We start from the raw sequence: 115,343 nt of genomic DNA, 5'->3' as shown, positions 1-115,343 counted from the left end.
TCATGAAAGTAAAGCTAAATTCATTATGGGAATCAACCCAATTACGTCATCAGTTTTAAAAACACCATTTGAGTGTGGCGCAGATATTGCTACTGGTGAAGGTCAGCCTTTAGGACTTGCTATGAACTTTGGTGGCCCTTACTTAGGCTTTATGGCTACAACTGAAAAAATGACACGTAAATTACCTGGACGTATTGCAGGTCAAACAGTTGATAAAGACGGAGAACGTGCCTTTGTATTAACACTTCAAGCACGTGAGCAACATATTAGACGTGAAAAATCATCTTCTAATATTTGTTCGAATCAAGCACATTGTGCCTTAACTGCTAGTGTTTATTTATCAGCAATGGGACCTAATGGCTTAAAAAATGTGGCTGAACAATGTTACAGTAAAGCTCATTATTTACAAAAAGAATTAAGTAAAATTGATGGATTCGGATTAGTTCATTCAAGTGAATTTTTCCATGAATTCTTAACACATTCACCAATTAATCCTACAGAAGTTAATAAAGCCTTACAAGAAAAAGGTATCTTAGGCGGATTACCAGTAGGGGATAATATTTTATGGTGTGTCACAGAACTTGCAACTAAAGAAGAGATGGACTATCTTGTTTCAACATTAAAGGAGGTTACTAAAGGATGAAATTAGTATTTGAAAGAAGTGTATCAGGCCGCAGTAATGATTTTATTCCTGCTTTAGATGTTGAAAAAGTTGAGCTGCCAGAGAGTTTTTCTCGTAAACAAGATTTACGTTTACCTGAAATTTCTCAAGTAGATATGAGTCGTCATTATACAGAACTTGCTGATAATAGTTTTGGTGTCAATAATGGTTTCTATCCATTAGGCTCATGTACAATGAAATATAATCCAAAAATTAATGACGAGATGGCTAATTTACCAAACTTTGGTCAGATTCATCCGTTGCAACCTATTGATACTGTGCAAGGGTCTTTAGAAGTTCTTCATACAGCTGAAACTCTCTTAGGCGAAATTACAGGAATGGATGCTATGACTTTCCAACCAGCAGCTGGAGCTCAAGGCGAGTTGACAGGAATTATGTTGATTAAAGCTTACCATGAAGATCGTGGTGACTTTAAACGTAATAAAATTATTGTGCCAGACTCAGCTCATGGAACGAATCCAGCTACGGCGTCTATGGTAGATTATGAAACTATTAATATTCCATCTAAGGACAATGGTCGTGTTGATTTAGAAAAATTAAAAGAAGTTGTTGGAGATGATACAGCTGGTTTAATGCTAACTAATCCAAGTACAGTTGGTTTATTTGAACATGACATCATTGAAATTACAGAAATTATCCATAATGCTGGAGGACTTTGTTATTATGACGGCGCTAACCTAAATGCCATTATGGGAACTGTTCGTCCTGGAGATATGGGCTTTGATGTGGTTCACTTAAATATTCATAAAACATTTTCAACTCCACATGGTGGCGGTGGACCAGGATCTGGGCCAATTGGCTGTAAAGAAATTTTAATGCCTTACTTACCTAATAATCATGTCATTAAAGTTGGCGATAGGTTTGAATTTGAAACTGCTGAAAAAACAATTGGAAGTGTGAAAACATTTTACGGTCATTTTGCAGTTGTTGTTAGAGCGTTAACTTATATTCTATTCTTAGGTAAAGAGGGAATTCCCCAAGCTTCAAGAACAGCTGTATTAAATGCTAACTATATGAGACATGAGCTAAAAGATTACTATGATATGGCTTATGAAGGTCCATGTATGCATGAGTTTGTTATGACTTTAGATAAGCTTAAAAAAGAAACAGGTATAACAGCTTTAGATGTTTCAAAAGCACTGCTTGATAATGGTATGCATCCACCTACCATGTACTTCCCTGATGTGGTGAAAGAAGCGTTAATGCTTGAGCCAACAGAAACGGAAAGCAAAGAAACAATGGATAAAGTGATTAAAGTTTTCAAAGAAATTTATGAGACCGCACATGAAAATCCACAAGCTATTAAGGATGCGCCAGTTAATACAATTATTAAACGTGTTGACGAAACTCAAGCAGCAAGAAATCCAATTTTAACTTATCAGTTTTAATGATTAAGAACTTCCATTTATTTGGGAGTTCTTTTTTTGTCTTATATTATGTTAAAATTAATTAAGCCATTAAGAAAGAAGTGGGAAATATGAATCAATATGTAGAAGATTTACAAAATTCTATATTGGGAAACTTAAATAAGGCAGTTGATAACCGAAATTTATATTATAATAATTTGACCAAAACTATTGTGGTACTTATCTTTTTTGTTCTTTTATTTATGTTATGTAAAAAAGGACTAAATCGAATGAATTTAGATCCAAATAAGCAAAGAAGGATTCATAGAAGAATTAAAAATACTCTATTAACTCTTTGTTTGATTTTAATTTCAATTATTTGGATAAATGCTCTAAACTCATTAGTTATTATTTTAATTTTATTAGCTTTATTTGCTACAGTTTTAATTAGAAGTACATTAGATAATATTATTGGTTGGTATTTCATTAGAAAACGACATTATTTTAAATTAAACCAACGTATTGAGATTGGTGACAAGATTGGTAAAGTGGTTGGCGTAAATTTTTTCTATTTTGAGATAGCTGAAATCAAAAATTGGTTAACATCAGAAAGCTTCACAGGACGTATTATTAAAATTCCTAATAAAGAAATATTAGATAATGAGGTTTTCAACTATAATTACTTAAATCAAATGGTTAGACAAGAAATTAGTTTTATTATTCGACATGATAGTAATTATCATGATGCAAAAGAAATTGTAGAAGAGACATTACATACATACTATGAAAATGAAATCTATTCTATGAATGATGGAGAATTGTATGAAAAGTTGAATATTCCGAGTGAACCGTCTTTTCACTTAGATATTGCAGAGTCAGGCCTAGTTCTTTCTTGTCAATTTTTAGTTGATTTTCATAAAGTATCAGCAGTGAAAACAAAGTTAAATGAGACGATATTAGAAGCATTTAATACTCATCCTGAAATAGAATTTGCAGTTCTTGAAATTAAACAAGTTAATTAAAACGAATCTTAAAAAGGTTCGTTTTTTATATTTTTAATGTAAGCACTAAGAGAAAAGGGCTTTCTTTTTTTGAAAATCCTTTAAAGTATAGTAAAATAAAAAAGTTATTATTTTTACTAATAGATAAAGGGAGAGAAAAACATATGGAGTGGATTAAACTTATCGGTATCGTTATTATCGTATTAGGATTTATCTTTAAATTTGATACGATTGCAGTTGTAGTAGTAGCCGGACTTGCTACAGCACTTGTTTCTGGTATTACACCAGTTGAATTTTTAGAAGAATTAGGAAAGGCATTTGTAGATCAAAGAATTGTAACAATTTTCTTTATCACATTACCTTTAATTGGACTTGCAGAGTCCCATGGCTTAAAAGAGCAGGCTGTTAACCTTATAAAAGGGGTTAAAGGGCTAACAACAGGTTGGTTCTTAAGTATTTATTTAATTATTAGAGAGATTGCTGGGGCATTTTCAATTCGTTTAGGTGGTCACCCACAATTTGTTAGACCTTTAGTTCAACCAATGGCAGAAGCGTCAGCGGAAGCTAAATATGGTGAATTAAAAGATGAAGACAAAGAATTAATTAAAGCTAAATCAGCTGCTATGGATAACTATGGTAACTTCTTTGGCCAAAATACTTTCTTAGGAGCAGGTGGTGTCCTATTGATTGTTGGTACCTTAGATTCAATGGGCTATAAAGTTTCAGGATTAGATATTGCGAAAGCTTCTATACCAATCGCTTTAATTATGGTAGCTGTCGGAGTGATATCAAATATGTTATTTGATAAAAAACTTAGTAAAAAATATAAAAATGAAGGAGAGAATAAATAATGGAAACTTTTTTTAATAATTTATTAGAATTCTTCTTTATTTTAATTGGTTTACAACTAATCTATACAGCATATAAAGTATTTACGAATAAATCAAATTCAAAAAGAATAGGAACATCTCTTTTTTGGTTAGATTTAGGTCTTTTATTTATGTTAGGTAAATTTTTACCAAATATTGCCAGTGGTCTTTTAGTTGTTTTATTAGGTGTTATTTCACTATTTAGACAATTTGAAGTTAGTAAATTTGCAGCATTTGATCAAGAAAAACTAGAAAAAGAAGCTAAGAAATATGGAAACAAAATTTTTATTCCTGTTTTATCTTTAGCAGTTGTTTCTGTTGTTCTTGCTTTCTTTATTCCATTATCAAGTAAATCAGCTATTGGTGTAGCGGCAATTGTTGGTATTATTTTAGCTATGCTTATTTTTGGTTCAAAACCTAAGCATGTCATTGAAGAGAGCGACCGTATGGTTCAAACTATGGGAACTTCAGGTATTTTACCTCAGTTATTAGCAGCACTTGGAGCTATTTTTACAATTGCCGGTGTTGGAGATGTTATCTCACAAATGATTGGTGGCTTCGTTCCTGAAGGAAACCGACTAGCCGGTGTTACTGCCTATGTATTAGGAATGGTAGTTTTTACCATTATTATGGGAAATGGTTTTGCAGCCTTTACAGTTATTACTGCTGGTGTTGGTTTACCATTTGTTATTGCACAAGGTGCAGATCCTGCAATCGCTGGAGCATTAGCCTTAACAGCAGGTTATTGTGGTACTTTATTGACACCAATGGCAGCTAACTTTAACGTGTTACCAGCTTCATTACTTGAAATGGAAAACCCTTACGGTGTGATTAAAGAACAAGTACCTGTTGCTGTGATTATGATTATTGTTCATATTGCCTTAATGTATTTCTGGGCATTTTAATTAAAGAGAGGAAGATTTAAATGAAAATTTTAGTAACTGGTTTTGATCCATTCGGACAAGATACAATGAACCCTGCTATTGAAGCAGTTAAAAGATTACCTGATACTATTTCTGGAGCAGAAATTATCAAATTAGAGATTCCAACAGTATTTAACAAGAGTGCTGAAGTGACTCGTGAAGCAATGGCAAAACACGATGTTGACTATGTATTAAATATTGGTCAAGCAGGAGGTCGTTTTGATTTAACACCTGAGCGTGTGGCGATTAACTTGGACGATGCGCGTATTCCAGATAACGAAGGTAATCAACCAATTGATGTTGAAATTAAAGCTGATGGAGAATCTGCTTACTTTTCTCAACATCCAGTTAAAGCAATGGTGACAGCTATTAAAAATGCTGGTTTACCTGCTTCTGTTTCAAATACAGCTGGAACTTTTGTATGTAACCATATTATGTACCAAAGTTTGTATTTAACTCACAAAGAATTCCCTAAAGCTAAAGCTGGCTTTATGCATGTACCGTTCTTACCAGAACAAGTTTTAGAGCGCCCAGGGATGCCTGCTATGAGTTTAGAAGATATTACTCGTGGGATTGTGGCAGCTATTGAAACAATTGTTGAATTTGATGGTAAAGAAGACTTAAAAGCAATCGGTGGGCAAACTCACTAGAAAAAAGAAGCTAATCGTAATTGATTGGCTTCTTTTTCAGTTTTGAAATAAGTTCATTTTTAATTGACTGACTATTAGGTGTTTTACTTGAATAAAGATAAAAATCTCTTGGTTCAAAGGAAATATTTTCTATTTGAACTTCTTTTAGTTTTTCGGAAAAGATTAAATATTTAACAGCAGTATAAGAAGTTAAGTAAATACCTTGTTTTAACTGGCTAGCAATTAAGGCATTCGATTGACCTGTTACTTCTACAGAAAAGATAGGTGAGAGATCTTTATTCTGTTCTAAAGTAGTTTGTAAGAAACTACCTGTTTCACGTTTTATAAATTGATAATTAGCTATTTCTTTTTTACTTAGTTTATCTGGACAATAATCAGGATGAGCAACAAAAATAAGATAATCTGTAAATAAATAATCTCGTTTAAATTTTAGGGAATTGGATATCTCTGGCAAAATAGCGAAATCAATTAGATTTTTTTCTAATTTTTCAAATAAAGTTTGAGTATTTTCAATCATAAAACTTAAATTAATAGTTGTTTTTTCAGACTCTAAAAGGAGAGATTTCATTAAGTATTCACTGTTTAATTGAGTTGTTCCAATAGTTAAATAAGTATTTTTTTGTTTAGTTAATAGAGATTCAATTTGTTTTTCCTGTGAAAAAAGAATAGCTGCTTCATCAAAAAGTTGTTTACCTAAATCAGTTAATTCAATTTGGCGACCACTTTTTTTGACTAAAGTGACATGAAATTCTTTCTCTAAATTCTTTATATGTTTAGTTAAAGCTGGTTGACTGATATGTAGATGTTTACTGGCTTCAGTTAAGGAATTGTACTGGAATGCTTCATAAAAAAATCGTAATGAGTGTAAATTCATTTTATCCTCCTATAACTTTTTATTATGAATTAGTGTCATATTGGTATTATAAATCATTTCTTTTTTAATTTACAATAAATGAGTGTAAGGATAAGAAATGGGGAAACAAAAATGAAAACGACAATTTATTTTATTAGACATGGACAAACGCAGTGGAACAAAGAGCAACGTATGCAAGGGTGGCAAAATTCAAATTTGACTGATTTAGGAAAAGAACAGGCTGATTTATTAGGGAAAAAATTTAAAAAAGAAAATTTACAATTAGATCTGTTTTATTCAAGTCCAAGCCCTAGAGCCTTAGAAACCGTAAATATCATTAATCAATCTTTAGGTGTTGAAACTCTTGAAGAATTTGGTTTTCAGGAAATTAATATGGGAATTTGGGAAGGTAAAACATATCCAGAAATTATAGAAAAAAATCCGGAAGAATGGCATAATTTTTGGGAGAAACAAGAAGATTTTAAGGCTGACAATAAAGGAGAAACTTTTGAAGAGTTATCTTGTAGAAGCTTTAGTAGTTTAAAAAAAGCTATTAAAGACAATGAAGGAAAGCAAATTGGAATAGTCTCACATAGAATAACGATTAAAAGTATGATTGCAGATTTACTTGGAATTTCTAAAAGTGAACTTGAGGATGTTGAACCAAATAGTGTGACTAAGGTAAGTATTCTTGATGGTGTTACTACCTTAGAAGTTTATAGTGACATATCTCATTATGAAAAATAAAGAAAGAACAAATCAGAATTAACTGGTTTGTTCTTTTTCTACACACTTCTGTTCCAGCCGATTTTCTTTAAATATATCTTCAATACATGTGCCGCTAACTTTTTCAGGGAATTTTTTTAAATTTAAAATTTTAGCAAAAGTTGGAGCTTCATCTACAAGCAATGCTTTTTCTATTTTGTAATTTTCTTTAATATTTGGTCCATAAAAAATGACTGTTGTATCATAATCAGGTTTACTTGGATGTGATCCGTGAATACCGAGATAACGATTGAGTTTTCGAATATCAGCTGGTGTTACTTTTTCAAAAATATCTCCTTGTGCTTCATCGTTGAAATAAAAACCATTAGCTGCTTCAACCATAAAAGTAGCATCCGGATCAGCCCCCATCTCAGCACTTTCTTCAGAAGTATAAATTATCTCAATCCCATTCAACTCGTTAATTGCTTGATAAATTTCTGTAGGATCAACTTGGCTTGTTTTTTTACAGTAAACATATGTAGAACCATCACAACTTTTAGCATATACTTGCCAATTATTTTTTATAGCACCGTTAGGTTTCATTTCAGCCCAACCTTTTCTGACAAATAAAGCATTTAATTTAATCATTGTATCTACATCTAACTGATAGTGATCTCCAAGGACAACAAAGTGTGTGTCATCGAAAGTTCCGTTATCTTTAGTTGCTTGAATGATTTCAGCTACTCGTTTATCTTGACGGATAAGAGCCTCAACTGCTTCACTAGATTGAACCCCGTGAGCATGTCTCATACTGTCCATATCAACAAGATGAACTAAAGTTAAATCAGGTTGTTTATTTTTAATCGTATCGACTGCACAAGCTGTTATAAAATCATCTAAATAAGGTTGTAAAATACCTCTTCTTAAATGCCCATATTTTTGATTCATCAGGAGTAAAAATAATGGCGAACTTGCTTTTAAGGAAATCATAACTTGGTTAGTCCAAATTCGATTTGGAAAAATTTCTGCAATATTATAATCAATGCTACTACTAGCAGTTACTGGCCAAAGAAAGGCTGCAGTTGTTAGTCCTTCTTGTTTGGCAACGTCATAAATAGTGGGTACTTTTATTTCTTTGTCATACCAGTACCAATCAGGTGATAGTCTTGTTGACTGAATTTTAGTATTATTAACAACACCGTGTTCTTTAGGGTACATTCCAGTCATAAGTGTTACATGGGAAGGGTAGGTAAGTGTTGGGTAGATGCCAGTCACTTTTTCTACGTGTGTTCCACGGTTTATAAGTTTAGACAAAGTGGGTAGTTTGTCTTTGTGTAATGTGATGTCTAGTGCACCTAAGGCATCAATTGAGATAATAATTAACTTCTCTTTCAAAATAACCCCTCCTTAGAAATAATTATAACAATAAAAAAATTTTTTGAAAAATAAATTGACAAGTATTTTTTTTATGGGTATACTGTGTTCAATTATTAAATAAAACACGTTGGAGTGAAGGACATGAACAAAACAATTACTCGTCAAACCTCACAACTAAATAACTTTTACTTTAGCTATTATAGAGCATGTTTGTAACCATTCAATTCGTGGGTACAAACAAAACGTTTGTATCTATGAGGGCTAGAGAACTTTAACTTGACTTTAAAGGCCGCATAGATGATGAAAAATCTATTGTGGCTTTTCTTTTTGATATTGAATACGTGATGTATTTGAAAAAGACGGTAACTTTAGATTTGATGTATCAATCTATGTAAAGTTATCGTCTTTTATTTTTATAATTAGGGAGGAGAACCAATGAAAGAATCAATTTCAGGATACACACAATTAGCAGGAGTTATCGCCGATCCAATTAAACATAGTTTGTCACCAATGATTCATAATAAAGCTTATGAACTTGAAGGTGTGGATGCTGTTTATCTTGCTTTTGAAGTGACAAAGGAAAATTTTAATCAAGCTATTGAATCCATCAAAACGTTTAATATGTTAGGTGTTAATATCTCAATGCCATATAAAAAATTAGCTTTAGAAGCTTGTGATGAGTTATCAAAAGAAGCACAGCTGATTGGCGTTGTTAATACTATTATTTTAAGGGATGGACAATTAGTTGGCTATAACACTGACGGCATTGGTTTTATTCATAGCCTCAAAAGTCAACAAGTAGAAGTCAAAAATAAATCGATTACTGTTTTAGGAGCAGGTGGTGCAGGTAAAGCTGTTATTTGTCAGTCTGCTCTTGAGGGAGTAAAGGAAATAAATGTTTTTAAGAGAAAAAATAAAACGTATTACCATGCCAAAGAAGAACTAGAAGTTATTTCTCAGCAAACAGGAACATTGATAAGACTATTTGATTATGAAGATAGTCAAAAAATGGAAGAGATAATCGCTAGTAGTCAAATAATCGTTAATAGTACGCAACTTGGTATGGGAGAAGATAATTCACTACCTACACCAAGTATGGAGTCTATAACAAGCCAACATGTATTAGTTGATTTAATTTATCATCCACTAGAAACTGAGTGGCTAAAACAAGGAAAAGAAAAAGAAGCAAAAGTAATTAACGGCCTAGGAATGCTAGTTCATCAAGCATCATATGCCTTTAACTTAATGACAAAAAAGAAAATGCCAGTTGAAAAAATTGAAGAGTTTTTAAAAGAAACATGGCAACAATAGGAGAGAAAAATAAAATGATTATTATTATGAAACAAGATGCAACTAAAGAGCAAGTAGAAGCAGTTATTAGACGAGTAAAAGAAGCTGGATTAGAAGTTCACTTAAGTGAAGGCAAAGATAAAACAGTTATTGGATTAGTCGGAGACACAGAAAAAATGATTGACGTTCCTTTTAGAGGCTTTGATGGTGTTTCAGATACAGTTAGAGTGACAAGTACATACAAACTAACGAGTCGTGAGTTTCATCCAACAGACACAATTGTTGATGTTGATGGCTTAAAAATTGGTGGCGATGAAGATTTCGTAACAATGGCAGGCCCTTGTTCGATTGAAGGTTTAGATCAAATTACGGAATGTGCAAGAATTGCTAAAGCTGGTGGAGCAACAGTTCTTCGCGGAGGAGCCTTTAAACCAAGAACTTCGCCATACGCTTTCCAAGGATTAGAAGAAGAAGGATTAAAATACATTCGTGAAGCTGCTGACAAGTTTGACATGAAAGTTATTACTGAAGTAATGGATGAAGCTAACTTAGAATTAGTTGCTAAATACACTGATATTTTGCAAATTGGTGCACGTAATATGCAAAACTTTAAGTTACTTCAAGTAGTTGGAAAGACAGGGTTACCAGTTGCCTTAAAACGTGGTATCTCTGGAACTATTGATGAGTGGTTAAATGCTGCTGAGTACATTGCAGCTGCTGGGAATCAAAAAGTGATTTTTGTAGAACGTGGGATTAGAACATACGAAACAGCTACAAGAAACACATTAGATTTAAGTGCTGTTCCTGTTATTCAAAAGTTAAGTCACTTCCCAATTATTGTAGACCCGAGTCACGGTGTTGGTGTTTGGGATTACGTTACACCAATGGCTGTTGCAGGAGTCGCTAGTGGTGCTTCAGGAATGATTGTTGAAATTCATCCAGAACCAAATAAAGCTTGGTCAGATGGTCAACAAAGTTTAAATGAAAAACGTTACATGAATATGATGGAGCAAGTAGATGTTATGGCAGAAGCGATGAAAAAAGTAAAAGAAATTAGAGAAAAAATTTAAGGGAGTTTTTCTAAAATGAAGTTAAGTGTGAATTTACCAGATAAAGCCTATGATTTGTTAATCGAAAAAGGGAAACTTGAGACAGTGGGAAATTGGGTTTCAAGTTTATGGGAAAAGCAAAAAATTGTTATTATTACTGATGATACAGTTAATGAACTTTATGGAAAAAAAGTAGAAGAATCAATTAAAAATGAAGGTTTTGAGGTATTTACATTTTCTATAAAACCAGGAGAAAAAAGTAAGAGTCTTGAATCAGCTGAGAAAATTTATCATTTCTTAGCTGAGGTAGGGATGACTAGAAAAGACGGTATTATTATTCTTGGTGGTGGTGTTGTTGGTGATTTAGGAGGTTTTGTGGCTTCTACTTATATGAGAGGTTTACACTTTCTTCAAATACCAACAACCTTACTTGCTCAAGTAGATAGCAGTATTGGTGGAAAAACGGCAGTTAATACAAAAATTGCTAAAAATCTTGTTGGAACTTTTGCTCAACCAGATGGCGTTTTAATTGATCCTAATACTCTTTTGACTTTAGAAAATAGACGCATTAAGGAAGGTCTAGCAGAAGTGGTTAAATCAGCAGCTATTGCAGATTTGAAGCTGTGGGAATTACTAGAGACGATTCCAAATGAACATGAAGCTTTAAATTTTAGTGAGGAAATAATCTATGCTTGCTGTAATGTAAAAAGAAGAGTTGTAGAAGAAGATGAAAAAGATGTCGGTATCAGATTGATTTTAAACTTTGGTCACACGATTGGTCACGCAGTAGAACAGACAAAAGGATACGGTGTCGTGACTCACGGTGAAGCTGTTTCAATTGGAATGTGTCAAATAACCAAGCAAGCAGAAAAATTAGGAACTATGCCAAATGGAATTTTAGAAAAACTAACTCAAATGTTAGAAAAATTCCATTTACCAACTAGTTTAGAAAGTTGGGATGAGGCAAGTCTATATGAAGCCTTAACTCATGATAAAAAAACAAGAGGAAATAAAATCCGAATTATATTACTAGAAACAATTGGTCAAGCCAAAATAGAAACCATTGACCTTGAAAAAATGAAGGATTATTTGAAACAATAGAAAGGGAGTAAAAAAATGAGATATTTTACAGCAGGAGAGTCCCATGGACCAGAATTAACAGCTATCATAGATGGATTACCAGCAGGAATTCCAATTTCAGTAGAAGTAATTAATCATGATTTAAAAAGGCGTCAAGGAGGATATGGCCGCGGTGGACGTATGCTGATTGAAACAGATACTGTTGAAATCACATCAGGAGTTAGACATGGAAAAACATTAGGTTCTCCGATTACCTTAGTTGTTAAAAATGATGATTTTAAAAACTGGGAAACGGTTATGGGGATAGATCCTGTTGATGATAGAGCAAAAAAAATGCGTCGTTTATCCAAACCAAGACCAGGTCATGCTGATTTAGTTGGTGGAATTAAATTTGAACATGATGACTTACGTAATGTGTTAGAACGTTCATCAGCTCGTGAGACAACAATGAGAGTTGCAATTGCAGCAATTTGTAAACAAATGCTTAGAGAATTAGATGTAGAAGTAGCTAGTCATGTTCTTGAAATTGGTGGAGTGAGAGGTCAAGTGCCAGAAAGAATGACTGTTGTTGAAATTCAGGAAAAGGCAGAAAATTCAGTTGTTAGATGTGTCGATCCAGAAATTGAAGAAGCGATGAAAGAAAAAATTGACCAAACGAAAAAAGATAAAAATACGATTGGTGGTGTTGTTGAAGTTGTTATTGGCGGTGTGCCAATTGGTTTAGGTAGCCACACTCAATGGGATACAAAACTTGATGGTAAAATTGCTCAAGCAGTTGTTTCGATTAATGCTTTTAAAGGAGTCGAATTTGGTGTTGGTTTTGAAGCTGCGAGACTTTACGGTAGTGAGGTTATGGATGAAATTATTTGGAGTAAAGAGGATGGCTACACACGAACTAGTAATAATCTAGGTGGTTTTGAAGGTGGAATGACAAATGGCATGCCAATTGTAGTTCGTGGCGTGATGAAACCAATCCCAACTTTATATAAACCATTACAATCTGTTGACATTGATACAAAAGAAGTTTACAAAGCAAGTGTTGAAAGATCAGATAGTTCAGCAGTTCCGGCTGCTAGTGTCGTGGCTGAAGCTATGGTCACAATCGAAGTGGCGAAAGCTATGTTAGATAAATTTGAAAGTGATTCATTTAACCGAATGAAAGATGAAGTCAAACGTTATCGCGAGTACACTCTTAATTTCTAAATTTAACTAAGAGAGGACTTGTACAACATGACAAACAAACAAGTATTAATGATTGGAACAGGGTTAATTGGTTCTTCCCTTGCTCTTTGTATCAAAGAAGTTCATCCTGAAATAAAAATTTTAGGCTTTAGTAACAAGGAATCAGAACTAGTTGGGGCAAAAAGTCATCATATTATTGATGATTTTAGCCTTAATTTAGAAGAAGTAGTAGCAAAAGCAGATGTAATTTTCTTTTGTACCCCTGTGTCAGTTACTTTAAACTTAATGGAAAAAATAAGTCGATTTTCTTTGAAAAAAGATGTGTTACTTACAGATGTGGGAAGTACAAAGAAAGAGATATTAAAAAAATCAGAAGTTTTTACCAAAAAGGGATACACTTTTATCGGTGGTCATCCAATGGCGGGTTCTCATAAATCAGGTTTTTTAGCAGCAGACAAAGATTTATTTGAAAATGCTTTTTATATTTTAGTTAATGAAGATAAACAACAAACTAAACAAATAGCAGAGTTAAAGGAACTACTTAAGGGAACGCGAGCTAAATTCACAGAATTATCTGCTAATGAACACGACCAAATTACTGGTGTATTAAGTCACATGCCTCATATTATAGCTTCACAGTTAGTAGAACAGGCTGAGGAGTTAATTCAAAAAATACCAGCATCTAAAAAGCTAGCGGCTGGTGGTTTTAGAGACATTACACGTATAGCTTCCTCAGACCCTAAAATGTGGACCGATATTTCTATGAGTAATGCCGAAGTTTTGATAACTGAAGTAGATAAGTGGCTAGCTAATTTAGGAAATTTCAAAGATAAATTAATAAGTAAAAATAGTAGCGAGATTTTCACTTTTTTTGAAGAAGCAAAAAAGGTACGTGATGATATTCCTGTTCATCAAGAAGGAACAATTCCTTCATTTCATGATTTGTATGTTAATGTACCTGACTATCCAGGTGCTATTGCAGAAGTCACAACTATTCTTGCTAATGAAAGAATCAGTTTAATTAATATCAAAATCATGGAAACAAGAGATGATATTTTTGGGATTCTTTGTATTTCATTTAAAAGTGAAAAAGAATTAATGAAAGCAAAACACGCAGTGACTAGTCAAACGAATTATCAAGTAGTAGAGGAGTAGAAGGCAAGTATGAAATTAAAAACAAATATTAAATCATTAAAGGGAAGTTTATCAGTACCAGGAGATAAATCGATTTCTCATCGTAGTATTATGTTTGGTTCCTTAGCGCAAGGAACAACACGTATTTCTCATTTTTTAAGAGCAGATGATTGTCTTGATACATTGAAGATTTTTCGGGAAATGGGCATTAAAATTGAAGATGATGGTCAAGTTATCACAGTACATGGAAATGGGATGAAAGGACTTAAAAATCCTGAAAAAGTGTTAGACGTAGGAAATTCTGGTACAACGATCCGTTTATTAATGGGAATTTTAGCAGGTCAAGATTTTGATGTCACCATAACTGGCGATTCATCTATTCAAAAAAGACCAATGAACCGCGTTATGCTTCCTTTAAGAGAAATGGGTGTCTCTATAGAAGGAAATCAAGACACAGAGTTTCCACCGATTTCGATTAAAGGTGGAGCTAGTATTTCTCCAATTCAATATCAACTACCAGTAGCTAGTGCTCAGGTAAAATCAGCTCTTTTATTTGCTTCTTTATTTGCTGATGGTGAAACGACTTTAATCGAAAAAGAAAATACACGTAATCACACAGAAGTGATGATTAAACAATTTGGTGGCGAGATTGAAGTAAATGGAAAAGAAATCAAAATCAAAGGTAATCAAACATTTACTGGTCAAGATATTGTTGTGCCAGGGGATATTTCATCAGCTGCCTTTTTCCTTGTCGCAGGATTAATTGTTCCTAATAGTCGTATTGTGTTAAAAAATGTTGGTTTAAGTCAGACTAGAACTGGCATTATTGATGTGATAAAAAATATGGGTGGTAACATTGAAGTAACTGATGTTGATAAAATCAATGAATCAGGAACTATTACTGTTTCAAGCAGTGAACTAGTTGGGACTGAAATCAGTGGCGATATTATTCCGAGATTGATTGATGAAATTCCAATTATTGCTCTACTAGCAACTCAAGCAACTGGTCAAACAGTAATAAAGGATGCTGAGGAGTTACGTGTAAAAGAAACTGACCGTATTAAAGCAGTGGCTGATGAGTTGAATAAACTTGGAGCGACTATCACACCAACTGAGGATGGCTTAATTATCGAAGGTAATGCGACACTTAAAGGAAATACAGTTACAAGTTACGGTGATCACCGTATTGGGATGATGTTACAAATCGCAGCTCTTTTAGTAGAAGATGGGGATGTGATTCTAGAAAAAAGTGAGGCTGTCTCAGTTTCATATCCTAACTTTTTTGATGATTTAGATGTATTAGTGAGTGATAAAAAATGAAAAATATCATTTTAATTGGTTTTATGGGGTCTGGAAAATCAACTGTTGCTAAAAGATTAGCTGAGGAGTTCTCCTTGCCTTTAGTTGAAATGGACTTAAGAATTGAAGAAAAAGCTGAAATGAGTATCCCGGATATTTTTTCAAAGTTCGGAGAAGAAAAGTTTAGAGAATTAGAATCACTAGTTTTGCTCGAATCACTTGAAAATCGTGGTGTGATTGCAACTGGTGGTGGTGTTCTTACAAAAAAAGAGAATCAAGAGATGTTAAGTAATGAATCTTATGTTTTTTATTTAAAAGGAACACTTGAAACTTTACTTAGAAATATTAAAAATGATCCCATCAATATTAGACCTTTAGCAAACAAAAAAGATGAGACGGATTTAGAATCTTTGTTGAAAAGTCGTTTAGAAGCCTATGAAGATGTGGCTGATGTAATAATTAGTATTGATAATTATAGTGTAGAAGAAATTGTTAGTTTTATTAAAGCTGAAATCAAGGAGATGAACTAAATGAAAGTAGGTTATCTAGGTCCAAAGGGCTCATTTACACATGCAGCGACACTTAGTTTTTTTAAAAAGAACAATCTAATAGCTCTACCAACTATTATTTCAGCTCTGAAAAAAATTGAAACTAAAAGTGTGGACTATGTCGTTGTTCCTATTGAAAACTCCATTGAAGGAACAGTTAATCAAACGCTTGATTTTGTCTACCACCATTCTAAGGCAAAAGTTCAAGGGGAAATCATTTTACCGATTAATCAAAACTTAATGGTTCATCCAAACTCGTCTGCACATTTAGAAAAAATAAAAGCGATTAAATCCCATCCTCAAGCTTTAGCTCAGACTCAACAATTTTTAGATGAAAGATTTAATTTGGCGACTCAAGAAGTAACAGCTTCAACAACAGAAGCTGCTAAATGGCTTCACGATCATCCTAATGAGTTAGTTGCAGCTGTGGCTTCACTTGAAGCTGCTAAGATGTATGGATTAGACATTATTTATCCTAATATTCAAGATGTAGAAAACAACCAAACAAGGTTTTGGATTATTGGCCATGAAAATATCACCAAAAAAGAAACATCTATTTTTAATAAACGTCGTTCAATAGGTGTTAGTTTTACAGAAAATAAACCAGGTAATTTGCATAAAGTGCTATCTGTTTTTAGTTGGCGAGAAATTGATTTAACGAAAATTGAGTCAAGACCTCTTAGAACTCAATTAGGAGAGTATTTTTTCTTAATTGATATTCAAAATGAGTCACCAAGTTTAGTAGAAATGGCGATTTTAGAATTAGAGCAACTTGGTGGCGTGATTAAAGAATTAGGAACATATCCTGTTTATTTAGAAAAAGCGTTTTAACCTAAAAATATCTTAATAATTTATCAACTTAGTATCATTCTATTAAAAAATAGACTATGCTAAGTAGATAATAAATTAATAGAGGTGCTTAATATGCCAAAAATGACACGTATGGATCGCCATCGTCAGGCTGAAAAAGAAAAACAGAATAAAAAAAATCAAAAACATCAATCAACTGTCGAAAAACATCAACCGATAAATAATCAAGAAACTCCCCCGGGAAAACCACCTAAACAAAAAAGACCTAAAAAGAAAAGAAAAAAATTAAGAATCTTCTTTTTAGTATTATTGGTTCTTTTAATCCTAGGTATTGCTGGTTATTTTAAAGGTTATATGGCAACTAAAATGGATAAGAAAAATTTACAACCTGATGTAGGTAATTTTTTAGGAGAAAAAAGTGTAGATGGTTCAACTAACATTTTGCTTCTAGGAAGTGATTCAAGAGGAGAGGATCAGGGACGTTCTGATACGATTATGATTGCTCATTATGATAAACGCACAAAACAACCCAAAATTGTTTCTATTATGAGAGATACATTTGTTGCTATACCGACTCAAGATGGAGTTGAATATAATAAAATCAATGCTGCGTATGCATATGGGGGACCAGAGATGGTTAGAAAAACAATTAAAGAAACTTTTGGTATTCCAATTCAATATTATGCCATTGTAAACTTTGAATCTTTCCCTAAAATTGTTGATACTTTAGCTCCTTCAGGTTTAAAAATTGATGCTGAGAAGGAGTTAGAAGTAGAAGGAACAGTTATTAAAAAAGGGCCACAAAAAATGAGTGGTGAAGAAGCTTTACAATATGCAAGATTTAGAAAAGATGAAGAAGGGGATTTTGGACGAGTGAGACGTCAGCAACAAGTTATGACTGCTTTACTAAGTAATAGTTTAAATCCACTTAATAGTTGGAGAATACCAGAAGCTTTAGGAAATGTTCGTGGCTATACGCAAACTGATATTCCATTTAGTTTTTATCCCTCAGCTGGAATGAGTTATCTATTTAGTAAACACAAACCATTAGAAATATTAACAGTACCTGTTGAAGGAACTTGGAGTGATGGGTATTATGACTATGCTGGAAGTGTTTTAGAAATAGATGAAGCGGCTAATACAGCAGCCATTAATAATTTCTTTAATAAGTAAGAAATATCCGGCTTTGTCTTTACAATAGATAAAGAGAACTCTATAATGTAGTTTAGGCATTATGAGCCCTAAAGAGAAAAGAATTGAGGAAATCGGATGAAAATTGCAGTCGTCACGGATAGCACCGCTTTTATAAAAGAAGACTATCGAAATCGTGAAGATTTATTTATAGTCCCTGTCCCATTAATAATGGATGACGAAGTATACTTAGAGGGCGTTGACATTCATTTAGATGGATTTTATGACAAATTAAATCAAGCAAAGACTTTTCCAAAAACATCACAACCAGCTCTTGGTGAGTTGTTTGAACTTTATGATAAAATTGGATCCCTTGGCTATGATGCAGTTGTAAGTATCCACATGTCTTCAGGAATTTCTGGCTTATTTCAATCTTTAACAAGTATTGCAAAAGAAGTTGAGTCAGTTTCAGTTTATCCATTTGATTCTCTACTTACTAGTGGACCAATGGGAAAAATGGTGGAAATTGCTCTAGATATGGCAAAAGAAGGATCAGCTAGTCCAGAAGCTATTATAAGTAAATTAGAAGATGTAAGAGAGCATGTACAAGGGTTAATCGTCGTTGATGATTTAAATCATTTAGTACGTGGTGGCCGTTTGAAAAACGGAGCAGCAATTATTGGTACTTTATTAAAAATTAAACCTATCCTTATGTTTAAAGAGGGAGATATCGTTTTAAGTGAAAAAATACGTTCTCAAAAGAAAGCTTTAAAACGAGTTGAAGATATTGCGTTAAATGAAATTTCAAGTAAACCTATGGATAGTACTTTCTATGTCATTCATTGCAATAATATGGAGACAGCAGAGCAAGTAAAAGCAGATTTATTAAAAGTAAATGCTGCACTTGAAGTTATTATATGTGATTTTGGTCCAGTTATTGGAACTCACTTAGGTGAAAAATCAGTTGCAATTGGTGTTGCACCGAAAAAATAGGGAAAAGACTTAGCAAGAAGTTGTTAAGTCTTTTTTTTATTTAATTTTTTTGGTAGTATAATATGTTAAGAAGTAAATAGGAAGAAGGCATAAAAATGATTCCAAGTAATTATCGAGGTAGCCGAATTATTGTTAATTTGGAGGCTATTACGACTAATATAAAGACAGAAATTAATAGATTAGACGAGACTCAAGAATTATTTGCTGTTGTTAAGGCAAATGGTTATGGTCATGGAGCAGTAGAAGTTGCGAAAGCTGCTATTTTAGCAGGAGCAAAAGGCCTTTGTGTGTCAAATTTAGATGAAGCTTTAGAGCTTAGAGAAGCAGGAATTACAGAACCGATTATTGTTTTAAGCTTTGTATCTCTAGATTACATTAAAGAAATTGTTGAACACAATATTACAGTGACAGCACCAAGTTTGGAGTGGTTAACTGAGTTAAGTCAAATTGCTGAAAATTCAGTTAAAGTTCATTTGAAAATAGATACAGGTATGGGACGAATTGGACTGTATGGAAAAGAAGAAATGATACAAGCCAAAGAATTAATTGATAGTAATGATAATATTATGATTGAAGGGATTTTTACTCATTTCTCAACAGCTGATACAAAAGATACAACTCATTTTGAACGTCAACAGGAACGTTTTGTTGAGGCTTTAACTATTTTAGGTGAAAATGTTAAATACATCCATACATCAAATTCAGCAACTGCTTTATGGCATGGCGCTTGGAAAAGTAACTTAATCCGTTATGGAAATGCTATGTACGGTATGAATCCTTCAGGTCATGAACTAGAAACACCTTTCCATTTGAAGCAAGCATTGACTCTTGAGAGTGAAATTATTCGAGTGAAAAAAATGAAAAGTCATGAAAAAATCGGTTATGGTGCTACTTATGAGACTAAAGAAGAAGAGTGGATTGGTACGTTACCAATTGGTTATGCAGATGGTTTAATTAGAAAATTTCAAGGTTATGAATGTTTAGTAAATGGCCAAAAAGCTGAAATTGTGGGGCGTGTTTGTATGGATCAATGTATGATTAGATTACCAGAGAAAGTTGAAGTCGGCACAAAAGTAACAATTTTTGGATTAAATAATGGAGTCTTTAATTCTGTTCAATCAGGTGCAGAACATGTAGGAACAATTAATTATGAAATTACATGTGGTTTAACTGACCGTTTACCAAGATTTTATACAGGTGGTAACTAAATGATAGCAGCTTACTTAAATATACTAGTTGTGTTTGCTATTATTTTACTTAGTTATATTTTGACTTGGAAAAGATGGTTTAATAGCGATATTGCTGATGTTTTTTCAAAATTAGTTTTAAATATCACTCTGCCACTGAATATGTTTTTAAACATGACTCAAAAATTTACAAGAGAAGAGTTTTTAGAATTATTTAAAGGTGTTGCCTTACCTTTTGTATCTATTCTAATCACTTTTGGAATTAGTTTTTTATACGCAAAACTAACAAAAGTTCCTATTACAAGACAAGGTTCTTTTATGACAATGTTTACAGCAGCTAACACGATTTTTATGGGTTTACCTGTAAATATGGCAGTCTTTGGTGAAAAAGCAATCCCTTATGCGCTCCTTTATTATATCTGTAATACCACATTCTTTTTCACAATTGGAATTATGTTAATAGCTAAAGATAACCCTGAAATCAATGTTAAAACAGCAAAATTTAATTGGAAAAAATTATTGAAACAGTTAATGTCACCTGCTTTAATGGGGTTTGTCGTAGGGATATTGTGGTTGCTAACTGGAAAAGCAGTGCCAAAACCATTATTTGATTTTTCAACTTATGTTGGTGGAATGACAACAGCACTTTCTCTTTTTGTTATTGGAATTATTATTTATCAAACTGGAATTACTAATTTGAAGATGAATAAAGATGTAGCAGGAGTTTTATTAGGTCGCTATTTAATTTCACCTTTAGTTGTTTATCTTGTATCATTCATTATTCCAGTACCAACCCTAATGTTACAAGTGTTTATCTTGCAATCAGCTATGCCAGTTCAAAATGCTATGCCAATACTTTCGAGAAGTTACGGAGCAGATGAAGAGTTTGCAACAAGTAGTCTAACTTATTCGATTTTAAGTTATTTTGTGTTTATTTTAGTGATTTTAAAATTGTTCATGTAAAATGTGTTATAATGCCAAGGGACAAAAAAGAAGAGAGAAGGTGAGAGAATGAATACATTCAATCAATTTAACCTAAAAGAGTATATTACAAATGCTTTAGAAGAAAAAGGATTCAAAGAACCAACAGAAGTACAGAAAAAACTAATACCTGTTATTATGCAAGGTAAAAACGTAGTGGGTCAATCTCAAACAGGTTCAGGGAAGACACATACATTTTTATTACCAATGATGGAAACTATTAATCCTGAGAAAAATGAAGTTCAAGGGATTATTACAACACCAAGTCGTGAGTTAGCAGAACAAATTTATCAAGCGGCAATTCAAATTGCAAAACATTCTCCAGAAGAAATTAGAGTGGCACAATATGTAGGTGGAACTGATAAACAACGTCAAATGGACAAATTAAAATCAAACCAACCTCATTTAGTCATTGGAACACCAGGACGTATTTTAGATTTAATTAATAGTAACTCACTTAAGTCTTATACAGCTAATTATTTTGTTGTGGATGAGGCTGATATGACCCTTGATATGGGATTCTTAGAAGATGTAGACCAAATTGCGGCGACATTACCTAAAGACTTACAAATGCTAGTCTTTTCAGCAACAATTCCTGTTAAACTACAACCATTCTTGAAAAAGTATATGGAAAATCCAGTAGTAGAGCATATTAAACCAAGTTCAATTATCTCAGATACAATCGATAACTGGGTAATTTCTACTAAAGGAAAAGATGTTAACAATATCATCTATCAATTACTGACAATTGGTCATCCTTACTTAGTAATGGTATTTGCTAATACGAAACAACGTGTTGATGAAATTGCAACTTACTTAAAAGAGCAAGGCTTGAAAGTAGCGACTATTCATGGAGATATTCCACCACGTGAGAGAAAACGTGTGATGAAAAATATCCAAAATTTAGATTATCAATTTGTTGTTGCAACTGATTTAGCAGCTCGTGGAATTGATATTGAAGGTGTTTCTCATGTAATTAATGCTGAGATTCCAACCGATTTAGACTTCTTCATTCACCGAGTTGGTCGTACTGGACGTAACGGTTTAGAAGGAACTGCGATTACGTTATACGCGCCATCAGATGAAAACCAATTAGCTGAATTAGAAAAATTAGGGATTGAGTTCCATCCAAAAGCAATCCACGCTGGAGAAATTAAAGACTCTTACCATCGTGATCGTCGTCAAAAACGTGAGAAATCTCAACGTCAATTAGACACAACAATGATTGGTATGGTTCAAAAGAAAAAGAAAAAAGTTAAACCAGGCTACAAGAAAAAAATAAATCAAGCTATTAGCCACAATGAGAAGAAAAAACGTCAACTAGAAAGACGTCAAACTAACCGTGCTAATCGTAAAGCAAGAAAAGAAGATTTTTAAAAATAAAGAGCCATTAAAAACAATTTCGTTTTTAATGGCTCTTTTTATTTGGTCATATTAAAAGTAATATCAGCTAAAGTAACTTTTTTTAGTGAATCCATCATTTCAGATTGGATTTTTTGATAAGTCGTTTCTAACACATCTTGAATTTGACTACCAACCACACAATTTATTTCTGTATTTTGATGAATACCAAATGGTAGCTCATCTTCGTGAACAGCTAAGTAGACATCTAAAAGAGTTATTTCAGAAGGAAGCTTAGATAACTTATTGGATTTTTTTCCTACATAACTTTCTATTAGATTAGCCTTTTTTAGTTGTCCCATAATTCTTCTAATAACAACAGGGTTTGTATTCACACTTCCTGCTATTTGAGTTGATGTTAAGTGATTATCTGCTTCAATATCTAATAAACTTAAAATATGAACAGCGACGCTTAGTTTAGTAGACAAGTAATCACCTCCTTGATTTAGTAACGAACACTGATTCTTACTTGATTATCTGTGTTTGTTTCAATTTGGTCAAGAAAAGCAGCTGCATAATCAAGATAACTGATAACACTTTCTCCTTTTTCATTAGTTGTAAACTCTTCGCCAACTAAAACGTAGTGATTTTCTTTAGTTCCCTCAGCATTAAAGAATGCAGCTGGACTGATATAAAGCCAGTTAAAACTAGTTTCTTTTTTTAAATTATCAAGAGCCTCACTCATAGCTATTGCTGTAGGTTTATAAGCATCTGGAAAATCTGAACCATCTTTTAATTGTTCTGTATGTTCTTTGTTAGTGTATAAACTTCCGGCACCACCAACCATAACTAAGCGAGTAGTTGTGGTTTTTAAAATAGCAGCTAAATGCTTAACACTTGTCACATGTAATTCAGGTTTGTCATTAGGGGCATTAAATGCATTTACTATCACATCAAAAGTATTTAAATCATCTGCTGTTAAGTCAAATAAATCTTTTTCAAGAACGTTAACATCTTTATTGGCTAGTTTTGATTTATTTCTAACAATTGCTGTTACATCATGGTGACGATTAATTGCCTCTTCAGTTATTAATGAACCTGCTTTTCCTGTTGCTCCGATAATACCAATTTTCATAAAAAATTCCTCCTAAATTTAATTGTAACTATTTTTGTTACATTTAGAATAAAATAAAAAAATAAATTTGTCAAAAATAAAGCACAAAAAAACTGTCAGATAAAAATACCAGACAGTTTCGACTTAATCTATTTTTTTTTCTAATTTCACACAAATAATGCCATCTTCAATAAATTCATCTGAAACAACTTCATAACCAAGTTTTTTATAGAAGGGAATAGCTTGTTTTTCACCATGGATTCTTGAGAGAGAGCAGTTATTTTGACGACCGAGTTGCTCGATTTCCAATATAACTCGTCTACCAATCCCTTTTTTACGCCATTCACGGCGAACACAAACTCTATCAGGACGAACAGTTTCTAAATCATCTTGTTGATAACGACCAGTAGCAATTGGTGTCTGACCATAAAAAATAACTAAGTAGTTTGTTTGATCTGAGTCATACATATCAAATTCTGCTTTTGGTGAAATATTTTGTTCTTGGACAAATACTAAGGTTCTTAAGAAAAATGAGGCTGCTTTTACCCATTGATGATTGCTAAAGACAACAGAAATCATATCAATAAACTCCTTCTTTATATTTTTTATTTTCTACTATTATGATACCATTAAACAAAGGAGACGTTTTATGAAAAAGAAAATTTTTATTATTTTTTGTGTATTTTTAGTTTTAATCACTATTGGATTAGGATTTGCAGTTAATTATTTGTTCAATTATGCTGTTGTAGTTAGCGAAAAAGACTTTATTAAAAGTGAAAATAAAGCGAAATTTGAAGAGAAGTGGGTATTTGCTAAAGGTAACCAAACAGAGTTAACCTTAAAAAATGATGGATTAAAGTTAAAAGCAAGATATGTCATACAACCTAAACAAACTAGTAAAACAGTTATTATCGCTCATGGCTATATGAGTGAGGGGGACTTAATGGGGGAATTTGCTGACTATTTCTATTCATTAGGATATGATGTTTTAGTTCCAGATAATAGAGGTCACGGAAAAAGTGAAGGTGACTATATTGGTTTTGGTTGGCTAGACCGTCTAGATTATGTTAAATGGATTGATCAAATTATTGAGAAAAAAGGCCAAAATGAGGAAATCTTATTATTTGGTGTCATTATGGGAGCTTCGACAGTTATGATGACTAGTGGTGAAAAGCTGCCACCTCAAGTTAAAGGAATTATTGCAGATTGTGGTTACGACACTGTAGAGCATGAGTTAGAGTTTCAAATCAAAGAGATGTTTAATTTACCAAGTTTCCCACTAGTACCATTAACTTCTCTGTATACAAAAATGAAAGTTGGTTATTCATTTAAAGAAGCTAGTGCTGTGGATCAATTAAAGAAAAACGGATTGCCATTATTGCTAATTCATGGTGATAAAGATGATTTCGTTCCTACTGATTTTGTCTATCCGTTATATGAAGCAACTCAAGGGCCAAAAGAATTAGTTTTATTTGAGGGAGCAGGACATGCTATGAGCTATTCTACAGATAAAGAAAAATACGAATCAACTATTGAAAATTTCTTACAAAAAAACAACTTATAATCAGCGACTCTATTTGACATCACAGCAGATATTCATTATAATTTGTATGCTAGTAAAGGTTAGGTTTTTTTAACAGATTAGAGAGCTTTCTGGTTGGTGAAAAGAAAGAGTGTCAAAAAGAACAAAGTTGATCTTTACATTATTTGATAGGAAACTATCACGACTTACTTTGCGTTAAAAAGTACTAAAGAGGTAATGAATGTTAAAGCATCGTTGCAATCAAGGTGGTACCGCGGGTAAACGTCCTTGTATGCAAGGTGCTTTTTTATATTTTTTAGGAGGAAATCAAATGAAACAATTGACAAGTGTTGAAGTAAGACAAATGTACTTAGACTTTTTTAAATCAAAAGGACACCAAGTAGAGCCAAGCGCTTCTCTTGTACCTATTGATGATCCAAGTCTTTTATGGATCAACTCAGGAGTAGCTACATTAAAAAAATATTTTGACGGAACAGTTATTCCAGAAAATCCAAGAATTACAAACTCACAAAAAAGTATTCGTACTAACGATATTGAAAATGTAGGTAAAACAGCTCGTCACCATACAATGTTTGAAATGTTAGGTAACTTTTCTATAGGTGACTACTTTAAAAAAGAAGCGATTCACTGGGCATGGGAACTTTTAACAAGTGAAGAGTGGTTTGCTTTAGATAAATCTAAACTTTATGTAACAGTTTATCCAGAAGATAAAGAAGCTCGTCGTATTTGGCATGAAGAAATTGGCTTACCCAATGAATCGATTATTGATATTGAAGATAACTTTTGGGATATCGGTGCTGGACCTTGTGGACCGGACTCAGAGATTTTCTATGACCGTGGCCAAGAATTTAATGATGTAGCTGAAGATGATCCGGAAAATTACCCAGGTGGAGAGAACGAACGTTACTTAGAAATTTGGAACTTAGTATTCTCAGAATTTAACCATACTGAAAATCATGAATATATTCCATTACCACAAAAAAATATTGATACAGGTATGGGATTAGAGCGTATGGTATCTATTTTCCAAAATGCACCGACTAACTTTGAAACAGATCTGTTCTTGCCGATTATTCATGCAACTGAAGAGATGTCTAAAATTAAAAAATACGATGATGACTTAGCAACTAAAACAAGCTTTAAAGTAATCGCTGATCATGTTCGTGCCGTATCTTTCGCTATTGGAGACGGAGCTTTACCATCTAATGAAGGGCGTGGTTATGTTTTACGTCGTTTATTACGTCGTGCTGTTATGCATGGTAAAAAGTTAGGAATTGATGAAGCTTTCCTATACAAATTAGTGCCAGTTGTTGGTGACATTATGGGCAGTTACTATCCAGAAATCAATGAAAAACAAGATTTTATTCAAAAAATTATCAAAACAGAAGAAGAAAGATTCCACGAAACAATTAATGACGGACTTCAAATTATTACTGATTTGATCGCTTCATTAAAAGCAGAAGGTAAAGACACGCTTCTTGGAAAAGATATCTTCAAATTATATGATACTTATGGTTTCCCTGTTGAATTAACAGAAGAAATGGCTGAAGAAGAAGGATTAAAAGTCGATCATGACGGATTTGAAGTAGAAATGACAGCTCAAAGAGAACGTGCAAGAGCAGCTCGTTCAACAGAAAATTCTATGAATGTTCAATCAGCTGTTTTATCAGAATTGAAAATGGCTAGTGAATTTATTGGCTACGATAAAACTGTAGCTAGTTGCACTCTTTTAGCTATTGTCCAAAATGACAATGAAGTAACATCTACTTCTACAGGTGAGGCACAATTAATCTTTAATTCAACTCCTTTCTACGCTGAAATGGGTGGACAAGTAGCTGATACTGGTGTTATTAAAAACGAAGCTGGTGACATTGTAGCTAAAGTTGTTAGTGTGAAAAAAGCACCAAATGGTCAACCCTTACACATGGTTGAAGTGATTGGTGAGCTAAGTAAAGATGCAACTTATCAATTAGTAGTTGATGAAATATTAAGAAATAAAATTATTAAAAATCATACAGCAACACATCTTTTACACCGCGCTCTTAAAGAGGTTTTAGGTGAGCATGCTAATCAAGCTGGTTCATTAGTTGCACCAAATCATTTACGCTTTGACTTTACTCATTTTGAAGCTGTTACAGCAGAAGAATTAAATGAAATGGAAAGAAAAGTAAATGAAAAAATTTGGGCAAGTATCCCAGTAGAAACAATTGAAACAGATGTTGCGACTGCTAAAGAAATGGGTGCTATGGCTTTATTCGGTGAAAAATATGGTAAAGTGGTACGTGTCGTTAGCGTTTCTGATTACTCTGTTGAACTTTGTGGTGGAGTGCATGTCACAAATACTTCTGATATTGGTATCTTTAAAATCACTTCTGAATCAGGAATCGGTGCAGGAGTTAGACGTATTGAAGCTGTGACAAGTAAAGAAGCTTTTGAAGTATTACATACAGAAGAAATGGCTCTTAAAGAAGTAGCTCATTTAGTAAAAGCACCACAATTAAAAGATACAGTTTCTAAAGTTGAAAACTTACAAGAACAATTAAAAGAGTTACAAAAAGAAAATGAAGCACTAGCTTCAAAATTAGCTAATGCCCAAGGGGATCAAATCTTCCAAGACATTCAAACGGTAGGAGACGTTAAAGTAATTGCTGCTGAAGTGAATGTTAAAGATATGAATCAATTACGTCAATTAGCTGACCAATGGAAACAAAATAATTATTCTGATGTGTTAGTTTTAGGAACTTCTCAAGAAGGAAAAGTTAATTTATTAGCTGCTATGACGAAAGAGATGAATGAAAAAGGCTTAAAAGCTGGAGATTTAATTAAAGAAATCGCTCCTCATGTTGGTGGTGGCGGTGGTGGCCGTCCTGATATGGCTCAAGCTGGCGGTAAAAATCCAGCAGGTATGAAGGATGCTTTAGCTGCAGTTACAGAATGGGTAGCATCTAAATAAAAAATATAAGTAGAATTTGAGGTAGTCTCAGATTCTACTTTTTTTATAATGGTTTACTATAATTATATTATTGTGAACATGACACCCTTGTAAGATTACTGTCATTTTAATCAATACTAATAAAAAAATTATTTAGTACACTAAAGATAATAAAAGAAGGGAGGAACTTATCATGTCAATTATCACACTAGATAAAGTTTCCAAAATATATCAAGGTGTTGTGCCTTATGAGGCTTTAAAGAAGATTGATTTAGCAGTGGAAGAAGGAGAGTTCTTAAGTATTATGGGACCTTCAGGAAGTGGTAAAACAACTCTTTTAAATATTATCGCAACCTTAGATAAGCCAACAAATGGTCAAATTGAAATTAATAAAAAAGATGTGTCAAATCTATCAAAAGATGAGCTTAGCTTATTTAGATTAAAAAAAATTGGTTTTGTTTTTCAAGACTTTAATTTACTACCACCACTAACAGTTGAAGAAAATATTATGCTACCTCTAACACTAGATAATAAATCAACAACAGTGATGAAAATTAAAGCACAAAAATTAATGGAAGATTTAGGAATTTCACATTTAGCCAAAAATAGAATCCATGAAGCTTCAGGTGGTGAAAAACAACGAATAGCCATTGCCAGAGCCTTAATTAATGATCCAGACATAATTTTAGCTGATGAGCCGACTGGTAACTTAGATTCAAAAGCAGCAGGAGATGTGATGTCAATTCTTTCTGAGATAAATCTAGAAAGAAAGGTGACAAGCATTATGGTAACGCATGATCCAATCTCTGCAAGCTACTCTAATCGAGTCGTTTTTATCAAAGATGGGCAATTTTATAACGATATTTATTGCGGGGAGCATAGAGAACTCTTTTATCAAAATATCTTAGATGTCTTGTCGTACTTAGGAGGGACGAATCATGAATTTCAATCAACTTGTCTTTCGTAATGTTATTAGAAATGGCCGAGAATATTTAACTTATTTTTTCAGTAGTTTATTTTCTGTCATGGTCTTTTTTATCTTTTCGTTATTATATTTTCATCCCCAACTAGGTGACCAGTTAAGAGGTAGTAGTGACGGAATGTCTGAGATGGCGAATTTTGGTATTACTGTAGCAGAAGTTGTCATAGCAATCATGTCATTTGTTTTTCTGTGGTACGCCTTTAATACCTTTTTAAAGGGGAGAAAAAAACAGTTATCTGTCTATCTAACGATTGGCATGTCACAGAAAAAACTGAAAAAAATGATTTTATATGAAAATCTATTACTTGGGTTTAGCTCAATCGTTTTAGGAACTTTAGCAAGTTTGATTTTTTCAAAGTTTATTTTACTAGTGTCACAAAATATTTTAGTACTGGATGAGGGACTACCTTTTTACTTTCCTTATCAAGCAATTGGTTTAACTAGTTTGGTGTACGGTGTTATATTCATCTTAATTTCGATTTTCACTATTTTTGATTTAAGAAAATTAGATTTTAATCAAATGAAATTTAGTAATGATGATATTGTGGCAGAACCACGAACAAGTACTTTATTAACTACTCTAGGTGTGGTTTTCATCCTAGTAGGTTATAGTTTAGCCTTTCTTTTTTCTTTATCAGTATCGGGTTATCTACCAGTTGGTGCTAATCTTCTTGTGTTATTAGCCTGTGTTTTAATTACAATATTAGGGACATTTTTATTCTTTAAATATGCTAGTGTAAAAGTATTTCGCTCATTAAAAAATAAAAAGATTTTCTTTAAAGATGGAAATATGCTGACTATTAGTAACTTAATGCAGCGTATGAAGGCTAATGCTATGATGTACTTTCTAATTTCAATAGTTGGAGCTATTGCTTTTGTTGGAATAGGTGTTTCAAAAGCTATTGCTGGTCGTGAATTTGGTAGTACGCAAGGAGATTCTTTTGCAATTGTATATCAACAAAATTATGGAGAGCAGACAAAAGAAAACCAAAAGCTCCACAAAGAGCGTGTTAACGCTATTGAAGAAATGGTTAAAGAAAAAGGGCATAAATATTTGTCTACAGAAATCAATCCGACAGAAGTTTGGTTAGAGCCAGAAGAGGGTGAACCAAATGTTAATTACTTAAATGTTATTAGTGAAACAAAAGCTAATGAATTACTGTCTTTTATGGGTAAAGAGACTGTTCATTTAGATGATGATGACACCTTGCTAAGATTAGCTAGTACAAACGGTGATGTTAATGGCATTAAAGCTAAAAAATTGGATCAGCAAATTTTTGATCAAAATATGATTTATTATCTGGATGAGAGAGAAGAAATCCTACCTATAAAAATTACTTATTCAACAACTCAATTATCTCTTGAATCACGTCGAAACTTAACTGTAGCGACTGACAAAAAATATCAAGAGTTACTTGAGAAAAATGAATATCAATATAATGATCTTCAAATAATTCATTTTAATGATTGGCAAGAAGATAAAGAATTAAACAAAGAAGTAGTTAACTACTTGCAACAAATAAATGATGATAGTTCAAAAAAGTTTGATGACTATTTCAGTAGTATTAATAAAATGCCTTCCGATGATTTAACAGACGAAGAAATAGAAGGTATGCTTAAGATTGAGAATGGAAGTGTTTATTATTCAACAATGTATCAGACTTGGACTAATACAAAACAAAAAAACGGAACAATATTATTAATTAGTGTCTTGCTTGGTTCTGTATTTTTCACTTTTTCATGTAGTATTATTTATTTCAAATTATTTGGGGAACTTGAAAAGGATGGGAAATATCATCGCTCACTTCACATATTAGGAGTACCTGAGAAGAAACGTAAAAAAATGGTAACAACAGAGATGTTAATTATGTTTTTCATTCCTTTTGTTATTTCAGCTCTACACTTCATTGCAGCGATGAGTGCACTAAGAATTATGATTGAACTGCCAGTTTATATGTATGTGCTACAAATATTAAGTATATATATTTTCTTCCAACTTATCTTTTTCTTTATTTGCCGTAGACAATATTTAAATACATTAAATAAATATGCTGAAAATATTAAAAGATAACAAGAAAGATTCTCTTAGAATAAGTCTAAGGGAATCTTTTGTTTTAAAAAAATAGAATATATGTTATACTAATTGTTGTTAAAAAATAAGGGGGCGTTATGGATTCGACAGGCATAATTGAGCTTGAATTGCGCTTCGTAGGTTACGTCTACGTAAAAACGTTACAGTTAAATATAACTGCTAAAAACGAAAACAATACTTTCGCTTTAGCTGCCTAAAAACAGCAAGTGAAGATCCTCTCGGCATCGCCCATGTGCTCGAGTAAGGGTCCTAAATGAAGTGGGATACATTAAACTTTTCCGTCTGTAAAGTTTAAAAGAGATTATCAGACTAGCGACATCCAAGGCCTGTTGTGCGGCATAGGGTGAAGCGAAATTTAAGTAGTACAACTATAAGCGTAGAGGTTTAAGTGGCAATGTGTTTGGACGCGGGTTCAAATCCCGCCGCTTCCATTATTTAAGAGTTGAAAACAGTCTATAGATACTGACCATACAGTATTTATAGACTGTTTTTGTATAGTTATATTTGTATTACATGACTTGGAATAATAATAAAAAAAGAGCGCTACTTGTAGTAGGCTCTAAGAATTAGATTTTTTGTATACCTTTTGTTTATACTACAACAGGTATAACCTGTGCGCTCTTTTTAGTTATTTGCTTGTTGTTTCGCCCATGATGAAACTCAAGCTATAGTCTAATTTTAAAAATGAAATTAGTGTAGATAAAGTTGTTCTTTTCTTTTCCATAAGACTGGTACCTCCCTAAATAAAAATACATCTTATTTTCGAGAGTTTAAAATTTTCTAAACTACTTGTTGTAAATAAGACTGACAATTATTTATTCTAGTGGTCGAGTCGAAATTAGTCAACAAATTTACAAAATAAGTGGTAGTTTATTCTTTGAATGTGATAAAAAGGTTCTATGTTTTGAGTAGATAATAGAAAGAACCAATCGTACGAACTTTATGATGAAAAAAATCAATTATAAATATATTATCCCATCCGACTTTTTATATCTATAACTGCTGAGCTTGGTTTTGGTTGTTTTTCTTGGAAAGCTTTGTAAAACTGGGATAAGGCTTCTTTAATAGCTATTTGTTGATCGTGTATGGAAATAAAGGTAGTGTTTAATCCGTTTTTTACTAAGTAAGATGTGTCTTTTTTTATAAAAATGTGAGCAAAAAGGTCAATTTCTTTTTTTGATAATGTTTTACTAGCTCTTTTTAGAGCAGAGATTAATATGCGACCATCGTCTAATAATTGTACTAAGAATTTTTGTTTATTATTGGTCCAAATAAGTTTACAGTAGTTTTCTGTCACTGAAAGTATGGTGACATCTGTTCTTAAGAAAATCAAAAAAAGCTTATTCATTTTACCACCTCGAATCTATTTGTCTATATTATAAGAATGTGTGTTCGGTTTTGTCAATAGTTTATTAGTCGGAATTGGATAAAAGTGATAAACTTACGATGAGTATGAATGTCAAATAGAGAAAGAGGGACATAAATGATAAAAAATACAGACAAAATCACTGAAAAAGAGTTAGGTAGAATTATTGATATTTGGTTAGCTTCAAACATTGAGGCTCATCCTTTCGTAGATCAAGCCTATTGGAAAAGTCATCAAGAGGAAGTTAGAGAAGCTTTACCCCATTCTGATTTAAGTTATTATGAAATAGATGGTGAAATTGTTGGATTTATAGGGATTGTGGATGGTTATATTGCGGGTATTTTTGTAGATAGTCAGTACCGCGGAAAAAGAATTGGTAAGCAACTTTTAGACGATGCAAAAGCTAAAAATAAACATCTTGAATTATCAGTCTACAAAGAAAATAAAGCAGCGATTCACTTTTATTTAAGAGAGGAATTTAAAATAATTAAAGAAGAATTTGATGAAGAAACAAATCAATGGGATTGTTTAATGGAATGGGAGAAATAAAGCAAAAAAATAGAGCCTGGCAATTAAATTGTCAAGCTCTATTTTTCAATAGGAAATAAATGTCTTTATGAATCTCCATTGCATCAATAAATTGAAGCATACCCTTACTAAATTCAAAGATTCCCTATTGTTAAGAACGTCCTTATAATTCAATAATAGTACGTTTAAAATGTATAATCAAATGATATGCATTGATTTTACGCAAAAAAGTTTAATCTATTGATTATTTTTGATTTTTTGTTAAATAGTAAAAATTCTGAAAGCAAGAAAACACCAATAAAAGTAACAGCAATAATTAAAATATTTAATGCTATTTCATATGTATCTAGAGCTTCTGCTGGGAAAAAAGTTATGACAATAGTCGGAGTAGATACCACAATCATAATATAAAGAATCATACAAATTTGAAATATTCGACTGATTTGAGGTACTAAAATGACATCGCCAGAGTGTTCTAAAGAAATACGATTAAATAAATATTTACCTAAAAAGTAAGCAAAAATTCCAGCTAATATAAGAAATACCAAAGGAACTATATTTAGTTTTAAGGTTGATGTCTGATTAAGAGGCATCACCTGATTTAAAGCTGTTTCAGAAACCGTGTAAGGTAGTTTTGATTCATCTACAAAAAGTGTCGTATAAACTAAATCGATATTGCTTAAAAAACTTGAGAAAGTAAAAAATAAAACAATAATGGTGCCAATGCCGAATAACCAATCGCCAAATAAAATACCTATTAAACTACTCAATAGAAAAATTGAGACTAAAGTTGCCCAACCAGATAATGTTGAGAGTAAATGTTGCTTGATAGATATATTGAAAAAGTGGTTGGGTATAAGTAAGTGATAGCAAATAAAAGAAAAAATCTTACCAACAAATAAAGAACCAGCTAGAACACCTCCGACAAGTAAAATTTTTTGTCGGTAAATATCAGAACGTTTAAACTTACTTGAAAAAAGAGCAGAAGTAAAATTGCTTTTTAGGTCATATAAAAATAAGAGAACACCACTTGTTACAAATATAATTAAGAAAATTAAAAAGTGTTCATTATAATAAGCATATGAATTATAAGCTTGTTGATTAGCATCTGATTTTGAATTAAAAACAGTTAAAGAATAATCCTTGTACTTATTAAAATCTGAAGTGTAAATTGCTTGTTCTTTTTTCAAATTATAGTAAAGAAAAATTTGACCACCATTAGCATCATCAAATTCATAGGACTCTTCAATTTGTTTTTCAAAATCTTTTATAGCATCATTTGATTGAAAGTATTGATAATTATTTTTCCAAGCAGTAATACCATTAACTGTTTGAAAGCAATAAATACCTAAAACTAAAATGCTCAAAAAAATCAACAGAGGTTTGTATCTCAAAAACAGTAACTTTTTTAATGAGGGATTCACGTGAACAGTCCTTTCATTGGAATAATTGGTAATCTGATTCATTTGTAAAATGTGATGAGAAGATATCCTCAAGTGTCAGAGGGACTTCTTCAAATAAAACAGGTTCAAGAGCTAATATGTCTTCGTATAAGTCATCAGTCATTTTTTCAAAGACACCCACTAATACACGACCTTGAACTTGAATGATATGGCAGTTTTTTTTGATGTTTCCAGGGATTTCTTTCTTTTGAAAGACCATCTGGAATTTTTTAGTTACATTTTTAATATTAACCAAATCGAAGTCTTTGTAAATAATCCCTTCATGAAGAATAATCGCGTGATCAATTAAGCTCTCTAGTTCTTGTAAGTTATGAGAAGAGATAACAATGCCGCACTGATTAAAGCTAACTTCATGTAGTAATAAACTAATCACTTTTTTCTTAACAATCACATCCAAACCGTCAAAAGGTTCGTCAAATAAATAGAAACGGCAACGACATGAAAAGGCTAAAATCATTTTAAATAAAGCTTGATTACCTTTAGAGTGTTGGTTAAGTTTCATACTAGCATCTAAATTATATTTAGCTAATAAACTATTAAATTTTTCAAAATCAAAATTAGAGTAAAAATGCTGATAATATAAAGAAATTTTTTTCAACGTTTGGTTAGATAAAAAATTATATCTTTCATCTAAATAAAAAATATGTTCTCTTAAGTTCGGATTTTCGTCAATAGACTGTTGATTAATAAAAATTTCGCCCGTATCTTTTTGATAGATATTGTTAATCGTTCTAAACAAAGTTGTTTTTCCGGAACCATTTCTTCCAATGAGTCCAGTGATTTCCCCAACATGTAGTTCAAAGCAAATATCAGATAGGATTGGCTTTTTATTGATTTCTTTAGCTAATTGAACAACTCTCATGTTATTTTCCTATCCTTTCGAAAAAATCTTTATACCAAGTATCAATTGTATCTTGAGAGATATTATGATAGTGCATTTCTAAAAGCGTTAATTCTAATTGTTGCTGTAATTCCTTTTCTTTCATCATAGTTGGAAAAGCGTCAGTTACATTTTTGATAAAAATTCCTTTTCCAGGTAAAAGAATAATATAGCCATCTTTTTCAAGTTGTTTATAGGCTCTTGTAACAGTATTTGGATTGATTTTTAAAGTAGTTGCTAATTCTCGAACAGATAGAACTCTGTCACCAGGTTTTAACACACCTTTAGCAATTTGTTTTTTTATATCTAATTCAATTTGTTCGTGTATTGGGGAATTACTGAGATTATTAATGTGCATTAATCTTCCTCCCTTTTCTGTCTATAATACAATTCTAAATAAGATAGATTATTTGTCAATAACAATAGGTTTTTAATTTATTTTTTCAGAAAATCATTGCTATATTTCTAAATCATCGTTATAATCTAATTTGTAAAACACGAACATATTTTTAATAATAAGGGAGAATTATAAAGAAATGGAAAAGTTTTTTAAACTAAAAGAAAATGGAACAACGGTATCAACAGAAATTATTGCAGGATTAACAACATTCTTTGCTATGAGTTACATATTATTCGTTAATCCGTCTATTTTATCTTTATCAGGAATGCCGTTTCAGGCTGTTTTCTTAGCAACAATCCTAAGTTCTGCTATCGGGACATTAGTGATGGGCTTATTTGCGAACGTTCCTTATGCACAAGCACCAGGTATGGGATTAAATGCCTTCTTTACTTTTACAGTTGTATTTGGATTAGGTTATTCTTGGGAACAAGCTTTAGCTATGGTATTTTTATGTGGAATTATTAATATTATTATTACTGTTACAAAACTTAGAAAGCTAATTATTAAATCTATTCCTGAAAGTTTACAACACGCTATTGGTGGTGGGATTGGTATTTTTGTGGCTTATGTAGGAATTAAAAATGCAGGCTTTTTACAATTTACATCAGATGCTAACTCAATTGTTTCTTCAACAGTCGAAGATGGAGTAGCAACCAATGTTGTTACTAATGGTGGGATTGTTCCTGCTTTAGCTAACTTTAACAACCCGGCTATTTTATTAGGTGTCATTGGGTTAGTCATTACAAGTATTTTAGTGATTAGAAATGTTAGAGGAGCTATCTTGATCGGTATCGTTATAACATCAATCTTAGCTATTCCAATGGGCGTTGTTGATTTATCAGCTGTTAATTTTTCTGAGAATTCTTTAGGCAACTCATTTAAAGAATTAGGTACCACATTTGGTGCAGCTTTTGGACCGAATGGGATGCCGTCATTATTCTCAGATGTTTCTAAATTACCTCAAGTTTTATTAACTGTTTTAGCATTCAGTTTATCTGATATTTTTGATACAATTGGAACCTTTATCGGAACAGGTCGTCGTACTGGAATTTTTTCTAAAGAAGATGAGGAAGCTGTTGAAAATAGTAAAGGAATTAATTCTAAAATGGATAAAGCTCTATTTTCAGACGCGATTGCAACAAGTGCCGGCGCTATTTTAGGAACAAGTAATGTAACAACTTATGTAGAGAGTGCTGCTGGTATTGGAGCAGGTGGACGTACTGGTTTAACCTCAGTTGTAGTTGCTATTTTATTTTTACTAAGCAGTTTCTTATCTCCAATTGTCGGAATTGTGCCAGCTCAAGCAACAGCTCCAGCCTTAATTTTAGTTGGTATCATGATGATGGCTTCGTTTAAAGAGATTAACTGGTTAGATTTAGAAGATGCCATTCCAGCTTTCTTCACCTCTGTATTCATGGGATTATGTTATAGTATCTCATACGGAATTGCTGCTGGATTTATCTTCTATGTGATTATTAAAGTTGTTAAAGGTAAAACAAAAGAAGTATCACCTGTTTTATGGATTGTTACAGGACTATTTTTAATCAATTTTATCGTATTAGCTATTTTATAAGAATAAAACAAACGAGTTTGAGAAAGCTTGTTTGTTTTTTTGTGCTTTTTTCCTAGAAATGAGATACTTAATAGAGTAGAATTAGTATTAATTATCTATGGGGAGTGATTTGGTGAGGGAAGAAAAAGGAACTGCCTCAAAAGAAGAGTTGTTAGGAGATATTAGTCATTTATCTAAAAGATTACGTGATTATGATTGGGAATACCGACTAACTCGCTTTGAAGAAAAAGTTAGTCAGGAAAAAGAGATGGTTGTAAACATCTTAGAGGAAATAGAATTATCAGATAATAACAAATTATCTGATAAATAAAATGAAAGGGATGACGTAATTTTAGATGGAAATTGACTGGAAAAAGAACTTATACATCGCGTGGGTTGGATGTTTCTTTACGGGAGCCAGTTTTAGCTTGGTAATGCCTTTTATACCTCTTTACATAGAGCAACTAGGCGCTCCAACAAACAAAATAGAATTTTATTCAGGATTATCAATTAGTGTGACTGCTTTTTCAGCAGCAATTGTTTCACCAATATGGGGGAGTTTAGCAGATAGAAGAGGTAGAAAACTAATGATGATTCGTGCAGCAGCAGGAATGACATTGACTATGGGATCTTTAGCTTTTGTCCCAAATGTGTTTTGGTTATTAGTAATGAGATTTTTTAATGGTGTATTAGCAGGATATATTCCTAATGCAACAGCTATGATTGCTTCTCAAGCGCCAAGAGAGAAGAATGGTTGGGCCTTAGGGACTTTAGCGACAGGAGCAGTTGCCGGGAATTTAATCGGGCCTTCATTAGGAGGCTTTTTAGCTCAAACAGTTGGGATTCAAAATGTTTTTATTGTCACAGGTGCCATTCTTTTAATAAATACAGTACTAACTATTGTGTTTGTTAAAGAAGATTTTAAACCTGTTCCAAAGAAAAATATGATGTCAACGAAAGAAGTCTTTGAATCTGTTGAAAATAAATCAATATTGATTGGACTTTTTATTACAACTTTAATTTTACAAGTAGGAATTACAAGTATTAGTCCTATTTTAACTCTTTACATCAGACAATTAGGTGGTCAAATGGATAACATTCTTTTTGTGAGTGGTTTGATTGTTTCAATTGCTGGTGTCTCAACTTTTATTTCTTCTCCAATACTAGGGAAACTGGGAGACAAGATAGGCAATCAACGTGTGCTATTTAGTGGACTTATTTTTTCTTTTATTTGTATCTTACCAATGGCTTTTGTACAAACACCATTTCAATTAGGAGTCTTTAGATTTTTAATGGGCTTCTCAACAGGAGCTTTGATGCCATCTATCAATACTTTAATTAGTAAATTATCTCCAACAGAAGGCGTAAGCCGAATTTTTAGCTTTAATACAATGTTTACAAATTTTGGACAAGTAGCAGGGCCTTTAGTTGGTTCAACTGTGGCTAACGGATTTGGTTATTCCGCTGTCTTTGTAGCTACAAGTATGCTGATACTTGCTAATATTGTATTAACTTTCTTCAATTTTAGAGGACAACTCTCTTTTAAAAATCCGTTTAAATAAAAAATAAGCAGAGCTTTTAAAAGCTCTGCTTATTTTATTTTTGATCGGCTTTAGTTTTTTTAGGTAAGGCCACTTCTCCAATAACTATTACAAAAACTGCAACAATAACAGAAACAAGTAAAACTTGTACAAAGTCGTAAGTTCCATTAGTCAAGGCAAGACCAATATAGCCAACAACTTGTCCTAAAATAAGCGTCCATAAAAGAACAATTAGTTTACTCATAATAAAGGCACCTCTTTTCACTCAATAGTTTACCAAGCTTAAATAAAAATGTAAAGTTAAGATGGGTTATTTATAAGATAAAGATTAAAATTTTTATGTTATAATATTATAGAAAGAAACAGGGCATGGAGGGATGAGATGAATTTAGGTCAATTACAAGTGCTGACTTCCTATTCTTTACTACAAAGTACAAATGAAATTCCTAATTTGGTCTCAAAGAGCAAACAATTAGGTTATAAGTCACTTGCTATTACAGATGTAAATACGATGCATGGTGTTATTGAATTTTATAACACTTGTAAAAAAGAAGGTATCAAACCGATTATCGGAATGACCTTAACTTATCAAAGCAAAAGTCAACTTAACGAAACTTTTGAACTTATATTATTAGCTAAAGATCTAGTTGGTTATCGTAACTTAATTAAAATATCAACACTGAAAATGGAGAGAGAAACATCTGATTCTTTTTATTTAGATGAAATCAGTCAACTAACTGACCATTTAATCGGTATTCTCCCTTGGAGTATAGAGACTAATGAGTTAAAACATATTTTAAATAAAGATAGAGAATCTTTTGATGAAACATTTGATTTTTTTACTTCTTTATTTAGTCACAATGATTTTTACCAAGGGGTTACTCTTCATAATGAAACCTTTGAAACGATTGAAAACTATTTGTCTGTTTGCAAAGAGAAACATCTTCAAACAGTGTCTTTAGGGGATGTCCGTTATATTAATCCAAGTGATCATTTTTCAGTTAGTGTTTTAAAACATATTGATGCTGGCGAAAAGATACAAGTAGATTTTGACCGAATTACAGGACTATTTTATTTACCTGAAATAGAGAAGTTTAAAGAAAAATTCTTAGAAATGAGTTTGCAAGAAGCGCTTATAAATAATGAAAAAATCACTAAAGAATGTCTTGTTGATATACCTTTAAATCAAAAATTGTTACCAAAATACCCACTGGATGAAACAGTATCAGCTAAAGAAGCCCTCAAATCTCTTTGTATGAGAGGCTTGAAAGAACGTGGTTTAGATAATAATCAAGTCTATTTAAATCGAATCGAAATGGAATTATCTGTTATTCATGAAATGGGATTTGATGATTATTTCTTAATTGTTTGGGATGTTATGAAATATGCTAAAGATCACGAAATTGTTACAGCTTGTCGTGGTTCAGCAGCAGGTTCTTTAGTTTCGTATTCCTTATATATCACAAATGTGGATCCTATTGAATACGGGTTACTTTTTGAGCGCTTCTTAAATAAAGAACGCTACACTATGCCAGATATTGATATGGATATTCCGGATAATAAAAGGGAAGAGCTTTTACAATATGTTAATCAAAAATACGGTTATCACCGAGTAGCTCAAATCGCAACTTTTGGAACACTAGCTGCGAAAATGGCGTTGAGAGATGTGAGTCGAGTTTTTGGCTTAAGTCAAAACGAAGCAAGTAAGTGGGCTAACACAATACCAAATGTCTTAAAAATTACATTAGATGAATCGTACAAGCAATCTGGGAAATTACGAGAACTAGTTGCTTTATCAGAAAAAAATAAACTGTTGTTTGAAACAGCTAAAAAAATTGAAGGACTACCACGACACGTATCAACTCATGCAGCAGGTGTTGTGATTAGTGACCAAGAGTTAACTGATTATGTCCCCCTTCAAACAGGTTCAAACGGCATTCCTTTAACTCAGCTAGCTATGGGGGAAGTCGAAGAAATAGGGCTTTTAAAAATGGATTTTTTAGGTTTAAGAAATTTATCTATTATTGGTAATACCTTAGACTCTATTAAGTATCTACATAAAAAAGCAATTAATTTAGAAGAAATTCCTTTAGATGACGAAAAAACATTAGAGATGTTTAGAAAAGGTGCTACAGTAGGTATCTTTCAGTTTGAGTCAGAAGGAATTAAAAAGGTTTTAAAAAAATTAGGACCAACTTCTATTGAAGATATCGCATCTGTGAATGCTTTATATCGTCCAGGTCCTATGGAAAACATTGATTTATTTGTGGCAAGAAAAAAAGGAAAAGAAGCTATTTCTTACCCACATGATTCTTTAAAAGAGATTTTAGGATATACTTACGGCGTTATTGTGTATCAAGAGCAAATTATGCAAATTGCTTCTTTAATGGCTGGCTTTTCTTTAGGAGAAGCAGATATTCTAAGAAGAGCTATTAGTAAAAAGAAAAAAGACGTCCTTGATACAGAAAGACGTCACTTTGTTAAAGGCTCTTTAGAACAAGGATATACTCAAGAAGTTGCTGAGGAAGTTTATCAATACATTGAAAAATTCGCTAACTACGGATTCAATAGATCTCATGCAGTGGTTTATGCTGTTCTTGCCTATCAAATGGCATATTTAAAAGTTCATTACCCAGAGTGCTTTTTTTCTTCTTTATTGCATTCTGTTAGAAACACACCTGGTAAAGTTAAAGAGTACATGGTAGAAGCTAAAAATTATGATGTGTCAGTTTTGCCACCGGATATCAATAAAAGTGAAAATAGCTTTAGATTTTATAAAGGAAAAATTTTATTTGGTTTTTCTAGCTTGAAAGGTGTTCGTAAGGATTTTATCCAACATATTATTACTGTTAGAAAAGAAACTGGTGATTTTACTTCTCTAGAAAACTTTTTAATTCGAATTAATGGCAAATGGCTCAAAGAAGCTAATATTTTACCTTTAATTTATTCAGGTGCTTTTGATTCCCTACATCAAAATAGAAAACAATTAACTGTTGATCTTGATAGTATCATTAGAAATATTGATTACAGTGGTGGTAGTATGGATTTATTAGATGTTTTGAGTTTAAAGAAAGAAGAAGTGGTAGATTTTACATTAGCTGAGAAGCTAAATCAAGAAGTAGAATACCTTGGAAGTTATGTTTCTGGCCATCCTGTTGATTCTTATCAAGAAATTAAGAGAGGTCGTTCAATTGTCAGTTTAGCCGATGTGGAAGTTAATGAAACTAGTCAGTTTTTAGTTTATGTCACTCAAGTCAAAAAAATTAGAACTAAAAAAGGTGAATCAATGGCCTTTTTAAATGTTAACGACGGTACTAGTGAAATGGAAGTGACAGTCTTTCCTAAATTATTTAGACAATTAAATCTAGAAATAGCAGAAAGTGAAGTTTATCTGATTTCAGGAAAAGTAACTAAAAGTCAGTACAGTCAAAATAATCAAATTTTAGCAGATAAAATTGAATTAGTTAAAACTGTGCCAATGTTTAGTGAAATAAAGAAATGTTACATAAAAATATCAGAACAGAATAATCAGAATCCTATTTTAAATGAAATTAAACACTCATTATTAAAATTTAAAGGAGATATTCCTGTGATATTAGTTTTTGATTCAAAAAGGTTGTTACTAGAAGAAACATTTTGGGTGTCAGAGAAATCAGAGTTAACTGAAACTATTTTCAAAATTCTTGGAAATAATACAATTGTTTTTCAGTAATTTTTTTCGTCAAATCGCTCAAAATAAAGGTTATTTTTATGTCAAAGTGAATAAAAGATATATTTTCATGTTTTTTTCAATGATTTTTATGGATTATGAAAGACTTTTGAATAAAAGAATGGTAAAATGATTTTTGGATTTAAGTATTTTATACATAATCAATAATAGTCATATCAAATTAGTTGAAGTGAGGGAATACGCTTATGAAACGTATAGCTGTTTTAACAAGTGGTGGAGATGCTCCAGGAATGAACGCTGCAGTTCGTGCAGTAACAAGAAGAGCAATCTACGAAGGAATGGAAGTTTATGGAATTAACTATGGTTACGCAGGTTTAGTAGCCGGAGATATTCGTAAATTGGATGTGCCAGATGTAGGAGATATTATTCAACGAGGTGGTACTTGTCTTTATTCTGCTCGTTACCCAGAGTTTGCAACTGAAGAAGGTCAATTAAAAGGAATTGAGCAATTAAAGAAATTTGGAATTGAAGGCTTAGTTGTTATTGGTGGAGACGGTTCTTATCACGGAGCTTTAGCCTTAACAAAACGTGGCTTCCCAGCTGTTGGGATTCCAGGAACAATTGATAATGATATTCCAGGAACTGATTACACTATTGGGTTTGATACAGCAATTAACACTGTATTAGATGCTATTGATAGAATTAGAGATACAGCAACATCACACGTTAGAACTTTCATTATTGAAGTTATGGGTCGTGACGCTGGAGATATCGCTTTATGGGCAGGGGTTGCTGGTGGAGCAGATGATATCATTATTCCAGAACATGATTTTGACATGGAACAAGTTGCTAAAAGAATTCGCGCAGGTCGTGACCGTGGTAAAAAACATTGTTTAATTATTTTAGCTGAGGGTGTAATGCCTGGTAGCGAATTTGCTAAACAATTAGAAGTATACGGAGACTTCCATGCACGTGTATCTGTTTTAGGGCATATTGTTCGTGGTGGTTCACCAACTGCAAGAGATAGAGTTCTAGCAAGTAAGTTTGGTTCTTACGCTGTAGATCTTTTAAAAGAAGGTAAAGGTGGATTATGTATTGGTAGCTTAAACAATCAGTTAGTAGCTGCAGATATCGTTGAGACTTTAGAAACGAAAAAACACCAACCAGATTTAAGTTTATATGATTTAAACCACCAAATTTCATTTTAATTGGTGGAGCTAAAAATAATATTATAAATAATTAATAGGGAGCGTTTTTGATGAAAAAAACAAAAATTGTTTGTACAATCGGTCCAGCTAGTGAAACAGTTGAGACATTAGTAGAGTTAATGAATGCTGGAATGAACGTTGCACGTTTAAACTTCTCACATGGGGATTTTGAAGAGCACGGAGCAAGAATTAGAAATATTCGTGAAGCAGCTGAAATCACAGGCAAAACGATTGCGCTTTTACTTGATACAAAAGGTCCTGAAATCAGAACAAACAATATGAAAGACGGAATTGTTGAATTATCAACAGGAGATGTAGTTCGTATTGCAATGGAAGAAGTAGAAGGAACAAAAGAAAAATTCTCAATTACTTATCCTGAATTAATCAATGATGTTGTTGTTGGAAATCATATTTTATTAGATGATGGTTTAGTTGATTTAGAAGTTATCGAATTAGATAAAGCTAACAACGAAATCGTTACAAAAGTATTAAATGATGGAGCTTTAAAAAATAAAAAAGGTGTTAACGTTCCTAACGTAAGCATTAACTTACCTGGTATCACAGAAAAAGACGCAGCTGATATTCGTTTTGGTATTGAAAACGATGTTGACTTTATCGCAGCAAGTTTCGTACGTCGTCCAAGTGATGTTTTAGAAATTACAAAAATTTTAGAAGAAGAAAATGCTACACACATTCAAATCGTTTCTAAAATTGAAAACCAAGAAGGTATTGATAACTTAGATGATATCTTAAAAGTTTCTGATGGATTAATGGTTGCTCGTGGGGACTTAGGAGTTGAAATCCCAACTGAAGATGTACCTGTGGTTCAAAAAGAAATGATCAAAAAATGTAACGCTTTAGGTAAACCAGTTATTACTGCAACACAAATGTTAGACTCAATGCAACATAACCCTCGTCCAACACGTGCTGAAGCAAGTGACGTGGCTAACGCTATCTATGACGGAACAGATGCTATCATGTTATCTGGTGAAACTGCTGCTGGTGATTACCCAGTTGAAGCTGTTCAAACTATGCATAACATTGCTGTTCGTACAGAAGGTGTATTAGTGGATAGAGATGCTTACGCTCTTAAATTATACAAAAAAGCTGATATGACAGAATCAATTGGACAAGCTGTAGGACATACTGCTAAAAACTTAGGAATTCAAACAATTGTTGCAGCAACTGACTCAGGTCACACTGCGCGTATGATTTCTAAATACCGTCCAAAATCACATATTGTAGCCGTGACATTTTCAGATCGCGCTGCTAGAAGCCTTGCATTAAACTGGGGTGTATTCCCACAGGTTGCAGAAAAACCTGCTTCTACAGATGAAATGTTTGTTTTAGCAACAGAAGTAGCTAAAGAAACTGGATTTGCAAAAGATGGCGATTTAATATTAATTACTGCAGGAGCTCCAATTGGACAAAAAGGAACAACTAACTTAATGAAAATTCAGTTAATTGGTTCAGAACTTGCTAATGGACAAGGAATCGGTAATGAATCTGTTACAGGAAAAGCTGTCGTTGCATCTTCAAGTGAAGAAGCAGTGAAAGCTATGGAAAATGGTTCAATCTTAGTTGTTAACACAACATGTAAAGATTATATGCCAGCAATCGAAAAAGCTTCAGCTTTAGTAGTTGAAGAAGGTGGATTAACATCACACGCTGCTGTTGTTGCCATTGCTCAAGGTATTCCTGTTATTGTAGGTGTTGAAAATGCAACATCTGTAATTGAAAATGACATGATTATTACGATTGATCCTCGCCGTGGAAATATTTTCAAAGGTGAATCAGCATTTTAATGAGAGTACATTAAGAAAGAAGAGGGGAATATTCCCTTTTTCTTTTTTTAGTCTAAAAAATTAGCTTTTATCTAGTTAAATAGTGTAGAATAATCTGGATTGAAGTTAAGGAGGTAACATATGAAAAATAGAAACAGCATGCTCTATTTGGCTATAATGAACTTATTTATAGTTTTTCTTGGTGTAGGACTTGTTATACCAGTTATGCCAATGTTACAAGAGTCAATGCATCTGTCTGGAACAACAATGGGGTTGTTGGTATCCGTTTTCGCGATTGCTCAGTTAATCGCTTCCCCAATTACAGGAATAATCTCTGATAAATTTGGTAGAAAAAAATTAATAGCTATTGGAATGTTAATTTTCTCTTTATCTGAATTAATATTTGGTTTAGCTCATACAGTCAGCTGGTTATACTTCTCAAGAGGTCTTGGAGGAATAGCAGCTGCTTTAATTATGCCTTCTGTAACCGCTTATGTTGCGGACGTAACAACAATAGAAGAAAGACCAAAATCAATGGGGCTAGTTTCAGCTGCTATTAGCGGAGGATTTATTATAGGACCTGGTTTAGGTGGTTTTATTGCTCACTATGGTATGCGAGTTCCATTTTTTGTTGCTTCTTTACTAGGCTTGATAGGCTGTATTTTAGCAGTCTTAATTTTAAAAGAACCAGAGAAAAAACTTGTCCATGGTCAAGTCATGAAAAAGGGAGCGTTTATGGATGTGCTTAAAAATCCAGTCTTTACGTTTCCATTTGTCGTTATTTTGATTTCATCTTTTGGTTTACAAGCATTCGAGTCAATTTATAGTATAATGGCAGTAATAAATTTTGGTTTTTCAACAACTGAAATTGCTATGATTATCACATTTAGTGGTTCTCTTGCTTTGATTTTCCAAATTGTATTCTTTGATGGCTTAATTCGTTTGATGGGTGAGGTTGGTTTAATTAGAATATCATTTTTTGCTAGTTCACTTTCAATCGGTTTAATTGCCTTTACTAATAGTAATTGGGTCGTTATTTTCTCAACTTTCGTTGCATTTTTAGGATTTGATTTATTAAGGCCTGCTATTACAACTTACCTTTCTAAAAGAGCAGGAGAAATGCAAGGAACTGTTAATGGATTAAACTCAACGTTTACAAGTTTTGGTAATATTTTTGGGCCAATGGTAGCGGGATCATTATTTGATTTAAACCATTTTTACCCATATTATGTTTCAGCACTAGTATTGCTACTAACAGCCTTTTTATCAATGTTTTGGAAAAAGGATTTGATTGTAGCTGAAGAACAAACAACAAAAGAAGGATAAATTCCTTCTTTTTTATTATATAGAAAAGGGGTTATAGTATGAAAGAAGCGTATTCGACGGGATATGAAACTTTTAAGCAAGGGGTTATTGCTTGTGTACCAACAATTCTTGGTTATTTTGGAATCGGGATTGCTGCAGGGATTTTAGGGAAAAGCTCCGGACTTTCAATTATGTCTATTGTCTTAATGTCAGTGATTATTTATGGTGGTAGTTCTCAATTTATTATTATTGGCATGTTAGCTACAAACAGTCCATTCTCAGCTATTGTTTTCACAACATTTTTAGTTAATGCGAGACATTTTTTAATGAGTTTATCTGTTGCAGAATATTTTAGAGACTTTTCAATGGCTAAATCGATTGGTATTGGAACACTTTTAACAGATGAATCTTATGGTGTTCTAATGAATCCTATTATGAATGGCAAAAATGTTTCTTTTAAATGGGTAAATGGTTTAAATATTACAGCTTATTTAGTTTGGATTTTCTCAACTTTAGTAGGAGCATTAATTGGTAACTTGATTCCAAATCCTAATCAATTTGGTTTAGACTTCGCATTAGTAGCGATGTTTATAGGCTTGATTGTTTTACAAATTGAAGGACAACTCAAAGTAAATGCAAAGAAAACGTTATTAATTATTCTATCAGTTATTATTAGTTTATATATTTTATCTAATTTTATTAGTATTGAATTAAGTGTATTAGGGGCGACTTTATTTGGTTGTGGAATTGGGGTGTTTTTAGATGGCGATGAATAGTTTTAATTTATTAATGTTGATTATAGCTTGTGGTTTAGTGACTTGGATTCCAAGAATAGCACCCTTTATTTTTAGCAAAAAAATGACTTTCTCTAAGTTTTGGAAGCAATTTATGACTTATATCCCAATGTGTATTTTAACGGCTCTTTTAATTCAAAATTTACTTATTATTGAAAAAGGGAAGCTTACAACTATTAACATTGAAAATTTAGTTGTAACACTTCCTACTTTAGTAATTGCCTTTCTAACTAAAAGCTTAATGTGGACTGTTGTTTTCGGGATAGTTGCTATGACTTTAGTTAGATATTTAGGTATCTTTTAGGAAAGAGAGTTACAGATTAATTTAGTATAATAAATCTAAAATCTCAATCTATTAATGTGGTTATTGATTTACAACTTATGGTATACTGAATTGAATTTGAAAGGATGAATAAAGAATGAATGAATTGCTAGGACAGGTGTGGCATGGAATGATCTTTGATGAAAATGATCATAGTTATTTTGTCCAAAAAAATGGTATTACATTTTTATTAGATAAAACAGAAGGCGAGCAAGCAATCGGTAATATGATTGAAGGTTTTGCTTATCAAAATCAAAAGGCTCAAAATCGTTTCACTACTAAAATACCTACTATTAGAAAAGGTCATCAAGGTTTTGCTGAGGTGATTATGTCTAGAAAAGATTTAGGTGTTTTTGTTGATATTGGTTTACCAGATAAGGAAATTGTTGTTTCTCTTGATGAGTTACCTGAGATGCGTCAATTATGGCCTAAAAAAGGGGATCAGTTGCTTGTTAGCTTAAAGATTGATGAAAAGGACCGTCTGTGGGCAACATTAGCTGATGACGTGGATTTTTTAGCTATGTCAGTTGCAGCTAGCAAAGAAGAAATGCAAAACAAAAACGTTGAAGGAATTGTTTACCGACTTAAATTAGTTGGGACATTTATCATAACTGATGATAAACATATCGGATTTATCCATCCTTCTGAGCGTTTTGAAGAGCCTAGACTTGGCCAAAAAGTATCAGGTCGTGTGATTGGTGTTAGACCAGATGGCATGCTTAATATTTCTTTAAAGCCTCGTGGTTATGAAGTGATTTCCTCAGATGCCCAAATGATTTTAACCTTTTTAGAAAGATCAGCTGAAGGGAAAATACCATTTTCAGATAAATCAACGCCAGAAGAAATAAATGAAACCTTTGCTATAAGTAAGGGACAATTTAAACGTGCTTTAGGTTCTTTGATGAAAGAAAAGATGATTATTCAAGAAGATGGTTGGACAATTTTAGTAAAAAATAATGAATCTAATTGAGAATGATTGCAATTCTTATTTATATAAATTATAATCTAATATAGAGTGTTATTGTAAAACACATATTACAGATTATAATTATTATAAAAAGGAGTGCTTTGCTCCCATGGAGAACACAATTGATTCGTTGAAAAAAATTAAAAAGAAGTTACAAGAAGCTAGTTACAAACTAACTCCTCAACGTGAAACAACAGTCCTTGTTTTACTAGAAAATGAAAAGGATCACTTGTCAGCAGAAGAGATTTATATGTTAGCTAAGCTTAAGTCTCCTGATATTGGACTAGCAACAGTTTACAGAACATTAGAAATGTTGACTGAGCTAAAAATCTTAGACAAAATCAGTTTTACTGATGGACTTGCTAGATATGATATGAGAAAAGAAGGGGCAAAACACTTCCATCATCATTTACTATGCTTAGAATGTGGTGATATTGAGGAGATTGAGGATGATTTACTTTTAGATGTTGAAAAAGTTGTTGAACAACGATTTGCATTTCAAGTAAGTGATCATCGTCTTACTTTTCATGGTGTTTGTAAAAATTGCCAACAAAATGGTTAAAAAAAGCAGCTACTCATTTTAGTGAGCAGCTGCTTTTTTGTGAATTGGACAGGTTGTTAAATGGTCATTTACCATACCGATGCTTTGCATAAATGCGTAAACAGTCGTTGGTCCAATAAATTTAAATCCTTTTTTCTTTAAATCTTTTGAAATAGTTTCAGCAAGTGGTGAAAAGTTAGGAACATCTTCTATATTTTTAAAATTAGTTTGAATAGGTGTATGGTCTACAAAAGACCAAATGTAGTTATCAAAGGTACCGTGTGCTTCTTGAACCTCTAAAAAGGCTATGGCATTTGATACAGTTGCTTTAATTTTTAATTTATTTCTGATGACCCTATCATCTGTTAGTAAATCAGCTAATTTTTCATCAGTGTAATTTTTAATAATATGTGGATCAAATTGATCAAAAGCATCTTTCATAGCTTCTCTTTTAGCTAGAATAGTCGTCCAGCTAAGACCAGCTTGCATCGTTTCTAATATTAACATCTCAAATAACATCTCTTCATCATGAAGCGGGAACCCCCAATGAGAATCATGATAATCTAACTCTAATTTACTACGGTAAGCTCAAGGACATTTATCAGTCATAAAAAAACAACTCCTAATAGTTAGTTTGCTTGATATAATTCGTGGAAATGATATCTGTCAATATAGACAGTTGGATTAACAACGTAATCATCTTTATCGAAATAAATTAGTTGTTCGCTAACAAGTCCATTAACAATTTCGTACTCAATTGGAATTTGAGCTTGAATTGAGAAGGTCTTATCAGCTCCTAAAAAATTAACTGTAGCTAATGCTATAGGTTTTAAAGGTTGTTGTTCGTAAAAAATTGTCACAGAACGTTCTACTTCATCTGTTTCTTTATTTCGAAAATCGATGGTTTGAGAAGCAAGTGATTGGTTTTCTAGTATGAGATTTATTTTTTTTGAAGATAGGGGCTGTAGTTTAACTAATTCAAACTCTTGATTTAATAAACGTTTAGCCTTAGCCTCTTTTGAAAAATAATTTTGAGTTGCTAACTCAGAAAGGTGTTCGTCAACTTCTTGAAACAATTTTCTTTCTTTTTCTTTAATCGATTTACTAATCGAATGATAAACCGGAATACAAATAATGAAAAAACTGATTAAAAATATGATAAAAAAGTACATAAAAAAAGCCCACCATGGATTCTTAAAATGAATCGTACTGAACATGGATAGCACAAAAACGATTGGAATATCTAAAATAACAGATACTTTAAAAAGTATTTTTTTTTCTTCATAATACTGAATTAAACTGTTACGATATTTTTCGTTACTTACTTGAATAATATCAAATAAATAAAGGTTATCGTAATCATTTTGAGTTGGCAGCAACGGTCTCACACCCTTTATTTCGACAATATACCTATTGTATATTCTTCCTCTTTAAATGTCCATTACTAAATTAAAAATAAAATAAGTTGACATAATAATTATAGTATTCATATATAAAAACTGATAGAATAGGTAAAGTTAGCGAGGTGTGAAAAGATGAAAAATCATTTAGAAGAGTATTTACATTATTTAAAAATAGAACGCGGATTATCTGAGAATACTATTCAAAGTTATAAGAGAGACTTAAGTCAATATTTTTCCTTCTTGGATGAAAAAGAGATTAGCTCTTGGGAACAGGTGGATCGATATTTGGTTTTAGATTTCTTAGAATTTTTACGAAATGAAGGTAAGTCCTCAGCAACGATTATTCGAATGGTTTCATCATTAAGAAAATTCCATCAATTTTTACGCCAAGAAAGAATGACAGACAATGACCCTATGCAACACATTGACACACCTAAAAAAACACAACGTTTACCAAAAACATTATCCATTAAAGAAGTGGAGAAAATCATTGAGTCTCCTGATACAAATGATGCATTAGGTATTAGAGATCGTGCTATTTTAGAAGTTATGTATGCAACAGGTTTACGTGTAACTGAGTTAATCACTTTAAAGCTTGATGACCTGCACCTCTCATTAGGGTTATTGCAAACTGTTGGTAAGGGAGATAAAGAGCGAATTATTCCTTTAGGTGACGTGGCTATTAAGTGGGTAAATCTTTACTTAGAGAAGTCTCGTCCTGAATTGTTAGCAAAAAACAAAAAAGATAAAACCAATATTCTATTTTTGAACTACAAAGGTGAAGGTTTTACACGACAAGGAATTTGGAAAAACCTTAAAGTGTATGTTACTCAAGCAGGGATTGAAAAAGAAGTAACTCCTCATACATTAAGACATAGTTTTGCCACTCATTTACTTGAAAACGGTGCTGATTTAAGAGTGGTTCAAGAATTATTAGGTCATGCAGATATTTCAACAACTCAAATTTACACTCATATTAGCAAAAAGAGAATGGCAGATGTCTATAAGACATACTTCCCAAGAGCTTAAATAAGGATGACAGAATAAATGAAAGAATTAAATGTAAAATTAGAAATCTTTGAAGGTCCTCTAGACTTATTGCTTCATCTAATTAAAACACTTGAAATTGATATTTACGATATTCCGATTTCAGAAATTACTGAACAATATATGTACTATATTAGGTCTATGAAAGAGTTGGATTTAGAGTTAGCAGGTGAGTATATTGTAATGGCTGCAACTTTAATGTCGATAAAAAGTAAGACCTTATTACCAAAAGTTGAAGTTGAGTTACTTGAGAGTGACTATGAAGATGAAATAGATCCAAGAGAACAATTAGTCGCTCAGCTACTTGAGTATCGAAAATTTAAATATGCAGCAAGTATTTTAAAAGAAAAAGAAATCGAGCGTGGTAAGTTTTACACTAAAGAAGCAACTAATTTAGATGAATATAAAGACTTAGTAGCACCTCTAGCACCCAATGAAGTGACAACAATTGATTTATTTTTAGCTTTTAGTGATATTTTGAATCGTAGAAAAGACTTAGAGCCTATGGAAACGACTATCGTTTCAGAAGAATTTAGTATTGATGATAAGATAGATGAAATTATGAACCGTGTTTTTTCAAATGACAATGCCAATGGTTTACATTTCACATCCCTATTTTACGTTTATACGAGAAATGAAATTGTAACGACATTTATGGCTTTGCTTGAGTTAATTAAATCAGGCGAAATTATTGCTAAGCAAAAATCAGCTATAGAACCAATTGTCTTGTTTAGAAATATTAAGTAGGTGAAAGAAATGAAAGTCAGTAGTAAAATAGAAGCTTTATTATTTGTAGCAGGTAATGAAGGATTAACCTTAACAGAAATTTCTCATATGATTAATCTTTCAACAGCAAGTTTATATAATGAAATAACTGAATTAAAAAAAAATTATGAAGAATCAGAAGAGAGCAGTTTAACGATTTTAGAAGTTGGAGATCGTTTTATGTTAAGTACTAAAAAAGAATATGCTTCTCTTTTAAAACAATATGCTCAATCATCTATTAATCAATCCTTATCACAGGCAGCTCTTGAATGTCTGTCTATCATTGCTTACAAACAACCAATTACAAGAGCTGAAATTGAAGAGCTTAGAGGAGTTCAATCTTCAGGTTCTGTTCAAAAGTTAGTGACTCGTAGATTAATCGAAGAAAAATCAAGAGTAGATGGACCAGGAAGAGCAATACTTTATGGGACTACAGCTTACTTTTTAGATTATTTTGGACTTAAAACAGTGGATGAATTACCACCAGTTGAGCAATTAGATGAAAATGCGGAAAAAGAAATACCAAATGATTTATTTTTTGATAGATTCAAAGAACAATTTGAAAAATTAGAAGAAGAACAGGAAGAGATATAATGGAAAGATTACAAAAAGTAATGGCCCATAGTGGAGTCGCATCAAGAAGAAAGTCAGAAGAGATGATTCTTCAAGGACGTGTATCTGTTAATGGTAAAAAAGTAACAGAGTTAGGTGTTAAAGTTGGAAATAGAGATACAATTGAAGTTGACGGAATTCCTGTCTATCAAGAAGAACCAGTTTACTTTGTTCTTTATAAACCACGTGGTGTTATTTCAGCAGTAAGTGATGATAAAAATCGAAAAGTTGTAACAGATTTTTTCCCAGGAGTTAAAGAAAGAATTTTCCCAGTTGGACGTCTTGACTATGATACATCTGGTTTATTAATTATGACAAATGATGGCGAATTTGCTAATATCTTAACTCACCCTAAACATGAAATTAATAAAACTTATGTCGCTAAAATTAAAGGAACTCCTGTTAATGATGATTTGAAAATGTTAGCTCGAGGTGTAAAAATAAATGGTCGTAAAACTGCACCAGCAAGATTTAAAATTCTTTCTACTGATAAAGTTAAAGGAACAAGCATTGTAGAGTTAATTATTCATGAAGGAAGAAACCATCAAGTTAAAAATATGTTTGAAGCAGTTGGTTTCCCGGTCCTTAAGCTGAAAAGAGAAAAAGTAGGTCACCTTGATTTATTAGGATTAACTTCTGGAAAATACAGAGAATTAAACAAAAAAGAAGTTAGTCAATTATTAGTTGACGCAAAAGGGAATAAATAGTAGATAATTCTTGAAATTTTATTCATCTACTATATAATAGAAGTATAAAAAAAAATAAAAAAAGGTCGTCTTCACGGGCAGGGTGTAATTCCCGACCGGTGGTAATAGTCCACGAACTGAGTAATTTGTGTTACTTGGTCGAACTGGTGTAATTCCAGTACCGACAGTTAGAGTCTGGAGTAAAGAAGATAGGGCTTATTTGAGAATAATATCAGATAATGCACTGTTTTTTTGTCATGCTCTTGTGAGATATGACGAAGAGACAGTTTTTTATTTATTCTTAAACATGTCTGAAGATGGTCCTAAATAGGAGGATTTTCTCATGAGAAACACAAAGACACAAAAAATGGTTACAATTTCGTTACTAGCTTCATTTTCGTATTTACTGTTATTTTTAGAAATACCAGTATTACCAGGTTTTGATTGGCTAAAGCTTGATTTTAGTGATATCCCAGTTTTAATCGGTTCATTTGTATTAGGCCCTGTACCAGCAATTATCATTGCATTTATCAGATCCCTTTTAAACTTTTTAATTAAAGGTGGAGGAAACATTTTAAGTTTGATAGGAAATACAACTGGTTTTTTAGCATCAGTTATTTTCATGTTTCCGATTTATAAAATGGTTAAAAAGGAAAATACTAATAAAAACTTATTTATTGGTATGTTCATTAGCTCAATTTCCTTAATTGTTTTTATGTCTATAGCTAATTATTTTGTTATTACACCAATGTATATTAAGGTATTAGGAATGGATTTTGGTATCTCAATAGAGCAAATGGTGTTATATGGAATTATTCCATTCAATGTTATTAAATCAATTGCTGTAAGTGTTGTATTCTTTGCTACTTATAAGAAGTTAGTGCCTAGTATAGAAAAGAGAATGAGTATCATATAAAACATAATAAACAAAGACAGTCTTTTTAAGAGACTGTCTTTTTTGTTACATAAAAGTCATAATAAAACTAAAAATTTCAATAAATATAAAGACTTAATAAAAAAAATCTCATATATTCACAAAAAATTCACATTTATCAGTTTAAATAAGTAATATAGTAATTTATTTGTAACATTAGTTGAAATTTTTGTAAAATTACTTTAATATATGTCATGTAATATAAGTAAATGAGGTTGTTAGATGGAAAATAAAAGAAAATATATTACAGGCATTGATGGTTTACGTTCAATTGCCGTTATCGGTGTTATTTTATATCACTTAACTCCTAGGATTATGCCAGGAGGTTTTTTAGGTGTTACTTTGTTTTTTGTTATATCAGGTTTTTTGATGACCGATATTTTGTTAACGGAGTGGCATAGGCGGAAAAAAATAGGCTTAACTAATTTTTATGCAAAAAGGGCAAAGAGGATTTATCCTTCTTTAATAATGGTTTTTGTATTATCAGGAAGTGCCTTTTTATTCTTATCGAAAGAATTATTAACTAATTTTAGACAAATAGTAGTTAGTAGTTTACTTAATTTTAATAATTTTTGGCAAATATTTAATGGTTCCTCGTATTTTGATCGTTTTGGTAATGAATCTCCCTTTACTCATCTCTGGTCTTTGTCTATTGAAGGTCAATTTTATATTCTATGGCCAATAATCATTGCTTTTCTACTATACAAACAAGAAACTCATAAAAGATTAACTCAATTTGTAGTCTTTACAATGACGCTTTCAGCTATATTGATGGTTGCTTTCTATAATCCTGATACGTTAAATCGCTTGTATTATGGAACAGATACAAGGATTTATTCGATTTTAATGGGGGCTTACTTAGCTATCTTTTTAAGAGATTATGAAGAAAAAATTAGCTTAATAAAAAATAGTCATAAATTGATGGCTTTTATCGTTTCAAGTGCGTTTATTGTAATTAGTTTTGTTTTATTTAAAGACAGTGCAGCTTTTGTCTATCAAGGCGGGATGATTATCTTTAGTTTAGCAAGTACGATTTTACTAGGTACTGTCCTAACCTATGAAAAAAGTAATCAAGTCCTAACTAATCCAATATTTAAATGGATAGGTACGAGAAGTTACGAAATTTACTTATGGCAATTTCCAGTAATGATTACCTATGAAAAGTTAGCTAAGTGGGATGGTAGTAATAGCTTTTGGCATCTCTTAGTTCAATTCATAATTATTTTGCTGTTATCAGAATTTACGTATCATACAGTTTTATTCTTTAGAAAAAACATTAGTTACTCTAAGGAATGGTTATTAAAGACTCTTGAAAATTGGCAAGGTAAAGCTATGGTTTTAAGTACTATTTTTCTACTTATATTATTTGGTTGCAGTTTTTATATAGCACCAAGTGGTAGGAGTGCTGAAAGTATTTCTTTAGAAAAGAAGCTAAATGAAAATAAAAAAATTATATCTTCTGAAGAAAAAACAAAAGAAATGACAAAAGATAGTAGCACAACAAAGGAAAGTTCAAAAGAAGAAGATAAAGAAGAACAAAAAAGCGAAGAAAAAGAAGTTTTTTCTCTTTCAAAAGAAGAAACTTCTTACCTACAAGATTTAAATGTTACAGCAATTGGGGATTCACTGCTTTTAAGTGCAGCACCTGAAATGCAAAAAATATTTCCAAAATCAATTATTGATGCGGAAGTAGGCAGACAGTTTATCGATAGTGAACCTATTTTTGAAAAAATGACAAAAGATAAAAAATTAGGGGATGTTGTTGTTGTAGTTCTTGGGACAAACGGAAGTTTCACTTCAAAAGATGTATCACAAGTAATGACATTTGCTGATGGCAAAGAAGTCTTCTTTGTTAACACGATGGTACAAAGGCCATGGCAAAAAGCTGTTAATGATGAGTTGAATAAAACTCAAGAAACCTATAAAAATGCACATGTCATTGATTGGAAAGATTATTCATTGGAGAAATATGACTGGTTTGATGTGGATGATGTTCACTTAACACCAGCGGGAGCAGAGAATTTTTCAACTTTAGTAGGAAAAGAGATTTATAAAACCTTAAACAAATAAAAAATACTTATCTTATTTAATGTAAGATAAGTATTTTTTTTACTTCTCTATGACAATGGCGCGAGTTGGACAAGCTTTATAGGCTTCTAATAAATCATGAGGAACTTCATCTAAAATAAAAAATTCTTTTTCTTCAGAATCTACTAATTTAACAATACCATCATCATAATAATCAAAAATTTCAGGTGCTTTGATCTGACATAGACCACATGCAATACATTTTTTTGGTATAATTCTACATAGCATACAAAAACTCCTTATTGAGGTGACATATGGATTTTTATCAGTTATTTATACTTTCTTGTTTTAAAGAAGCAAAACCAATGCGAACATCTACATTATATCATCTGTTAAAAGGAAAGAGAACCTCTTCCATTTTAACTTATGGTTATTTTTATGATGCTTTAAAATACTTTGCCCTACTCCCTAAATTGAAAGAAACTACTTACAATCAGATTATTTCTGACTTGAAAACAAATAACTACTTATTAGAAAATAAAGATGGTTTATCTGTTATAAGTGAAGAGGGATTAGCTCTATTTAATCAAGAAAATTTTCCAGAAACAAGTAACCTTCAGCAAATGGTTTATTACAAATGGGATTTAGCTTTTTTTGAACGTATTGTTTTTACAACACAAGTTCTATCAGAAAAAGCTTACTTAGAAAAACAATATTTGCCAATTGAAACTAATTTATTTAAGCAGCAACGATTAAAAATTTGGTTAAGCAAGCAAAAAAAAGATGTCGTTACTAGTTTTTATTATGAATGGGATAAGCTAGTTGAGTGTTTACCTATAGATGGCCAAGAACTAATTTTAAAGCAATTAGTTGGTCATAATCACCGTGGACAAACTTTGCAACAAATTAGTGAAGAAAAAACTAAACACCTCTTATATCTTTATTTAGAGTTTAAAAATTACTGGCATCTTTTAATCACTGAAATAATAGAAAATAGTAATAATTATCCTTTGTTTGCTTCGATATTAATAGAAGAAAAAACTTTTGTTAAGGAAGATAGTAGCCAAAAAACATCAGAACTTGTTTTAAAAGGATATAGTATCGAGGAAATAGCAAGGGTAAGAAATTTAAAAATAAGCACTGTTACAGACCATTTAATCGAAGATTACATTTTAAATCAGACTAAAATTAATTTAATTGATGAAAAAGCAAGTGACTTTTTACTGGCTTATTATCAAAAAGATCCTAATTACACACTGTGGACATTCAAAGAAGCTACTAATTATTACCCCGATTTAAGCTTTTATGATTTTAAGTTTTTCCAATTTAGATTATTTGAAAAGGAGAGAGAAAATGATTAATCTGGAACAATTTTTACAAAAAAGATTTAATTTTTCTTCTTTCAAATTAGGTCAAAAAGAAACGATTGAGTCTTTATTAAAGCTAGAAAATACTTTTACTGTTTTGCCTACAGGTACTGGTAAATCTTTGTGTTATCAATTACCTAGTTATTTACTTGAAGGACAAACGATAATTGTGTCACCACTTATTTCTTTAATGGAAGACCAAGTGAATCAATTAAGAAAAATGGGTGAAAAATCAGTGATTGCCATTAATAGTAATTTAGATTTTTCATCAAAAAAATATGTTTTAAATCATTTAAACCAGTTTAAGTTTATCTTTATTAGTCCGGAATCTCTTAATCAACTTGAAGTTTTCGAACGAGTTAAACAGCTTAATTTAGGTTTATTTGTTGTTGATGAAGCGCACTGTATCTCTGAATGGGGGCATGATTTTAGGCCCAGTTATTTAACCTTAAAAAAGATTATTAAAGAGTTAAATTACCCACTAACTTTAGCACTAACAGCCACAGCTACAAAAGATGTTAAAGAGGATATTAAGGCTGAATTATTTTCTACAAATGGTGTTCAGGAATTTTATTATTCAGTTGACAGACCAAATATCTTTTATCAAGTAGAAATGTGTGAGAATAAAGTTGAATTTTTAGAGACTTTCTTTAAAGAAAAAAACGTACCAAGTATTATCTATTTTTCAAGTAAAAAGGAAGCTGAACGAGTTTGTCAGCTATTAAGAGAAACTGTTTCAGTACCGGTTGCTTTTTATCATGGCGATATGGAATCTAGTGATAGAATCAGAATTCAACAACAGTTTATTCATGATGAGATTAGAATTCTTTGTGCAACTAGTGCTTTTGGTATGGGAGTTAATAAAGAAAATGTTCGTGTGGTGATTCATTATCATCTGCCGGATAGTCTGGAGAATTATGTTCAGGAATCAGGTAGAGCTGGAAGAGATAATAAACAAAGTCTATCTATTGTTTTATATCAAGAAGGTGATGAGAGAATTCATCATTTTTTACAAGAGGAAAGTTTTAATCAAAAGAAAGATTTATTATTCTTGAAAGATAAAACTAAAGAACAGCTTAAACAATTTGAACATGTGTTAACTGATACTCAAAAAAAATGGTTAAGTCAATTGGAACAAACTGGTTGGGACTGGGAGACCTTTGAAAAAAATATAACGGTAAAACAATTTGAAAAAAACAAAAAGATGTATTCTATGAAAAACTATATAGAGAATAATGGTTGCCGTAGAACATTCATCTTAGACTATTTTAATAACAGTCAATTAGTAGAGAAAAATGAGTTTTGTTGTGATTTTTGTTACCGAGAACCTTTAGAAATTCCAGATTTAATAGAAGAAGTTAGTGAAGAAGTCTCTGGAAATCTTAACTTTGATGCTAAAGAGCTATTAAAAAAGCTTTTTTTAAATAAATTTTAAAGATTTATAAGATATTATGTGATAGAATAAATTCAGAAGTTTTTGAGGAGGTAAATTAGTGAGTAGAAAAGACAAAGATCAATTAAATGAACAAGAACCTTGGGAACAACCAATATTTGAAGAAGAGGTTGGTAGCGACGATGATGGTTCATCTAGAGCAGATAGAAGATTCAAAGAAGAAGGAAAAAACTGGTATGTTATTATATTAGTTGTTTTATTATTCTTAATAGTATTAATTCCTACTGCAGTCATTCTTTATATGAAAACTGGTTCTAACTTGAATGAAGGAACACCTAAAGCTGATAAAGTTGTTGTTGAAAGCTCAACAAAAGAAAAAGTAACTAAATCTTCTTCTAGCGAAAAAACAACTGAATCAACAAGCAAAACTGAAGGTTCTTCATCTTCATCATCAAGTAGTAGCTCGTCATCAAGTTCTTCAACAACATCATCTACATTCAAAGATGTTGAGGTAACACCTGATGAAGCTAAAAATAATCAAAACGTTGTTCCAGAAGGTACTCAAAGTGCTGGTCCTGGCTCAACAGTAACTTTTGGTGAAGGCGAAAATATTAGTGTTTGGAGAATCGCTCAAAACAATGGTGTATCAGAAGAGCAGATTTATCAATTAAATCCAGGTTTAACATCACAAAATATTCAACCAGGTCAACAAATCAGAATCAAATAAAAGAAAGTCGTCATTTGGCGACTTTTTAATTTATAAATGAAGGTGTTTAGAGAAAATGAATAAAAAGATTCAAATTGCTATTGATGGACCAGCATCAGCAGGAAAAAGTACAGTAGCGAAGATTTTAGCTAAAAAAAATGGCTATATTTATTGTGACACAGGAGCAATGTATCGTGCACTAACATTAGCTGCTATTAATAATAAAATAGATATGGATTCAGAAGAGGCTTTAATGTCTTTACTAAGTCAACTATCTATAAGTTTTACTCAAGAAAAAGATGGACAACATGTCCACTTAAATGAAAAAGACGTTACAAATGAAATCAGAAGCAATGATGTGACCAATTCTGTATCTAAAGTGTCAGCTTATAAAACAATTCGTGAAGAGATGGTTATCAGACAACAAAAATTTGCTGACTCATCAAGCATTGTAATGGATGGCCGTGACATTGGAACAGTTGTTTTACCAAATGCTGATTTGAAAATCTTTTTAGTAGCTAGTGTAACTGAAAGAGCAGAGAGAAGATACAAAGAAAATCTATCTAAAGGCATTGAATCTGATTTTGAGAAATTAAAGCAAGAGATTGCTGATCGTGATCATTATGACTCGACTAGAAAAAACTCACCCTTAGTTCAAGCAGAAGATGCTATTTTAGTAGATACATCAGGTTTAACTATCGATGAGGTTGTCGAAAAAATCGAAAAATTAATGAAAACACTTTTTTAATGCATGAAAAGAACATTTTACTCTAGTAAAGTGTTTTTATTTTAGGTAGAATAGGATTAAGCATTAAAAGATGAAGAATTGTTGTTGAGGAGGAAGTCAATTATGACAGAGCACATGAACGAAGAAATGTTAAATGCTATGGCAAGTGTACAAGAGGTAAAAGTAGGAGACCTAGTTCAAGGTGAGGTATTAACAATTGATGACAATAAACAAGCAATTGTTGGTATTATTGGAGCTGGTGTAGAAGGTGTAATTCCTTTAAAAGAATTATCAACTATTACAGTTCAAAACGTAACTGATGTTGTTAACATCGGTGACATTATAGATGTAGTTGTTATCTCAGAAATCGGAAAAGATAAAGAGAATGGTAGCTACTTGCTTTCTAAACGTCGTGTTGACGCGAAAAAAGTTTGGGAGGATATTGAAAAAGCTTTTGCAGCAGGAGAAACAATTGAAGCCCCTGTAACAGATGTTGTTAAAGGTGGATTAGTTGTTGATGCTGGTGTTAGAGGTTTTGTTCCAGCATCAATGGTTGACGTTCAATTTGTATCTGATTTTTCTGATTACAAAGGCAAAACATTGACTTATAAAATTATTGAAATTGAACCATCTGAAAACAGATTGATCCTTTCACGTCGTGCTGTTCTTGAAGCAGAAAAAGAAGTTGCTAAAAAAGAAATCATGGATAAAATTTTAGCTGGTGATGTGGTTGAAGGTACTGTAGCTCGCTTAACTAACTTTGGTGCTTTCATTGATCTTGGTGGAGTTGACGGTTTAGTCCATGTATCTGAAATTTCATACAGTCACGTAGTTAAACCAGAAGATGTTTTATCTGTTGGTGACAAAGTAACTGTTAAAGTATTAAGTATTGACCCTGAAAAAGAAAGAATTTCATTATCTATTAAAGAAACATTACCTGGACCTTGGGATAATGTTGAATCAGAAGCTGCAGTAGGTTCTGTATTAGAAGGTAAAGTTAATCGCTTAACTTCATTTGGTGCTTTTGTAGAAATTTTACCAGGTGTAGAAGGATTAGTTCACATCTCTCAAATTTCGCATAAACATATTGCAACACCACATGAAGCTTTAGAAGAAGGTCAAACAGTTACTGTTAAAGTTCTTGACGTAAGTAAAGAAAATAAACGTATTGGTTTAAGTATTAAAGCTTTAGAAGAAAAAGAAGATGAAGTTGTTGTTGAAGAAGAAACATACGTAATGCCTGAAGAATCAACTGGATTTACTTTAGGAGACATGGTTAATTTAGAAACAACTGAAGAAGACTAATAAATTCTTAAGAAAAGTCGGCTAATTGCCGGCTTTTTCTTTCTTTTCATCATCTTTTACTTGCAAGAGAATAGAGTATCGTATAAACTTTATAAGGATAAGAAAGTATAGGAGGTGGCCATAATGGCAAACCCGACATTAGCCATCGTTGGAAGACCCAACGTAGGAAAATCAACATTATTTAACCGTATCGCCGGTGAAAGAATCTCGATAGTCGAAGATATTCCAGGTGTTACAAGAGATCGTATTTATGCTCATGGTGAGTGGTTAGGTCGTGAATTCAGTATTATTGATACTGGTGGTATTGAAATGAGTGACGAACCATTTATGGATCAAATAAAACATCAAGCAGAAATTGCTATGGAAGAAGCAGATGTGATTATGCTTGTTGTAAGTGGTCGTGAAGGGATTACTGATGCTGATGAGTATGTATCAAAAATTCTTTATAAAAGTAATAAACCTGTTATTTTAGCAGTTAATAAAGTAGATAATCCAGAAATGAGAAATGACGTTTACGAATTTTATTCATTAGGGTTAGGAGATCCAATTCCTGTTTCAGGAAGTCATGGGCTTGGTTTAGGAGATGTCTTAGATAAAGCTTGTGAGCACTTTGCTAATGTACCAGATACAGAAGAAGATGATGTCATCCGTTTTAGTTTAATCGGAAGACCTAACGTAGGGAAATCTTCTCTAATTAATGCTATTTTAGGCGAAGACCGTGTGATTGTTTCTGATATTGCTGGAACAACACGTGACGCTATTGATACTTCTTTCGTGTCACCAGAAGGTCAAAAATTTGAGATGATTGATACTGCTGGTATGCGTAAAAAAGGTAAAGTTTACGAGAGTACTGAAAAATATAGTGTTATGAGATCTATGCGTGCTATTGATCGCTCAGATGTTGTTTTAGTTGTCTTAAACGCTGAAGAGGGAATCCGTGAGTATGATAAACGTATTGCTGGATTTGCTCATGAAGCGGGTAAAGGGATTATTTTAGTAGTTAATAAGTGGGATACCCTTGAAAAAGATAATCATACAATGAAAAATTTTGAAGAAGATATTCGTAGCGAATTTAGATACTTAGATTACGCACCAATTGCTTATGTTTCGGCAAAAACAAAACAACGTCTACATACATTACCAGAAATGATTGAAAGAGTTAGTCAAAATCAAACATTACGTATTCCATCATCTGTACTAAATGACGTTATTATGGATGCTGTAGCGATTAATCCAACGCCAACAGACAAAGGTAAACGATTGAAAATTTTCTACGCAACTCAAGTGGCAATCAAACCACCTACATTTGTAGTGTTTGTTAATGAAGAAGAGTTAATGCATTTTTCTTATTCAAGATTTTTAGAGAATCAAATTAGACGTGCTTTTGAGTTTGAGGGCACACCAATCCGCATAATAACAAGACGTCGTAAATAAAACGGGCATTCTAGCACAGTTAGTTTTGTTTTTCAATATTAAATGGTTCAAAAGAAAAAAAGTATATAAAAAACGCTAAAAGCATTGCTATCACTTGATTCTTATGTTATCTTTGTTTAAGAAATATTAATTTTAAATATTTCCAATTATCATTTTTGGACCACTCAAAAATGATCGCCTAAATATGATGTCAATTACAAACATCAAGATCCTTTTCGAGGAGGTGAAATACAAACATGGCTAACAAAGCAGAATTAATCGAAAAAGTTGCTGAAGCAACTGGCTTAACTAAAAAAGATGCGACTTCATCTGTTGATGCAGTATTTGCTTCAATTCAAGAATTTTTAGCTGAAGGCGAAAAAGTTCAATTAATCGGTTTTGGTAACTTCGAAGTACGTGAAAGAGCTGCCCGTAAAGGACGTAACCCACAAACTGGAGAAGAAATCCAAATCGCTGCAAGCAAAGTTCCTGCATTCAAACCAGGAAAAGCGCTTAAAGATGCAGTTAAATAAGAACCTTAGAACCCTTGTTTACAAGGGTTCTTTTTCTTATTAAATAATATTAGTAATTTTTAGAAATGTTATTAAATCATAGGAGGTTATAACATGAGTTGGATTTGGACTTTATTTGTAGGTGCTGTTATTGGTGCCATTGCTACTGGACTTGTTGATAAGAGAAATTCAAAAGGATGTATCTTTAATATCATTGCAGGCCTTCTTGGCTCTTCATTAGGCCATAAGTTATTTGGAGCCGATTGGGGTGGGCATTTAGCAGGTATGGCCCTAGTACCATCAGTTCTAGGTGCTGTTATAGTTGTTGCGATTGCATCTTTATTTACAAGACGTTAAAAGGCCTTTTGATGAGGTCTTTTTTTTTATTTCTATGATAAAATAGATGTGAGAGAAGGTGACTAAAAATGAAGAAAATAATGTCTAAAAAGAATCAAAGCTGTGAACTTATTTATTTAGAATCTCTAAATCGTTTAATCGCCCAAAATCATTTTTCTTATCTAGAAAAAAATAGTAGTATCCTTTTTATCAGTACCCAGAAATTTTATGAATATTATTATGAAAAATTTACGCGTGATTTAAAAGAAACTATTACATATCATTGGTATATTTGTCCTAATAATGATGGCATCAATTACACAAAAAGCTTTCAAAAAATATTACAGTATATAGAAGAGATGAAAATTCCAGAAAACACAGTTATTCTTGCAGCAGGAAATGATAAAATATTTCATTTAGCAGGACAAATAAAAAATAATTCGCCATTTATTTCGAATTTTACTTATGTACCAACTACCTTAAAAGGACTAATGACTTCTTTAAGTGGTATTAGTTATTTATTAAATGATAAATTAACCATAAGTATGGAACAGAAATCTTTGCCAGAAACTATTGTTTACGATACAATGTTGAATGAATTAGAAGATAATCAAACATGGTCAGAAGATTTTTTTGAGTTAATGAAATTTAGTTTAATGCTAGACAATGAGTTGTTTAAAACGATTGTTCCCTATATTTCTAAAGAAAAAGACGTTTTATGGTCACCGTTTTTAGACGCTATTATAGAAATGATAGAAGAAGCTGAGATTGAAACTAATTTTTATTTAACTAACCTATCTAAATCTTTTTATCAATTACATGAGTCTCATTATTTAACTGGGGAAGAAAAAGAAAATATTTCATTTCTAATTTTTCTGCTATGGTCACTAAAGAAAAATAGCCTTAGTTTTGATTTTGAAGCTTTTATTCATTGGCTAGTCAAATATGGAGGATTTCATTTAGAGTTACCTATACAAATGAATACTTATGATTTAGCTGAGTGTATGGTAAAAGAAATGAACCGTTTGACTCAAATGATAATAATTCAAGATATTGGGAAAGTTAGTTTATCTGAAATTCCTACACTTGAAGAAATGTATCATGTTGTTGAGAGTTATCGCACAATAAAAAGTAAATCGAGGGATTAAACATGTCAAATAGTAAACAAATGTTAGAAGCATTATCAAAAGGTGATTTAGTTGGAGCACAAGTTGCTTTTGAGAAAGCTCAAAAAGAAGATTTACCAGAAGAAATTTTCCAATTAGCAGATAATTTATTTCAATTAGGCTTTATGGAAGAAGCTCAAACATTATATGAAAAATTATTTACAGAGTTTCCTGAAGAAGAAACTCTAAAAATTTCTTTAGCAGAAATTGCAATTGAAAATGATGAACTGGACAAAGCTTTTGAATACTTAGAATCAATTGAGGAATCAAGTGATTTATACGCCCAGAGCTTAATTACTCAAGCTGATATTTATCAAGTTTTAAATATTCCAGAAGTTAGTGAGAGTAAACTAAAACAAGCCAAAAAAATCTTACCAAATGAGCCATTACTTGATTTATCTATTGCTGAACTTTACTTTTCAACAGAAAACTATCCAAAAGCTATTGAAGCTTATATGGAGCTACAAGATGCTTTTAAAGAGAATGAAGCACCAATTAGTTTAAATGAAAGAATTGGAGTTGCTTATTCAAGAATTGGAAATTTTGAAGAGGCTACTAGCTTTTTAGAAGAAGCGATTAAAGAAGAAGAAACAGTTGAAAGATTATTCCAGCTTGCTTTAACTTATTATCAACTAGAAGAAAATGAGCGAGGAATCGAATTATTAAATCAAGTCAGATTGATGGATAGTGATTTTATTCAAGTCTATTATCCTTTAGCTCAGATCCTTTACGATGAGGGACGCCATGAGGAAGTTATTGAGGTTATAGAAGAAGGTTTAATGCAAAACCCATATGAAACATCACTTTATCATTTAGCATCTGAAACTGCCTACCAATTAGGTAATAAAGAACAAGCTAAAGAATACCTTGAAGAAGTTATTTCTTTAGAAGCAGATGGTGATATCTCTAAAATTAGATTATCAGAATTACTTTTAAAAGAAGATGATTTTGAAGAAGTTGTAAAACTAATGCAAACTCTAGATACTGAGGACCAACCACTTGCTGATTGGATGTTAGCTCAAGCTTATAATGGCTTAGAAGAATTTGAAAAAGCTAATGAGTACTATGAAAAAGTAAAAGATGTTCTTAAAGACGAAGCTGATTTTGTTAAAGATTATGGTTTATTCTTAAGAGAAGAAGGTAAAGTAGAAGAAGCTAATACTTGGTTAGCTCATTATTTAACGCTTGTACCAGGAGATATAGAAGTTGCTTCTTTAATTGATAACGAAGGGTGGTAATCCTGTGATTGATTTATCAGATAAGAAAAATTTTTTAAGTTGGTTATCTCAAGCCGTGCCTTTAAAACAGCGTGAGTCATATTGGATAATTAATTACTTAATTAACCACGAGGCTATTTTAAATCGTGTGTCTTTTGTTCATGGAGCGCTACATACACCTAGAGGGATTTTGATTATAGATCAAACTATTTCTGGTGTTGGCCTTGAAATGGTAAATTACGAAGAAAAAATATTTGATGCAGAAGCAATTTTTTATGAAATTAGAAAAAATCGTAAGGAAAAACTTTATCTAGAAGTTCAATTTGATCAAATGCATTTATCAGAACGTTATCAATTAATCCTAGAGGAAAATGAATATTTACCCATGGATGAGGAAGAACAATTAATCTTTTTTAATGAACTAGATAAATTTTTTGAAGAAGAATCAACAAAAACAAAACTAAATCAGTTAGAAGAAGCTATTGATTTAGCTCTAGAGAAAAATGACCAAAAATCTTTTTCAAAACTAACAGCAGAATATCTTAAATTAAAACAGGTTATCTCCTCATAATGGAGATAACCTGTTTTTTATGGGTTAACAATAGTTGGCGCAGTACCTGTTGTTAGAACAGAAAGACAGGCATCTAAAGCACCAAACACAAGATTTTCAACTGATGTTTCAGTATAAAAAGCAATGTGAGGTGTATATAAAACATCTACTCTATTGATTAATTCTAGTAAAATTTTATCTTCAATTTCTTTATCAGACCAGTCTTTAGTAACATAAGGCATTTCATTTTCATAAGTATCAAGAGCACAAGCAGATAATTGACCTGAATCAAGTGCTTTAATTAAAGCCTCAGTGTCTAAGATACCACCACGAGCCGCATTGATTAAGATGGAACCTGGTTTCATTTTTGCAAAAGTGTCATCGTTAAATAAATGGTGATTTTCTTTGGTTAAAGGCATATGGATACTAATTAAATCTGATTGAGTTAAAAACTGATCGAAATTATCAACGTAATCTAAAATATTTTCAGCTTCTGGACTCTTAAAAACATCAAAGCCGATTATTTTTGCTCCAAATCCTTTAAAAATTTCCGCAGTAACTCTTCCAATACGACCAGTTCCAAGAATACCAATGGTCAAAGAACGAACTTCTTTTGAAATAATTTCTTTATTCCAAGAAAAATTGTGATTCTTAACTCTTTTTTGAATTTCTTGTGTGTGTCTGAGGCAGTTTAAAGCACTAGAAACTGCAAATTCAGCTACGGAATTAGGAGAATAAGCAGGAACATTAGTAACAAAAATATTATTTTCACTAGCTGCTTCTAAATCGTACATATCAACACCTGCAGAGCGTTGTGCAATTTGCTTAAAACCATCCTTTTTAAGTCTAGCATACATACTAGTTGGAATTCCCATTGTTTGTTGCAAACTTATTCCATCAAACCCTTCTAATAAATGATAGGTGTCTTCATTTAATATTTCATCAGTAATTGTTAGGTCAATGTTATTTTTTTTGGCCCACTCTTCAGAGAAAGCTCTCTCATCTTCTCTAGCACCCATCATTATAATTTTAGTCATCTGAATCTTCTCCTTTTATTAGTTATTTTTAACAATTTAAGTATAGGAGAAAGATAAGAATTTCACTAATCGATAAAATCTATGGGACTATAGATTTCATTAATCCACTTTAATTTCTTGGTTTGTTAGAAATTCTAAACATAGTGCAGCAGCAGGAGAGAGAGGTTTATTTTTTTTGTGGACAAGAACGATATCAAAAGGTTTAATCTTATCCACTAAAGGCACCCAAACAAGAGGTTTATCGGTGTTTACTTCTTTTAACTGAATCGGCATAATGGCAACTAAATTGTTTTTAATCACATGATTTATTAAGACTTCATGGCTATTACTCATAAAATCAATATCAGGTCTAAAGCCGAACTCACGTGCTTTATTTTTTAATACATGCCATAAAACATAATCTTTACTCATAGAACCAAATCTTTCCATTCGTAAGTCCTTGATACTTAAGGATTTTTCGTTAGCTAAAGGATGATCTTCTCGCATTAATACATAGGCATGGTATTTAAAAGTGTGAAGTGTATGACGCTCTATTTCAAGATCTGATTCCACTATAGGAAATGAAACAATCCCAATTTCTAATTCTTCATTAGCAACTTTCTTTTGAGTTTTTACGGAACCATTTTCTTCTATTGTGATAGAAAAATTCGGATAAACAGACATGAATTGTTGAATTAAAGGCATGTATACGGGAGAAATAACTGAATTTGAACCTATTGTTAATTCTTTTTTCCTTAAAATATGATCTTCTTCAATAGACTCAGTTAACTCATCTAATTCCTCAATAATCTTCTGAGCTTTTTCGAATAAAAGACTACCTGTAGTCGTTGGCATGACTTTATTTCCTACTTGATAAAGCAGTTTTGCTCCAAGTTCTTCTTGTAGTTTATTCATGTTCCAAGAAAGAGTTGGCTGTGTGACAAAAAGATTTTTGGCAGCATTAGAATAATTTTGTGCCTTTATAATTTCAATAAAATATCGTAGCTGTCTAAATTCCATTTTGAAATCCCCATTTCTAGATAAATTTTATTCAGCTATAGAATTTATCAATTTCAAATTTGTGAAATTTCATTCTATAATCTGTTTGTGTCAAAGGATGAAGCGTTTTCTTATAAGTGTCATTTAATTACAACGGCTTTATTATAACTTAGGGAAAGCGTTTTATAAAGAGTAAATGAAAGGGAGTGTCAAAATGGTTGTCGGAGATTTCGAATCTAGTTTAGGAACAGTAGTTGTTGGTTCAGGACCTGGAGGATATGTTGCGGCAATTAGAGCAGCTCAATTAGGACAAAAAGTTACCTTAATTGAGAGAGATAATATTGGAGGAACGTGTTTAAACGTTGGGTGCATCCCTTCAAAAGCTTTAATTCAAGCAAGTCATCATTACAATAGTGTTCTGAATTCGCCATTTGCTGGTATTAATTCAGAAAATGCAACATTAGATTTTACTGAAGTGCAAAACTGGAAAGACAATCACGTCGTTAAGAAATTAACGGAAGGGGTTAAGTTTTTACTTAAAAAGAACAAAGTCGATGTTCTTGAAGGTTCAGGTTATTTCATGGATGAAAATCGTATTCGTGTCATGAATGAATATGGTGGAGACACGTATCGTTTTGAAAACGTTATTATCGCAACAGGAAGTACACCAATCGAAATTCCTGGGTTTAAATTTAGAAAAAGAGTTTTAGATTCTACAGGAGTATTGAATTTAAAAGAAGTTCCTAAAAAGTTAGTTGTTATTGGTGGAGGTTATATTGGAAGTGAGTTAGCCGGTGTTTTCGCTAATTTAGGAACAGAAGTAACTATCTTAGAAGGTCAATCTTCTATTTTACCAAATTTCGATAAAAAATCAGTTTCCTTTGTTGAAAAATCATTCAAAAAATTAAATGTCACTATTGAAACAAATGCTTTAGCTAAAAAAGCTGAAAATGCCGAGGATAGTGTAACAGTTACTTATGAAGTTGATGGAAAAGAAAAAGAAATTATTTGCGATTATGTATTAGTTTCTGTTGGTCGTAAACCCAATACAAATGAATTAGGACTTGAGCGAGTGGGTATTAAAACTGATGAACGCGGTTTAATCGTTGTTGATGAACAATGCCGTACAACACTAGAGCATGTTTATGCCATAGGAGATATTATTCCAGGACTTGCTTTAGCACATAAAGCTAGTTATGAAGGAAAAGTAGCTGCTGAGGCGATTAGTGGTCATGATGTAGCAGTTGATTACAAAGCAATGCCAGCAGTTTGTTTTACTGATCCAGAATTAGCTGCCACTGGTTTAACAAAAGAGGAAGCAAAATCAAAAGGTTATGAGCCTAAAGTATCAGAATTTCCATTAGCTGGTAATGGTCGTGCTTTATCAATGAATAAAGCTGAAGGTTTAGTCCAAATTATAAGTGATAAAAATACGGGTGAGGTTTTAGGCGGTCAAATAGCAGGTGTTAACGCAAGTGATTTAATTTCAGAAATTACTCTTGCTATTGAAACAAGTGCAACAATTGAAGATCTATCATTAACAGTTCATCCACATCCAACAGTAAGTGAAACAATTATGGAAGCAGCAGAAGTTGGCTTAGGTTTACCAATACATATTTAAAATAATCAATATTAGGAGATTGAGATTATGTCAATAAACAGTATAAAACCAAAAGATTTTACAATGAACATTTTAAACGGTGTGGCATTAGGAGTTGTGGTTTCTTTAATTCCAGGAGCACTTTTAGGAGAATTATCAAAAGCCTTAGGTTGGTCATTTGCTTTGACAGCCACTGGAATTGCAGCAACTATGATGCCGATTGTCGTTGGGGTTGCTGTAGCGATTAACTTTAAATTTACGCCAATTCAAATTGGTGCTCTAGGTATGGCTTGTGTAGTTGGTTCTGGTGTTGCAAGAGTTAACCCAGATGGTGGATTTATTTTCCAAGGTTCTGGAGATGTCATTAACACAGGGATAACAGCTGCGATTGCTGCTCTAATTATTTTATTACTTGGTGAAAAATTAAAAGCATTTACAATTTTAGTTATTCCAACAATTGTAACAGTTGTTGGTGGTGGATTAGGCTTTCTAATCTTACCTTTTGTTAAAAACTTAACGGCTATGTTTGGTCAATTTATTGCAACGTTAACTGAGTTACAACCAATTCCAATGACAATTGCCATTGCAGTTATGTTTGCTATGATGATTGTTTCGCCAATTGCTACTGTTGGAATTGCTACGGCAATCTCTTTATCAGGTATTGCTTCAGGAGCAGCTAACTTAGGGATTTGTGCAGCTGGATTTGGACTTTGTATTGCTGGTTGGAAAGCTAATGCTATTCCTACATCATTAGCACATTTTATTGGTTCTCCCAAAATGCAAATGGCTAATGTAGTAAAAAAACCAAAAATTATGTTACCAGTTATTTGTAGTGCAGCTATTACAGGTTCATTAGCAGCATTTCTTGATTTACAAGGAACGCCGTTTAGTGCGGGGTTTGGTTTTAGTGGACTAATTGGACCGATTAACGCTTTAGCATTAAAAGCTGATGGTTGGACGGTTGGCAATATTATTACAACATTCATCGCTTTCTTAGTGGTACCAGTTTTTTTAGGATTTGCTTTTAATTATTTATTTAATGAAAAACTTGGTATTGCAAGTGCGGATGATTACAAATTAGATTTTAACTAAAGAGAGGAAGAAATAGATATGAGTAAACAAGATTTCAAATTATTTGATGACATGGTCAAAAAAAGTGAAGCAGCAATTCCCTTAGTTCAAATTTTAGATGAAAAAGGAAAATTAGTTAATAAAGGAATGAAAAGTTCATTAACAGATGAAGAATTAGTTGAATTAATGAAAGTTTTAGTATGGGGGAGAACAACTAATGAACGTCTTATTTTAGCAGGACGTCAAGGACGTATTGGTAACTTACCTCCATCTGAAGGACAAGAAGCTTCACAATTAGCAACACTTTTTGCAATGAAAAAAGAAGATTTTGTTTTACCAACATACCGTGACATGATTCCTTTAGTTCATCATGGTATGCCAATGAAAAATGCTGTTCTTTGGTACCGAGGACATATGGCAGCAAATATTTATCCAGAAGGCGTACACGGTTTACCACCTCAAACTATTATTGGTTCTCAAATCATTCAAGCAGCTGGACTTGGCTATGCTTATCGTCGTGATGAAAAAGATCAAGTGTCATTTACATATATTGGAGATGGTGGTTCATCACAAGGAGATTTCTACGAAGGAATTAACTTTGCAGGTGTTTTCAACTCTCAAACAGTCTTTATTGTTCAAAATAACAAATACGGTATTTCAGTTCCTCGTGAATTACAAAGTAAAGCTGGCACATTAGCTCAAAAAGCTGCAGCAGCTGGAATTCCTGGTATACAAGTTGATGGAATGGACCCACTTGCTTTATACGAAGCAGCTAAGATGGCTCGTGAATACACAATGGCAGGTAATGGGCCCGTTGTAATTGAAACATTATGTTACCGTTTTGGAGCTCACACTCTATCGGATGACCCAACAAGATACCGTTCTCAAGAAGAAGTTGATGGTTGGTTAGCAAAAGACTTCTTAATCCGTATGCGTACTTACTTAGGTGAAAAAGGTCTTTGGAATGAAGATATGGAACAAGATGTAATTGATGCAACGACAAAAGAAGTAAACGAAGCTCTAGATTTAGCGGATAAAGAACCTAAAATGAAAGTTTCGCAGTTACTGAAAAATGTTTACGAAGTACCAACACCTCGTATTCAAAAAGAAATCAAAATGTATGAAGCTAAGGAGGAAAACTAAAGATGGCAGTTAAAAATATGGTACAGGCTATTAATGAAGCCTTAACTCAAGAAATGAAACGTGATGAAAGAATCTTAGTTTTTGGAGAAGACGTAGGAACAAACGGAGGCGTTTTCCGTGTAACTGATGGTATGCGCGCTGAATTAGGCGAAGACCGCGTTTTTGATACGCCTTTAGCGGAATCAGGCATTATGGGAATGGCTATGGGAATGGCTATGGGTGGATTCCGTCCAGTACCTGAAATCCAATTCTCTGGTTTTACAATGGAAGCAATTGATGGTTTATTAGGTCAATTATCTCGTCACCGTTACCGTATGGCAGGACGCGAAGGTGTTCCTGTAACAGTTCGTTCAACATTTGGTGGAGGAGTAGGAACTCCTGAGCTTCACTCTGATAACTTAGAAGGATTATTTGCTCAATCACCTGGTTTACGTATCGTTATTCCAAGTGGCCCATATGATGCAAAAGGACTTTTAACAGCATCAATCAGAAACAATGACCCAGTTTACTTCTTAGAGCATTTAAAATTATACCGCTCAATTACAGAAGAAGTGCCTGAAGAGTTATATGAAATTCCTTTAGATAAAGCTCATGTTATTCAAGAAGGAACAGATATCACAATTGTTACTTATGGAGCAATGGTTCATGAATCTAAAAAAGCAATTGAAAAATTACAAAAGGACGGTATTTCAGTAGAATTAATCGACCTTAGAACAGTAGCACCATTTGATATTGACACTATTTTAGACTCAGTTAAGAAAACAGGACGTGTTGTTGTGGTTCAAGAAGCACAACGTTTAACTGGTATTGGGAACCACATTATGGCTGAAATTGCTGAAGGTGCTATGTATGATCTTGAAGCTGCAGTTGGTCGTGTGGCAGCTCCGGATAGTCACTTCCCATTTGGTCAAGCAGAATCAATCTGGTTACCAAACGCTTCAATTATTGAAGAACAAGTAAGAAAAACATTAGCTGAATAATAAATAGGAGGAGTACTCATGGCTTATATTTTTAAATTACCTGATGTAGGTGAAGGATTAGTCGAAGCTGACATTATCCAATGGTTAGTAAAAGAAGGCGACGTTGTAAAAGCAGACGACGCTTTAGTAGAAATTCAAAATGATAAATCATCAATGGAAATTCCATCACCAGTTTCTGGTGTTGTAACGAAGATTTTAGTACCAGTTGGGGTTGCTAAAGTTGATGAAGCGATTATTGAAATCGAAACAGGTGAAGCAACTACTGAAGAAGCAGCTCCTGTTGCTCAAGAAGTAGTAGAAACAAAAGCTCCAAGTACAGGTAACTATGTATTTGAATTACCTGACGTAGGTGAGGGCTTAGTTGAAGCTGAAATTATCCAATGGTTAGTCAAAGAAGGAGATGTTATTAAAGCAGATGACGCTTTAGTAGAAATCCAAAATGATAAATCATCAATGGAAATTCCATCTCCAGTTTCTGGAATAGTTGTTAAAATTTTAGTTCCTGAAGGGATTGCTAAAGTTGACGAAGGGATCATTGAAATCAACACAGGTGAAAGTGGACCAAGTAATCAAGTAACAACTCCAGTTCAAGAAGCACCTAAAGCTGCAAAAGAAGTAGTATCAACAGGTGTTGCAACTGGTAAACCATCTGCAAAAGTGCGTGCTTTACCATCAGTTAGACGTTATGCAAGACAACAACAAGTTGATTTGTCTCAAGTAACACCAACTGGTCCAAATGGCAAAATTTTAAAAGTAGATGTGGATACATTCTTAAATGGTGGTGGAGCAGCAGTTGTTACTGAAACAGTAGCAACACCTACAACAACACCAGCGACTGAAGCACCAGTAGCAGCAAAAGCTGCAAGTAAACCAGCTCCAGTATTAGCAAACAACGAAGATTGGGTTGAAAAAATGACACCAACTCGTCGTGCTATTGCTAAAGCAATGGTCACTAGCCGTACTGAAATTCCTCATGTAACAGTATTTGATAAATTACGTACAGAAAAATTAATGGAACACCGTAATACTTATAAAGAAATTGCTAAAGAAGAAAATGTTAGGTTAACTTTCCTACCTTATGTTGTGAAAGCAATGGTAGCAATGTTAAAAGCATATCCATCTTTAAACGCATCAGTGAATATGGAAAAATCAGAAATTATTCACCGTGGAAATATCAATATTGGAATTGCTACAAATACAGATCATGGTTTATTTGTACCAGTTATAAAAAATGCTGATCGTAAGAGTGTCTTTGAAATTGCAGAAGAAATCGATACGTTAGCTAAAAAAGCAATGGCTAATGAGTTAACAAGAGAAGATATGAGTGGTTCATCAGCAACTATTACTAATATCGGTGGAATGCCTGAAGCAGGAGGTGTATGGTCAACACCAATTATTAACTACCCTGAATCAATGATTATGGGAATCTCTCGTATTGCTGATGAGGTAGTCGTTAATGAAGAACGTGAAATGGAAGTTGCTTCAATTATGCGTTTATCATTTGCTTTTGACCATCGTTTAGTTGATGGAGTTGAAGCTCAAAGTGCTTTAGCAGCCTTCAAGAAAGCTTTAGGCGATCCAAACTTAATGTTACTTAAAAATTAATTAATGGAGGTGTACTTATGATTTTAGAATCATTTGATGCATTAAAAAAACAACTCTCAAGTACAGATAGTACACCTAAGCGAGTTGTTGTAGCAGCAGCAACAGACGAACACACTCTATCTGCTGTTATAGCTTTACACAATGAAGGCCTTTTAATTCCTGTTCTTGTGGGAGAAAAAAACTTAATTGTAGAGCTACTTGAGAAAATGAATGTTTCAGAAAGTATTATTACTTCTTTAAACATTATAGATGTAGACGGAGACACAGAAATTGCTGAAAAAGCAGTTTCTGTAATTCGTGATGGTTTAGGAGATGTTCTGATGAAAGGACATATTCAAACAAGAGATTTACTGAAAGCTGTTGTTAATAAAGAAACAGGTATCCGTGAATCAAAAACTCTATCACACGTAGCAATTAATGAAATCCCTTATTACCATAAGTTACTTTTTTTAACAGATGGAGGGATGATGTTAACGCCTGATGTAGATACAAAAGAAGATATTTTATTAAATGCTTTAGAATTAACTAAAAAATTAGGTTACGTTCATACAAATGTAGCAATCCTTGATGCAAGCGAAAATGTGAATCCAAAGCTTCAAGCATCTACAGATGCAGTTATTTTAAAAGACCGTTTTGAAAAAAATGATTTTGGAGATGTCACAGTAGAAGGTCCGATTTCATTAGATTTATCTTTAAGTAAAGAAATTGCTAAAGAAAAAGATTACGTGAGTCCTGTTGCTGGTGAAGCTGATATTTTACTTGTTCCTGATATAGTTGCTGGAAACCTTTTAGGTAAAAGTATGGTGACTTTTGGAAAAGGTAAAATGGCTGGCCTTGTTTTAGGTGCTAAAGTACCAATTATTATTACCTCAAGAGGCTCAACTACTGAAGAAAAAATGAATTCATTAATGATTGCTTGTGCAATGTAAGGAGGTCTTCTTTTGAAGAAAGTATTAGTTATAAATCCAGGTTCTACCTCAACAAAAGTAGCTTATTACGAGGATAAAGAAGAACGCTTAAATAAAAATGTCTTTCATGAAACAAGTGAATTATCAAAGTTTGCTACAATTGCTGATCAATATGATTATCGTTTGAACTTAATTCAATCCTTTTTAGATGAAGAAGGAATTGATTATACACAAATTGATGCTGCAGTTGGTCGTGGTGGTGCCCTACCACCAGTCGATGCTGGTGCATACATGGTTAATGAGCAAATGATTGATTGGTTAGTGAATAAAACCAAAACACATCATGCCTCAAACTTAGGAGCTATGTTAGCAAATGGTTTCAAACAAACAAGTTCTAAAGATTGTATTGCTATGATTTATGATCCTATCACAGTGGATCAATTTCATGAATTATCACGTGTATCAGGTTTAAAAGGTGTTAAAAGGACAAGTATTGGTCATGCGTTAAATATGCGCGCTATCGCTTTGAAAACAGCAGAAGATATTCAAAAACCATATGAAGAAGCTAATATTATTGTTGCTCACTTGGGAAGTGGTTCAACAATTAGCGCCCATGAGAACGGTCGGATGGTGGATTACTCTCTTGATGATGAAGGGCCATTCTCTGTTGAAAGAACTGGCAGCTTAAGTCTAAAAGAATTTATTCCTTTTTGCTATGAGATGACCAAAGAAGAAATTACTGCTTGGACAAGAAAAGAAGGTGGTATGATTTCTTACTTAGGGACTAATAGTGGAATTGAAGTCGAAAATCGTATTGAGCAAGGTGATGAAGAAGCACGTTTAATTTTTGAGGCAATGGCTTATCAAGTAGCTAAAGGTATTGGAGAGCTTGCTACTGTCTTAAAAGGAAATGTAGATGCCATTGTGATTACTGGTGGTTTAGCTTATTCAGATCGACTAGTTAATTGGATTAAAGATAGAGTCTCATTTATTGCTCCTGTTTCTAGTGTACCAGGAGAGTTTGAGATGGAAGCATTAAGAAACGGTGCTTTAAGAGTTCTCTCAGGTGAAGAAGCAGCAAATGAATTTAAATAATCATTAATAGTCAGTGGTCTCAAAGGAGTTGTTCTTGGATGCAAAATATTCTTGAATTTAATGATTATATTGTTGAAAGGTATGGTCATTTTTCCCAAGTCAATTTAAAAATTGAGGTGCCAGAAATTAATTTTTCTACAAAAGCACCCGTTTCTTTCTTAAGTGACTACAGCGGAATGTCCTTGAGTGTGATGTGGCAAATAGCTGGTATTTCTAATTATTTAGAATTAGGCTTACTGGATTTGTATTACACAACTTGGGATAATATGACATTTAATAAAGATGAAAAAAATATTACCATTATAGATCCAAAGGGTATGAAAGTTGTTATGTACGGCTAAATACCTCCTCCTCTTACAATCGAAAAAAACAAAAAGCGCAAGTGAGTTAACTCTGCGCTTTTTGTTTTTTTAATTTTCTTTTTTTCATTACTTCATATGAGAAACCTTCACCTAAAACTTCATTAACTGTTAAAACAGAGATAAAGGATTGAAGGTCTTCTTCGTGGGCAATTTCTTTGATTCTATTTATTTCTGGGTGAGTAGCGACACAAAAGATAATATTTCTTTCGACACTAGAGTAAGCTCCCTCAGACTTTAAATAGGTTACACCACGCTCTAATTCTTCCATAATTTTATCAGCGATTATTTCATTTTTATCAGAAATAATTAAAATACCTTTTGCACTATAACTTGCTTCCTGAACAAAATCAACTACAATACTAAAAACAAAGACAGCAATCAAGGTATACATCATTTCTTTTAAAGATAAATAAGTTAGAGATAAAAGAAGAACCATAATATCAAGAATTAATAAGGAACGGCCAATAGTTAAACCGAAGTTTTTCTCAATGATTCTTGCAACAATATCAGTTCCTCCTGTAGTCCCACCAACTTTATAAATCAATCCACTTCCAATACCTCCAAAAAGACCGGCTAATAGAGCAGCAATTAATAAATCATGTTCAACTGAAATCGTAATATTCATCTGTTGCCAAAATAAAATATTAAAGGATAGGGAAAAGGTTCCAACTAAGGTATACATTAAAGCACGCATGCCAAATATTTTTAAACCAATTAAAATTAATGGAATATTTAACAATAAGGTACTGTAGGCAGGGTTTATTGAGAAAAGCTTATAGATAATTAAGGTGATACCAGTTACGCCGCCTTCTGCTAAGTTATTTGGCATGTTAAAGGTAACTAATCCGAAGCTATAAATACTAGTGCCTAAAAAGATAAATAAAATATCAAAAATCATTTGTTTGTTTTTTTTCATTCACTCACTTCCTCAGTTGTAATCTTATCATTTAGCCTTAAAAGGAACAAGGGTAGGAGTTGAAAAATGGCGTCATCTTCTATAATATAATAGAAAGAATAAACAAAAAAAGAGGGATAAATTTGGAGAAAGATTCAAGAAGTTTATCAGAGTTGCAAAAAGAGCTAGATAGTTATATTAACCAATTTAAAGTTGGGTATTTCTCTCCATTATCTCAAATGATTCAATTAAGTGAAGAAGTTGGCGAATTAGCAAGAGAAATTAATCACCAGTACGGTGAGAAAAGTAAAAAAAAATCAGAAAGTAAGGGTTCAATCCAAGAAGAGATGGGAGACGTTTTAATCACAACAATGATTATGGCTAATGCCCTAGATATAGATTTAGACGAAGTAATGGAAGAAAATATGAGGAAGTTTAGAGAACGAGATTTTTATCGTTTTGAACGAAAGGATGGAAAAACTAATGATTAAAATCGTGATTGCAGGTTTTAGAGGTAAAATGGGAACTGCTACAACTCAAATGGTTTTAGATGACTCTCGTTTTGAATTAGTTGGAGTGGTGTCTGTTAACTCAACTGTTACTAATATGAATGAATTAAAAGAGTATAGTGAGCTAGATGTGCCTATTTTTCAAACAAAAGAAGAGGTCATTAAGGCTGTAATTCCTGATGTTTGGATTGATTTTACAACGCCAGATTCTATTTATGAAACTCTTTTATTTTTAGTTGAACATGATATCCATCCTGTTATTGGGACGACAGGCCTTTCAAGTGAAGAAATCAAAAACCTAAGAAGACTTTCAAATGAAAAGTCTTTAGGAGGAATGATTGCGCCTAACTTTGCCATTGGTGCCGTTTTAATGACTCAATTTGCTATAAAAGCTGCTGAATATTTCCCTGATGTTGAAATCATGGAATTACATCATAACCAAAAATTAGATGCCCCAAGTGGTACAGCTCTTAATACGGCACAAGCTATTTCTAAGGTGAGAAAACCTAAAATTCAAGGGCATCCAGAGGAAAAAGAATTAATTGAGGGAGCTAGAGGTGCTGATTTTGAAGGAATGAAAATTCATAGTGTTCGCTTGCCAGGTTTGATTGCTCACCAACAAGTCCAATTTGGAAGCTTAGGAGAAGGTTTAACAATTAGACATGATAGTTATGATCGAACTTCTTTTATGGCTGGAGTAGCTTTATCCTGTGAAAAAGTAATGACACTAAATGAAATTGTTTATGGATTGGAATGCATATTATGAAACTAACAGATTTACCAGATGAATTTATTAAAGCGACACCTATTATTGAAAAAATTGAACAGGCAGGTTTTGAAGCTTATTTTGTAGGTGGAAGTGTCCGAGATATTATTTTAAATCAAAAAATTAATGATGTAGATATTGCTACAAGTGCGTTTCCAGAAGAAATTCAGCAAATTTTTCCTAAAACCATTGATGTGGGGATTGAGCATGGAACGGTTTTAGTTTTATTTCAAGATGAACAGTATGAAATTACGACCTTTAGAACGGAATCAACTTATCAAGACTACAGAAGGCCAGATGAAGTGACTTTTGTCCGTTCTTTAGAAGAAGATTTAAAACGTCGTGATTTTACAATGAATGCGTTGGCAATGGGAAAAAATGGTGAAATCATAGATTTATTTAATGGAATAGAAGCAATTAATAATAAGCAAATTGTTGCAGTAGGAAATCCTTCCGAAAGATTTCATGAAGATGCTCTCAGAATGATGCGTGGTCTTAGGTTTTCAAGTCAACTAAATTTTGAAATTGAAGAAAAAACAAAAGAAGCTATTAAAGAACATCATGCTTTATTAGGAAAAATTTCTGTTGAGCGTATTTATATTGAATTTATTAAATTATTAACTGCTAATTATCGTAATCAGGGGTTAAATACAATGATTGAAACAAGATGTTTTGAGTATTGTCCAGGATTACAAACAAAAGAAAAAGAATTAAAAGCTTTGACTTTAATTAGTAATCAATCTATTTTTGAAACAGAAGAATTAGCTTGGTTAATCCTAATGTATGTTTTAAATATTGATAATCCAAAAAGTTTCTTAAAAAAATGGAAGTCATCTAATAAATTAATGAGTCACATAGAGGCATGCTTAAACGAGTTAAGACATAGAGAAAAACATGAATGGGATATTTTAAGATTATACGAAAGTGGCCCAGAAGTTATTTCAGATGTAGAAAAGGCCCGTCTTTTATTAGGACTAGACTCAAATGAAGAAAGTAGTTTACAACAATATAATGAGTTACCAATAAAATCAATTGGTGATTTAGCAATAACTGGAAAAGATATTTTACAATCTTTAGATCAAAAACCTGGTCCTTGGCTTGGTAAATTATTAAAACAGATTGAAAAATCAGTTGTTCTAGGTAAAATCCCTAATACAAAAGAAGTTTTAATTCAGGCAGCATTAACTTTTAAGGAGGAAAATGAATGACAGAGTTAATTAAACACTATCACGTGACAGAAGAGCAATCAGCTAAAGCAGTTGGTTCTGGTTCTCTACTTGTATTAGCGACACCGAGTGCTATAGCTATGGTAGAAAATACATGTATGTTAATTAGTGAAGAACTAACAAAGGAAAGTGAAACAAGCGTTGGGACAGCCATAAATTTTAATCATTTAAAAGCTTCGTTAATAGGAGCCGAAATTAAAGTCGTTGCTCAATTAGTTGAAGAGAATGGACGAAAACTTGAATTTACTTTTGAAGTTTTTGATCAAGATAAGTTAATTGCTAATGGAAGTCATACAAGATTTATTGTAGAAATCGAAAAATTTTTATCTCACATTGAATAATCTTTTTTATTTGTGAAATATTTAATAAAGTTGTTTGTTTTTTTATTCGGGCATGCTATAATTAATTTGTAATTAAGAAGTAACTTAATAGGAAAGAGGAGATCATAGATGACAAGAGAAATGACAAGCTTCAAATTCTATTTTAGAAATGGTGAAACATGGACTATTAACCGCGAGTTTATCGGGGATTTATGGATTAGTAAAGTAACTACAAGTTACGGAAGAATTAATGGAAGTGACTTCCAAAAAATTCGCCCTTGTGAAGGATTAAAAATTGAAATTAATCAAGAAGCAGACCACGTGCAAACAGATGACATTAACTTAGGTGGTTTAGAGTTAGGGATGTTTGCTAGAGCGATTAAATATCAAGACATTGAAAAAATGGATATTAACTTTGATAATGGAACAAGTGATTTAATTTACTTCCCATATAAAGACAAAGCAACACCAGGTCAAGAAGGATTAGATAACGTTTATCAATCAAGTAAAATCTCAGCTGACAATAAACTATATATTGTCATTGATGATTCAAAAAATGTAACTGACGTATATGCAGACAAATTTTAAGACTAAAAAGACGAAAGGTTAAACCTTCGTCTTTTTTATTTGGCCTAAATCAGATGAACTTGTTTCATTTACACAAATTTGGTAGAATAATTAAGAATATTTTGAGAGTAGGGAATAACAATGAAAATTCTACGCGGCGATAACCTAAAAAAGACTTACGGAATCAAAGAATTATTAAATGATGTTTCTTTTTTTGTAAGAACTGGTGATTTAATTGGATTAATAGGTATTAACGGTACTGGAAAATCCACATTGATGAATATATTAGCTGGTAAAGACTCAGCTGATTCAGGTCAATTAGATTTCCCCCATGATTATAAAATAGGCTATCTCTCTCAACAAGTTGATTTTGATGAAAACCTAACAGTTTTAGATACAGTATTTCAAGGTGATACTCCGATAATTCGTGCAGTTAAAGCTTATGAACAAGCCCTAACTAACCTAGAATTAAACGGGGAAGACCCTAAATTTCAAAAACAATATCAAAAAGCAGAAGAATTAATGAACCAAGAAGACGCTTGGTTAGCAGATACAAATGCTAAAACAATTTTAAGCAAATTAGGTATTTTGTTTTTGGATAAAAAAGTAGGAGAATTATCAGGTGGGCAAAAGAAACGATTAGGACTTGCCCAAGTTTTAATTGAAGCACCTGACTTATTACTTTTAGATGAACCAACGAACCACTTGGATTATCAAAGTATTCGTTGGTTAGAAAATTATTTGAAAGATTATAAAGGAGCATTAATTGTCACAACTCATGATCGTTATTTCTTAGATAGAGTGACTAATAAAATTATGGAGTTGTCTCAAGGGAATTTATACGAATACCCAGGTAACTACCAGGCATATTTAGCAATGAGAGCTGAAAGGGAAGAAACTGAAGCAACTCAAGCTCATAAGAAAAAGCAATTGTTTAAACAAGAGCTAGCTTGGATGAGAGCAGGAATTAAGGCTCGTGGAACAAGGCAACAAGCTAGAATAGATAGATTTCATGATTTAAAAAAAGAAGTTAGTCATAGTGGTAGTAGCGAACAACTTGAGATTGGTATCAATACAAAACGTTTAGGAAAAAAAGTACTTGAAATTAAAGAGGCTTCATACGAAATAGTAGAAAAACCAATTTTAAAAGATTTTGACTTGTTAATTCAATCAAGAGAGCGGTTAGGCATTACTGGTGAAAATGGTGCTGGTAAATCAACCTTACTTAACTTAATAGACGGTAAACTAGAACTTGATTCTGGTGAAATTGAATTAGGTGAAACGGTTAGAATAGGATATTATACTCAAGAAAATGAAGGTTTAGATGAATCTAAGCGAATGATTTCTTATTTACAAGAACAAGCTGAGATGGTGGAACAAAAAGACGGAAGTTCTATTTCAACAACTGAATTATTAGAGCGTTTCTTATTTCCAAGAAATGTGCATGGGACAGTTATCTCTAATCTTTCTGGTGGAGAAAAACGTCGATTGTACTTACTTAAGATCTTAATACAACAACCTAATGTATTGTTACTAGATGAGCCGACAAATGATTTAGACATTGAAACATTGACTATACTTGAAGATTATATTGAACATTTTCAAGGAGCTGTTATTTCTGTCAGCCATGACCGTTACTTTTTAGATAAAACAATGAATAAACTATTAGTTTTTAAAGGGAATACAGAAATTGAGCCTTTCTTTGGGACAATGAGTGATTATTTGGAAACTCATACTTTAGAAAAAAATTCTAAAGTAGAAAATAAAGTAGTTAAAGAGGCTGTCGTTGTTGAAACTAATGTACCTAAGGAAAAGAAAAAGCTAACTTACATGGAACAAAAAGAATGGGACAGCATTGAGGATGATATTGAAAGCTTAGAAGAAAAGATAGAGTCTATTCAAGAAGATATGTTGACACACTCTAGTGATGCTTTAAAACTGCAAGAATTACAAAAAGAGGTCACCTTAACGGAAACTGTTTTAGAAGAAAAAATGAGTCGTTGGGAATATTTAAGTCAGTACATAGAAGATTAAGAGGTGAAACCATGGAAAAAGATTACTTAGATTTAGCTAGAAAAATTATGAATGAAGGCAATGAAAAACATGACCGCACAGGAACTGGAACAAAAAGTATCTTTGGGGCGCAAATTAGATTCGATTTATCGAAAGGTTTTCCATTACTAACAACAAAAAGAGTTCCTTTTTCATTAATAAAAAGTGAATTACTATGGTTTTTACAAGGAAATACTAATATTAAATTCCTTTTAGAGCACAATAATCATATTTGGGATGAGTGGGCATTTGAAAGATATATAAAATCGGCAGATTACACAGGACCTGACATGACAGATTTTGGTCGCAGAGCTCTTAAAGATCCTGAATTTAATGACTTATATCAAGCAGAACTAAAAAACTTTTGTGATAAAATACTTACGGATGACAACTTTGCTAAAACTTATGGTGAGTTAGGAAATATATATGGTTCCCAGTGGCGTAATTGGAAAACAACACAAGGTGAAACAATTGATCAATTACAAGATGTAATTAATATGATAAAAACCAATCCAGATTCAAGACGTTTAATTGTTTCTGCTTGGAATCCAGAAGATGTACCGTCAATGGCTTTGCCACCTTGTCATACGCTATTCCAATTTTACGTGGCAGATGGTAAACTAAGTTGTCAGCTATATCAAAGAAGTGCAGATTTATTTTTAGGTGTACCTTTTAACATTGCAAGTTACGCTCTATTAACACACTTAATTGCCCATGAAACAGGTCTAAAAGTGGGGGACTTTGTTCATACATTCGGAGATACACATCTGTATTTAAACCATATGGATCAAATCAATGAACAATTAAGTCGTGAAATCAGAGAGTTTCCAACTCTAGAATTAAATAAAGATAAACAATCTATTTTTGATTTTGAAATGGAAGACATTAAGGTTGTTGGCTACGAGCCACATCCGACAATTAAGGCACCAATTGCCGTTTAAAAAGATTTAGGGAAGTAGTATTTTGGGGAGGATTTTAATAAATGATAGCAGCTATATGGGCTCAGGACGAAAATGGTTTGATAGGGAAAGATGACGTATTGCCATGGCATTTGCCAGACGATTTACAGTTCTTTAAGCATATGACCGAAAACAACGTGATTGTTATGGGAAGAAAAACATTTGAAGGCATGGGGAAAAAATTATTACCAAATAGAGAGACTATTGTGTTAACTTCAAATACTAATTATGAAGCTGAAGGAGCAATGGTAATGAACTCTGTAGAAGAAGTTTTAGAATTTGCAGAGACTTTTGAAGGCATTACTTTTATTACAGGTGGAGGAGAAATTTACAAAACATTTTTACCTCATATTGACGTTTTATACCGTACACTTATTAAAGCCCAGTTTGAAGGGGATACGTATTTCCCGTATTTAGATTGGGAAGAGTGGAATATTGTTAGTACAAGTGAAGGAACCGTAGATGATAAAAATATCTATCCTCACGATTTTGAAACTTACCAGCGAAATAAATAAAAAATAAAAGTTCGGATTTCTATATGGAATCCGAACTTTTTTAGGCGATTGACATTTCTAATGGTTGAGAGAGTTTACTTGATGTTAAATAATCAATAATTTGACCTTCATATACTTTTTCCAAACGATTTAAGCTTAATAAATCTTGAGGTTTGATGAACTGATTATCTTTTTCGAAGACTCCAACATTACTTTCAGTTAAAATAGTAGCAATAAATTCTGAACAGAAATAAGCATGTTCTCTTTCAAGATTACACTCAAGAGAAAGAGCTAATAAACCAATAAAGTTATATTTATATAAGGCTTTATTTTTTTCGAAGTAATTTAATAAACTAGTAATCTTTTCATACTCTTCAGGTGAAACATCTAAAGAATAGATGGCACATTCACTTGTAAAAAAGAATGGGTCCCAAAAATCCTCTTTAACAAAACCACCAATTAAGGGGTTTGACATTTTTTTTCGACCAAAACTATATGTATTAATTAACTCTTTATCTAAGGCTAAAGAAACATGATTATACGCTTCTTTTGTATAACACTGAATAGCTTTTGAAAGCAAACTTTTATTTGCTGAGTATACTAAAAATATTTCCATAACAAACTTCCTTTTTATTCATTTCCTTTTAACTAAATTTATTATATCTAATTATGTTTTAAAAGCCATCATTCTTTAGTCCTAAAAAACCATCATCCTTTTGTGTATTAGATGATGGTTTCTTTTTTATGTAAATAAGTAAACTGAGAAGAAGATGAAAATAGCTCCTAGCATTACAAACAAATGCCAAACTACGTGCATAAACTTAACATGTGTTTTGCTGTAAAAATAGGCACCAACAGTGTAAGAGACACCACCTAAAAATAGTAACAGAAAACCTTTTACTCCTAAACCTACATAAAGAGGTTTAATCGCTACTAAACATAACCAACCCATAATAATATAAAGTACCACATCTGTTTTAGCTCTTTTATTTAGCCAAATAGATTTAAATACAACGCCAGCAATTGCAATTGTCCACACTACTCCAAATAGTGTCCAACCTAACCAACCTTTAATTGTTAATAAACAAAACGGTGTGTAGCTTCCTGCAATCAATAAGTAAATAGAACTATGATCAAAAACTTGAAAAACTGTTTTTGCCCTTGTAAAAATCAAACTATGAAATAGTGTTGAAAATAAAAAGAGTAGAATCATAGAGGAACCAAAGATGGTGTATGAAACAACATGAATGGCTGATTGCATTTGAGCACCCTTAATTATTAGGAGGACAAGACCAGCAATACTAAGTCCCGTACCTATACCATGAGTAATGGCATTAAAGACCTCATTAACAATTAAATATTTTTTTGAAAAACTTGCTTGTTCCATAAAAACATCCTTTCATGTTTTAAGTGAAAAAGAAATTATTATCTGTTATACTATTCAACAGATAGATTATTATTATTCTACACGAATATGCTATTTTTTGAAAGAGGTTTGAGAATGACAAATATAAAAATTGTAACGGACTCTTCTTGTATTATTGATCCGGAAAGACTGAAGAGCATAGACATCCATACAATTAGCTTATCTATAATGATTGATGGAGTTATATATGCGGATCAAAACGAATTAGACAAAAATGAATTTATGACGATGATGGAAAAATCTCCAGCACTACCTAAAACAAGTCAGCCACCAATTGGTGAGTTTGTTCGTTTATACGATGAGCTAGGTGCAGATGGTAGTGAGATTATTTCAATTCATTTAACTGAAAAATTAAGTGGAACAGTCAACACAGCAAGACAAGCTGCTCAGATGAGTAGTTCTAAGGTAACTGTTGTTGATAGTGATTACATTGACCAAGCTCTTGGTTTCCAAGTCTATGAGGCTGCGATGTTAGCAAAAAATGGCGCTACTGTCGAGCAGATTTTAGCTGAAATAGAAAAAGTAAAAAGCAAAACTCAACTTTACATTGGAGTTGCTACTTTAGATAATTTAGTTAAAGGTGGACGTATTGGAAAATTAGTAGGTGCTGTTTCTGGTTTCCTAAATATGAAAGTCCTTTGCCAGTTAAATGGGGGAGAGCTTGAAGTTGTTTCTAAAGGACGTGGCAATAAAACATTTATTAAATGGGTTAAAGAATTAGAAACAAAATTAACGACATATTCTATGAACTATTTAGGTATCTCTGAGGCAGATGGAAAAGCAATCTCTGAGGAGTTAAAACAATCTATTAATAGTAAATTACCTGAATTAAACATACCTATCATTCACACAACACCGCTTGTGGCAACACATGCTGGTAAAGGTGCTTTTGCAGTTATGTTTTATACAAATTAAAATACTATAAGAAGCAGATCTTTTGGTCTGCTTTTTTGGATAGAGGGATTCTTATGAGTAAAATAAAAGAATTATTAACCTTTACTGGTCTTTTTTTTGGTCTTGTAGTCATTACTTTTTTCATTGGGACGTTTATAGTACCGAAGGCGGATCCGATTAAGCAAATTAGTGACACAGCCAAAAAAGAAGAAAAAAGAATGGAAATCTTACGTTTAAGTGCTGTAGGAGATTCTTTAACAGAAGGGATAGGCGATACAACTCATACAGGAGGCTATGTGCCACTACTTCAAACTGATTTGAGTGAACATTACCCAATTGATGTTGTCCAAGCTGAAAACTTTGGTAAATCTGGAGACAGAAGTGACCAAATCTTAAAACGAATTAAGAAAAATGAAGATATGCAAAATTCTATTAGAAAAGCAGATGTTATCTTGGTCACAGTTGGTGGCAATGATTTAATGAAAGTTATTCAATCTCAAATTTTTAACAAATTATCCATTAAAAAATTTGTAAAACCAAGAGAAAAATATCAAAAGGAATTAGAAAAAATGTACACGGAAATTCGTGTCTTAAATCCTAATGCACCAATTTATCAGTTAGGTATCTATAACCCATTTTACAAAAGCTTTTCTGAAATAGAAGAAATGCAAGAAATCGTTGATTACTGGAATGAAGGTAGTAAAGAGTTTGTGGATGCACAGGAGAATGCTTTTTTTGTTCCAATTAATGATGAGATTTATAATGGTTTACCTGAGTTAGGAACTTCTACTAGTGGCACAACAGATAGTTCACTAAGTAAAAATGCCTTAAATGATTTAATATCTGAGGAAGATAGTTTCCATCCAAATAATTTAGGTTATCAAATTATTGCTAATGCGTTTAGAGCGAAGATGGAATCTACTAAAAATATATGGTTAAAGTAAACTTATAGAAGGTGAAAAGATGTCTAAAACAAAAGAAGAACAACCTAAAGAAACACGTAAAAAAGAAAAAAATCATACACTTTTAAAAACTATTTTCATAAACCCGTGGCGACTTGCATTTATTACTTTAGTTGCCGTTTTAGTTGGTTTTATCTCAGTCATCGCATTTAGAATTTCAACACCGCGAATGACCTATGATGCGAAATTACCTGTTATTGAGACAAGAGAAAAGCCGATTTTAGATATTAATATGAAAAAAGACCAAGTTAATAATGTCATCAATTTCTTTTTAGAAGATGCCATGAAAGAATCAGGAGTCGACTATTCTTTCGTTCTAGAAAATCAAGCTTTAGTTGATGGAACTTTTAACTTATTAGGTCACGAAACACATTTTTATTTATATTTTGAACCCTATGTCTTAAATGATGGAAATGTTCAACTAAAAGCTAAAAGCTTATCAGTTGGTGCTTTAAATGTACCGATACCGGCAATGATTAATTATATTGCCTCAACAACAGATTTACCAAATTGGATTGAACTTGACCCAGATCAACAATTAATCAATCTTCATTTAAATAAGTTTAAATTAGATAACGGGATGACGGTTAGGGCTAAAAAAATCAATTTAATTGATGATGAAATTACTTTTAGTTTATACTTACCTAAAGAAAAAACTAAGAAAAAGTGAGGTAATTAAATGAAAGAAACAGCCATTTTAGCAGGAGGTTGCTTTTGGTGTATGGTTAAGCCATTTGATGAGTTTCCTGGTATTCATAGTATTACATCAGGTTACACTGGTGGACATAAAGAAAATCCAACTTACGAAGAGGTTTGCTCAGGAACAACTGGCCACACAGAAGCGGTAAAAATTGAGTTTGATCCAAAGGTTATTTCATATAAAGAGTTACTAGCTATTTACTGGCAACAAACAGATCCAACCGATGCCTTTGGTCAATTTGAGGACCGCGGAGAAAGCTATCGTCCAGTTATTTTTTATACAACAGAAGAACAGAAACAAATAGCTGAAATTAGTAAACAAGAATTAGCAGATTCAAAAAAATACACAGAAGAAATTGTAACTACTATTGAACCTGCTTCTGATTTTTATTCAGCTGAAGAGTATCATCAAGATTTTTATAAAAAAAATCCAGCACGCTACAATCTATCAAGTCAAAGAAGAAAAAACTTTTTAAAAGAAGTTTGGGAAGAGGAATAACATGAAACGCAGTTTTTATCATTACGTGGAAACGTTTCGTGGAAAATTAAAACAAACAGAGGAATCTCTTTTAGCAGAGAATATTTTTTCTGATTTACAGTTTCCGAAACAATCTGCTGACTACGATGAGATTTCACATTATTTAGAAACAAATGCTTACTATATTCCAAATATGGATATATTCGATACCTTGTGGGAGCATTATATAGAGAACAATTAAATGTAAGGATGTGCACAAATGATGCCAAATAAAAAGAAGAATATATCTATTTTAAATTACGTCATAACAATAGTTGTTGTAGCAATATTAGCTTCAGGAGCAACATTATTTATTTATGAATTAAATGCGCCAAAATCTTCTTTAAGTTTCAATAATAAAGCAAAAGATGATTTTGAAAATATCGAAATGCTATATGAACTAATCGACAGTCAATACATTGAGAAAGTCAGTGAAAAAGATTTAGTAAACGGCGCTTTAAAGGGTATGACAGACGCCATAGGAGACCCTCATAGTGTCTTTTTCCCAGAAGAAGCTGCTAAAGATTTTGATGACAGTGTTTCTGGAAGTTTTGAGGGAATTGGTGCTTCCATGATGCTTGAAAATGATTATCCTGTTATTGCTGAACCACCTTTTGAAGATTCACCTGCTGAAAAAGCAAATTTAAAAAAAGGGGATATCATTGTAAAAGTAGATGGTAAAGAAGTAAAAGGACAACCTTTAAATGAAGTTGTTTCTAAAATCAAAGGGGAAAAAGGAACTAAAGTGACTCTTGATATTTTAAGAGGAGACGAAAGCTTTAGTATTGATATCATTCGCGACACAATTCCTGTTGAATCAGTTAAAGCGTCACTTGATAAAATGGATCCTACAGTTGGTTACATTCAAATTACAAGTTTTAACGAAACAACATCTGATGAGTTTGATGAGGCCGTTACAAAATTAAGAGGTCAAGGGGCTAAACGATTTATCCTAGATGTCAGAGGAAATCCAGGTGGTGTCCTTCAAAATGTTGAGAAAATGACTAGTCGTTTCTTAGAAGATGGGGATGTCATTGTTGGATTTGAAGATAAAAATAAAAATACTTTTGAAGAAGAAGCAGGTAAAAAATTTGACAAAGGTGAAAAAATCAAAGAACCTACAGTTATCTTAACAGATGAAAATAGTGCTAGTGCCTCTGAAATAATGGCAGGTGCTCTAAAAGTTCATGGTTTTGATGTGATAGGAACAACGACTTATGGTAAAGGAACCGTCCAAACCTTAGTACCTATTGAAGGCCACGGAGAAGTTAAGTTAACAATTAGTAAATGGCTAACACCTGATGGAAAATGGATTCATGAAAAGGGTGTTGAGCCGACTATTAAAGTTGATTATCCTGACTACTTAAAACGTTTAGTGATTGATAGAGCCTTAACTTATGAAGAAGGTAGTATTAGTAATCATGTTGAAACAATTAACGTTTATCTAGATGTTTTAGGATATAATGTAGGAAAAAGTGGCAATAGATACACAGCAGATACAACACGTAGCATTAAAGAATTCCAAGAAAAATCTGGGCTTGAAGTGACAGGTGTTGCAGATAAACCAACAATCGAAGCACTTGAATTAGCAATTAGAAATCATTGGAAAGAAAATGATGTTCAATATAACAAAGCTTTAGAAGTTGTAAAAGAAAAATAGATCTTAAAGTTGCAGTCCTTAAATGACTGCAACTTTTTTAGTTATAAAGACTAGTAATTTCAAGGAATATTATATATCATATAATATGGAAGAAAGACGGTGAAATAATGGAGAAAAAGATTGTTGATGTTATTTGGCACTGGATTAAAATGCTAGTTATTTGCATTCCTTTTGTCATTATTATGAAGGCATTTATTTTTATTCCACTTGAAGTTACAGGTAAGTCCATGTCACCAACTTTAAAAGAAAATGATTTTATTGTTATGGAAAATTTTAGTGAGATAGATCGTTTTGATATTATAGTTTTCACTGCACCAGATGGTGATACTTATATTAAAAGAGTGATTGGTCTTCCAGGAGATAGAGTTACTTATGAAAAAGACCAACTATTCATTAATGGTAAGAAAGTAGATGAGCCATTTCTTAAAGATGTCAAAAAGAAAAAGAATGAGTATGTCTTTACAACTGATTTAGATACAACAGAGCTTATAGGAACAGATAAAATTCCTAAAAATCAATATTTTGTTTTAGGTGATAATAGACGCTTAAGTAAAGATAGTCGCTCCTTTGGCACAATTAGTAGTACCTCAATTGTTGGAAAGGCCAGAATCGTTTATTATCCAATCTTTCATAGTAAAATTGTTAAGTAATTAGGAGTGTGTAAATATGACCATTCAATGGTTCCCAGGGCATATGGCTAAAGCCCGTCGTGAAGTAGCAGAAAAATTAAAATTAGTTGATGTTGTATTAGAAATTGTCGATGCTAGACTGCCTATGTCTAGTCGAAATCCAATGTTAGATACGTTAATTCAACAAAAACCGAGAATTATTTTATTAAATAAAGCAGATTTAGCAGATCCAGTTGAAACGGCTAAATGGCAACATTATTTCGAAAAACAAGGTTATGCTTGTTTGAGTATTAATGCCAATGAAGGTAAAGGCATTAAAAAAATAGTTCCTGTAGCTCAAGAATTATTAGCTGAAAAAATCGAAAGACAAAAAGCCCGAGGTATTAAACCTAGAGCGATTAGAGCAATGTGTATCGGAATTCCAAACGTCGGAAAATCAACACTTTTAAATCGTTTAGCGAAGAAAAATATGGCTAAAACTGGTAACACACCAGGAGTTACTAAAGGTCAACAATGGCTTAAAACAAGTAAAGAATTAGAATTACTTGATACACCAGGTATTTTGTGGCCTCGTTTTGAAGACCAAGTTATTGGAAAAAAACTGGCCTTAACAGGAGCCATTAAAGATACCTTACTTCATATGGATGATTTAGTCTTATTTGGATTAAATTACTTTAAGGATAATTATCCTGAACAACTTCAAGCTCGTTATTCATTAACTGATGAAGAAATAGATAAAACAGCTGTTGATATTCTTTTAAGAATTACAGAAAAAAGAGGGTTTAAAGATGATTATGACCGCGCGAGTATTATGATAGTTCAAGAAATCAGAGATGGTCGTTTAGGTAGATATACTCTGGATAAGGCGGAAGACTATTAATGACTAAGCAGACAACTAAGGAAATTAAAGAAATTTTAGCTAATGTCATATCATTAGACGCCAAAGAATTAATTGATTTTGAAGATGATGAGCGAAAAAGTGTTCAACAACTAGTAAAGTCAACAAAAAATCGTTTAGAAAAACACAATAAATTATTACTTCATTTTGAAGAAATGAAAATTTATGAAAACGAAGCTAGAAAAAATGGGGTTAATTTCATTGCAGGAATTGATGAAGTTGGAAGAGGTCCACTTGCTGGTCCTGTAGTTTCTGCTGCCGTTATTTTGCCAGAAGATTTTAATTTAATTGAAGTAAATGATTCAAAGCAACTTTCTTTAGCTAAAAGAGAAGAACTATTTGATAAAATTTATGAACAAGCGATTGCTATTGGAATTGGTATTAAAGATCATGATGTTATTGATCAAGTTAATATTTATGAAGCAACAAAGCTTGCTATGAAAGAAGCTGTAGCAAATCTTTCACCAGCACCTGATTGCTTGTTAATTGATGCAATGGTTCTTGATCTGAACTTACCTCAGGAAAAAATTATTAAAGGGGATGCAAAGAGTATTTCTATTGCTTGTGCCAGTATTGTTGCTAAAGTAACAAGAGATCGAATGATGGCAAAGTACGATCAGAAATACCCAGGTTATGGATTTGCAAATAACGCTGGCTACGGAACTAAGGAGCATTTGTTAGGTCTTGAAACTCAAGGTATAACACCTATTCACCGAAAAACATTCGCCCCAATTAAAGACATGATATAAAATTAACCTCCATTTTCGTACCTTTACATTAAGGAAAGAAAATGGAGGTTTTTTATGGATATTAATTTTTTTATATTTAGATTGAAGCACCTAAAAGGAATAGGTAACAAGGGATTACTTAGGATACTTTACTACTATTTAAATAATCCAGAAAATGAATTCAATTCACAAACTTTTATTGAAGTTGGTAAGGTAAAACCGTTGTATTTGGACTCCTTTAAGCATTCTTATGAATTAGCTGAGGGAATAAAAAGAGAAGACTTTGAAAATTTTCAAGAATATTATTCATTTATTACTATTATGGATGATACTTATCCTGAATGTTTAAGAGAAATTTATAATCCGCCGATTGCTTTATTTTTTTTAGGGGATATCTCACTTCTTTCTCAAGAGAATATTTTAGCAGTTATCGGCTCTCGTGAAGCGACTCCACATGGTAAGACAATTATCGAAAAAATTATTCCACCTCTTTGTAAAAAAGAAATTATCATTGCAAGTGGTTTGGCCAAAGGGAATGACACTTTTTCTCATCAAGCAGCTATTAGGCATCAAGGGAAAACAATAGGAGTGATTGGCTCTGGGTTAAATTGTTTTTACCCAAAAGAAAATGAAAGACTGCAAACATTTATGACAAAAGAGCATCTTGTCTTATCAGAATATTTACCAAATACGAAACCATTTGCTTATCATTTTCCTGCCAGAAATCGAATTATTGCAGGAATTAGTAAAGGAACGTGTGTTATAGAAGCGAAAAGAAAAAGTGGAACTTTTATAACTGCTCAACTTGCTTTAGAAGAAGGCAGAGATGTTTTTGCAGTTCCTGGTAATCCTTTAGCAGATAGCTCTGAAGGCTGTCTTCACTTGATTCAGGAGGGGGCAAAATGTATTTGGAAAGCTGAAGATATTTTAAGTGATTGGTACTTGAATTAAAAAAAAATCAAAACCTTTTCTTGACAAGCCTCTTCTAAATGGACTAAGATAGTTTACGATTGTTGAACAAAAGAAAATAAAACATAAATTAAGTCACAGAAAGGGATTAAAACATGAGTTATAAATATCTAGTAATCGTAGAATCCCCTGCAAAAGCGAAAACTATCGAAAAATATCTTGGGAAAAATTATAAAGTTGTGGCCAGCGTAGGTCATATAAGAGACTTGCCTAAAAGTAAAATGGGAATTGATATTGAAAATAATTATGAGCCAGGCTATATCAATATCAGAGGTAAAGGCCCAGTTATTAAAGAATTAAAAAAATATGCGAAAAAGGCGGATAAAGTTTACCTTGCAGCCGATCCGGACAGGGAGGGGGAAGCCATTGCTTGGCACCTTGCCCACATTTTAGATTTAGATTTAGAAGACAATAACCGCGTTGTCTTTAATGAGATTACAAAAGATGCTGTAAAAGCTGCCTTTAAAGAGCCACGTAAAATTAATGTTGATTTAGTTGATGCCCAACAAGCACGTCGTATTTTAGACCGCTTGGTAGGTTATTCAATTAGTCCATTACTATGGAAGAAAGTTAAAAAAGGGCTTAGTGCTGGCCGGGTTCAATCTATTGCATTAAAAATGATTGTAGATCGGGAAGAAGAAATTAGAAACTTTGAGCCAGAAGAGTACTGGAGCATTACTGGGGATTTTGTTAAAGGTAAAACGAAATTCAAAGCTAATTTTTACGGCGTTGATGGTAAAAAATTAAAATTAAACAATGCTGAAGATGTTAAAGCCGTTACTGAGAAACTAACTTCAAGAGACTATGATATTACTAAAGTAACTAAAAAAGAACGTAAAAGAAATCCAGCTGTTCCTTTTACAACAAGTAGTTTACAACAAGAGGCAGCTAGAAAGCTAAACTTCAGAACTAGAAAAACAATGATGATTGCTCAACAACTTTATGAAGGAATCAAACTTGGAAAAGGTCAAGGAACTGTCGGTTTAATTACTTATATGCGTACTGACTCAACTAGACTTTCTGATACAGCTAAAAATGATGCTTTTAACTTTATTACAGAAACTTACGGCAAAGAGTACACAAATGGCACTCCAAAAGTTAAGAAAAACGCTCAAGGAGCACAAGATGCCCATGAGGCGATTCGTCCATCAAGTGTTTTAAGAACCCCTGAATCAATTAAAGAATTTTTAGACAAAGATCAATTTAAACTATATTCACTTATTTGGTCGCGTATGGTAGCTAGTCAAATGGCGCCAGCTATTCTTGATACAATGCGTGTCGATCTTGAGCAAAACAACGTTAAATTTGTTGCTAATGGATCAAAAATTAAATTTCCTGGTTTTACTAAAGTCTATATTGAAGGTAAAGATGACGGGAAAGAGGACAAAGAAAATGTGTTGCCTGATTTAACTGAAGGTGAAGTTGTTAAATCTGCTGATATTGAGCCAAAACAACATTTTACTCAACCTCCAGCAAGGTATAGTGAAGCAACCTTAATTAAAACATTAGAAGAAAATGGCGTAGGTCGACCATCTACTTATGCACCAACCTTAGAAACCATTCAGCGTAGATATTATGTTAAATTAAACGCTCGTCGTTTTGAGCCAACTGAATTAGGTGAGATTGTTAATACATTAGTTGTTGAATTCTTCCCACAAATTGTTGATGTGAACTTTACAGCTGAAATGGAACAAGATTTAGATAAAATTGCTATTGCTCAAGAAAATTGGGTAGATGTAGTTGATAGATTCTATAAGCCATTTGCTAAGGAATTAGAAAAAGCTGAAAAAGAAATTGAAAAAGTTCAATTAAAAGATGAACCAGCAGGCTTTGACTGTGAAGAATGTGGCAACCCAATGCTAATTAAACTTGGAAAATACGGTAAATTCTATGCTTGTAGTAATTTCCCAGATTGTCGTAATACAAAAGCAATTGTTAAAAAAATTGGCGTGACTTGTCCAACGTGTAAACAAGGAGAAGTTATTGAGAAGAAAACGAAGAAAAATCGTGTTTTCTTTGGTTGTGAGAGATACCCTGAGTGTGAATTCACTTCATGGGATCGCCCGATCGGCCGTGATTGTCCGAAATGTTCTGAGTACTTAATTCAGAAAAAAGTTCGTGGTGGTCAACAAATTATTTGTAGCAGCTGTGATTACAAAGAAGACGTGCAAAAATAAAGCTTGTCTATCAAGATATAAATTGTGTATAATACAAACGTCGAGGGACTAAAACATTATGTTTTAAGTCCCTTCTCTATTTTTTTACTTGAGGAAAGAGGGTTAAAAAATGTCAGAAATCAAAGTAACCGTAATCGGAGCAGGTCTTGCAGGAAGCGAAGCAGCTTTTCAAGCAGCAGAGGCAGGAGTTAAAGTAGACCTTTACGAAATGCGAAAATTAAAGAAAACACCAGCACATCATACAGATAAATTTGCTGAATTAGTTTGTACTAATTCATTAAGAGCTAATAATATAACAAATGCTGCAGGTCTTTTAAAAGAAGAAATGCGTACACTTGATTCAGTTATCATCTCATCAGCAGATAAACATCAAGTACCAGCAGGAGGAGCTTTAGCAGTAGACCGAGAAGGATTTTCTTCTGAGGTAACTGAAAGAGTAAGTAATCATCCAAACATTACTATCCATCATGAGGAAATTACTGAGATTCCTGAGGATGGGATTACTATTATTGCAACTGGTCCCTTAACAAGTGAGCCTTTAGCTGAAAGTATTAAAGAATTTACTGAGTCAGAAGGTCTATACTTCTATGACGCAGCAGCACCAATTATTGATAAAAACACAATTGATATGGATAAAGTTTACTTAAAATCTCGTTATGACAAAGGGGAAGCAGCATATTTAAACTGTCCAATGAATAAAGATGAGTTTTATGCTTTTAGAGAAGCTTTAGTAACTGCAGAAGTTGCTCCTTTAAAATCATTTGAAAAAGAAAAATTCTTTGAAGGGTGTATGCCAATTGAGGTAATGGCTAACCGCGGAGAAAAAACAATGACGTTTGGTCCACTAAAACCAGTTGGACTTGAAGATCCAAAAACTGGCAAACGCCCTTATGCGGTTGTTCAACTTCGTCAAGATGACGCAGCAGCTTCACTTTTTAATATTGTTGGTTTCCAAACACATTTAAAATGGGGCGAGCAAAAACGTATTATCCAAATGATTCCAGGTCTAGAGAATGCTGAAATTGTAAGATATGGTGTGATGCACCGTAACACATTTATGAACTCACCTGAATTATTAAATCCGACTTATCAATCAAGAAAACGTTCAAATCTTTTATTTGCAGGCCAAATGACAGGTGTTGAGGGTTATATCGAATCAGCTGCAAGTGGTTTAGTAGCAGGGATTAATGCTGCTCGTCTTGCTAAAGGTGAGGAACCAGTTATCTTCCCTCAAACAACAGCTATGGGAAGTATGGCACACTACATTACTCATACATCAGGTAAAAATTTCCAACCAATGAACGTTAACTTTGGTATTTTCCCAGAGTTACCTGAGAGAATTAGAGATAAGAAAGAGCGCTATGAAGCGATTGCTAATAGAGCGCTAGAAGACATGAAAGAAGTTGTTACATTAACTAAGTAAAAGGGGTTGGCTAGAAATAGCCTGCCTTTTTTTTGTACCTTAAATGAAATTGTGAATAAATTGTGTCATTTTCACGTAAAATTCATTAAATTCTGACAATTTGTTTGTTTTAGAATATTTATTATGTTACATTGTTCTTGTAATTTAGTGGAAAGGATTTCAAGCTAATGAATCATTTAGAAGATTTTTTAAGGTATATTATTGTTGAAAGACAATACTCTCAAAAAACAAAAGAAGCCTACGAAGAAGATATCAAAAGTTTTTTTGAATTTTTAGAGAGTACAGGAGATGCTAACTACTTAAATGTTACGCTTCAAGATATTCGTATTTACTTATCATTCTTACATGATCAGTCCTATAGTCGAAACACCATCAGCCGTAAGCTTTCTAGTTTAAGATCTTTTTATCAGTTTTTAACTAAGAATAATATACTAGATGAAAATCCTTTTTCATACGTTCAAATGAAACGCCAACAATCAAAATTACCTCGTTTCTTTTATGAAAAAGAGATGGATGTTTTATTTGATACAGTTAAAGGAGACAGACCACTAGATATTAGAAACCGGGCTATTTTAGAAGTTCTTTATGGAACGGGGATTAGGGTGGCAGAGTGCACTAACATTCAATTACAGGATATTGATTTTGATACATCAGTATTTCTTATTTTTGGAAAAGGTGGCAAAGAAAGATACGTACCATTTGGCTCATTTGCTCATGATGCTATTCTTGAATATTTAAATACAACTCGTGTTGAGTTAATGACAAAATATCAAGAGAGTCATGATTTTTTATTTGTTAATAATAGGGGAGCACCAATTACGGAAGCTGGTATTCAATACGTCCTAAAAAAAATAATAGAAAAAAGTAGTTTAACAACGGATATTCATCCACATATGTTTAGACATACGTTTGCGACACATTTACTAAATAATGGAGCAGATTTAAGAACAGTTCAAGAATTACTTGGACATTCTAGTTTGTCTTCAACTCAAATATACACCCACGTAACAACAGATACATTACAAAAGAGCTATCGGCATTTTCATCCGAGAGCCTAAGGAAAGGATTTTTATAAATGGGATATACAACATTTCACTCAACAACAATTTGTGCAGTAGAAAAAAATGGTAAATTTGCAATGGCTGGTGACGGTCAAGTAACAATGGGAGAATCTGTTGTGATGAAAGGAACTGCTAAAAAAGTTCGCCGTATTTATAATGGAGAAGTTGTTGTAGGATTTGCCGGAAGTGTGGCAGATGCATTTAACTTAGAAGAAAAATTTGAAGGTAAATTAAACGAATATAAAGGTAACTTGATGCGTGCTGCTGTTGAACTTGCTATGGAGTGGCGTAGTGATAAGATGATGCAAAAATTAGAAGCCATGTTAATTGTCATGAATGACAAAGAAATGCTTGTTGTTTCAGGAACAGGTGAGGTAATTGCTCCTGATGACGGTATTCTAGCAATTGGTTCTGGTGGAAATTATGCTTTATCTGCTGCTAGAGCACTTAAACAACACGGTAAAGAAGAATTAACAGCTGGCGAAATCGCAGAAGCAGCATTACATGTTGCTGGAGATATCTGTGTTTATACCAACCACAACATTATCGTAGAAGAATTATAAAGGAATGAAGAAAAATGACAACTAATCAAAAAACACCTAGAGAAATTGTTAGCGAATTAGATAAATATATTATTGGTCAACAAACTGCAAAAAAATCCGTATCAGTAGCATTAAGAAATAGATACCGCCGTATGCAACTTGATGAAGATATGCAACAAGAAATTACACCAAAAAACCTATTAATGATAGGTCCAACTGGGGTTGGTAAAACTGAAATCGCACGTCGATTAGCAAAAATAGTTAACGCACCTTTTGTTAAAGTTGAAGCTACTAAGTTTACTGAGGTAGGTTACGTAGGTCGTGACGTTGAATCCATGGTTCGTGACTTAGTTGAAGCTAGTATTGGAATTGTTAAAAAGGAACAATATAGCCGTGTTTATTCTCAAGCACTTAAAAAAGCTGAAGATCGTTTAGTTAAATTACTAGTGCCGGGTATAAAAAAAGAGAAAAAACAACAAACATCTCAACTTGATATGATGATGCAAATGATGAATGGTTTGCAAAATAATCAAGAAGAAGAAAAAGAAGAGATTAATGATTCAATTCGTGTGAGTCGTGAAACAGTTCAATCACAACTTGAAAAAGGCTTATTAGAAAATAGAGAAATTACAATTGAAGTGGAAGAAAAAAAATCAGCACCAAGCATGAATAACGGACTAGAACAAATGGGAATTGATTTATCTGACACACTTAACTCTCTAACACCTAAGAAAAAAGTGAAGAGAACAGTGACTGTTGCTGAAGCACGTGAAATTTTAGTTAATGAAGAATCAGAAAAATTAGTCAATGATGCAGACATTCATAGTGAAGCTATTTCTTTAGCACAAAATCATGGCATTATCTTTATTGATGAGTTTGATAAAATAACTTCAAAATCAGAAAATTCAGGACAAGTTTCTCGAGAAGGTGTGCAACGAGATATTTTACCAATTGTTGAAGGCTCACTTGTTAATACCAAATATGGAACAGTTTCAACAGAACATATTTTATTTATCGCATCAGGTGCTTTCCATTTAAGTAAACCAAGTGATTTAATTCCAGAATTACAAGGTCGTTTCCCAATTCGTGTTGAATTAGATGATTTAACAGCAGAAGACTTTGTTAAAATTCTAACTGAACCAGATAATGCTCTAGTTAAACAATATATCGCTTTATTAGGAACTGAAAATATTTCAGTAACCTTCACTAAAGAAGCTATTGAAAAAATCGCTGAAATTGCTTTTGAAGTAAATAGTGAAACAGATAATATTGGAGCAAGACGCTTACACACAATACTTGAAAAACTTTTAGAAGATTTATTATTTGAATCTCCTGACATGCAAATGGGAGAAATCACCATCACAGAAAGTTATGTTAATGAAAAATTAGATCACATTGTTAAAGATGAAGATTTAAGTCGTTACATTCTGTAATAGTCGTTTTACTCAAGGAGGAGTTAAGTATGGACACGTTACTTAGAAAAACAAGAATGATTAATGAATTATTGCAAAGGGAAAATACATTAAGTTTGTCGTCTGAATTGCCATATAATCAAATGGCTGATATTTTAGGTGATGTACTAGATTGTAATGCGTATATTATTAATAAAGAGGGAACTGTTTTAGGTTATTTAGTGCACCATGATTTTCATAATGAACGTATCAACGATATGATTAAAAATCAAAAATTCCCTAAAAGTTATATCAGACGTTTATCTCTTGTTGATAAAACAATGGATAACATTGGTCTTGATGATGAGATGACTGTTTTTCCAGTAGAACTTAGAGAACAATCACCTGAATTAAATACATACACGACAATCGTTCCTATTTTTGGAGCAGGAGAGCGTATTGGAACAATTGTTTTAGGTCGCTTAGAACTACCCTTTATAACAGAGGATTTAATTTTAGCTGAATACAGTGCCACTGTAGTTGGTATGCAAATTTTATATCAACAATCTAGTGAAATTGAAAAAAACATTCGCAATACATCTAATGTAAAAATGGCTATTGGTACTTTATCATATAGTGAATTAAAAGCTGTTAAAGCAATCTTTGAAGAATTAAGTGGAGAAGAAGGTAGATTAACCGCCTCAACTATTGCAGACGAAATCGGGATTACTCGTTCTGTTATTGTGAATGCTTTAAGAAAGTTAGAATCAGCAGGCATTATTGAAACTCGTTCACTTGGAATGAAGGGAACGTATATTAAAATTACTAATCCTCTATTCAAAGAAGGACTAGATAAAGAGACACTGATATAACGGAGGATTTGAAATGAAAACTTTTTTAGAAAATGACTTATGTCAAGTAACAATTAATCACCATGGTGCTGAGTTATCTAGTTTTCTACTAAAAGAAGATAATTTAGAATATATTTGGCAAGGAGACCCAAAATATTGGGGAAGACACGCACCTGTCTTATTTCCATTTGTTGGTAAATTAAAAGACAATCAATATTCTTATAATGGTAAAAATTATGAGATGGGACAACATGGTTTTGCTCGTGATATGGTCTTTGAACTTATTTCAAAAGAAGATAACCAAGCGACTTTTTCATTAAAAAGTAATGAAGAGACACTTAAAAAATATCCTTTTGAATTTGAACTTAAAATTAGTTATAGCTTAATAGAGCAAGATTTAACAGTGGCTTATGAAGTAACAACTACATCTAATGAAATGTTCTTTAGTATTGGCGGACACCCAGCCTTTAACACACCACTTACACAAGACACAACGTTTGAAGATTATTATTTACATTTCGCTCCTTCAAAATCAAGATTTCTATTACCGCTTGATGGACCTTATGTAAATCTGAAAGAAAAAACGTTAGCTCAAACAAATACATCAATTCAACTAAATCGTGAGTTTTTTGTAAATGATGCTTTTATTTTAGAAACAAAAGGTGAGAATAGCTTTTCCATTCTTTCTGATAAAACAGACCATTGCGTTTCTTTATCTTATACAGACTTACCTTATGTTGGCATTTGGACAACCTATCCAACTGAAGCTCCATTTGTTTGTATCGAACCGTGGAACGGAATTGCTGATACATTAGATGCTACTGGTAAAATAGAAGATAAATTAGGTATTAACCGAATTACTCCAAGTGACATTTTTAAATCGTCATATACAATTAAAATTAAATAAAAAAGATTGGCTAGCTCTAGCCAATCTTTTTTATCTAAAATAACTATGATCTTCAAGACCTAATTCACTTAAAATAATCGAAGCTGTTTCTTCAATTGATTTTTGAGCCACGTTAATAATTAAACAACCAATTTTTTTATATAAATCGTCTGCAAATTTTAATTCTTCCCGAATTTTTTCAATATCTGAGTAAGCTGTATTTGGTCTTAAGCCATAAGAACGCATTCTTTCTTCTCGAATCGCATTTAAAATTTTAGGATCATTTGTTAAACCGACAATTTTTTTAGGGTCAACTTCCCAAATTTGAGGTGGAATATGAGCTTCAGGTATTAAAGGTAAGTTTGCTACTTTTAAGTTTTTGTTAGCTAAAAATAAACTAAGAGGTGTTTTTGAAGTTCTTGAAACACCTAATAAAAGAATATCAGCTTCTAAAAAGCCTCGTGGGTCTTTACCATCATCATATTTAACGGCAAACTCCATTGCATTAATTCTTTCAAAATAGTTTTCATTAAGAAAATGTAGGGCTCCTGGAACTCTTGAAGGTTCAATATCAGTTCGTCTGTTAACTTCATTTACTAAAGGAGACAAAGCATCAATTGTAAATAAATTATGTTTTTGACAGTACTCATTTGAAATTTTTACTAATTCTTCTGAGATAAGAGTCTGTAAAACAATAGCTTCTAATTCTTTTGCTTCTTTTAAAGCATCTAATAAATCACTTTTTTCATAGATAAACGTTCGTTTGATTAATTGGATTTCTAAATCAGATTGATCATACTGAGCCATAGTTGCTTGAGCAAGCTTTGAAGCTGTCTCGCCAGCTGAATCTGAAAGAATATACATATGGATTTTTTTATTCATTCCTTTATTTCCCTTCTTAATCTTTTTACTTATAGGTTATTATAGCATATAATAGAGACAGTGGAATCAGTAAGTGAGGTGAAATCTGTGAAAGAACAACTAGCAAGTGCTATTGAGATAATTAAAGATAATGGTTATAAATACACAAAGAAAAGGGAAGAAATTCTCATGTTTTTAATTCAAGAAAACAGATATATCGGCGCTATCGAGGTATTTGACTTTATGAATGAAAAACATCAAGGTATTAGCTATGACACCATTTACAGAAATTTAAGAGATTTTACTTCAATGGGTTTACTGGAAGAAACTGAATTGATGGGAGAAAAGAAATTTAGATTTCATTGTGATGTAACAGAATGCCATACCCATCACCATCATCACTTTATTTGTACCAGCTGCGGAGCAACTAGGGAGATTAATATGTGTCCCATGGACTTCTTTAAAGAACAACTACCTGATTTTGAAATGGAGAGTCATCGATTCGAAATATTAGGAAAATGTAATAAATGTTCAAAAAAGTGAAACTCATAGTTGACTGAAAAAACGTGTTTGGTTATAATATTAAAGAACGGTTTTTTGTTTATTACTATATATGAAAAACGGTTACCAAAAGTTTGGAGGGAGGGAATTATATGTCAAAAACTGTTGTTCGTAAAAACGAATCATTAGATGACGCTCTTCGTCGCTTTAAACGTTCCGTTTCAAAAACTGGTACTTTACAAGAGTACCGTAAACGTGAGTATTACGAAAAACCAAGTGTGAAACGTAAGAAAAAGTCTGAAGCTGCAAGAAAGCGTAAAAAATTCTAATTATTATCTAATAAGCATTAAGTGTAGTTTTCTACACTTGATGCTTATTTTTTTACTTTTCTTTTTCATATTCGATATTTATGGTATTATTTATGAGTGATAGATAATTAAAGGAGCTGTAATTTATTTGGCAACTGTAGATGAATATTCAATTGATATTAGATTAGATGAACAAGTGGATGTAAATGAAATTTTTGGAGCCCATGATAAAAATATTAAGTTACTTGAAGATTATTTAAATTTAAATATTACAAGTAGAGGCGAGTTTGTTCGCATTAGCGGAGAGGAGCTTTTTGTTAACTACGCTCGTGAGATTTTAAAAAACTTACAAAAATTGACTTCAAGAGGCCATAAAATTAGTACAACAGATGTTGTAACAAGTGTTCAAATGGCAAAAAAAGGTGAATTAGATAAATTTTTATCTTTATATGAAAAAACAATTATTAAAGATGCTAAAGGTAATCCTATTAGACCGAAAAATTTAGGTCAAAAAACTTATGTTGAAGCGATTAAGAAAAACGATGTTGTTTTTGGAATGGGACCAGCTGGAACAGGGAAAACTTTCCTAGCTGTTTGTTTAGCAGTTGCAGCTCTAAAAAATGGTGAAGTTGAAAAAATAATTTTAACAAGACCAGCAGTAGAAGCAGGAGAGAGCTTAGGCTTCTTACCTGGTGACTTACAAGAAAAAGTAAATCCTTACCTAAGACCGATTTACGACGCCCTATACATGATTTTAGGAATGGATCATACGAACCGATTAATGGAACGTGGTGTGATCGAAATAGCACCCTTAGCTTATATGAGAGGGAGAACTTTAGAAGAATGTTTTGTTATCTTAGATGAAGCACAAAATACAACTAAATCTCAAATGAAAATGTTCTTAACTCGTTTAGGTAATCGCTCAAAAATGGTCATTAATGGAGATCAGAGTCAGATTGACTTACCTCGCGGAGTTGAGTCAGGATTAGTCCATGCCAATTCAATTTTAAGAGACATCCAAAAAATAAAATTTGTTGAGTTTTCTGTAACAGACGTAGTGAGACATCCTGTTGTAGCAGATATCATTAACGCTTATAGTAAAAACTAATTTACAAATTGAGAAATAAGGAGGGCAGACATGAAATTAGACATAAAAAAGATTCCTGAATTATTAGAGAAGAAGTACATTCCTATTTTATTAATAGTAATGTCATTAATTTTATTTGTTGTTATGAGAAGTAGTGTCGCTCAAAAACAAAAAGTTTATAAGGTTGGACAATTAGCAGAGGAAACAGTCCGTGCTAATAAAACAATTGAAAACAAAAATGAAACAGAAGAGAAACAAAAAATTGCCATGGAAAGTGTTATCCCAGAGTATAGTTATGACGCAAGTAAAGCTAAAACTCAAGTAGAACTTGTTTCTTCCCTTTTTGAAATGGTAGAAAAAGTAAACGCTGAAGCAGATAAAATTTATAATGATAAATTAAATGCAGCAAAAGATAAGAAATCAGTTAGTGTCTTATCTCCAGAAGAACGCTTACCTATGTTAAAATCTCAATTTGAAAAGTTAAATCAAAATAGTTTAGCCTATTTTCAATCTTATCCAGACTCCTTTTATGAGAACTTGTTTAATTATGAGGCGAGTGATTTATCAAGAATAAAAGACGAGAGTATTTCTATAGTAGAGTCTATAATGAATAAAAAAATCAGAAACTCAAACCTTCAAGTTGAAAAACAATCAGCAAAAGAAGAACTACAGTATACAAATATTACATCTGGCATGCGAAGTGCTATTAATACAGTAATTGATAAAAGTATTGTTGTTAATGAGGTTCTTAATGAAAAAGCAACTGAACAGTTGAAACAAAATGCTAAGCAAAATGTTCAACCAGTGATGATTTATCAAGGTGAGATTATCGTTCGTGAGGGTGAACAAATCGAACAAAAAGCAATGGATAAAATTGAAATTCTTGGTTTGACAAATCAATCAACCTCAGTTTTCCCAATGCTAGCTTTAATTGTCACTTTAATTTTACAACTTATTTTAGTGGTTTATATTACTAAGACTCAAGGCGAAGATTTCAGTGCCGTTAAAAGTATCACTTTCTATACGTTGACTATTATGGCAGCAGTTATCTTTATGAAGATGTTGTATCTTTTCCAAAAAGATAGTTTAGGAAATGTTGCATTATTATTCCCATCTGCTTTTATTCCTGTAGTTTTAACCATGTTTATGAGCCGAAAGTGGGGACTTTTATCAGCAATGTTCCAAGCCATTTTCTCTATCTTTATTTTCTATAACTTAGCAGGAACAACTAACTTACTTGTAATTACACTCTTTTATGCTTTTAGTGGGTGTATTGCAACTTTCTTAGTTAAAAAACGTTTAGAATCACAATTAAAATCAGCCTTTTTATTATTAATTATTGTCCCAATTCTTTTTATTGGCATATTAACGGCTTATCAAGGTTTAGATTTTGGCGATAGTAAAACATTAACGAGTCTTTTCGTCGCTTCTGCTAGTGGTATTTTCTCATTTATCTTATCAATTGGGTTGTATCCCTACATTGAATTAATGATAAATGATGATAGTGTGATTATTTTAAATGAACTAAGTAATCCAAACCAACCCTTACTTAAAAAATTATTAGAAGAAGCTCCTGGAACCTATCATCATAGTATGATGGTCGCAAGTCTTAGTGCTAATGCTGTAGCTGCGATTGGTGGACGTTCACTTTTAACAAGAGTAGCTTGTTACTATCATGATATTGGTAAAATTAAACATGCTAACTTTTTCGTAGAAAATTTACCAGATGGAGCAGAAAATCCACATAATTTCTTATTACCATCAGATAGTAAAGAAATTATTTTTGGCCATGTGACTGAGGGTGTTAAGATGTTAGAAGAAGCTGATATGCCTCAATTTGTTATTGATGTTTGCCAGCAACACCACGGAACTACTTTAATGAAATATTTCTACGTAAAAGAACAAGAAAGAAATTCAGATACAGTGGAAGATAGTTTTAGATATCCAGGTCCAAAACCTCAATCTAAAGAAGCTGGAGTTATTAATATTGCCGATAGTGCAGAAGCTGCTGTTCGTGCTATGGGACATCCGACAAATGAAAAAATTGCTGAATTTGTCCATAATTTAATTCGCTCAAGACTTGAAGATGGACAATTAGTAGATACAGGTTTAACCTTAAAGGAAATCGCGATTATTGAAAAATCAATTGTTGATGGATTATGTAGTACGTTCCATTCGCGTATTAAATATCCGAAAATGAAATCCGAAGCAGAAAAAATGAAGCAAGAGCAGGAAGGAAGAAAACTTTAAAAATGGATATTACATTTTTAGATAAAACTGAATCTTTAACAGAAGAACAAGTAAACCTAACATTAGAGATTATTGAGTTTGCTTCAAAAGACGATAGCTTAGAGCTATCAGAAGACACTGAGATGTCAGTTGTTTTTGTGGATAACAAAGAAATTCATGAAATAAACAAAGAGTACAGAGAAAAAGATGCTCCTACTGATGTCATTAGTTTTGCTATTGAGGACGAGGGAGAAGATGAGTTTCCTATTATGATGGGGGATTTTGATATTCCAAGAAACATTGGTGATATTTTTGTTTCTGTAGAAAAAATAGCAGAGCAAGCTGCAGATTTTAATCATTCTTTTGAAAGAGAGTTAGGCTTTTTAGTTGTCCATGGCTTTTTACATTTAAATGGATACGATCATATGAATGAAGAAGATGAAAAAGAAATGTTTGACCTACAAAGAAAGATATTAGATGACTATGGACTTAAAAGATAAGAATACCAGTAAAAACAAACGCTTTTTAGAGTCTTTATTCCATGCTTTAATGGGAGTAAAAACAGTTATACAAGAAGAAAGAAACATGGCTTTTCATGTTTCTTTTAGTGTGTTAGCGATTATTGTTTCTTTTGTACTAAAAATAAGTGCTATAGAATGGCTATTTATTTTAGTTTCTATTTTTCTAGTTCTCATTACTGAAATAATTAATACTTCTTTTGAAAATTTAGTTGATTTAGTGACTAATCATCAGTATCATGAAATAGCAAAAAAGGTTAAAGACATGGCAGCAAGTTCCGTACTTCTAGCTGCTTTATTAGCCCTTTTAATAGGTGCTATCATCTTTATACCAAAAATTTGGCAATTAATTGTTGCCTAGAGGAGAAAATATATATGTTTAAAGAAGGATTTAAATCAGGTTTTGTAGCCATTATTGGCCGACCAAATGTTGGGAAGTCAACATTACTTAACCGTGTTGTTGCTCAAAAAATAGCTATTATGAGTGACAAAGCTCAAACAACAAGAAATAAAATTCAAGGAGTTTACACAACTGATAACGAACAAATCGTTTTTATTGATACTCCTGGAATCCATAAACCTAAAACTAAATTAGGAGACTTTATGGTGGAAACAGCTTATAGCGCTTTACGTGAAGTTGACGCCATTCTATTTATGGTCAGTGCGGACCAACCTCGTGGACGTGGGGATGACTTTATTATTGAGCGCCTAAAAAATGCAAAAGCACCTATTTATTTAGTGATTAATAAAATTGATACCATTCATCCAGATCAATTATTACCTATTATTGATGACTACCGTAAAGAATTAGAATTTAAAGAAATTGTTCCTATCTCTGCTACAGAAGGAAACAATGTGGATACACTTTTATCAACGTTAACAAGTGACTTACCAGAAGGTCCACAATTTTACCCAGATGATCAAGTAACTGACCATCCTGAGTACTTTATTGTTTCTGAATTAATTAGAGAAAAAATATTACATATGACCGAACAAGAAGTTCCCCATTCAATCGCCGTTATTACTGAAAGTATGAAACGTGATGAATTTGATAAAGTTCATATTCAGGCAACAATTGTTGTTGAGCGTGATAGTCAAAAAGGGATTATCATCGGTAAGGGCGGTAAAATGCTGAAAAATATCGGTATTAAGAGCCGTAAAGATATTGAAAATCTTTTAGGAAATAAAGTATATTTAGAATTATGGGTGAAAGTTCAAAAGAACTGGCGCGACAAAAACAAAGATTTACAAAACTTTGGCTACAAAGAAATGGATTATTAATAATGATGGTATGGCTATTAAGTTCTTTTACTAAATAGTCTGCCATTTTATTTTGTAAAAAAGGAGGTTGGCTCTTGAGACATCAAGAAGAAGTTCAAGGAATGGTAATTTTTTCTAAAAATTATCGCGAAAAAGATAAACTGGTTAAAATATTTACAGAGACTTACGGTAAGAAGATGTTTTTTGTTAAAGGAGCTAACCGTAAAAATAATCCTTTAACACCAGCACTACAGCCATTCACTAAATCCTTATATATTGCAGATATTAAAGAGGAAGGTCTTTCTTTTTTAAACGGAGTAAAGGAAATAAAAATGTTTGATGAAATTCAGAAAGATATTTTTATTTCAGCTTATGCCACCTATATTTTAAATCTTGTAGATGTGGCCATAGAAGATGGCACGTATGATCCAGCTCTTTATGGTTTTACTCTTGAAGCGATCACTTTACTTAATCAAAAAATTGATCCTGAAATTATTACTAATATTTTTGAAGTCCAATTATTAGAGCGTTTTGGTATTTCAATTAATTGGAAAAGATGTTGTATTTGTGGTGAAACTCATGGGAAATTCGATTATTCCTTTGCTAATCATGGAATTCTATGCGAAAAACATTGGCATTTAGATGAACGACGCTCTCATTTTGATGCTGTTGGCATGCATTTTATTCGTTTATTCTCGCAAATCAGTTACAAACAAATTAACGAAATTACTTTAAAGAAAGAAACAAAAGACATGATTCGCTTTATTTTAGATGAGATTTATAGCGAATATGTTGGTATTTTTCTAAAAAGTAAAAAGTTTATCGATGATATGAAAAGCTGGGAAAATGTCTTAAAAAAAGATGATTCATCATCAAAGGATTGACAAATTAACATTCTAGGCTTAATATAAACCTACAAATAAATATTTACGTTGAAAGAAAAAAAGAAATCTAATTAGTTATTTTAGCGAACTTGGGACAGTGGAAGCCAAGGATAACCTTATTTTTCGAAGGCATTCTGGAGTAACCAATGAAGCTGCCAGTTATTAACTGGAAGTAGGGTGGAACCGCGATAATTGTCGTCCCTATGTTTGAGTCACATCAAGCATAGGGACTTTTTGTATACTTTTAAAGGAGGAAAAAATATGAGTCACAAATTAACTGTACAAGAAATGATTAGAACTTTGCAACAATATTGGGCAGATCAAGGTTGTATGCTAATGCAATCTTACGATACTGAAAAAGGTGCTGGAACAATGAGCCCTTATACTTTCTTAAGAGCAATTGGTCCAGAACCGTGGAACGCAGCATACGTAGAACCTTCAAGAAGACCAGCTGATGGTCGTTACGGAGACAATCCAAACCGTTTATACCAACATCACCAATTTCAAGTAGTGATGAAACCATCACCTCTTAATATTCAAGAATTATATTTAGAAAGCTTGAAGTTGTTAGGTATTGATCCTCTACAACACGATATTCGTTTTGTAGAAGACAACTGGGAGAATCCATCAATGGGTTGTGCTGGTCTTGGTTGGGAAGTTTGGTTAGATGGGATGGAAATCACTCAATTTACTTACTTCCAACAAGTTGGTGGATTAGAATGTAAACCTGTTACATCTGAAATTACTTATGGAATTGAACGTCTTGCTTCATACATTCAAGAAGTAGAAAGTGTTTATGATTTAGAGTGGACAGAAGGCGTGAAATATGGTGAAATTTTTATTCAGCCTGAGTTTGAACATTCAGTTTATTCTTTTGAAGTAAGTAACCAAGACATGTTACTTGAGTTATTTAATACATATGAAAAAGAAGCAAAAATTTGTATTGAGAGAAAATTAGTACATCCTGCTTATGACTATGTTTTAAAATGTAGCCATACATTTAACCTGTTAGATGCTCGTGGAGCTGTTTCGGTAACAGAACGAGCTGGTTACCTTGCTCGTATTAGAAACATGGCACGTGAGATTGCTAAAACATTTGTAGAAGAGAGAGAAAAATTAGGTTTCCCTCTATTAAAGCAATTAGAGGAGGAAAAATAAGATGACAAAACAATTTTTAATGGAAATCGGATTAGAAGAAGTACCAGCACATATTGTAACCCCAACTATGAAACAATTAGTAGAAAAAGTGACTAACTTTTTAACTGAAAATCGATTAAGCTTTTCAAGTATTGAGTCATTTTCAACACCTCGAAGATTAGCGATTCGTATTAATGACTTAGTTGAAAAACAAGACAATATTGAAGAAGTAGCAAAAGGTCCAGCTAAGAGAATTGCTCAAACTGAAGATGGTGAGTGGAGTAAAGCAGCTATTGGATTTGCTCGTGGACAACAAGCTTCAGTTGAGGATTTATTTTTCCAAGACTTTAACGGAGAAGATTACGTTTATGTTAATAAATTTATTGAAGGTAAATCTGCTAAAGATGTTTTAGTTGATTTACCTGATGTGGTTAAAAGTTTAACATTCCCAGTATCTATGCACTGGGCAGATTATTCTTATAAATTTATTCGTCCTGTTCATTGGTTAGTAGCTTTACTTGATGATGAAGTTATCCCAATGTCATTATTTGATGTAGAGAGTGGACGCACTAGTCGCGGACATCGTTTCTTAGGTCAAGACACAGAAATCACTTCTTCAACTAGTTATGAAGAAGATTTAAACAAACAATTTGTGATTGCCAATGCTGAAACTAGAAAAAATTTAATTGTTTCTCAAATTAAAGAAATTGAAGCTAAAAATAATTGGATTATTCCAATTGACGAAAAACTTCTTGAAGAAGTAAACAACTTAGTTGAGTATCCTACTGCCTTTATCGGAGATTTCGAAGAGCAATATTTAAATGTTCCATCAGAAATCTTAATCACTTCAATGAAAGAACATCAACGTTATTTTGAAGTTTTATCTAAAGATGAAGCATTACTAAACCACTTTATTGGTGTTAGAAATGGAAATGATAAATACATTGAAAATGTAGCAAAAGGAAATGCTAAAGTTCTAAAAGCTCGTTTAGAAGATGCTGAATTCTTCTATCAAGAAGATGTAAAAGTATCTATTCAAGATTATGTGGAAAAATTAAAACATGTAACATTCCATGAAAAAATTGGTTCAATTTATGAGAAAATGCAACGTGTTCAAGCGATTGCTCAAGTTATTGCTACTCATGTTGGTTTATCAGATAGTGAAAAAGAACAATTAGAAGAAGCTAGTGAAATTTACAAGTTTGATTTAGTCACATTAATGGTGGATGAATTCCCTGAATTACAAGGAGTTATTGGTGAAAAATACGCCTTATTACAAGGTAAAACTCCTGAAGTCGCATTAGCGATTCGTGAGCATTATTTACCAAAATCAAGTGAAGGAGCTTTGCCTGAAAGTAATGTTGGAGCTGTTCTAGCTATTGCTGATAAATTAGATACATTAATGACATTCTTCTCTGTTGGTTTAACGCCAAAAGGTTCAAATGATCCATATGCTTTAAGACGTCAAGCTTACGGAATCATCCGTATCATTGAAAATAAAGACTGGCACTTCCCAGTGGGTGTTCTTCATCAAGAAATTGAGAAGTTAATCAACGAAAACGAGGCACTCTTTGGTTTACACTTAGAAGAAACTAAGGGAGCAATTGACACATTCTTAAAAGCTAGAATGAAACAATGGTTCAACGGTAAAGATGTTCGTCATGATATTATTGAAGCTGTTGTTGAGAGTGAGCAAACAGATTTAAACAATATGTTTGAAATTGCTGAAATTTTGAGAAGTAGTGCTAAAACACTTGACTTCAAACCAACAGTTGAATCTTTAACACGTGTTATTAATTTAGCTCAAAAACTAGATGTTACGAATATTACTATCAATGAAGAATTATTTGAAAATGATGCTGAAAAAGAATTAAACAAAGCGTTTAATACGATTAAAGAAAATTCTAAAACCTTAACTCTTTCAGAAAACTTTGAAGCCTTAAAATCATTGAACCCATTAATCGAAAACTATTTCGAAAATACAATGGTTATGGTGGAAGATGTTGCTGTTAGAAACAATAGATTAAAACAATTAAGTGAAATTGCTACAATGGCATTATCATTTGCTAGCTTAGATAAATTAATCGTCAAATAAAAAACTAAGACTTAAGACTGATATTTTAAGATATATCAGTCTTTTTTTTGTTTTGTAATGATTAAAAATTGAAAGAATGTTAAAATTATTGTAATAAATTAGGGTTATTATTGGAGGAGTGTTGAGAATGAACTATTTTAAGCGTGGTATGGCAAGTATTACTAGACGAAAAGGAAAGTCGTTAATTCTTTTTGCTGTTATTTTTATATTAGGAAACGTAATGGCTGGAGCAATTGCTATTGACCAAGGAACAAAAAGTGTAGAGTCAACGATTAAGAAAAAACTAGGTTCAGTGGCAACAGTGACTATGGATTATGAAAAGTTAGATAAAGATGCAGCTGATGATGATAGTGTTTATGAAAAAATGACTAATCCAAGTGAAAAAACACTAAATGAAATTGGTAAGTTAGATGAAGTTAGCTACTATGATTATTCATACACAAGTTTTATTAATACTGTGAACTTTAAAATGGCACAATCTGAAAATGAAAACTTTATGATGGGCGATGGAGAAACTTCATTTTTCAATTTAAAAGGTGTTAATTTTAATGAAGTTTTAGATGCTAAAAATAAAATTATAGCTATTAATGATGGACGAGTT

The 115,343-nt window shown here is 32.5% G+C and carries 115 protein-coding genes, 1 other RNA gene, 1 pseudogene and 1 riboswitch (2 of these 118 cut by a window edge); of the genes and pseudogenes, 98 read left to right on the top strand and 19 right to left on the bottom strand.

The genetic code is table 11. From position 1 onward, the window contains the following. The 6 genes from gcvPA to pcp all read left to right on the top strand — a co-directional run. Positions 1 to 643 carry the final stretch of an aminomethyl-transferring glycine dehydrogenase subunit GcvPA gene (gene gcvPA / locus DFR54_RS00830; RefSeq protein WP_114288499.1) on the top strand. Its footprint begins 680 nt before the window's first position, so 643 of the gene's 1,323 nt are visible here — the last part of the coding sequence; its start codon lies off the left edge, out of view; its stop codon occupies positions 641 to 643. Beyond that, positions 640 to 2,070, top strand: coding sequence for an aminomethyl-transferring glycine dehydrogenase subunit GcvPB (gcvPB, locus tag DFR54_RS00825; protein WP_114288498.1), 1,431 nt, complete (start codon positions 640 to 642; stop codon positions 2,068 to 2,070). Before gcvPA ends, gcvPB begins: the two co-directional genes overlap by 4 nt. An 89-nt stretch (positions 2,071 to 2,159) precedes the next feature. Further along, the gene (locus tag DFR54_RS00820) at positions 2,160 to 3,050 is read left to right on the top strand and encodes a mechanosensitive ion channel domain-containing protein (RefSeq protein WP_114288497.1); all 891 of its coding nucleotides are present in this window, start codon (positions 2,160 to 2,162) and stop codon (positions 3,048 to 3,050) included. Between the two features lie 143 nt (positions 3,051 to 3,193). Beyond that, positions 3,194 to 3,880: a DUF969 domain-containing protein gene (locus DFR54_RS00815; RefSeq protein WP_114288496.1), complete on the top strand. Its 687-nt coding sequence runs from the start codon at positions 3,194 to 3,196 to the stop codon at positions 3,878 to 3,880. Beyond that, positions 3,880 to 4,803, top strand: coding sequence for a DUF979 domain-containing protein (locus tag DFR54_RS00810; RefSeq protein WP_114288495.1), 924 nt, complete (start codon positions 3,880 to 3,882; stop codon positions 4,801 to 4,803). Before DFR54_RS00815 ends, DFR54_RS00810 begins: the two co-directional genes overlap by 1 nt. Before the next feature lie 20 nt (positions 4,804 to 4,823). Continuing rightward, positions 4,824 to 5,471, top strand: a complete 648-nt coding sequence (gene pcp / locus DFR54_RS00805; RefSeq protein ID WP_114288494.1) for a pyroglutamyl-peptidase I — start codon at positions 4,824 to 4,826, stop codon at positions 5,469 to 5,471. 10 nt (positions 5,472 to 5,481) lie between these two features. Here pcp and DFR54_RS00800 read toward each other — a convergent pair whose 3' ends face one another. Then, positions 5,482 to 6,345 (bottom strand): LysR family transcriptional regulator, encoded by an 864-nt coding sequence (locus DFR54_RS00800; RefSeq protein WP_114288493.1) that lies wholly within the window; start codon positions 6,343 to 6,345, stop codon positions 5,482 to 5,484. Between the two features lie 111 nt (positions 6,346 to 6,456). Here DFR54_RS00800 and DFR54_RS00795 point away from each other — a divergent pair, with 111 nt between their 5' ends. Continuing rightward, the gene (locus DFR54_RS00795; RefSeq protein ID WP_167800007.1) at positions 6,457 to 7,071 is read left to right on the top strand and encodes a histidine phosphatase family protein; all 615 of its coding nucleotides are present in this window, start codon (positions 6,457 to 6,459) and stop codon (positions 7,069 to 7,071) included. 18 nt (positions 7,072 to 7,089) lie between these two features. Here the strand turns inward: DFR54_RS00795 and DFR54_RS00790 are convergent, their stop codons facing one another. Further along, on the bottom strand, positions 7,090 to 8,427 hold the full coding sequence (locus DFR54_RS00790) for an alkaline phosphatase family protein (protein ID WP_114288491.1): 1,338 nt from the start codon (positions 8,425 to 8,427) through the stop codon (positions 7,090 to 7,092). Between the two features lie 414 nt (positions 8,428 to 8,841). Here DFR54_RS00790 and aroE point away from each other — a divergent pair, with 414 nt between their 5' ends. The 13 genes from aroE to DFR54_RS00725 all read left to right on the top strand — a co-directional run bounded on the left by aroE (position 8,842) and on the right by DFR54_RS00725 (position 22,467). After that, positions 8,842 to 9,717: a shikimate dehydrogenase gene (gene aroE, locus DFR54_RS00785; protein WP_114288490.1), complete on the top strand. Its 876-nt coding sequence runs from the start codon at positions 8,842 to 8,844 to the stop codon at positions 9,715 to 9,717. A gap of 14 nt (positions 9,718 to 9,731) precedes the next feature. After that, the gene (aroF, locus tag DFR54_RS00780) at positions 9,732 to 10,766 is read left to right on the top strand and encodes a 3-deoxy-7-phosphoheptulonate synthase (RefSeq protein WP_114288649.1); all 1,035 of its coding nucleotides are present in this window, start codon (positions 9,732 to 9,734) and stop codon (positions 10,764 to 10,766) included. Positions 10,767 to 10,781: 15 nt separating this feature from the next. Further along, complete coding sequence (aroB, locus tag DFR54_RS00775) at positions 10,782 to 11,846, top strand: 3-dehydroquinate synthase (RefSeq protein ID WP_114288489.1); 1,065 nt, start codon at positions 10,782 to 10,784, stop codon at positions 11,844 to 11,846. A gap of 15 nt (positions 11,847 to 11,861) precedes the next feature. Then, entirely contained in the window at positions 11,862 to 13,028 is a 1,167-nt protein-coding gene (gene aroC / locus DFR54_RS00770; protein ID WP_114288488.1) for a chorismate synthase, read from the top strand. A 27-nt stretch (positions 13,029 to 13,055) separates the two neighbouring features. After that, positions 13,056 to 14,162, top strand: a complete 1,107-nt coding sequence (locus DFR54_RS00765) for a prephenate dehydrogenase (protein ID WP_114288487.1) — start codon at positions 13,056 to 13,058, stop codon at positions 14,160 to 14,162. Positions 14,163 to 14,171: 9 nt separating this feature from the next. Next, entirely contained in the window at positions 14,172 to 15,461 is a 1,290-nt protein-coding gene (gene aroA / locus DFR54_RS00760; protein WP_114288486.1) for a 3-phosphoshikimate 1-carboxyvinyltransferase, read from the top strand. Next, a complete protein-coding gene (locus DFR54_RS00755) occupies positions 15,458 to 15,970 on the top strand; it encodes a shikimate kinase (protein WP_114288485.1) in 513 nt (170 codons plus the stop codon). Before aroA ends, DFR54_RS00755 begins: the two co-directional genes overlap by 4 nt. Further along, positions 15,971 to 16,819 (top strand): prephenate dehydratase, encoded by an 849-nt coding sequence (gene pheA, locus DFR54_RS00750; RefSeq protein WP_114288484.1) that lies wholly within the window; start codon positions 15,971 to 15,973, stop codon positions 16,817 to 16,819. It abuts the gene before it with no gap. Positions 16,820 to 16,912: 93 nt separating this feature from the next. Beyond that, positions 16,913 to 17,971 (top strand): LCP family protein, encoded by a 1,059-nt coding sequence (locus tag DFR54_RS00745; protein WP_249033351.1) that lies wholly within the window; start codon positions 16,913 to 16,915, stop codon positions 17,969 to 17,971. A gap of 96 nt (positions 17,972 to 18,067) precedes the next feature. Beyond that, entirely contained in the window at positions 18,068 to 18,922 is an 855-nt protein-coding gene (locus tag DFR54_RS00740) for a DegV family protein (RefSeq protein WP_086343035.1), read from the top strand. A gap of 95 nt (positions 18,923 to 19,017) precedes the next feature. Continuing rightward, on the top strand, positions 19,018 to 20,130 hold the full coding sequence (gene alr, locus DFR54_RS00735; RefSeq protein ID WP_114288483.1) for an alanine racemase: 1,113 nt from the start codon (positions 19,018 to 19,020) through the stop codon (positions 20,128 to 20,130). After that, positions 20,131 to 21,072 (top strand): AEC family transporter, encoded by a 942-nt coding sequence (locus tag DFR54_RS00730; protein WP_086343037.1) that lies wholly within the window; start codon positions 20,131 to 20,133, stop codon positions 21,070 to 21,072. Between the two features lie 48 nt (positions 21,073 to 21,120). After that, positions 21,121 to 22,467, top strand: a complete 1,347-nt coding sequence (locus DFR54_RS00725; RefSeq protein ID WP_114288482.1) for a DEAD/DEAH box helicase — start codon at positions 21,121 to 21,123, stop codon at positions 22,465 to 22,467. Between the two features lie 44 nt (positions 22,468 to 22,511). On the opposite strand, the gene DFR54_RS00720 is transcribed toward DFR54_RS00725, so the two are convergent. From DFR54_RS00720 to DFR54_RS00710, 3 genes are all read right to left on the bottom strand, one after another. After that, positions 22,512 to 22,919, bottom strand: a complete 408-nt coding sequence (locus DFR54_RS00720) for an Rrf2 family transcriptional regulator (RefSeq protein ID WP_114288481.1) — start codon at positions 22,917 to 22,919, stop codon at positions 22,512 to 22,514. Positions 22,920 to 22,936: 17 nt separating this feature from the next. Then, positions 22,937 to 23,566, bottom strand: coding sequence for an NAD(P)-dependent oxidoreductase (locus tag DFR54_RS00715; RefSeq protein ID WP_114288480.1), 630 nt, complete (start codon positions 23,564 to 23,566; stop codon positions 22,937 to 22,939). A 123-nt stretch (positions 23,567 to 23,689) separates the two neighbouring features. Beyond that, the gene (locus DFR54_RS00710; RefSeq protein WP_114288479.1) at positions 23,690 to 24,124 is read right to left on the bottom strand and encodes a GNAT family N-acetyltransferase; all 435 of its coding nucleotides are present in this window, start codon (positions 24,122 to 24,124) and stop codon (positions 23,690 to 23,692) included. Positions 24,125 to 24,194: 70 nt separating this feature from the next. Here DFR54_RS00710 and DFR54_RS00705 point away from each other — a divergent pair, with 70 nt between their 5' ends. The 5 genes from DFR54_RS00705 (at position 24,195) to ssrA (ending at position 31,528) form a co-directional block, all read left to right on the top strand. Beyond that, the gene (locus DFR54_RS00705; RefSeq protein WP_114288478.1) at positions 24,195 to 25,109 is read left to right on the top strand and encodes an alpha/beta hydrolase; all 915 of its coding nucleotides are present in this window, start codon (positions 24,195 to 24,197) and stop codon (positions 25,107 to 25,109) included. A gap of 289 nt (positions 25,110 to 25,398) precedes the next feature. Continuing rightward, positions 25,399 to 28,041, top strand: a complete 2,643-nt coding sequence (alaS, locus tag DFR54_RS00700; RefSeq protein WP_114288647.1) for an alanine--tRNA ligase — start codon at positions 25,399 to 25,401, stop codon at positions 28,039 to 28,041. A 172-nt stretch (positions 28,042 to 28,213) separates the two neighbouring features. Continuing rightward, positions 28,214 to 28,987 (top strand): ABC transporter ATP-binding protein, encoded by a 774-nt coding sequence (locus tag DFR54_RS00695; protein ID WP_114288477.1) that lies wholly within the window; start codon positions 28,214 to 28,216, stop codon positions 28,985 to 28,987. After that, the gene (locus tag DFR54_RS00690; protein WP_114288476.1) at positions 28,959 to 31,073 is read left to right on the top strand and encodes an ABC transporter permease; all 2,115 of its coding nucleotides are present in this window, start codon (positions 28,959 to 28,961) and stop codon (positions 31,071 to 31,073) included. Before DFR54_RS00695 ends, DFR54_RS00690 begins: the two co-directional genes overlap by 29 nt. Before the next feature lie 89 nt (positions 31,074 to 31,162). After that, positions 31,163 to 31,528: a transfer-messenger RNA gene (ssrA, locus tag DFR54_RS00685) on the top strand. 536 nt (positions 31,529 to 32,064) lie between these two features. Here ssrA and DFR54_RS00680 read toward each other — a convergent pair. Beyond that, positions 32,065 to 32,442 carry a hypothetical protein gene (locus DFR54_RS00680; RefSeq protein WP_114288475.1) on the bottom strand — a complete coding sequence of 126 codons (378 nt, stop codon included), beginning with the start codon at positions 32,440 to 32,442 and terminating at the stop codon, positions 32,065 to 32,067. A 135-nt stretch (positions 32,443 to 32,577) separates the two neighbouring features. Between DFR54_RS00680 and DFR54_RS00675 the strand changes: the two genes are divergently transcribed. Beyond that, entirely contained in the window at positions 32,578 to 33,009 is a 432-nt protein-coding gene (locus DFR54_RS00675) for a GNAT family N-acetyltransferase (protein WP_114288474.1), read from the top strand. Positions 33,010 to 33,206: 197 nt separating this feature from the next. Here DFR54_RS00675 and DFR54_RS00670 read toward each other — a convergent pair whose 3' ends face one another. The 3 genes from DFR54_RS00670 to DFR54_RS00660 all read right to left on the bottom strand — a co-directional run bounded on the left by DFR54_RS00670 (position 33,207) and on the right by DFR54_RS00660 (position 35,689). Beyond that, positions 33,207 to 34,355, bottom strand: a complete 1,149-nt coding sequence (locus DFR54_RS00670) for a hypothetical protein (RefSeq protein ID WP_126808993.1) — start codon at positions 34,353 to 34,355, stop codon at positions 33,207 to 33,209. A gap of 70 nt (positions 34,356 to 34,425) precedes the next feature. Then, positions 34,426 to 35,313, bottom strand: a complete 888-nt coding sequence (locus DFR54_RS00665; protein WP_114288472.1) for an ATP-binding cassette domain-containing protein — start codon at positions 35,311 to 35,313, stop codon at positions 34,426 to 34,428. 1 nt (position 35,314) lies between these two features. Further along, complete coding sequence (locus DFR54_RS00660) at positions 35,315 to 35,689, bottom strand: GntR family transcriptional regulator (RefSeq protein WP_086343049.1); 375 nt, start codon at positions 35,687 to 35,689, stop codon at positions 35,315 to 35,317. A 178-nt stretch (positions 35,690 to 35,867) separates the two neighbouring features. On the opposite strand from DFR54_RS00660, the gene DFR54_RS00655 reads away from it, so the two are divergent. The 3 genes from DFR54_RS00655 (at position 35,868) to DFR54_RS00645 (ending at position 38,845) form a co-directional block, all read left to right on the top strand. After that, complete coding sequence (locus DFR54_RS00655) at positions 35,868 to 37,304, top strand: NCS2 family permease (RefSeq protein ID WP_114288471.1); 1,437 nt, start codon at positions 35,868 to 35,870, stop codon at positions 37,302 to 37,304. A gap of 112 nt (positions 37,305 to 37,416) precedes the next feature. Beyond that, positions 37,417 to 37,614 (top strand): hypothetical protein, encoded by a 198-nt coding sequence (locus DFR54_RS00650; RefSeq protein WP_114288470.1) that lies wholly within the window; start codon positions 37,417 to 37,419, stop codon positions 37,612 to 37,614. 25 nt (positions 37,615 to 37,639) lie between these two features. Then, on the top strand, positions 37,640 to 38,845 hold the full coding sequence (locus DFR54_RS00645) for a multidrug efflux MFS transporter (protein WP_114288469.1): 1,206 nt from the start codon (positions 37,640 to 37,642) through the stop codon (positions 38,843 to 38,845). A gap of 34 nt (positions 38,846 to 38,879) precedes the next feature. On the opposite strand, the gene DFR54_RS00640 is transcribed toward DFR54_RS00645, so the two are convergent. Next, on the bottom strand, positions 38,880 to 39,068 hold the full coding sequence (locus DFR54_RS00640) for a DUF2929 family protein (RefSeq protein WP_086343053.1): 189 nt from the start codon (positions 39,066 to 39,068) through the stop codon (positions 38,880 to 38,882). Positions 39,069 to 39,206: 138 nt separating this feature from the next. Between DFR54_RS00640 and dnaE the strand changes: the two genes are divergently transcribed. The 8 genes from dnaE to fur all read left to right on the top strand — a co-directional run bounded on the left by dnaE (position 39,207) and on the right by fur (position 49,436). Continuing rightward, positions 39,207 to 42,536, top strand: coding sequence for a DNA polymerase III subunit alpha (gene dnaE / locus DFR54_RS00635; protein WP_114288468.1), 3,330 nt, complete (start codon positions 39,207 to 39,209; stop codon positions 42,534 to 42,536). Between the two features lie 203 nt (positions 42,537 to 42,739). Next, complete coding sequence (gene pfkA / locus DFR54_RS00630; RefSeq protein ID WP_086343055.1) at positions 42,740 to 43,702, top strand: 6-phosphofructokinase; 963 nt, start codon at positions 42,740 to 42,742, stop codon at positions 43,700 to 43,702. Positions 43,703 to 43,752: 50 nt separating this feature from the next. Next, positions 43,753 to 45,507, top strand: coding sequence for a pyruvate kinase (gene pyk / locus DFR54_RS00625; RefSeq protein WP_114288467.1), 1,755 nt, complete (start codon positions 43,753 to 43,755; stop codon positions 45,505 to 45,507). Between the two features lie 120 nt (positions 45,508 to 45,627). Continuing rightward, positions 45,628 to 46,812, top strand: a complete 1,185-nt coding sequence (locus DFR54_RS00620; protein WP_114288466.1) for an MFS transporter — start codon at positions 45,628 to 45,630, stop codon at positions 46,810 to 46,812. Between the two features lie 38 nt (positions 46,813 to 46,850). Next, on the top strand, positions 46,851 to 47,567 hold the full coding sequence (locus DFR54_RS00615) for an AzlC family ABC transporter permease (protein ID WP_114288465.1): 717 nt from the start codon (positions 46,851 to 46,853) through the stop codon (positions 47,565 to 47,567). Continuing rightward, complete coding sequence (locus tag DFR54_RS00610) at positions 47,554 to 47,889, top strand: AzlD domain-containing protein (RefSeq protein WP_114288464.1); 336 nt, start codon at positions 47,554 to 47,556, stop codon at positions 47,887 to 47,889. The genes DFR54_RS00615 and DFR54_RS00610 overlap by 14 nt, the downstream gene beginning before the upstream one ends. Positions 47,890 to 48,004: 115 nt before the next feature. After that, on the top strand, positions 48,005 to 48,877 hold the full coding sequence (locus DFR54_RS00605; protein WP_114288463.1) for a CvfB family protein: 873 nt from the start codon (positions 48,005 to 48,007) through the stop codon (positions 48,875 to 48,877). Between the two features lie 106 nt (positions 48,878 to 48,983). Further along, positions 48,984 to 49,436, top strand: a complete 453-nt coding sequence (gene fur / locus DFR54_RS00600; protein ID WP_086343061.1) for a ferric iron uptake transcriptional regulator — start codon at positions 48,984 to 48,986, stop codon at positions 49,434 to 49,436. Positions 49,437 to 49,454: 18 nt separating this feature from the next. Here the strand turns inward: fur and DFR54_RS00595 are convergent. Together DFR54_RS00595 and DFR54_RS00590 are read right to left on the bottom strand one after the other, a co-directional pair. Beyond that, positions 49,455 to 50,003 (bottom strand): annotated as a pseudogene (locus DFR54_RS00595) (DNA-3-methyladenine glycosylase I); the annotation flags it as partial. A 41-nt stretch (positions 50,004 to 50,044) separates the two neighbouring features. Then, entirely contained in the window at positions 50,045 to 50,794 is a 750-nt protein-coding gene (locus DFR54_RS00590; RefSeq protein ID WP_086343063.1) for a hypothetical protein, read from the bottom strand. Positions 50,795 to 50,950: 156 nt separating this feature from the next. On the opposite strand from DFR54_RS00590, the gene xerD reads away from it, so the two are divergent. The 6 genes from xerD to DFR54_RS00560 all read left to right on the top strand — a co-directional run bounded on the left by xerD (position 50,951) and on the right by DFR54_RS00560 (position 56,932). After that, the gene (gene xerD / locus DFR54_RS00585) at positions 50,951 to 51,847 is read left to right on the top strand and encodes a site-specific tyrosine recombinase XerD (RefSeq protein ID WP_086343064.1); all 897 of its coding nucleotides are present in this window, start codon (positions 50,951 to 50,953) and stop codon (positions 51,845 to 51,847) included. 18 nt (positions 51,848 to 51,865) lie between these two features. Then, entirely contained in the window at positions 51,866 to 52,612 is a 747-nt protein-coding gene (locus DFR54_RS00580; RefSeq protein ID WP_114288462.1) for a segregation/condensation protein A, read from the top strand. 9 nt (positions 52,613 to 52,621) lie between these two features. Further along, positions 52,622 to 53,224: an SMC-Scp complex subunit ScpB gene (scpB, locus tag DFR54_RS00575; protein ID WP_114288461.1), complete on the top strand. Its 603-nt coding sequence runs from the start codon at positions 52,622 to 52,624 to the stop codon at positions 53,222 to 53,224. Next, positions 53,224 to 53,949 (top strand): pseudouridine synthase, encoded by a 726-nt coding sequence (locus tag DFR54_RS00570; RefSeq protein ID WP_086343067.1) that lies wholly within the window; start codon positions 53,224 to 53,226, stop codon positions 53,947 to 53,949. Before scpB ends, DFR54_RS00570 begins: the two co-directional genes overlap by 1 nt. Before the next feature lie 63 nt (positions 53,950 to 54,012). Further along, positions 54,013 to 54,143: riboswitch (FMN riboswitch) on the top strand. A gap of 128 nt (positions 54,144 to 54,271) precedes the next feature. Further along, positions 54,272 to 54,844 carry an ECF transporter S component gene (locus DFR54_RS00565; RefSeq protein ID WP_114288460.1) on the top strand — a complete coding sequence of 191 codons (573 nt, stop codon included), beginning with the start codon at positions 54,272 to 54,274 and terminating at the stop codon, positions 54,842 to 54,844. A 240-nt stretch (positions 54,845 to 55,084) separates the two neighbouring features. Then, complete coding sequence (locus DFR54_RS00560; protein WP_114288459.1) at positions 55,085 to 56,932, top strand: acyltransferase family protein; 1,848 nt, start codon at positions 55,085 to 55,087, stop codon at positions 56,930 to 56,932. A 39-nt stretch (positions 56,933 to 56,971) separates the two neighbouring features. Here DFR54_RS00560 and DFR54_RS00555 read toward each other — a convergent pair whose 3' ends face one another. Next, entirely contained in the window at positions 56,972 to 57,178 is a 207-nt protein-coding gene (locus DFR54_RS00555) for a ferredoxin (RefSeq protein WP_114288458.1), read from the bottom strand. 77 nt (positions 57,179 to 57,255) lie between these two features. Here DFR54_RS00555 and DFR54_RS00550 point away from each other — a divergent pair, with 77 nt between their 5' ends. The 11 genes from DFR54_RS00550 to DFR54_RS00500 all read left to right on the top strand — a co-directional run bounded on the left by DFR54_RS00550 (position 57,256) and on the right by DFR54_RS00500 (position 67,603). Continuing rightward, complete coding sequence (locus DFR54_RS00550; RefSeq protein ID WP_170126895.1) at positions 57,256 to 58,251, top strand: helix-turn-helix domain-containing protein; 996 nt, start codon at positions 57,256 to 57,258, stop codon at positions 58,249 to 58,251. After that, entirely contained in the window at positions 58,244 to 59,692 is a 1,449-nt protein-coding gene (locus DFR54_RS00545) for a RecQ family ATP-dependent DNA helicase (protein ID WP_170126894.1), read from the top strand. Before DFR54_RS00550 ends, DFR54_RS00545 begins: the two co-directional genes overlap by 8 nt. Before the next feature lie 58 nt (positions 59,693 to 59,750). Further along, entirely contained in the window at positions 59,751 to 60,377 is a 627-nt protein-coding gene (locus tag DFR54_RS00540; protein WP_114288455.1) for a LysM peptidoglycan-binding domain-containing protein, read from the top strand. 55 nt (positions 60,378 to 60,432) lie between these two features. Continuing rightward, positions 60,433 to 61,104 (top strand): (d)CMP kinase, encoded by a 672-nt coding sequence (gene cmk, locus DFR54_RS00535; RefSeq protein ID WP_086343074.1) that lies wholly within the window; start codon positions 60,433 to 60,435, stop codon positions 61,102 to 61,104. A gap of 102 nt (positions 61,105 to 61,206) precedes the next feature. Then, positions 61,207 to 62,388: a 30S ribosomal protein S1 gene (gene rpsA / locus DFR54_RS00530; protein WP_114288454.1), complete on the top strand. Its 1,182-nt coding sequence runs from the start codon at positions 61,207 to 61,209 to the stop codon at positions 62,386 to 62,388. 123 nt (positions 62,389 to 62,511) lie between these two features. Beyond that, positions 62,512 to 63,822 carry a ribosome biogenesis GTPase Der gene (gene der / locus DFR54_RS00525; RefSeq protein ID WP_114288453.1) on the top strand — a complete coding sequence of 437 codons (1,311 nt, stop codon included), beginning with the start codon at positions 62,512 to 62,514 and terminating at the stop codon, positions 63,820 to 63,822. 236 nt (positions 63,823 to 64,058) lie between these two features. After that, the gene (locus tag DFR54_RS00520; RefSeq protein ID WP_086343077.1) at positions 64,059 to 64,334 is read left to right on the top strand and encodes an HU family DNA-binding protein; all 276 of its coding nucleotides are present in this window, start codon (positions 64,059 to 64,061) and stop codon (positions 64,332 to 64,334) included. Between the two features lie 93 nt (positions 64,335 to 64,427). Further along, the gene (locus DFR54_RS00515; RefSeq protein ID WP_086343078.1) at positions 64,428 to 64,670 is read left to right on the top strand and encodes a GlsB/YeaQ/YmgE family stress response membrane protein; all 243 of its coding nucleotides are present in this window, start codon (positions 64,428 to 64,430) and stop codon (positions 64,668 to 64,670) included. A 68-nt stretch (positions 64,671 to 64,738) separates the two neighbouring features. Next, entirely contained in the window at positions 64,739 to 65,797 is a 1,059-nt protein-coding gene (locus tag DFR54_RS00510) for a hypothetical protein (RefSeq protein WP_114288452.1), read from the top strand. A gap of 2 nt (positions 65,798 to 65,799) precedes the next feature. Further along, positions 65,800 to 67,053 (top strand): tetratricopeptide repeat protein, encoded by a 1,254-nt coding sequence (locus tag DFR54_RS00505; RefSeq protein ID WP_114288451.1) that lies wholly within the window; start codon positions 65,800 to 65,802, stop codon positions 67,051 to 67,053. A gap of 4 nt (positions 67,054 to 67,057) precedes the next feature. Further along, positions 67,058 to 67,603 (top strand): YpiB family protein, encoded by a 546-nt coding sequence (locus DFR54_RS00500; protein WP_170126893.1) that lies wholly within the window; start codon positions 67,058 to 67,060, stop codon positions 67,601 to 67,603. A 17-nt stretch (positions 67,604 to 67,620) separates the two neighbouring features. On the opposite strand, the gene DFR54_RS00495 is transcribed toward DFR54_RS00500, so the two are convergent. Together DFR54_RS00495 and DFR54_RS00490 are read right to left on the bottom strand one after the other, a co-directional pair. Next, positions 67,621 to 68,619 (bottom strand): D-2-hydroxyacid dehydrogenase, encoded by a 999-nt coding sequence (locus DFR54_RS00495; protein WP_227258547.1) that lies wholly within the window; start codon positions 68,617 to 68,619, stop codon positions 67,621 to 67,623. 99 nt (positions 68,620 to 68,718) lie between these two features. Further along, positions 68,719 to 69,618 carry a LysR family transcriptional regulator gene (locus DFR54_RS00490; RefSeq protein WP_114288449.1) on the bottom strand — a complete coding sequence of 300 codons (900 nt, stop codon included), beginning with the start codon at positions 69,616 to 69,618 and terminating at the stop codon, positions 68,719 to 68,721. Positions 69,619 to 69,811: 193 nt separating this feature from the next. Here DFR54_RS00490 and lpdA point away from each other — a divergent pair, with 193 nt between their 5' ends. Genes lpdA through DFR54_RS00450 form a run of 8 tightly spaced genes read left to right on the top strand, consistent with a single transcriptional unit; the run spans position 69,812 to position 78,340 of the window. Continuing rightward, complete coding sequence (gene lpdA, locus DFR54_RS00485) at positions 69,812 to 71,218, top strand: dihydrolipoyl dehydrogenase (RefSeq protein ID WP_114288448.1); 1,407 nt, start codon at positions 69,812 to 69,814, stop codon at positions 71,216 to 71,218. A gap of 27 nt (positions 71,219 to 71,245) precedes the next feature. Continuing rightward, entirely contained in the window at positions 71,246 to 72,289 is a 1,044-nt protein-coding gene (locus DFR54_RS00480; RefSeq protein ID WP_114288447.1) for a PTS sugar transporter subunit IIC, read from the top strand. A gap of 18 nt (positions 72,290 to 72,307) precedes the next feature. Continuing rightward, positions 72,308 to 73,411, top strand: coding sequence for a thiamine pyrophosphate-dependent dehydrogenase E1 component subunit alpha (locus DFR54_RS00475; protein WP_086343085.1), 1,104 nt, complete (start codon positions 72,308 to 72,310; stop codon positions 73,409 to 73,411). Between the two features lie 2 nt (positions 73,412 to 73,413). Continuing rightward, a complete protein-coding gene (locus DFR54_RS00470) occupies positions 73,414 to 74,391 on the top strand; it encodes an alpha-ketoacid dehydrogenase subunit beta (protein ID WP_086343086.1) in 978 nt (325 codons plus the stop codon). A gap of 18 nt (positions 74,392 to 74,409) precedes the next feature. Beyond that, a complete protein-coding gene (locus DFR54_RS00465; protein ID WP_114288446.1) occupies positions 74,410 to 75,996 on the top strand; it encodes a 2-oxo acid dehydrogenase subunit E2 in 1,587 nt (528 codons plus the stop codon). Between the two features lie 17 nt (positions 75,997 to 76,013). Next, on the top strand, positions 76,014 to 76,925 hold the full coding sequence (locus DFR54_RS00460; protein WP_114288445.1) for a phosphate acyltransferase: 912 nt from the start codon (positions 76,014 to 76,016) through the stop codon (positions 76,923 to 76,925). 12 nt (positions 76,926 to 76,937) lie between these two features. Beyond that, positions 76,938 to 77,999, top strand: a complete 1,062-nt coding sequence (gene buk, locus DFR54_RS00455) for a butyrate kinase (RefSeq protein ID WP_114288444.1) — start codon at positions 76,938 to 76,940, stop codon at positions 77,997 to 77,999. A 38-nt stretch (positions 78,000 to 78,037) separates the two neighbouring features. Continuing rightward, on the top strand, positions 78,038 to 78,340 hold the full coding sequence (locus DFR54_RS00450; protein ID WP_114288443.1) for a hypothetical protein: 303 nt from the start codon (positions 78,038 to 78,040) through the stop codon (positions 78,338 to 78,340). A gap of 46 nt (positions 78,341 to 78,386) precedes the next feature. Here the strand turns inward: DFR54_RS00450 and DFR54_RS00445 are convergent, their stop codons facing one another. Further along, positions 78,387 to 79,277 (bottom strand): YitT family protein, encoded by an 891-nt coding sequence (locus tag DFR54_RS00445; protein ID WP_114288442.1) that lies wholly within the window; start codon positions 79,275 to 79,277, stop codon positions 78,387 to 78,389. A 122-nt stretch (positions 79,278 to 79,399) separates the two neighbouring features. On the opposite strand from DFR54_RS00445, the gene DFR54_RS00440 reads away from it, so the two are divergent. From DFR54_RS00440 to DFR54_RS00405, 8 genes are all read left to right on the top strand, one after another. Then, positions 79,400 to 79,747 (top strand): MazG nucleotide pyrophosphohydrolase domain-containing protein, encoded by a 348-nt coding sequence (locus DFR54_RS00440; RefSeq protein ID WP_249033350.1) that lies wholly within the window; start codon positions 79,400 to 79,402, stop codon positions 79,745 to 79,747. Further along, positions 79,740 to 80,531 (top strand): 4-hydroxy-tetrahydrodipicolinate reductase, encoded by a 792-nt coding sequence (gene dapB, locus DFR54_RS00435; protein WP_114288441.1) that lies wholly within the window; start codon positions 79,740 to 79,742, stop codon positions 80,529 to 80,531. Before DFR54_RS00440 ends, dapB begins: the two co-directional genes overlap by 8 nt. Continuing rightward, complete coding sequence (locus DFR54_RS00430; protein WP_114288440.1) at positions 80,528 to 81,739, top strand: CCA tRNA nucleotidyltransferase; 1,212 nt, start codon at positions 80,528 to 80,530, stop codon at positions 81,737 to 81,739. Before dapB ends, DFR54_RS00430 begins: the two co-directional genes overlap by 4 nt. After that, positions 81,736 to 82,098, top strand: a complete 363-nt coding sequence (locus DFR54_RS00425) for a thioesterase family protein (RefSeq protein WP_114288439.1) — start codon at positions 81,736 to 81,738, stop codon at positions 82,096 to 82,098. Before DFR54_RS00430 ends, DFR54_RS00425 begins: the two co-directional genes overlap by 4 nt. A gap of 108 nt (positions 82,099 to 82,206) precedes the next feature. Next, complete coding sequence (locus DFR54_RS00420) at positions 82,207 to 82,665, top strand: hypothetical protein (protein ID WP_086343095.1); 459 nt, start codon at positions 82,207 to 82,209, stop codon at positions 82,663 to 82,665. Between the two features lie 120 nt (positions 82,666 to 82,785). Further along, positions 82,786 to 84,678 carry an ABC-F family ATP-binding cassette domain-containing protein gene (locus tag DFR54_RS00415; protein ID WP_114288438.1) on the top strand — a complete coding sequence of 631 codons (1,893 nt, stop codon included), beginning with the start codon at positions 82,786 to 82,788 and terminating at the stop codon, positions 84,676 to 84,678. 11 nt (positions 84,679 to 84,689) lie between these two features. Then, complete coding sequence (locus DFR54_RS00410) at positions 84,690 to 85,637, top strand: thymidylate synthase (protein WP_114288437.1); 948 nt, start codon at positions 84,690 to 84,692, stop codon at positions 85,635 to 85,637. A 41-nt stretch (positions 85,638 to 85,678) separates the two neighbouring features. After that, complete coding sequence (locus DFR54_RS00405; RefSeq protein WP_114288436.1) at positions 85,679 to 86,170, top strand: dihydrofolate reductase; 492 nt, start codon at positions 85,679 to 85,681, stop codon at positions 86,168 to 86,170. Positions 86,171 to 86,210: 40 nt separating this feature from the next. On the opposite strand, the gene DFR54_RS00400 is transcribed toward DFR54_RS00405, so the two are convergent. Together DFR54_RS00400 and trhA are read right to left on the bottom strand one after the other, a co-directional pair. Further along, a complete protein-coding gene (locus DFR54_RS00400; protein ID WP_114288435.1) occupies positions 86,211 to 86,765 on the bottom strand; it encodes a hypothetical protein in 555 nt (184 codons plus the stop codon). A 126-nt stretch (positions 86,766 to 86,891) separates the two neighbouring features. Beyond that, on the bottom strand, positions 86,892 to 87,536 hold the full coding sequence (trhA, locus tag DFR54_RS00395; protein ID WP_114288434.1) for a PAQR family membrane homeostasis protein TrhA: 645 nt from the start codon (positions 87,534 to 87,536) through the stop codon (positions 86,892 to 86,894). A gap of 114 nt (positions 87,537 to 87,650) precedes the next feature. Here trhA and DFR54_RS00390 point away from each other — a divergent pair, with 114 nt between their 5' ends. The 17 genes from DFR54_RS00390 (at position 87,651) to DFR54_RS00310 (ending at position 103,883) form a co-directional block, all read left to right on the top strand. Continuing rightward, entirely contained in the window at positions 87,651 to 88,490 is an 840-nt protein-coding gene (locus tag DFR54_RS00390) for a DegV family protein (RefSeq protein WP_114288433.1), read from the top strand. Between the two features lie 53 nt (positions 88,491 to 88,543). Continuing rightward, a complete protein-coding gene (locus tag DFR54_RS00385; RefSeq protein WP_170126892.1) occupies positions 88,544 to 89,413 on the top strand; it encodes an SGNH/GDSL hydrolase family protein in 870 nt (289 codons plus the stop codon). 19 nt (positions 89,414 to 89,432) lie between these two features. After that, positions 89,433 to 90,101: a YpmS family protein gene (locus DFR54_RS00380; protein ID WP_114288432.1), complete on the top strand. Its 669-nt coding sequence runs from the start codon at positions 89,433 to 89,435 to the stop codon at positions 90,099 to 90,101. 9 nt (positions 90,102 to 90,110) lie between these two features. Next, entirely contained in the window at positions 90,111 to 90,629 is a 519-nt protein-coding gene (msrA, locus tag DFR54_RS00375) for a peptide-methionine (S)-S-oxide reductase MsrA (RefSeq protein WP_114288431.1), read from the top strand. Between the two features lies 1 nt (position 90,630). Continuing rightward, a complete protein-coding gene (locus DFR54_RS00370; RefSeq protein ID WP_086343104.1) occupies positions 90,631 to 90,849 on the top strand; it encodes a YozE family protein in 219 nt (72 codons plus the stop codon). Positions 90,850 to 90,867: 18 nt separating this feature from the next. Further along, positions 90,868 to 92,307, top strand: a complete 1,440-nt coding sequence (locus DFR54_RS00365) for a S41 family peptidase (RefSeq protein WP_114288430.1) — start codon at positions 90,868 to 90,870, stop codon at positions 92,305 to 92,307. 107 nt (positions 92,308 to 92,414) lie between these two features. After that, a complete protein-coding gene (gene lepB, locus DFR54_RS00360; RefSeq protein ID WP_086343106.1) occupies positions 92,415 to 92,957 on the top strand; it encodes a signal peptidase I in 543 nt (180 codons plus the stop codon). A 16-nt stretch (positions 92,958 to 92,973) separates the two neighbouring features. After that, positions 92,974 to 93,816: a ribosome biogenesis GTPase YlqF gene (gene ylqF / locus DFR54_RS00355; RefSeq protein WP_086343107.1), complete on the top strand. Its 843-nt coding sequence runs from the start codon at positions 92,974 to 92,976 to the stop codon at positions 93,814 to 93,816. Then, entirely contained in the window at positions 93,816 to 94,583 is a 768-nt protein-coding gene (locus DFR54_RS00350; RefSeq protein WP_114288429.1) for a ribonuclease HII, read from the top strand. Before ylqF ends, DFR54_RS00350 begins: the two co-directional genes overlap by 1 nt. A gap of 54 nt (positions 94,584 to 94,637) precedes the next feature. Beyond that, positions 94,638 to 95,513 (top strand): DNA-processing protein DprA, encoded by an 876-nt coding sequence (gene dprA / locus DFR54_RS00345; RefSeq protein WP_114288428.1) that lies wholly within the window; start codon positions 94,638 to 94,640, stop codon positions 95,511 to 95,513. A 113-nt stretch (positions 95,514 to 95,626) separates the two neighbouring features. After that, the gene (gene topA / locus DFR54_RS00340) at positions 95,627 to 97,708 is read left to right on the top strand and encodes a type I DNA topoisomerase (protein WP_114288427.1); all 2,082 of its coding nucleotides are present in this window, start codon (positions 95,627 to 95,629) and stop codon (positions 97,706 to 97,708) included. Between the two features lie 109 nt (positions 97,709 to 97,817). Next, positions 97,818 to 99,131, top strand: a complete 1,314-nt coding sequence (gene trmFO, locus DFR54_RS00335) for an FADH(2)-oxidizing methylenetetrahydrofolate--tRNA-(uracil(54)-C(5))-methyltransferase TrmFO (protein WP_114288426.1) — start codon at positions 97,818 to 97,820, stop codon at positions 99,129 to 99,131. Between the two features lie 167 nt (positions 99,132 to 99,298). Next, entirely contained in the window at positions 99,299 to 100,189 is an 891-nt protein-coding gene (xerC, locus tag DFR54_RS00330; protein ID WP_114288425.1) for a tyrosine recombinase XerC, read from the top strand. A 17-nt stretch (positions 100,190 to 100,206) separates the two neighbouring features. Further along, a complete protein-coding gene (gene hslV, locus DFR54_RS00325; protein WP_086343112.1) occupies positions 100,207 to 100,755 on the top strand; it encodes an ATP-dependent protease subunit HslV in 549 nt (182 codons plus the stop codon). Positions 100,756 to 100,769: 14 nt separating this feature from the next. Continuing rightward, positions 100,770 to 102,167 (top strand): ATP-dependent protease ATPase subunit HslU, encoded by a 1,398-nt coding sequence (gene hslU / locus DFR54_RS00320; RefSeq protein WP_086343113.1) that lies wholly within the window; start codon positions 100,770 to 100,772, stop codon positions 102,165 to 102,167. A 29-nt stretch (positions 102,168 to 102,196) separates the two neighbouring features. Further along, complete coding sequence (codY, locus tag DFR54_RS00315) at positions 102,197 to 102,997, top strand: GTP-sensing pleiotropic transcriptional regulator CodY (RefSeq protein WP_114288424.1); 801 nt, start codon at positions 102,197 to 102,199, stop codon at positions 102,995 to 102,997. A 13-nt stretch (positions 102,998 to 103,010) separates the two neighbouring features. Beyond that, positions 103,011 to 103,883, top strand: a complete 873-nt coding sequence (locus tag DFR54_RS00310; protein WP_114288423.1) for an aldose 1-epimerase family protein — start codon at positions 103,011 to 103,013, stop codon at positions 103,881 to 103,883. Between the two features lie 30 nt (positions 103,884 to 103,913). Here DFR54_RS00310 and DFR54_RS00305 read toward each other — a convergent pair whose 3' ends face one another. Then, the gene (locus DFR54_RS00305; protein ID WP_114288422.1) at positions 103,914 to 104,744 is read right to left on the bottom strand and encodes a pyruvate, water dikinase regulatory protein; all 831 of its coding nucleotides are present in this window, start codon (positions 104,742 to 104,744) and stop codon (positions 103,914 to 103,916) included. A gap of 87 nt (positions 104,745 to 104,831) precedes the next feature. Between DFR54_RS00305 and DFR54_RS00300 the strand changes: the two genes are divergently transcribed. From DFR54_RS00300 to DFR54_RS00250, 11 genes are all read left to right on the top strand, one after another. Next, positions 104,832 to 105,266 carry a Fur family transcriptional regulator gene (locus DFR54_RS00300; RefSeq protein ID WP_114288421.1) on the top strand — a complete coding sequence of 145 codons (435 nt, stop codon included), beginning with the start codon at positions 104,832 to 104,834 and terminating at the stop codon, positions 105,264 to 105,266. Positions 105,267 to 105,376: 110 nt separating this feature from the next. After that, positions 105,377 to 105,553, top strand: coding sequence for a 30S ribosomal protein S21 (gene rpsU / locus DFR54_RS00295; protein WP_086343118.1), 177 nt, complete (start codon positions 105,377 to 105,379; stop codon positions 105,551 to 105,553). Between the two features lie 127 nt (positions 105,554 to 105,680). Then, entirely contained in the window at positions 105,681 to 106,640 is a 960-nt protein-coding gene (locus tag DFR54_RS00290; protein WP_114288420.1) for a PhoH family protein, read from the top strand. 30 nt (positions 106,641 to 106,670) lie between these two features. Continuing rightward, positions 106,671 to 108,869 carry an HD family phosphohydrolase gene (locus tag DFR54_RS00285; RefSeq protein ID WP_114288419.1) on the top strand — a complete coding sequence of 733 codons (2,199 nt, stop codon included), beginning with the start codon at positions 106,671 to 106,673 and terminating at the stop codon, positions 108,867 to 108,869. A 2-nt stretch (positions 108,870 to 108,871) separates the two neighbouring features. Next, complete coding sequence (gene ybeY, locus DFR54_RS00280; protein ID WP_114288418.1) at positions 108,872 to 109,348, top strand: rRNA maturation RNase YbeY; 477 nt, start codon at positions 108,872 to 108,874, stop codon at positions 109,346 to 109,348. Next, positions 109,326 to 109,727 carry a diacylglycerol kinase family protein gene (locus DFR54_RS00275; RefSeq protein WP_114288417.1) on the top strand — a complete coding sequence of 134 codons (402 nt, stop codon included), beginning with the start codon at positions 109,326 to 109,328 and terminating at the stop codon, positions 109,725 to 109,727. The genes ybeY and DFR54_RS00275 overlap by 23 nt, the downstream gene beginning before the upstream one ends. A 14-nt stretch (positions 109,728 to 109,741) precedes the next feature. Then, positions 109,742 to 110,647: a GTPase Era gene (era, locus tag DFR54_RS00270; RefSeq protein WP_086343123.1), complete on the top strand. Its 906-nt coding sequence runs from the start codon at positions 109,742 to 109,744 to the stop codon at positions 110,645 to 110,647. A gap of 101 nt (positions 110,648 to 110,748) precedes the next feature. Beyond that, on the top strand, positions 110,749 to 111,510 hold the full coding sequence (gene recO, locus DFR54_RS00265; RefSeq protein WP_114288643.1) for a DNA repair protein RecO: 762 nt from the start codon (positions 110,749 to 110,751) through the stop codon (positions 111,508 to 111,510). Positions 111,511 to 111,771: 261 nt separating this feature from the next. Next, a complete protein-coding gene (gene glyQ, locus DFR54_RS00260) occupies positions 111,772 to 112,668 on the top strand; it encodes a glycine--tRNA ligase subunit alpha (protein ID WP_114288416.1) in 897 nt (298 codons plus the stop codon). A gap of 1 nt (position 112,669) precedes the next feature. Then, positions 112,670 to 114,742, top strand: coding sequence for a glycine--tRNA ligase subunit beta (glyS, locus tag DFR54_RS00255; RefSeq protein ID WP_114288415.1), 2,073 nt, complete (start codon positions 112,670 to 112,672; stop codon positions 114,740 to 114,742). Between the two features lie 127 nt (positions 114,743 to 114,869). Continuing rightward, a protein-coding gene (locus tag DFR54_RS00250; protein ID WP_114288414.1) for an FtsX-like permease family protein crosses the window boundary here: on the top strand, positions 114,870 to 115,343 show its 5' end (the start). Its footprint extends 1,062 nt past the window's final position; 474 of the gene's 1,536 nt are visible here — the first part of the coding sequence; the start codon lies at positions 114,870 to 114,872; the stop codon falls past the right edge of the window.

It is taken from the genome of Vagococcus fluvialis, from assembly GCF_003337315.1.
GTDB classification, from domain to species: domain Bacteria; phylum Bacillota; class Bacilli; order Lactobacillales; family Vagococcaceae; genus Vagococcus; species Vagococcus fluvialis.
The sequence above is the reverse complement of the archived record's forward strand: the minus strand, read 5'-3'. Positions and strand labels throughout refer to the sequence as shown.

Coding starts and splice junctions, on each gene's coding strand:
- aroB (WP_114288489.1), top strand. CDS start 10,782: ATGAAGTTAAGTGTGAATTTACCAGATAAAGCCTATGATTTGTTAATC.
- DFR54_RS00615 (WP_114288465.1), top strand. CDS start 46,851: ATGAAAGAAGCGTATTCGACGGGATATGAAACTTTTAAGCAAGGGGTT.
- DFR54_RS00450 (WP_114288443.1), top strand. CDS start 78,038: ATGCAAAATATTCTTGAATTTAATGATTATATTGTTGAAAGGTATGGT.
- rpsU (WP_086343118.1), top strand. CDS start 105,377: ATGTCAAAAACTGTTGTTCGTAAAAACGAATCATTAGATGACGCTCTT.
- DFR54_RS00725 (WP_114288482.1), top strand. CDS start 21,121: ATGAATACATTCAATCAATTTAACCTAAAAGAGTATATTACAAATGCT.
- DFR54_RS00505 (WP_114288451.1), top strand. CDS start 65,800: ATGTCAAATAGTAAACAAATGTTAGAAGCATTATCAAAAGGTGATTTA.
- DFR54_RS00820 (WP_114288497.1), top strand. CDS start 2,160: ATGAATCAATATGTAGAAGATTTACAAAATTCTATATTGGGAAACTTA.
- glyS (WP_114288415.1), top strand. CDS start 112,670: ATGACAAAACAATTTTTAATGGAAATCGGATTAGAAGAAGTACCAGCA.
- DFR54_RS00520 (WP_086343077.1), top strand. CDS start 64,059: ATGGCTAACAAAGCAGAATTAATCGAAAAAGTTGCTGAAGCAACTGGC.
- pcp (WP_114288494.1), top strand. CDS start 4,824: ATGAAAATTTTAGTAACTGGTTTTGATCCATTCGGACAAGATACAATG.
- DFR54_RS00475 (WP_086343085.1), top strand. CDS start 72,308: ATGAGTAAACAAGATTTCAAATTATTTGATGACATGGTCAAAAAAAGT.
- DFR54_RS00430 (WP_114288440.1), top strand. CDS start 80,528: ATGAAACTAACAGATTTACCAGATGAATTTATTAAAGCGACACCTATT.
- DFR54_RS00305 (WP_114288422.1), bottom strand. CDS start 104,744: ATGAATAAAAAAATCCATATGTATATTCTTTCAGATTCAGCTGGCGAG.
- DFR54_RS00385 (WP_170126892.1), top strand. CDS start 88,544: ATGAGTAAAATAAAAGAATTATTAACCTTTACTGGTCTTTTTTTTGGT.
- msrA (WP_114288431.1), top strand. CDS start 90,111: ATGAAAGAAACAGCCATTTTAGCAGGAGGTTGCTTTTGGTGTATGGTT.
- hslV (WP_086343112.1), top strand. CDS start 100,207: ATGGGATATACAACATTTCACTCAACAACAATTTGTGCAGTAGAAAAA.
- scpB (WP_114288461.1), top strand. CDS start 52,622: ATGAAAGTCAGTAGTAAAATAGAAGCTTTATTATTTGTAGCAGGTAAT.
- DFR54_RS00410 (WP_114288437.1), top strand. CDS start 84,690: ATGGAAAAAGATTACTTAGATTTAGCTAGAAAAATTATGAATGAAGGC.
- DFR54_RS00810 (WP_114288495.1), top strand. CDS start 3,880: ATGGAAACTTTTTTTAATAATTTATTAGAATTCTTCTTTATTTTAATT.
- pheA (WP_114288484.1), top strand. CDS start 15,971: ATGAAAGTAGGTTATCTAGGTCCAAAGGGCTCATTTACACATGCAGCG.
- DFR54_RS00645 (WP_114288469.1), top strand. CDS start 37,640: ATGGAAATTGACTGGAAAAAGAACTTATACATCGCGTGGGTTGGATGT.
- DFR54_RS00680 (WP_114288475.1), bottom strand. CDS start 32,442: ATGAATAAGCTTTTTTTGATTTTCTTAAGAACAGATGTCACCATACTT.
- trhA (WP_114288434.1), bottom strand. CDS start 87,536: ATGGAACAAGCAAGTTTTTCAAAAAAATATTTAATTGTTAATGAGGTC.
- DFR54_RS00390 (WP_114288433.1), top strand. CDS start 87,651: ATGACAAATATAAAAATTGTAACGGACTCTTCTTGTATTATTGATCCG.
- xerC (WP_114288425.1), top strand. CDS start 99,299: ATGAATCATTTAGAAGATTTTTTAAGGTATATTATTGTTGAAAGACAA.
- DFR54_RS00405 (WP_114288436.1), top strand. CDS start 85,679: ATGATAGCAGCTATATGGGCTCAGGACGAAAATGGTTTGATAGGGAAA.
- DFR54_RS00545 (WP_170126894.1), top strand. CDS start 58,244: ATGATTAATCTGGAACAATTTTTACAAAAAAGATTTAATTTTTCTTCT.
- DFR54_RS00675 (WP_114288474.1), top strand. CDS start 32,578: ATGATAAAAAATACAGACAAAATCACTGAAAAAGAGTTAGGTAGAATT.
- hslU (WP_086343113.1), top strand. CDS start 100,770: ATGACAACTAATCAAAAAACACCTAGAGAAATTGTTAGCGAATTAGAT.
- lepB (WP_086343106.1), top strand. CDS start 92,415: ATGGAGAAAAAGATTGTTGATGTTATTTGGCACTGGATTAAAATGCTA.
- dapB (WP_114288441.1), top strand. CDS start 79,740: ATGATTAAAATCGTGATTGCAGGTTTTAGAGGTAAAATGGGAACTGCT.
- DFR54_RS00510 (WP_114288452.1), top strand. CDS start 64,739: ATGAAGAAAATAATGTCTAAAAAGAATCAAAGCTGTGAACTTATTTAT.
- ylqF (WP_086343107.1), top strand. CDS start 92,974: ATGACCATTCAATGGTTCCCAGGGCATATGGCTAAAGCCCGTCGTGAA.
- DFR54_RS00660 (WP_086343049.1), bottom strand. CDS start 35,689: ATGCACATTAATAATCTCAGTAATTCCCCAATACACGAACAAATTGAA.
- DFR54_RS00655 (WP_114288471.1), top strand. CDS start 35,868: ATGGAAAAGTTTTTTAAACTAAAAGAAAATGGAACAACGGTATCAACA.
- xerD (WP_086343064.1), top strand. CDS start 50,951: ATGAAAAATCATTTAGAAGAGTATTTACATTATTTAAAAATAGAACGC.
- fur (WP_086343061.1), top strand. CDS start 48,984: ATGGAGAACACAATTGATTCGTTGAAAAAAATTAAAAAGAAGTTACAA.
- DFR54_RS00695 (WP_114288477.1), top strand. CDS start 28,214: ATGTCAATTATCACACTAGATAAAGTTTCCAAAATATATCAAGGTGTT.
- DFR54_RS00555 (WP_114288458.1), bottom strand. CDS start 57,178: ATGCTATGTAGAATTATACCAAAAAAATGTATTGCATGTGGTCTATGT.
- pyk (WP_114288467.1), top strand. CDS start 43,753: ATGAAAAAAACAAAAATTGTTTGTACAATCGGTCCAGCTAGTGAAACA.
- alr (WP_114288483.1), top strand. CDS start 19,018: ATGATTCCAAGTAATTATCGAGGTAGCCGAATTATTGTTAATTTGGAG.
- DFR54_RS00730 (WP_086343037.1), top strand. CDS start 20,131: ATGATAGCAGCTTACTTAAATATACTAGTTGTGTTTGCTATTATTTTA.
- DFR54_RS00570 (WP_086343067.1), top strand. CDS start 53,224: ATGGAAAGATTACAAAAAGTAATGGCCCATAGTGGAGTCGCATCAAGA.
- recO (WP_114288643.1), top strand. CDS start 110,749: ATGGTAATTTTTTCTAAAAATTATCGCGAAAAAGATAAACTGGTTAAA.
- rpsA (WP_114288454.1), top strand. CDS start 61,207: ATGACAGAGCACATGAACGAAGAAATGTTAAATGCTATGGCAAGTGTA.
- DFR54_RS00465 (WP_114288446.1), top strand. CDS start 74,410: ATGGCTTATATTTTTAAATTACCTGATGTAGGTGAAGGATTAGTCGAA.
- DFR54_RS00795 (WP_167800007.1), top strand. CDS start 6,457: ATGAAAACGACAATTTATTTTATTAGACATGGACAAACGCAGTGGAAC.
- DFR54_RS00755 (WP_114288485.1), top strand. CDS start 15,458: ATGAAAAATATCATTTTAATTGGTTTTATGGGGTCTGGAAAATCAACT.
- aroC (WP_114288488.1), top strand. CDS start 11,862: ATGAGATATTTTACAGCAGGAGAGTCCCATGGACCAGAATTAACAGCT.
- DFR54_RS00580 (WP_114288462.1), top strand. CDS start 51,866: ATGAAAGAATTAAATGTAAAATTAGAAATCTTTGAAGGTCCTCTAGAC.
- DFR54_RS00285 (WP_114288419.1), top strand. CDS start 106,671: ATGAAATTAGACATAAAAAAGATTCCTGAATTATTAGAGAAGAAGTAC.
- DFR54_RS00550 (WP_170126895.1), top strand. CDS start 57,256: ATGCGAACATCTACATTATATCATCTGTTAAAAGGAAAGAGAACCTCT.
- DFR54_RS00560 (WP_114288459.1), top strand. CDS start 55,085: ATGGAAAATAAAAGAAAATATATTACAGGCATTGATGGTTTACGTTCA.
- DFR54_RS00470 (WP_086343086.1), top strand. CDS start 73,414: ATGGCAGTTAAAAATATGGTACAGGCTATTAATGAAGCCTTAACTCAA.
- aroF (WP_114288649.1), top strand. CDS start 9,732: ATGATTATTATTATGAAACAAGATGCAACTAAAGAGCAAGTAGAAGCA.
- DFR54_RS00605 (WP_114288463.1), top strand. CDS start 48,005: ATGAATGAATTGCTAGGACAGGTGTGGCATGGAATGATCTTTGATGAA.
- DFR54_RS00620 (WP_114288466.1), top strand. CDS start 45,628: ATGAAAAATAGAAACAGCATGCTCTATTTGGCTATAATGAACTTATTT.
- DFR54_RS00425 (WP_114288439.1), top strand. CDS start 81,736: ATGACAGAGTTAATTAAACACTATCACGTGACAGAAGAGCAATCAGCT.
- DFR54_RS00370 (WP_086343104.1), top strand. CDS start 90,631: ATGAAACGCAGTTTTTATCATTACGTGGAAACGTTTCGTGGAAAATTA.
- DFR54_RS00515 (WP_086343078.1), top strand. CDS start 64,428: ATGAGTTGGATTTGGACTTTATTTGTAGGTGCTGTTATTGGTGCCATT.
- DFR54_RS00490 (WP_114288449.1), bottom strand. CDS start 69,618: ATGGAATTTAGACAGCTACGATATTTTATTGAAATTATAAAGGCACAA.
- dprA (WP_114288428.1), top strand. CDS start 94,638: ATGGATATTAATTTTTTTATATTTAGATTGAAGCACCTAAAAGGAATA.
- DFR54_RS00350 (WP_114288429.1), top strand. CDS start 93,816: ATGACTAAGCAGACAACTAAGGAAATTAAAGAAATTTTAGCTAATGTC.
- DFR54_RS00710 (WP_114288479.1), bottom strand. CDS start 24,124: ATGATTTCTGTTGTCTTTAGCAATCATCAATGGGTAAAAGCAGCCTCA.
- DFR54_RS00445 (WP_114288442.1), bottom strand. CDS start 79,277: ATGAAAAAAAACAAACAAATGATTTTTGATATTTTATTTATCTTTTTA.
- aroE (WP_114288490.1), top strand. CDS start 8,842: ATGAAAGAATCAATTTCAGGATACACACAATTAGCAGGAGTTATCGCC.
- era (WP_086343123.1), top strand. CDS start 109,742: ATGTTTAAAGAAGGATTTAAATCAGGTTTTGTAGCCATTATTGGCCGA.
- DFR54_RS00640 (WP_086343053.1), bottom strand. CDS start 39,068: ATGAGTAAACTAATTGTTCTTTTATGGACGCTTATTTTAGGACAAGTT.
- DFR54_RS00705 (WP_114288478.1), top strand. CDS start 24,195: ATGAAAAAGAAAATTTTTATTATTTTTTGTGTATTTTTAGTTTTAATC.
- cmk (WP_086343074.1), top strand. CDS start 60,433: ATGAATAAAAAGATTCAAATTGCTATTGATGGACCAGCATCAGCAGGA.
- DFR54_RS00715 (WP_114288480.1), bottom strand. CDS start 23,566: ATGAAAATTGGTATTATCGGAGCAACAGGAAAAGCAGGTTCATTAATA.
- DFR54_RS00460 (WP_114288445.1), top strand. CDS start 76,014: ATGATTTTAGAATCATTTGATGCATTAAAAAAACAACTCTCAAGTACA.
- pfkA (WP_086343055.1), top strand. CDS start 42,740: ATGAAACGTATAGCTGTTTTAACAAGTGGTGGAGATGCTCCAGGAATG.
- DFR54_RS00815 (WP_114288496.1), top strand. CDS start 3,194: ATGGAGTGGATTAAACTTATCGGTATCGTTATTATCGTATTAGGATTT.
- dnaE (WP_114288468.1), top strand. CDS start 39,207: ATGAATTTAGGTCAATTACAAGTGCTGACTTCCTATTCTTTACTACAA.
- DFR54_RS00565 (WP_114288460.1), top strand. CDS start 54,272: ATGAGAAACACAAAGACACAAAAAATGGTTACAATTTCGTTACTAGCT.
- gcvPB (WP_114288498.1), top strand. CDS start 640: ATGAAATTAGTATTTGAAAGAAGTGTATCAGGCCGCAGTAATGATTTT.
- DFR54_RS00740 (WP_086343035.1), top strand. CDS start 18,068: ATGAAAATTGCAGTCGTCACGGATAGCACCGCTTTTATAAAAGAAGAC.
- DFR54_RS00380 (WP_114288432.1), top strand. CDS start 89,433: ATGTCTAAAACAAAAGAAGAACAACCTAAAGAAACACGTAAAAAAGAA.
- DFR54_RS00745 (WP_249033351.1), top strand. CDS start 16,913: ATGCCAAAAATGACACGTATGGATCGCCATCGTCAGGCTGAAAAAGAA.
- glyQ (WP_114288416.1), top strand. CDS start 111,772: ATGAGTCACAAATTAACTGTACAAGAAATGATTAGAACTTTGCAACAA.
- DFR54_RS00415 (WP_114288438.1), top strand. CDS start 82,786: ATGAAAATTCTACGCGGCGATAACCTAAAAAAGACTTACGGAATCAAA.
- DFR54_RS00420 (WP_086343095.1), top strand. CDS start 82,207: ATGACAAGAGAAATGACAAGCTTCAAATTCTATTTTAGAAATGGTGAA.
- DFR54_RS00610 (WP_114288464.1), top strand. CDS start 47,554: ATGGCGATGAATAGTTTTAATTTATTAATGTTGATTATAGCTTGTGGT.
- topA (WP_114288427.1), top strand. CDS start 95,627: ATGAGTTATAAATATCTAGTAATCGTAGAATCCCCTGCAAAAGCGAAA.
- DFR54_RS00690 (WP_114288476.1), top strand. CDS start 28,959: ATGAATTTCAATCAACTTGTCTTTCGTAATGTTATTAGAAATGGCCGA.
- DFR54_RS00480 (WP_114288447.1), top strand. CDS start 71,246: ATGTCAATAAACAGTATAAAACCAAAAGATTTTACAATGAACATTTTA.
- aroA (WP_114288486.1), top strand. CDS start 14,172: ATGAAATTAAAAACAAATATTAAATCATTAAAGGGAAGTTTATCAGTA.
- DFR54_RS00400 (WP_114288435.1), bottom strand. CDS start 86,765: ATGGAAATATTTTTAGTATACTCAGCAAATAAAAGTTTGCTTTCAAAA.
- DFR54_RS00800 (WP_114288493.1), bottom strand. CDS start 6,345: ATGAATTTACACTCATTACGATTTTTTTATGAAGCATTCCAGTACAAT.
- DFR54_RS00765 (WP_114288487.1), top strand. CDS start 13,056: ATGACAAACAAACAAGTATTAATGATTGGAACAGGGTTAATTGGTTCT.
- codY (WP_114288424.1), top strand. CDS start 102,197: ATGGACACGTTACTTAGAAAAACAAGAATGATTAATGAATTATTGCAA.
- DFR54_RS00310 (WP_114288423.1), top strand. CDS start 103,011: ATGAAAACTTTTTTAGAAAATGACTTATGTCAAGTAACAATTAATCAC.
- DFR54_RS00665 (WP_114288472.1), bottom strand. CDS start 35,313: ATGAGAGTTGTTCAATTAGCTAAAGAAATCAATAAAAAGCCAATCCTA.
- lpdA (WP_114288448.1), top strand. CDS start 69,812: ATGGTTGTCGGAGATTTCGAATCTAGTTTAGGAACAGTAGTTGTTGGT.
- ybeY (WP_114288418.1), top strand. CDS start 108,872: ATGGATATTACATTTTTAGATAAAACTGAATCTTTAACAGAAGAACAA.
- der (WP_114288453.1), top strand. CDS start 62,512: ATGGCAAACCCGACATTAGCCATCGTTGGAAGACCCAACGTAGGAAAA.
- DFR54_RS00365 (WP_114288430.1), top strand. CDS start 90,868: ATGATGCCAAATAAAAAGAAGAATATATCTATTTTAAATTACGTCATA.
- alaS (WP_114288647.1), top strand. CDS start 25,399: ATGAAACAATTGACAAGTGTTGAAGTAAGACAAATGTACTTAGACTTT.
- trmFO (WP_114288426.1), top strand. CDS start 97,818: ATGTCAGAAATCAAAGTAACCGTAATCGGAGCAGGTCTTGCAGGAAGC.
- DFR54_RS00495 (WP_227258547.1), bottom strand. CDS start 68,619: ATGACTAAAATTATAATGATGGGTGCTAGAGAAGATGAGAGAGCTTTC.
- DFR54_RS00275 (WP_114288417.1), top strand. CDS start 109,326: ATGACTATGGACTTAAAAGATAAGAATACCAGTAAAAACAAACGCTTT.